This is a genomic window from Hwanghaeella sp. LZ110 (assembly GCF_048892525.1).
Classification (GTDB): domain Bacteria; phylum Pseudomonadota; class Alphaproteobacteria; order UBA8366; family Aestuariispiraceae; genus Pacificispira.
This window is the reverse complement of record NZ_JBLZHT010000010.1, coordinates 1-113,283: the sequence shown is the minus strand read 5'-3', so window position 1 is coordinate 113,283 and position 113,283 is coordinate 1. Positions and strand designations below refer to the sequence as shown.

Annotated in this window: 111 protein-coding genes, 1 tRNA gene and 1 riboswitch (1 of these 113 only partly in view); of the genes, 57 read left to right on the top strand and 55 right to left on the bottom strand. The window is 55.7% G+C overall.

Going from position 1 to position 113,283, the window contains the following annotated elements; translation table 11 throughout:
* Positions 1 to 755: the 3' end of a pyruvate carboxylase gene (locus tag ACOSDM_RS17845; protein WP_420725919.1), read on the top strand. The gene continues 2,707 nt to the left of window position 1, outside the view; 755 of the gene's 3,462 nt are visible here — the last part of the coding sequence; its start codon lies beyond the left edge, outside the window; it ends in the stop codon at positions 753 to 755.
* 7 nt (positions 756 to 762) lie between these two features.
* On the opposite strand, the gene ACOSDM_RS17840 is transcribed toward ACOSDM_RS17845, so the two are convergent.
* The 8 genes from ACOSDM_RS17840 to ACOSDM_RS17805 all read right to left on the bottom strand — a co-directional run bounded on the left by ACOSDM_RS17840 (position 763) and on the right by ACOSDM_RS17805 (position 6,714).
* Positions 763 to 1,296 (bottom strand): PAS domain-containing protein, encoded by a 534-nt coding sequence (locus tag ACOSDM_RS17840; protein ID WP_420725918.1) that lies wholly within the window; start codon positions 1,294 to 1,296, stop codon positions 763 to 765.
* 100 nt (positions 1,297 to 1,396) lie between these two features.
* On the bottom strand, positions 1,397 to 1,744 hold the full coding sequence (locus ACOSDM_RS17835; RefSeq protein WP_420725917.1) for an antibiotic biosynthesis monooxygenase family protein: 348 nt from the start codon (positions 1,742 to 1,744) through the stop codon (positions 1,397 to 1,399).
* A gap of 10 nt (positions 1,745 to 1,754) precedes the next feature.
* Positions 1,755 to 2,708: a 3-hydroxyacyl-CoA dehydrogenase NAD-binding domain-containing protein gene (locus ACOSDM_RS17830; protein WP_420725916.1), complete on the bottom strand. Its 954-nt coding sequence runs from the start codon at positions 2,706 to 2,708 to the stop codon at positions 1,755 to 1,757.
* Positions 2,709 to 2,728: 20 nt separating this feature from the next.
* Positions 2,729 to 3,658 (bottom strand): 3-keto-5-aminohexanoate cleavage protein, encoded by a 930-nt coding sequence (locus ACOSDM_RS17825; protein ID WP_420725915.1) that lies wholly within the window; start codon positions 3,656 to 3,658, stop codon positions 2,729 to 2,731.
* A gap of 38 nt (positions 3,659 to 3,696) precedes the next feature.
* Complete coding sequence (locus ACOSDM_RS17820) at positions 3,697 to 4,419, bottom strand: diguanylate cyclase (RefSeq protein WP_420725914.1); 723 nt, start codon at positions 4,417 to 4,419, stop codon at positions 3,697 to 3,699.
* Positions 4,420 to 4,453: 34 nt separating this feature from the next.
* On the bottom strand, positions 4,454 to 4,837 hold the full coding sequence (locus ACOSDM_RS17815; protein ID WP_420725913.1) for a SiaC family regulatory phosphoprotein: 384 nt from the start codon (positions 4,835 to 4,837) through the stop codon (positions 4,454 to 4,456).
* A 24-nt stretch (positions 4,838 to 4,861) separates the two neighbouring features.
* A complete protein-coding gene (locus tag ACOSDM_RS17810; protein ID WP_420725912.1) occupies positions 4,862 to 5,410 on the bottom strand; it encodes a SiaB family protein kinase in 549 nt (182 codons plus the stop codon).
* Positions 5,411 to 5,457: 47 nt separating this feature from the next.
* Entirely contained in the window at positions 5,458 to 6,714 is a 1,257-nt protein-coding gene (locus ACOSDM_RS17805; RefSeq protein ID WP_420725911.1) for a PAS-domain containing protein, read from the bottom strand.
* 245 nt (positions 6,715 to 6,959) lie between these two features.
* Between ACOSDM_RS17805 and ACOSDM_RS17800 the strand changes: the two genes are divergently transcribed.
* Both ACOSDM_RS17800 and ACOSDM_RS17795 read left to right on the top strand, forming a co-directional pair.
* Positions 6,960 to 7,043, top strand: a tRNA-Leu gene (locus ACOSDM_RS17800).
* 128 nt (positions 7,044 to 7,171) lie between these two features.
* Entirely contained in the window at positions 7,172 to 7,858 is a 687-nt protein-coding gene (locus ACOSDM_RS17795) for a TetR/AcrR family transcriptional regulator (RefSeq protein ID WP_420725910.1), read from the top strand.
* A gap of 64 nt (positions 7,859 to 7,922) precedes the next feature.
* On the opposite strand, the gene ACOSDM_RS17790 is transcribed toward ACOSDM_RS17795, so the two are convergent.
* Genes ACOSDM_RS17790 through ACOSDM_RS17780 form a run of 3 tightly spaced genes read right to left on the bottom strand, consistent with a single transcriptional unit; the run spans position 7,923 to position 10,803 of the window.
* Positions 7,923 to 8,978 (bottom strand): extracellular solute-binding protein, encoded by a 1,056-nt coding sequence (locus ACOSDM_RS17790; protein ID WP_420725909.1) that lies wholly within the window; start codon positions 8,976 to 8,978, stop codon positions 7,923 to 7,925.
* Between the two features lie 50 nt (positions 8,979 to 9,028).
* Complete coding sequence (locus tag ACOSDM_RS17785) at positions 9,029 to 9,865, bottom strand: ABC transporter permease (protein WP_420725908.1); 837 nt, start codon at positions 9,863 to 9,865, stop codon at positions 9,029 to 9,031.
* Positions 9,862 to 10,803, bottom strand: a complete 942-nt coding sequence (locus ACOSDM_RS17780; RefSeq protein WP_420725907.1) for an ABC transporter permease — start codon at positions 10,801 to 10,803, stop codon at positions 9,862 to 9,864. The genes ACOSDM_RS17785 and ACOSDM_RS17780 overlap by 4 nt, the downstream gene beginning before the upstream one ends.
* A 276-nt stretch (positions 10,804 to 11,079) precedes the next feature.
* On the opposite strand from ACOSDM_RS17780, the gene ACOSDM_RS17775 reads away from it, so the two are divergent.
* The 4 genes from ACOSDM_RS17775 (at position 11,080) to ACOSDM_RS17760 (ending at position 15,199) form a co-directional block, all read left to right on the top strand.
* Positions 11,080 to 12,297, top strand: a complete 1,218-nt coding sequence (locus tag ACOSDM_RS17775) for an aromatic ring-hydroxylating oxygenase subunit alpha (protein WP_420725906.1) — start codon at positions 11,080 to 11,082, stop codon at positions 12,295 to 12,297.
* A gap of 89 nt (positions 12,298 to 12,386) precedes the next feature.
* Complete coding sequence (locus tag ACOSDM_RS17770) at positions 12,387 to 13,277, top strand: ABC transporter permease (protein ID WP_420725905.1); 891 nt, start codon at positions 12,387 to 12,389, stop codon at positions 13,275 to 13,277.
* A gap of 39 nt (positions 13,278 to 13,316) precedes the next feature.
* A complete protein-coding gene (locus ACOSDM_RS17765; RefSeq protein WP_420725904.1) occupies positions 13,317 to 14,117 on the top strand; it encodes an ABC transporter permease in 801 nt (266 codons plus the stop codon).
* Positions 14,114 to 15,199 (top strand): ABC transporter ATP-binding protein, encoded by a 1,086-nt coding sequence (locus ACOSDM_RS17760; RefSeq protein ID WP_420725903.1) that lies wholly within the window; start codon positions 14,114 to 14,116, stop codon positions 15,197 to 15,199. The genes ACOSDM_RS17765 and ACOSDM_RS17760 overlap by 4 nt, the downstream gene beginning before the upstream one ends.
* On the opposite strand, the gene ACOSDM_RS17755 is transcribed toward ACOSDM_RS17760, so the two are convergent.
* Positions 15,196 to 16,140 (bottom strand): carotenoid 1,2-hydratase, encoded by a 945-nt coding sequence (locus tag ACOSDM_RS17755; protein WP_420725902.1) that lies wholly within the window; start codon positions 16,138 to 16,140, stop codon positions 15,196 to 15,198. The two genes, ACOSDM_RS17760 and ACOSDM_RS17755, sit on opposite strands and share 4 nt — an antisense overlap.
* Complete coding sequence (crtD, locus tag ACOSDM_RS17750; protein WP_420725901.1) at positions 16,104 to 17,597, bottom strand: 1-hydroxycarotenoid 3,4-desaturase CrtD; 1,494 nt, start codon at positions 17,595 to 17,597, stop codon at positions 16,104 to 16,106. The genes ACOSDM_RS17755 and crtD overlap by 37 nt, the downstream gene beginning before the upstream one ends.
* A 164-nt stretch (positions 17,598 to 17,761) precedes the next feature.
* Here crtD and ACOSDM_RS17745 point away from each other — a divergent pair, with 164 nt between their 5' ends.
* From ACOSDM_RS17745 to pufC, 12 genes are all read left to right on the top strand, one after another.
* The gene (locus ACOSDM_RS17745; protein ID WP_420725900.1) at positions 17,762 to 18,643 is read left to right on the top strand and encodes a polyprenyl synthetase family protein; all 882 of its coding nucleotides are present in this window, start codon (positions 17,762 to 17,764) and stop codon (positions 18,641 to 18,643) included.
* Positions 18,644 to 18,686: 43 nt separating this feature from the next.
* Positions 18,687 to 19,781, top strand: coding sequence for a methyltransferase (locus tag ACOSDM_RS17740; RefSeq protein ID WP_420725899.1), 1,095 nt, complete (start codon positions 18,687 to 18,689; stop codon positions 19,779 to 19,781).
* A 194-nt stretch (positions 19,782 to 19,975) separates the two neighbouring features.
* A complete protein-coding gene (gene bchC, locus ACOSDM_RS17735) occupies positions 19,976 to 20,911 on the top strand; it encodes a chlorophyll synthesis pathway protein BchC (protein WP_420725898.1) in 936 nt (311 codons plus the stop codon).
* 5 nt (positions 20,912 to 20,916) lie between these two features.
* Positions 20,917 to 21,888 carry a chlorophyllide a reductase iron protein subunit X gene (locus ACOSDM_RS17730; RefSeq protein WP_420725955.1) on the top strand — a complete coding sequence of 324 codons (972 nt, stop codon included), beginning with the start codon at positions 20,917 to 20,919 and terminating at the stop codon, positions 21,886 to 21,888.
* A 54-nt stretch (positions 21,889 to 21,942) separates the two neighbouring features.
* Entirely contained in the window at positions 21,943 to 23,532 is a 1,590-nt protein-coding gene (bchY, locus tag ACOSDM_RS17725) for a chlorophyllide a reductase subunit Y (protein WP_420725897.1), read from the top strand.
* Entirely contained in the window at positions 23,526 to 24,986 is a 1,461-nt protein-coding gene (gene bchZ / locus ACOSDM_RS17720; RefSeq protein ID WP_420725896.1) for a chlorophyllide a reductase subunit Z, read from the top strand. The genes bchY and bchZ overlap by 7 nt, the downstream gene beginning before the upstream one ends.
* Before the next feature lie 82 nt (positions 24,987 to 25,068).
* Positions 25,069 to 25,305 (top strand): hypothetical protein, encoded by a 237-nt coding sequence (locus ACOSDM_RS17715; RefSeq protein WP_420725895.1) that lies wholly within the window; start codon positions 25,069 to 25,071, stop codon positions 25,303 to 25,305.
* A gap of 172 nt (positions 25,306 to 25,477) precedes the next feature.
* A complete protein-coding gene (gene pufB, locus ACOSDM_RS17710; protein ID WP_420725894.1) occupies positions 25,478 to 25,687 on the top strand; it encodes a light-harvesting antenna LH1, beta subunit in 210 nt (69 codons plus the stop codon).
* A gap of 12 nt (positions 25,688 to 25,699) precedes the next feature.
* Positions 25,700 to 25,834, top strand: coding sequence for a light-harvesting antenna LH1, alpha subunit (gene pufA / locus ACOSDM_RS17705; protein ID WP_420725893.1), 135 nt, complete (start codon positions 25,700 to 25,702; stop codon positions 25,832 to 25,834).
* Between the two features lie 183 nt (positions 25,835 to 26,017).
* Positions 26,018 to 26,842: a photosynthetic reaction center subunit L gene (gene pufL, locus ACOSDM_RS17700; RefSeq protein ID WP_420725892.1), complete on the top strand. Its 825-nt coding sequence runs from the start codon at positions 26,018 to 26,020 to the stop codon at positions 26,840 to 26,842.
* 13 nt (positions 26,843 to 26,855) lie between these two features.
* Positions 26,856 to 27,827: a photosynthetic reaction center subunit M gene (pufM, locus tag ACOSDM_RS17695; RefSeq protein ID WP_420725891.1), complete on the top strand. Its 972-nt coding sequence runs from the start codon at positions 26,856 to 26,858 to the stop codon at positions 27,825 to 27,827.
* Positions 27,827 to 28,849 (top strand): photosynthetic reaction center cytochrome PufC, encoded by a 1,023-nt coding sequence (gene pufC, locus ACOSDM_RS17690; RefSeq protein ID WP_420725890.1) that lies wholly within the window; start codon positions 27,827 to 27,829, stop codon positions 28,847 to 28,849. The genes pufM and pufC overlap by 1 nt, the downstream gene beginning before the upstream one ends.
* Positions 28,850 to 28,991: 142 nt before the next feature.
* Here pufC and ACOSDM_RS17685 read toward each other — a convergent pair whose 3' ends face one another.
* From ACOSDM_RS17685 to ACOSDM_RS17675, 3 genes are all read right to left on the bottom strand, one after another.
* Positions 28,992 to 30,167, bottom strand: coding sequence for an acetyl-CoA C-acetyltransferase (locus ACOSDM_RS17685; RefSeq protein WP_420725889.1), 1,176 nt, complete (start codon positions 30,165 to 30,167; stop codon positions 28,992 to 28,994).
* Positions 30,168 to 30,300: 133 nt separating this feature from the next.
* Positions 30,301 to 31,359 carry an alpha/beta fold hydrolase gene (locus ACOSDM_RS17680; RefSeq protein WP_420725888.1) on the bottom strand — a complete coding sequence of 353 codons (1,059 nt, stop codon included), beginning with the start codon at positions 31,357 to 31,359 and terminating at the stop codon, positions 30,301 to 30,303.
* Between the two features lie 34 nt (positions 31,360 to 31,393).
* On the bottom strand, positions 31,394 to 32,050 hold the full coding sequence (locus ACOSDM_RS17675; protein WP_420725887.1) for a hypothetical protein: 657 nt from the start codon (positions 32,048 to 32,050) through the stop codon (positions 31,394 to 31,396).
* Positions 32,051 to 32,196: 146 nt separating this feature from the next.
* Between ACOSDM_RS17675 and phaR the strand changes: the two genes are divergently transcribed.
* Positions 32,197 to 32,811 carry a polyhydroxyalkanoate synthesis repressor PhaR gene (gene phaR / locus ACOSDM_RS17670; protein WP_420725886.1) on the top strand — a complete coding sequence of 205 codons (615 nt, stop codon included), beginning with the start codon at positions 32,197 to 32,199 and terminating at the stop codon, positions 32,809 to 32,811.
* Between the two features lie 24 nt (positions 32,812 to 32,835).
* Here the strand turns inward: phaR and ACOSDM_RS17665 are convergent, their stop codons facing one another.
* Positions 32,836 to 34,587 carry a putative bifunctional diguanylate cyclase/phosphodiesterase gene (locus tag ACOSDM_RS17665; protein WP_420725885.1) on the bottom strand — a complete coding sequence of 584 codons (1,752 nt, stop codon included), beginning with the start codon at positions 34,585 to 34,587 and terminating at the stop codon, positions 32,836 to 32,838.
* Between the two features lie 416 nt (positions 34,588 to 35,003).
* On the opposite strand from ACOSDM_RS17665, the gene ACOSDM_RS17660 reads away from it, so the two are divergent.
* Genes ACOSDM_RS17660 through ACOSDM_RS17640 form a run of 5 tightly spaced genes read left to right on the top strand, consistent with a single transcriptional unit; the run spans position 35,004 to position 41,592 of the window.
* Complete coding sequence (locus ACOSDM_RS17660) at positions 35,004 to 35,873, top strand: FAD binding domain-containing protein (RefSeq protein WP_420725884.1); 870 nt, start codon at positions 35,004 to 35,006, stop codon at positions 35,871 to 35,873.
* Positions 35,870 to 38,629, top strand: a complete 2,760-nt coding sequence (locus ACOSDM_RS17655; RefSeq protein WP_420725883.1) for a molybdopterin-dependent oxidoreductase — start codon at positions 35,870 to 35,872, stop codon at positions 38,627 to 38,629. The genes ACOSDM_RS17660 and ACOSDM_RS17655 overlap by 4 nt, the downstream gene beginning before the upstream one ends.
* Entirely contained in the window at positions 38,622 to 40,145 is a 1,524-nt protein-coding gene (locus tag ACOSDM_RS17650; RefSeq protein ID WP_420725882.1) for a 6-hydroxynicotinate reductase, read from the top strand. The genes ACOSDM_RS17655 and ACOSDM_RS17650 overlap by 8 nt, the downstream gene beginning before the upstream one ends.
* Before the next feature lie 2 nt (positions 40,146 to 40,147).
* Positions 40,148 to 41,008: a UPF0280 family protein gene (locus ACOSDM_RS17645; protein WP_420725881.1), complete on the top strand. Its 861-nt coding sequence runs from the start codon at positions 40,148 to 40,150 to the stop codon at positions 41,006 to 41,008.
* A complete protein-coding gene (locus ACOSDM_RS17640; RefSeq protein ID WP_420725880.1) occupies positions 41,005 to 41,592 on the top strand; it encodes an amino acid synthesis family protein in 588 nt (195 codons plus the stop codon). Before ACOSDM_RS17645 ends, ACOSDM_RS17640 begins: the two co-directional genes overlap by 4 nt.
* Before the next feature lie 57 nt (positions 41,593 to 41,649).
* Here the strand turns inward: ACOSDM_RS17640 and ACOSDM_RS17635 are convergent, their stop codons facing one another.
* Entirely contained in the window at positions 41,650 to 41,985 is a 336-nt protein-coding gene (locus ACOSDM_RS17635; protein WP_420725879.1) for a hypothetical protein, read from the bottom strand.
* Positions 41,986 to 42,177: 192 nt separating this feature from the next.
* Between ACOSDM_RS17635 and ACOSDM_RS17630 the strand changes: the two genes are divergently transcribed.
* Positions 42,178 to 43,290: a PA0069 family radical SAM protein gene (locus ACOSDM_RS17630; RefSeq protein ID WP_420725878.1), complete on the top strand. Its 1,113-nt coding sequence runs from the start codon at positions 42,178 to 42,180 to the stop codon at positions 43,288 to 43,290.
* A 22-nt stretch (positions 43,291 to 43,312) separates the two neighbouring features.
* Here the strand turns inward: ACOSDM_RS17630 and ACOSDM_RS17625 are convergent, their stop codons facing one another.
* A complete protein-coding gene (locus tag ACOSDM_RS17625) occupies positions 43,313 to 44,326 on the bottom strand; it encodes a DUF6925 family protein (protein WP_420725877.1) in 1,014 nt (337 codons plus the stop codon).
* Positions 44,327 to 44,451: 125 nt separating this feature from the next.
* A riboswitch (TPP riboswitch) is annotated at positions 44,452 to 44,573 on the top strand.
* A 99-nt stretch (positions 44,574 to 44,672) separates the two neighbouring features.
* Here ACOSDM_RS17625 and ACOSDM_RS17620 point away from each other — a divergent pair.
* The 8 genes from ACOSDM_RS17620 to ACOSDM_RS17585 all read left to right on the top strand — a co-directional run bounded on the left by ACOSDM_RS17620 (position 44,673) and on the right by ACOSDM_RS17585 (position 51,039).
* On the top strand, positions 44,673 to 45,440 hold the full coding sequence (locus ACOSDM_RS17620; protein WP_420725876.1) for a hydroxyethylthiazole kinase: 768 nt from the start codon (positions 44,673 to 44,675) through the stop codon (positions 45,438 to 45,440).
* Entirely contained in the window at positions 45,437 to 46,108 is a 672-nt protein-coding gene (gene thiE / locus ACOSDM_RS17615; protein WP_420725875.1) for a thiamine phosphate synthase, read from the top strand. The genes ACOSDM_RS17620 and thiE overlap by 4 nt, the downstream gene beginning before the upstream one ends.
* Positions 46,105 to 46,929: a bifunctional hydroxymethylpyrimidine kinase/phosphomethylpyrimidine kinase gene (thiD, locus tag ACOSDM_RS17610; protein ID WP_420725874.1), complete on the top strand. Its 825-nt coding sequence runs from the start codon at positions 46,105 to 46,107 to the stop codon at positions 46,927 to 46,929. Before thiE ends, thiD begins: the two co-directional genes overlap by 4 nt.
* On the top strand, positions 46,926 to 47,750 hold the full coding sequence (locus ACOSDM_RS17605) for an ABC transporter ATP-binding protein (RefSeq protein WP_420725873.1): 825 nt from the start codon (positions 46,926 to 46,928) through the stop codon (positions 47,748 to 47,750). Before thiD ends, ACOSDM_RS17605 begins: the two co-directional genes overlap by 4 nt.
* Positions 47,747 to 48,511, top strand: a complete 765-nt coding sequence (locus tag ACOSDM_RS17600) for an ABC transporter permease (RefSeq protein ID WP_420725872.1) — start codon at positions 47,747 to 47,749, stop codon at positions 48,509 to 48,511. Before ACOSDM_RS17605 ends, ACOSDM_RS17600 begins: the two co-directional genes overlap by 4 nt.
* A 30-nt stretch (positions 48,512 to 48,541) precedes the next feature.
* Positions 48,542 to 49,513 (top strand): ABC transporter substrate-binding protein, encoded by a 972-nt coding sequence (locus ACOSDM_RS17595; RefSeq protein WP_420725871.1) that lies wholly within the window; start codon positions 48,542 to 48,544, stop codon positions 49,511 to 49,513.
* A complete protein-coding gene (tenA, locus tag ACOSDM_RS17590; protein WP_420725870.1) occupies positions 49,510 to 50,160 on the top strand; it encodes a thiaminase II in 651 nt (216 codons plus the stop codon). The genes ACOSDM_RS17595 and tenA overlap by 4 nt, the downstream gene beginning before the upstream one ends.
* Before the next feature lie 69 nt (positions 50,161 to 50,229).
* On the top strand, positions 50,230 to 51,039 hold the full coding sequence (locus tag ACOSDM_RS17585) for a tetratricopeptide repeat protein (protein ID WP_420725869.1): 810 nt from the start codon (positions 50,230 to 50,232) through the stop codon (positions 51,037 to 51,039).
* On the opposite strand, the gene ACOSDM_RS17580 is transcribed toward ACOSDM_RS17585, so the two are convergent.
* Positions 51,014 to 51,334, bottom strand: coding sequence for a hypothetical protein (locus tag ACOSDM_RS17580; protein WP_420725868.1), 321 nt, complete (start codon positions 51,332 to 51,334; stop codon positions 51,014 to 51,016). The genes ACOSDM_RS17585 and ACOSDM_RS17580 overlap by 26 nt on opposite strands.
* A gap of 80 nt (positions 51,335 to 51,414) precedes the next feature.
* Between ACOSDM_RS17580 and ACOSDM_RS17575 the strand changes: the two genes are divergently transcribed.
* Complete coding sequence (locus ACOSDM_RS17575) at positions 51,415 to 52,224, top strand: tetratricopeptide repeat protein (RefSeq protein ID WP_420725867.1); 810 nt, start codon at positions 51,415 to 51,417, stop codon at positions 52,222 to 52,224.
* Here the strand turns inward: ACOSDM_RS17575 and ACOSDM_RS17570 are convergent.
* Positions 52,202 to 53,890, bottom strand: coding sequence for a hypothetical protein (locus ACOSDM_RS17570; protein ID WP_420725866.1), 1,689 nt, complete (start codon positions 53,888 to 53,890; stop codon positions 52,202 to 52,204). The two genes, ACOSDM_RS17575 and ACOSDM_RS17570, sit on opposite strands and share 23 nt — an antisense overlap.
* Here ACOSDM_RS17570 and ACOSDM_RS17565 point away from each other — a divergent pair.
* On the top strand, positions 53,868 to 54,665 hold the full coding sequence (locus ACOSDM_RS17565) for a tetratricopeptide repeat protein (RefSeq protein ID WP_420725865.1): 798 nt from the start codon (positions 53,868 to 53,870) through the stop codon (positions 54,663 to 54,665). The two genes, ACOSDM_RS17570 and ACOSDM_RS17565, sit on opposite strands and share 23 nt — an antisense overlap.
* Here the strand turns inward: ACOSDM_RS17565 and ACOSDM_RS17560 are convergent.
* Positions 54,652 to 55,290, bottom strand: a complete 639-nt coding sequence (locus ACOSDM_RS17560) for a hypothetical protein (RefSeq protein ID WP_420725864.1) — start codon at positions 55,288 to 55,290, stop codon at positions 54,652 to 54,654. The two genes, ACOSDM_RS17565 and ACOSDM_RS17560, sit on opposite strands and share 14 nt — an antisense overlap.
* Positions 55,291 to 55,344: 54 nt before the next feature.
* On the opposite strand from ACOSDM_RS17560, the gene ACOSDM_RS17555 reads away from it, so the two are divergent.
* Positions 55,345 to 56,139, top strand: coding sequence for a tetratricopeptide repeat protein (locus ACOSDM_RS17555; protein ID WP_420725863.1), 795 nt, complete (start codon positions 55,345 to 55,347; stop codon positions 56,137 to 56,139).
* A 4-nt stretch (positions 56,140 to 56,143) separates the two neighbouring features.
* Here the strand turns inward: ACOSDM_RS17555 and ACOSDM_RS17550 are convergent, their stop codons facing one another.
* Positions 56,144 to 56,785: a hypothetical protein gene (locus tag ACOSDM_RS17550; protein WP_420725862.1), complete on the bottom strand. Its 642-nt coding sequence runs from the start codon at positions 56,783 to 56,785 to the stop codon at positions 56,144 to 56,146.
* An 87-nt stretch (positions 56,786 to 56,872) separates the two neighbouring features.
* Between ACOSDM_RS17550 and ACOSDM_RS17545 the strand changes: the two genes are divergently transcribed.
* On the top strand, positions 56,873 to 57,637 hold the full coding sequence (locus ACOSDM_RS17545) for a tetratricopeptide repeat protein (protein WP_420725861.1): 765 nt from the start codon (positions 56,873 to 56,875) through the stop codon (positions 57,635 to 57,637).
* Position 57,638: 1 nt separating this feature from the next.
* Here ACOSDM_RS17545 and ACOSDM_RS17540 read toward each other — a convergent pair whose 3' ends face one another.
* The gene (locus ACOSDM_RS17540) at positions 57,639 to 59,798 is read right to left on the bottom strand and encodes a hypothetical protein (RefSeq protein WP_420725860.1); all 2,160 of its coding nucleotides are present in this window, start codon (positions 59,796 to 59,798) and stop codon (positions 57,639 to 57,641) included.
* 271 nt (positions 59,799 to 60,069) lie between these two features.
* Positions 60,070 to 60,726 (bottom strand): DUF2062 domain-containing protein, encoded by a 657-nt coding sequence (locus ACOSDM_RS17535; protein WP_420725859.1) that lies wholly within the window; start codon positions 60,724 to 60,726, stop codon positions 60,070 to 60,072.
* Between the two features lie 218 nt (positions 60,727 to 60,944).
* Here ACOSDM_RS17535 and ACOSDM_RS17530 point away from each other — a divergent pair, with 218 nt between their 5' ends.
* Positions 60,945 to 62,351, top strand: a complete 1,407-nt coding sequence (locus ACOSDM_RS17530) for an FAD-binding oxidoreductase (protein ID WP_420725858.1) — start codon at positions 60,945 to 60,947, stop codon at positions 62,349 to 62,351.
* Positions 62,352 to 62,433: 82 nt separating this feature from the next.
* Here the strand turns inward: ACOSDM_RS17530 and ACOSDM_RS17525 are convergent, their stop codons facing one another.
* Positions 62,434 to 62,646, bottom strand: a complete 213-nt coding sequence (locus tag ACOSDM_RS17525; RefSeq protein ID WP_420725857.1) for a DUF1127 domain-containing protein — start codon at positions 62,644 to 62,646, stop codon at positions 62,434 to 62,436.
* A gap of 128 nt (positions 62,647 to 62,774) precedes the next feature.
* On the opposite strand from ACOSDM_RS17525, the gene gcvA reads away from it, so the two are divergent.
* Positions 62,775 to 63,689, top strand: a complete 915-nt coding sequence (gcvA, locus tag ACOSDM_RS17520; protein WP_420725856.1) for a transcriptional regulator GcvA — start codon at positions 62,775 to 62,777, stop codon at positions 63,687 to 63,689.
* On the opposite strand, the gene ACOSDM_RS17515 is transcribed toward gcvA, so the two are convergent.
* The 5 genes from ACOSDM_RS17515 to ACOSDM_RS17495 all read right to left on the bottom strand — a co-directional run bounded on the left by ACOSDM_RS17515 (position 63,686) and on the right by ACOSDM_RS17495 (position 67,918).
* On the bottom strand, positions 63,686 to 64,138 hold the full coding sequence (locus ACOSDM_RS17515) for a BLUF domain-containing protein (protein WP_420725855.1): 453 nt from the start codon (positions 64,136 to 64,138) through the stop codon (positions 63,686 to 63,688). The genes gcvA and ACOSDM_RS17515 overlap by 4 nt on opposite strands.
* 111 nt (positions 64,139 to 64,249) lie before the next feature.
* The gene (locus tag ACOSDM_RS17510; protein WP_420725854.1) at positions 64,250 to 65,284 is read right to left on the bottom strand and encodes a site-specific DNA-methyltransferase; all 1,035 of its coding nucleotides are present in this window, start codon (positions 65,282 to 65,284) and stop codon (positions 64,250 to 64,252) included.
* A gap of 176 nt (positions 65,285 to 65,460) precedes the next feature.
* Complete coding sequence (locus tag ACOSDM_RS17505; protein WP_420725853.1) at positions 65,461 to 66,117, bottom strand: ribonuclease HII; 657 nt, start codon at positions 66,115 to 66,117, stop codon at positions 65,461 to 65,463.
* Positions 66,110 to 67,693, bottom strand: coding sequence for a cation:proton antiporter (locus ACOSDM_RS17500; RefSeq protein ID WP_420725852.1), 1,584 nt, complete (start codon positions 67,691 to 67,693; stop codon positions 66,110 to 66,112). Before ACOSDM_RS17500 ends, ACOSDM_RS17505 begins: the two co-directional genes overlap by 8 nt.
* Positions 67,694 to 67,741: 48 nt before the next feature.
* Positions 67,742 to 67,918, bottom strand: a complete 177-nt coding sequence (locus ACOSDM_RS17495) for a DUF4169 family protein (protein WP_420725851.1) — start codon at positions 67,916 to 67,918, stop codon at positions 67,742 to 67,744.
* Between the two features lie 114 nt (positions 67,919 to 68,032).
* On the opposite strand from ACOSDM_RS17495, the gene ACOSDM_RS17490 reads away from it, so the two are divergent.
* Positions 68,033 to 70,693, top strand: coding sequence for an AsmA family protein (locus tag ACOSDM_RS17490; protein ID WP_420725850.1), 2,661 nt, complete (start codon positions 68,033 to 68,035; stop codon positions 70,691 to 70,693).
* On the opposite strand, the gene ACOSDM_RS17485 is transcribed toward ACOSDM_RS17490, so the two are convergent.
* On the bottom strand, positions 70,673 to 71,314 hold the full coding sequence (locus ACOSDM_RS17485; RefSeq protein WP_420725849.1) for a TetR family transcriptional regulator: 642 nt from the start codon (positions 71,312 to 71,314) through the stop codon (positions 70,673 to 70,675). The two genes, ACOSDM_RS17490 and ACOSDM_RS17485, sit on opposite strands and share 21 nt — an antisense overlap.
* A 106-nt stretch (positions 71,315 to 71,420) precedes the next feature.
* Here ACOSDM_RS17485 and ACOSDM_RS17480 point away from each other — a divergent pair, with 106 nt between their 5' ends.
* Both ACOSDM_RS17480 and ACOSDM_RS17475 read left to right on the top strand, forming a co-directional pair.
* Positions 71,421 to 71,972 (top strand): HutD family protein, encoded by a 552-nt coding sequence (locus ACOSDM_RS17480; RefSeq protein WP_420725848.1) that lies wholly within the window; start codon positions 71,421 to 71,423, stop codon positions 71,970 to 71,972.
* Between the two features lie 133 nt (positions 71,973 to 72,105).
* On the top strand, positions 72,106 to 73,083 hold the full coding sequence (locus ACOSDM_RS17475; protein ID WP_420725954.1) for an HNH endonuclease: 978 nt from the start codon (positions 72,106 to 72,108) through the stop codon (positions 73,081 to 73,083).
* A gap of 116 nt (positions 73,084 to 73,199) precedes the next feature.
* Here the strand turns inward: ACOSDM_RS17475 and groL are convergent, their stop codons facing one another.
* The gene (gene groL / locus ACOSDM_RS17470; RefSeq protein ID WP_420725847.1) at positions 73,200 to 74,858 is read right to left on the bottom strand and encodes a chaperonin GroEL; all 1,659 of its coding nucleotides are present in this window, start codon (positions 74,856 to 74,858) and stop codon (positions 73,200 to 73,202) included.
* Between the two features lie 77 nt (positions 74,859 to 74,935).
* Positions 74,936 to 75,250, bottom strand: a complete 315-nt coding sequence (gene groES / locus ACOSDM_RS17465; RefSeq protein ID WP_420725846.1) for a co-chaperone GroES — start codon at positions 75,248 to 75,250, stop codon at positions 74,936 to 74,938.
* A gap of 319 nt (positions 75,251 to 75,569) precedes the next feature.
* Here groES and ACOSDM_RS17460 point away from each other — a divergent pair, with 319 nt between their 5' ends.
* Positions 75,570 to 75,890 carry an usg protein gene (locus ACOSDM_RS17460; protein WP_420725845.1) on the top strand — a complete coding sequence of 107 codons (321 nt, stop codon included), beginning with the start codon at positions 75,570 to 75,572 and terminating at the stop codon, positions 75,888 to 75,890.
* A gap of 7 nt (positions 75,891 to 75,897) precedes the next feature.
* Here ACOSDM_RS17460 and ACOSDM_RS17455 read toward each other — a convergent pair whose 3' ends face one another.
* Together ACOSDM_RS17455 and ACOSDM_RS17450 are read right to left on the bottom strand one after the other, a co-directional pair.
* The gene (locus tag ACOSDM_RS17455) at positions 75,898 to 76,671 is read right to left on the bottom strand and encodes a class II glutamine amidotransferase (RefSeq protein WP_420725844.1); all 774 of its coding nucleotides are present in this window, start codon (positions 76,669 to 76,671) and stop codon (positions 75,898 to 75,900) included.
* A 74-nt stretch (positions 76,672 to 76,745) separates the two neighbouring features.
* Positions 76,746 to 78,092 (bottom strand): M24 family metallopeptidase, encoded by a 1,347-nt coding sequence (locus ACOSDM_RS17450; RefSeq protein WP_420725843.1) that lies wholly within the window; start codon positions 78,090 to 78,092, stop codon positions 76,746 to 76,748.
* A 270-nt stretch (positions 78,093 to 78,362) separates the two neighbouring features.
* Between ACOSDM_RS17450 and ACOSDM_RS17445 the strand changes: the two genes are divergently transcribed.
* A complete protein-coding gene (locus tag ACOSDM_RS17445; RefSeq protein ID WP_420725842.1) occupies positions 78,363 to 80,798 on the top strand; it encodes a GcvT family protein in 2,436 nt (811 codons plus the stop codon).
* Between the two features lie 340 nt (positions 80,799 to 81,138).
* On the opposite strand, the gene ACOSDM_RS17440 is transcribed toward ACOSDM_RS17445, so the two are convergent.
* The 6 genes from ACOSDM_RS17440 to ACOSDM_RS17415 all read right to left on the bottom strand — a co-directional run bounded on the left by ACOSDM_RS17440 (position 81,139) and on the right by ACOSDM_RS17415 (position 89,474).
* A complete protein-coding gene (locus ACOSDM_RS17440; RefSeq protein ID WP_420725841.1) occupies positions 81,139 to 81,981 on the bottom strand; it encodes a 23S rRNA (adenine(2030)-N(6))-methyltransferase RlmJ in 843 nt (280 codons plus the stop codon).
* The gene (locus ACOSDM_RS17435; protein WP_420725840.1) at positions 81,978 to 82,736 is read right to left on the bottom strand and encodes a class I SAM-dependent methyltransferase; all 759 of its coding nucleotides are present in this window, start codon (positions 82,734 to 82,736) and stop codon (positions 81,978 to 81,980) included. Before ACOSDM_RS17435 ends, ACOSDM_RS17440 begins: the two co-directional genes overlap by 4 nt.
* 2 nt (positions 82,737 to 82,738) lie before the next feature.
* Complete coding sequence (locus tag ACOSDM_RS17430; protein ID WP_420725839.1) at positions 82,739 to 84,376, bottom strand: glycosyltransferase; 1,638 nt, start codon at positions 84,374 to 84,376, stop codon at positions 82,739 to 82,741.
* Between the two features lie 2 nt (positions 84,377 to 84,378).
* Positions 84,379 to 85,359, bottom strand: a complete 981-nt coding sequence (locus ACOSDM_RS17425) for a lysylphosphatidylglycerol synthase transmembrane domain-containing protein (RefSeq protein WP_420725838.1) — start codon at positions 85,357 to 85,359, stop codon at positions 84,379 to 84,381.
* 155 nt (positions 85,360 to 85,514) lie between these two features.
* Complete coding sequence (locus ACOSDM_RS17420; RefSeq protein WP_420725837.1) at positions 85,515 to 88,106, bottom strand: penicillin-binding protein 1A; 2,592 nt, start codon at positions 88,104 to 88,106, stop codon at positions 85,515 to 85,517.
* A gap of 168 nt (positions 88,107 to 88,274) precedes the next feature.
* Positions 88,275 to 89,474, bottom strand: a complete 1,200-nt coding sequence (locus tag ACOSDM_RS17415; protein ID WP_420725836.1) for an N-acetylmuramoyl-L-alanine amidase — start codon at positions 89,472 to 89,474, stop codon at positions 88,275 to 88,277.
* Between the two features lie 835 nt (positions 89,475 to 90,309).
* Between ACOSDM_RS17415 and ACOSDM_RS17410 the strand changes: the two genes are divergently transcribed.
* The 3 genes from ACOSDM_RS17410 (at position 90,310) to ACOSDM_RS17400 (ending at position 94,459) form a co-directional block, all read left to right on the top strand.
* Positions 90,310 to 93,075 carry an Rne/Rng family ribonuclease gene (locus ACOSDM_RS17410; RefSeq protein WP_420725835.1) on the top strand — a complete coding sequence of 922 codons (2,766 nt, stop codon included), beginning with the start codon at positions 90,310 to 90,312 and terminating at the stop codon, positions 93,073 to 93,075.
* Positions 93,076 to 93,179: 104 nt separating this feature from the next.
* A complete protein-coding gene (bcp, locus tag ACOSDM_RS17405; protein ID WP_420725834.1) occupies positions 93,180 to 93,644 on the top strand; it encodes a thioredoxin-dependent thiol peroxidase in 465 nt (154 codons plus the stop codon).
* Complete coding sequence (locus ACOSDM_RS17400; RefSeq protein ID WP_420725833.1) at positions 93,641 to 94,459, top strand: ferritin-like domain-containing protein; 819 nt, start codon at positions 93,641 to 93,643, stop codon at positions 94,457 to 94,459. The genes bcp and ACOSDM_RS17400 overlap by 4 nt, the downstream gene beginning before the upstream one ends.
* 175 nt (positions 94,460 to 94,634) lie before the next feature.
* Here the strand turns inward: ACOSDM_RS17400 and ACOSDM_RS17395 are convergent, their stop codons facing one another.
* Complete coding sequence (locus tag ACOSDM_RS17395; protein WP_420725832.1) at positions 94,635 to 95,060, bottom strand: organic hydroperoxide resistance protein; 426 nt, start codon at positions 95,058 to 95,060, stop codon at positions 94,635 to 94,637.
* A gap of 137 nt (positions 95,061 to 95,197) precedes the next feature.
* Here ACOSDM_RS17395 and ACOSDM_RS17390 point away from each other — a divergent pair, with 137 nt between their 5' ends.
* Positions 95,198 to 95,662, top strand: coding sequence for a MarR family winged helix-turn-helix transcriptional regulator (locus ACOSDM_RS17390; protein WP_420725831.1), 465 nt, complete (start codon positions 95,198 to 95,200; stop codon positions 95,660 to 95,662).
* A 5-nt stretch (positions 95,663 to 95,667) separates the two neighbouring features.
* Here the strand turns inward: ACOSDM_RS17390 and ACOSDM_RS17385 are convergent, their stop codons facing one another.
* The 5 genes from ACOSDM_RS17385 to ACOSDM_RS17365 are packed head-to-tail and all read right to left on the bottom strand — an operon-like array spanning position 95,668 to position 98,714.
* The gene (locus tag ACOSDM_RS17385) at positions 95,668 to 96,723 is read right to left on the bottom strand and encodes an aminoglycoside phosphotransferase family protein (RefSeq protein ID WP_420725830.1); all 1,056 of its coding nucleotides are present in this window, start codon (positions 96,721 to 96,723) and stop codon (positions 95,668 to 95,670) included.
* Positions 96,720 to 97,328: a TIGR04282 family arsenosugar biosynthesis glycosyltransferase gene (locus ACOSDM_RS17380; protein ID WP_420725829.1), complete on the bottom strand. Its 609-nt coding sequence runs from the start codon at positions 97,326 to 97,328 to the stop codon at positions 96,720 to 96,722. The genes ACOSDM_RS17385 and ACOSDM_RS17380 overlap by 4 nt, the downstream gene beginning before the upstream one ends.
* A complete protein-coding gene (locus tag ACOSDM_RS17375) occupies positions 97,325 to 98,011 on the bottom strand; it encodes a TIGR04283 family arsenosugar biosynthesis glycosyltransferase (protein ID WP_420725828.1) in 687 nt (228 codons plus the stop codon). Before ACOSDM_RS17375 ends, ACOSDM_RS17380 begins: the two co-directional genes overlap by 4 nt.
* A 6-nt stretch (positions 98,012 to 98,017) precedes the next feature.
* Positions 98,018 to 98,266, bottom strand: a complete 249-nt coding sequence (gene yidD, locus ACOSDM_RS17370) for a membrane protein insertion efficiency factor YidD (RefSeq protein ID WP_420725827.1) — start codon at positions 98,264 to 98,266, stop codon at positions 98,018 to 98,020.
* Entirely contained in the window at positions 98,256 to 98,714 is a 459-nt protein-coding gene (locus ACOSDM_RS17365) for an iron-sulfur cluster assembly scaffold protein (protein ID WP_420725826.1), read from the bottom strand. Before ACOSDM_RS17365 ends, yidD begins: the two co-directional genes overlap by 11 nt.
* A gap of 150 nt (positions 98,715 to 98,864) precedes the next feature.
* Between ACOSDM_RS17365 and folE the strand changes: the two genes are divergently transcribed.
* From folE to ACOSDM_RS17335, 6 genes are all read left to right on the top strand, one after another.
* The gene (gene folE / locus ACOSDM_RS17360) at positions 98,865 to 99,461 is read left to right on the top strand and encodes a GTP cyclohydrolase I FolE (RefSeq protein ID WP_420725825.1); all 597 of its coding nucleotides are present in this window, start codon (positions 98,865 to 98,867) and stop codon (positions 99,459 to 99,461) included.
* Between the two features lie 259 nt (positions 99,462 to 99,720).
* Complete coding sequence (locus tag ACOSDM_RS17355) at positions 99,721 to 100,140, top strand: AtpZ/AtpI family protein (RefSeq protein WP_420725824.1); 420 nt, start codon at positions 99,721 to 99,723, stop codon at positions 100,138 to 100,140.
* Between the two features lie 90 nt (positions 100,141 to 100,230).
* Positions 100,231 to 100,962: a F0F1 ATP synthase subunit A gene (locus ACOSDM_RS17350; protein WP_420725823.1), complete on the top strand. Its 732-nt coding sequence runs from the start codon at positions 100,231 to 100,233 to the stop codon at positions 100,960 to 100,962.
* A 147-nt stretch (positions 100,963 to 101,109) separates the two neighbouring features.
* The gene (locus tag ACOSDM_RS17345; RefSeq protein WP_420725822.1) at positions 101,110 to 101,334 is read left to right on the top strand and encodes an ATP synthase subunit C family protein; all 225 of its coding nucleotides are present in this window, start codon (positions 101,110 to 101,112) and stop codon (positions 101,332 to 101,334) included.
* Positions 101,335 to 101,407: 73 nt separating this feature from the next.
* Complete coding sequence (locus tag ACOSDM_RS17340) at positions 101,408 to 102,001, top strand: F0F1 ATP synthase subunit B' (RefSeq protein WP_420725821.1); 594 nt, start codon at positions 101,408 to 101,410, stop codon at positions 101,999 to 102,001.
* 4 nt (positions 102,002 to 102,005) lie between these two features.
* Positions 102,006 to 102,503, top strand: a complete 498-nt coding sequence (locus ACOSDM_RS17335; protein ID WP_420725820.1) for a F0F1 ATP synthase subunit B — start codon at positions 102,006 to 102,008, stop codon at positions 102,501 to 102,503.
* Positions 102,504 to 102,601: 98 nt separating this feature from the next.
* On the opposite strand, the gene ACOSDM_RS17330 is transcribed toward ACOSDM_RS17335, so the two are convergent.
* From ACOSDM_RS17330 to ACOSDM_RS17310, 5 genes are all read right to left on the bottom strand, one after another.
* Positions 102,602 to 103,543: an alpha/beta hydrolase fold domain-containing protein gene (locus ACOSDM_RS17330; RefSeq protein ID WP_420725819.1), complete on the bottom strand. Its 942-nt coding sequence runs from the start codon at positions 103,541 to 103,543 to the stop codon at positions 102,602 to 102,604.
* A 68-nt stretch (positions 103,544 to 103,611) separates the two neighbouring features.
* Complete coding sequence (locus tag ACOSDM_RS17325) at positions 103,612 to 104,040, bottom strand: EVE domain-containing protein (RefSeq protein ID WP_420725818.1); 429 nt, start codon at positions 104,038 to 104,040, stop codon at positions 103,612 to 103,614.
* A 23-nt stretch (positions 104,041 to 104,063) separates the two neighbouring features.
* Entirely contained in the window at positions 104,064 to 105,320 is a 1,257-nt protein-coding gene (locus ACOSDM_RS17320) for an MFS transporter (RefSeq protein WP_420725817.1), read from the bottom strand.
* A 9-nt stretch (positions 105,321 to 105,329) separates the two neighbouring features.
* The gene (locus tag ACOSDM_RS17315) at positions 105,330 to 105,704 is read right to left on the bottom strand and encodes a TraR/DksA family transcriptional regulator (protein ID WP_420725816.1); all 375 of its coding nucleotides are present in this window, start codon (positions 105,702 to 105,704) and stop codon (positions 105,330 to 105,332) included.
* 45 nt (positions 105,705 to 105,749) lie between these two features.
* Positions 105,750 to 107,156, bottom strand: coding sequence for an MFS transporter (locus ACOSDM_RS17310; RefSeq protein WP_420725815.1), 1,407 nt, complete (start codon positions 107,154 to 107,156; stop codon positions 105,750 to 105,752).
* Positions 107,157 to 107,480: 324 nt separating this feature from the next.
* Here ACOSDM_RS17310 and ACOSDM_RS17305 point away from each other — a divergent pair, with 324 nt between their 5' ends.
* Positions 107,481 to 108,608, top strand: a complete 1,128-nt coding sequence (locus ACOSDM_RS17305) for a M14 family metallopeptidase (protein ID WP_420725814.1) — start codon at positions 107,481 to 107,483, stop codon at positions 108,606 to 108,608.
* Positions 108,605 to 110,380 carry an SLC13 family permease gene (locus tag ACOSDM_RS17300; RefSeq protein WP_420725813.1) on the top strand — a complete coding sequence of 592 codons (1,776 nt, stop codon included), beginning with the start codon at positions 108,605 to 108,607 and terminating at the stop codon, positions 110,378 to 110,380. The genes ACOSDM_RS17305 and ACOSDM_RS17300 overlap by 4 nt, the downstream gene beginning before the upstream one ends.
* 43 nt (positions 110,381 to 110,423) lie before the next feature.
* Here the strand turns inward: ACOSDM_RS17300 and ACOSDM_RS17295 are convergent, their stop codons facing one another.
* Both ACOSDM_RS17295 and ACOSDM_RS17290 read right to left on the bottom strand, forming a co-directional pair.
* Entirely contained in the window at positions 110,424 to 111,044 is a 621-nt protein-coding gene (locus tag ACOSDM_RS17295; protein WP_420725812.1) for a glutathione S-transferase family protein, read from the bottom strand.
* Positions 111,045 to 111,183: 139 nt separating this feature from the next.
* The gene (locus ACOSDM_RS17290; RefSeq protein ID WP_420725811.1) at positions 111,184 to 112,689 is read right to left on the bottom strand and encodes a peptidoglycan DD-metalloendopeptidase family protein; all 1,506 of its coding nucleotides are present in this window, start codon (positions 112,687 to 112,689) and stop codon (positions 111,184 to 111,186) included.
* Positions 112,690 to 113,283: the final 594 nt, after the last annotated feature.

Sequence of the window (113,283 nt, the reverse complement as noted above, 5' to 3'; positions counted from 1 at the left end):
CAGAGGATGTCACCAATCCAGATATCGATATCACCTTCCCGGACTCGGTCGTGGCAATGCTGCGAGGGGATCTGGGGCAACCGCCTGGTGGATGGCCGCAGGCCTTACAGAAAAAGGCGTTGAAGGGCGAAGCGCCAAAGACGGATCGGCCCGGCAAACATCTGGTTGCTATCGATTTTGAGAAAGAACGCAGCGAGGCGCAAAAAGCCGCCCAGCGACAGGTCAGCGATTCGGACCTTGCATCCCACATCATGTATCCGAAGGTTTTCGCAGATTTCGCCAAACATCGCCGGGAATTTGGTCGCCTGGATGTGTTACCGACCCCGATATTCTTCTATGGCATGAAACCGGGCGATGAAATCACCGTGGAGTTGGATCCGGGCAAGGCGCTGGTCATTCGTCTTATGGCCGTCGGGGAGGCGGACCAGAAGGGCGAGCGGGAAATCTTCTTTGAATTGAATGGTCAACCGCGTGTGGTTCGGGTTGCGGACAAGGCTGTGGCCTCGACAGCGCCGGTGAATGACAAGGCTGATATGTCCAACACAAATCATGTTCCCGCACCAATGCCGGGACTGGTTGCGATGGTGGCGGTCAACGAAGGTCAGAAGGTTCGGGCAGGGGATGTGTTGTTGACGCTGGAGGCGATGAAAATGGAAACATCCATCACCGCGCCGAAGGCAGGCAAGATCTCTCGCGTCGCGACGAAGGCCGGTACGCAGGTGGACGCCAAGGATCTGTTGGTTGTGATAGAATAGGGCGTGCTTACTCGCCCGACTCGAATTGGACCACCACCAGGATATGGTCAACTTCTCCCGGGCTTTCCTGATCATTTTTGCTCAGCGGTAGGCGCAGAATTTGCAAGCGACGAGGATATCCGGCAATGTTAGTGAACGTCAATCGGACATGCTGCGGTGTCTTCGACCGCACCAGTTCCTCCAGATCAGTTTGCAGCAAGTCGCGCAGCTTTATAGGCTCCTGATCATCGACGTAGTGGCCCGTAAGGTTCGCGTTCTGAATGCTTTCCGCCATGGTTCCGGTCAGTCGATAGCGGAAACGCAGAGGGTCATGCTCTACGTCAATTAGAATAAGATACGGCAGCGCGCTTCGGTTAAAGGCATGGGGAGAAAAGTCGGATTTTGTTGGTAGCGCGTTTTCTGTGCGCAACGATGTCCACAGCGACAGAATGTCTTTAAATCGCGAACTATCATAGGCCAGATCAATTAAAAGGTGTTCTCTTTCGCAGGGATGGTCACCGTCAATATTATATATGCCGCCTTTTGGTTGTTCCCCTATCATAATACCCAATTCAATTTACAGTCGAAAAATTACAGGCGCTAATTGTAATTCCAACAATAAGCTGTTTTTTTGCGACCGATCAAGGGGCGTGTGGTGTGATTTACCGGTCATGCCTGATTTTCGAATCCTCTGGCACCTGCGCGCGGTCCATCATGCCATAGTCCCGATGGACTTCCGCGACACGCAAGCGATAGTCCCGGAACATCTCACCCCGGCCTATTGCCTGGGCTTTGCGATGTTTCTCAAGCTGCCGCCATTCCTGAATGGCGGCCTCATCGCGCCAAAAGGATAGGGAAAGGATTTTCCCCGGCGTCACAAGACTTTCAAATCTTTCGATGGAGATAAAACCATCAATTTGATTGAGTAGAGGCCTGAGATCGGCGGCTATCTCCAGATAGTCGGGCATGCGACCGTCCTGAGGCTCCACTTCAAAAATAACTGCCATCATGATGCATGTCCTATTTTTCAGATGTATTGAATTGCTTCAGCACGGCGACAAGTTTCTCGTCTCGCTCGGCGCTTAATGCCTCAAAAGATCGCCCGTTTTCTTCTGCGCGGCACCCTTCGGCCAGGATCGATGCGGTTTCCGGCGTCAGATCCGGATGCCCCAGACTGTCCCACCAAACGGCAAAGCTGGGGCCAAAGCGTTCAATGAAAACTTCCATACCCTTGCCGCCACTGGCCAGATTAAACAGCATATGCGGCCCCATCACGGACCATCGCAGACCGGGCCCGTGTACTACGGCCTTGTCGATATCCTCAACAGAGGCAACCCCTTCCAGGACCAGATGGATGGCTTCGCGCCACAGGGCGGCCTGCAATCGGTTGGCGACATGGGCGGGGACTTCTTTCAGCACCCGGATTGTCTTTTTGCCGCATCGGTTTTCAAAGAAGTCTTGGCACCAGTCAACGGCGGCAGGGTCCGTTTGCTTATTGCCCAACAGCTCCACCAGGGGGATGAGATGCGGCGGGTTGAACGGATGGGCCAGGACCAGACGTTCCGGCTGCTTTAGTCCCTTTTGCATATCCTTTAACAACAGACCGGACGAGCTGGTCGCCAGGATCGCATGCGCTGCCATTCCGGGCTCCATGGCTCGAAACAGGGCGTGTTTGACATCCAGTCGTTCGGGAACGCTTTCCTGAATGAAGGCGATGTCGCGGACGGCTTGTGCCGGGTCCTCATAAAAATCAATCGCGGTCTGGTCGGCCCCCGCAACAATCACGCCCAATTCACTCAACACGGGCCATGCACGTTTAATATAGCTTTGCAGGGCGTCGCGGGCGCCTGGCTCCGGGTCATAGGCGTTGACCGCCATGCCCCGCGCCAAAAACAGGGCTGCCCAACTTGCACCAATCGTTCCTGTCCCGATGACAGCAACGCGGTCCAGAGACTCTGGCGTCGGATAGACCATAGTGCCCTCCTATCGTTAGATCAGAAATTCACCCGGTCGCCACCCTTCAAGCCTAATCGTTTGCGGGCTTCTTGTGGTGTTGCGACGGTCAGGGACAGGTCTTCCACAATGCGCCGGATCTTCTTGACCTGATCCGCGTTGCTTTTCGCCAGTTCACCCTTGCCCAGATACAGGCTGTCTTCCAGACCAACCCGCACATTGCCGCCCAGAATGGCCCCCTGGGTGACGAAGGGCATCTGATGGCGCCCGGCGGCCAGGATGGACCATTCATAATCCTCGCCAAACAGCTTGTCCGCAATCCTGCGCATATGCATCAGGTTCTCCGGATCGGCCCCAATGCCGCCCAGAATGCCGAAAATGGTTTGCACAAAGAAGGGTGGTTTCACCAAGCCCCGGTCTACGAAATGCGCCAGGTTATACAAATGGCCAACATCGTAGCATTCGAATTCGAACTTAACGCCATGGCCTTCGCCCAGGTCTTTCAGGATATATTCGATATCCTTGAAGGTGTTGCGAAAGATGAAATCGCGGGTCATTTCCAGCATTTCCGGTTCCCAGGCATGCTTGAAATCCTTGATCTTATCCAGGATCGGGAACAATGCGAAATTCATCGACCCCATATTCAGGGATGTCATTTCTGGACTGGCCTGACGGGCGGCGGCCAGTCGTTCATCCAGGGTCATGCCCAGACCACCGCCTGTTGTGATATTCACAACGGCATCAGTCTGTTGTTTGATGCGGGGCAGGAATTCCATGAATACTTTTGGGTCCGGCGTCGGGCGACCGTCGTCCGGATTGCGCGCATGCAGATGCAGGATGGACGCCCCGGCTTCTGCGGCCGCCACCGCATCATCGGCAATTTCCTGCGGCGTGATCGGCAGATATTCCGACATGGTGGGGGTGTGAATGCCACCGGTAACAGCGCAGGTAATAATTACACTTTTTGCCATTTGGGTTTCCTCTGTTTTTATATGGGTGCTGATTTGAATCAGTCACATTTGGGATCGTCCGCTAACAGCCACTGATCACGCCCGGCGTCCTTTGCCGCATATAGCGCGTGATCAGCCCGATATACGGTGCTGTCATAGCCATGATCGTTGGGGTGATATTGGCACAGGCCGGAACTGGCTGTCACGGTCAGGGGGCCGATCGCGGTTTTGACGGGGCGGCTGCGCAAGGCTTCGTGAAATCCTTCCAACAGGGCCATGGCGTCCGCCAAACTGGCTTCGCGCATCAGGATCAGGAATTCTTCTCCGCCCCATCTGGCGATCAAGTCGGTCTCTCGCATCGTGCTTAACAATCGTGCGGAGAAATTGACCAGGACCTCATCACCGACATCGTGACCATGCGTATCGTTCACGGCCTTAAAGAAATCGATGTCGATCAGGGCCAGACAGAACCCCTGTGAATGGCCAGCATGCGCCGCCTTGGTTTCCACCTGCAGGGCATCATGCGCCCCGCGACGGTTCATCAACCCAGTCAGCGGATCGGTAATGGACGCCGCGCGAAGCTTATCATTTAACTGCATGATTTCGGCCTGCAGCCGGTCGCTCATGCGCGATATCTTATTGAGGTTTCGATCAAGGCGGCGATAGCGACCGACCAGCCAATCAATTTCAGCGCGCAAGTCATCCGCATCGGCACCGTCAAGGCCGTCTAACCGCGCGATCAAGGCGTTGATACGGGAATCGGTCCTGTTCTGGTCTGCCAAAAAAGCCTCCGATCAGGCAATGCGGTTGGACCCGTCAGTCGGTGATGATTTGATAGGGCAGCGAGACATCTTCCAGTAATTCTTCCGCGAGTTCGATGATGCGTTCATTGTCTGGATCACACAACCAAATGACCTTAACCACGCGCCCATCTTCGTGCGCTTCGTCCAGCCTGTCTAGCATGTCCATCATGGATTTTATGCTTCCCGTATTCAGATAGGCCAGTTCAACATTTAATGTAACGGGACGGTCGTCATCATCCTGATCCAACACGGATTCAAGCCATGCGGCGATGGGTTTATAGAAATCGAAGGTATTTTCCGGATAGGACTCTCCAGCCAGGTGCAATACCAGCGTTTCCGGGTTGCACTCAACGGTGGGAGAGGATCTGGTCCCCATGATTTTTATATGCTCAACCATCCTGATTCCTGCTCTCTCAAAACGCTAAATTGTGACTGTCAGATTGAAGAAGGAATAAACCTCATCTCCATCTGATACACTGTAGCTCAAGGGTTTGGAGGCTTTTCGCGCCATTTGCAAGAATCCCAGCCCCGCCCCATTTGCCTCGTCTTCCAGCGGGGCGCGCAATTGGCTTTTATATGCGGCCTTAAGGTCGGCATCATTCAGCGCAATTACTTCGTCCAGCCTGGCCGTCAGGGCAGGAACATCCTCCCGACGGACCAGGTTTCCAGAAACCACAGTATAATGATCCCCCTCGCGCGCGATCAAAACCGTGCCGGCGTTCAATCGGGCGACATCGGCTTTATTGTGTCCCACCGCTTCCGCATAATGTCTGATATTCTGCGTTGTTTCTATATATACAGCAAAAACGTCAGCAATGCGCTTGCGGGGTTGTGTCTGGGATTCAAGGTGTCGCTGTATGGCTTCCCCTAATTCTTCAATCACGCTTTGTGAAAAGGGACCGTTGAAACTGATCACAATATGACAGCGTTCAAAAATAGCCCGCAAGGCTTTCATATCGTCATGGTTCATTGCGCGCCCCCAAAAACTCCCGATTTAACATCCGTGTATCACAAAGGTTACGGCTGTAGCGGACAGAAGCCAAGAACGGTTAAGTCATCCCGCTGCGGGTAGTTTCCCCGATAGGATTCCAATGTCTGTAACAAGGCCTGCCCCTGATCTTCTATTGGCTTTTCCACATTCTCGCCCAATGCCTCGACCAAGCGCCGCCGCCCAAAGCCAAACCCTTTTTCGCCGCCGGACTGATCCAGGATCCCATCGGAAGACAGGAAGATACGCTCTGCTTCCTTGGCGGAAAGAACTGTTTCCTGCAAGGTTGCGGCGGATGTCGCCTGTCGACCATATCCCAGGCCCAGCTTGCTGCCTCGAATTCGCTCAATTTTGCCTTTGCTTTGTACAAAACTTTCCAGGCCGGCACTGGCCAAACGAATACGTTTGAATTCAGGCTCTATCAGGCACAGAGTCAGTTCCAGCCCGTTATCCGGACCGACCTGCGCGCCGGTTTGATGCAGATTGGTGCGCACAATGCGGTCCACTGCCATCATTACCGCTACAGGTCCGCCCACGCCGGTATCATTGATCGCGCGGCGACAGACAGAGGCGGCCATCATCGTCATCATGGCACCTGGAATCCCATGTCCGGTGCAGTCGCCTAATCCGACATAGATACCGAAATCCGTGCGAACACCGATGTAAAAATCGCCCCCGACGATATCCACCGGGCGGAACAACAGAAAATGATCCCCCAAATGGGTCTCGAAAAAGCTGCGGTTGGGCAAAATTCCCGTTTGGATCAACCGCGCATATTCAATGCCATCTGTCAGCTGCTTGTTGGCTTCTTGCAGCTCGATTGTCTGTTCCTGGACCAGCCGATCCAGGCGCTGTTGTTCTGCGACCCGGTCTGTTACGTCGTTAAACGTATAGACATATCCGCCATTCTTCAGGGCGACACCGGTCACATGCATGACGCCGCCTTTTGGCTGGGTGCGGTCCAAGTCAAAATTTGTTCGCTCCTGGGCCGGTTTCAAATGTTGTGCGACCAGTACTGCGGTATCACCGGGACCGAACTTTCCTTCTTGCGCCATGAAATCAAGCAACCGCTCAAAGGGTTGTCCCTCTTGTGTGAACGGACAATCCACGGGCAATTCGTTCATTTTCAAATACGGGGGATTGGCAAAAACCACATTCATATCGGCGTCGATGACCAACAGCCCCTGATCGATTTCACAGGCGGCTTCCCGCAAGGTGGCAGATATGTGGTCTTCATCGCGACGCCCAGCCTCCCGATGATTATTTTCCTGTTCGGACTGTGTCATGGTTTCCTTTGGTTCCGCCCCCCTTTTTCATTGGAATTTAGTATAGCAGGGAGGGATTGGCGACAGGTTTTCCGTCCCCCCCGGCATATGTCTGAATTTGGCTCGCGGTTCAGACCAAGACCCTACCCTGCCTGAGACCGAGATCAAGGAATTGATTGGGGCAAGACAAGGAGGATGTCATATTCAGTACAAAAGTTTTTCGGTTGTCTTAGGCGTATCGGCGTTGTAGATAGCCACCATTCCCTGCGGGCGTGGCGGAATTGGTAGACGCGCTGGATTCAAAATCCAGTTCCTCTGGAGTGTCGGTTCGAGTCCGACCGCCCGTACCATCCTCTTCTTTCTGATCATTTTGCCCTTGTGGGGCAAAGACGCCCTGTCGCTTTCGCGCGAATAAGTGCTATTCTTGCCACAACAGGATAATAATCCACATCCATTTGAAAGGGAGTGTTGCGTTCAGATGGCAGAGGTGCAGCCCAAAAAGCCACCCGGTCGACCGAGGGGTGAACAGACGGAAAATGCAGATCGCAGGCGCCGTCAATTGGTCGAAGCCGCAATTCATTCTATCGTTCATCTGGGTATGTCTGCGACGACTTTGGCGACTGTTTCTGCTTCTGCCGGCCTTTCTCAGGGCGTTGCGGTGTTTTACTTCAAGAGCAAGGAAAACCTGCTGATTGAAACGCTGCGTCATCACTATCACGAATATGATGACCATTGGCACAAGGCGTTGGCAGACGCACCGGATGATCCCCTGGAAAAACTGATGGCGTTGGTTTTCGCAGATGTTGATCCGAAAATCTGTAATACGCGAAATTTGACGCTGTGGAATTCCTATTGGGGGGAGGCGGTCGCCCGACCCAAATTTGCTGAGATTTGCGAGGCATATGACCGAGCACGCTATGAAACGCTGATCGGTTTTTGTGAGGCGGCGGCTCCCATGATGGTCGGGGATTATTGGACGCCTGTCACGGTGGCAGATGTTTTGGATACGATGACCGATGGGATGTGGACACGGATGCATGTGACGCCTGGTTTTATGGATCTGGAATCCGGGCGCATGTTGTTGGCGCGCTTTCTGGCGACGGTCTATCCATCTCGTGCCGATGGCATCCTCGCCCGTGCCGAAAGCTTAAGTGCGAAATCATAAAACCATCCCAAAAGAAAACCGCCCGACATTTCTGCCGGGCGGTCCTGAATGCAAACAGTACCGATTAGGACTTCAGCTTGGTCCAAACCCGTTCGCGCAGGCTCTTGGATGCATCGCTGCAAACCTCAAACCCTGACAAACGATCAGCAAATTCTTCAGGCATATTCACTGCCGGATCGGAGGACAGTGATTCGTTCAGAAATTCCCCGGACCCGATGATTGCATTTGAGTAACCGGTATAGTTGGACGCAGCAGCGGCATTTTCCGGCAGCAGCATCCAGTTGATGAAGGTTTTGGCGTTATCCATGTTCGGTGCATTCGAAGGCACCGCCATTGTATCGGTCCAGAAGGTCACGCCTTCTTTCGGATACACATAGACAACGCCTGGCTTGTTAGCCTTCACGCGGTGCGCGGCGCCATTCCACTGCATATGCACAGCCACTTCACCGGCCGACATACGATCAATGGTGCCGTCGTTGGAATAGACCTTCACAAACGGTTTCTGCGCCATCAGAACATCCAGGATTTTCTGGGCTTCCGCAGGGTCTTCGGTGCATTTGCTGACACCCGTGTAATAGGCAGCCGCATTCCAGACATCGCTCATTTCATTCAACATGGCGATGTTGCCTTTCAGCTCATCCTTTGGCTTGAACAACTCACCCCAGCTTTCTTCCATCGTGCCGCCAGGAACCATGGCCGGATCATAGGTAAACCCGGTCGTGCCCCACATATAGGGTGCAGAATAGCTGCGGTCGGCATCAACCGATAACGTCTGGAACGGGCCCAGGACGTTTTTGAAGTTTTCCATCTGGTTGACTTTGATATCCGCGACCAGTCCCTTATCGATCATCGTGCCCAGGGTCGTTGGGCCAGGGAAGATCACGTCATAGCCGCCACCGCCGGCCTGCAGTTTGGCCAGCAGGTCTTCTTCGGACGCATAATTGTCCATTGTCGTCTTGATACCGGTTTCTTTCTCGAATTTTTCCAGAAGTTCCGGTGAGAAATAGTTGGACCAGTTATACAGATGCAATTCGCCATCGGCAGACGCACTGCCAACCGCTCCAAAGGTCAGGCCGACCGCTGCGGTCATGCCTAAAACCCATTTTGATACGCGCATCATGTTCAATACTCCCTGTTGTGATTGGTATGAGGACTGTGTTCGAAAGGATATTACCCCCGCCCGTGCCCTCTGCCGAGCAGGAGAGAAATCGATACCATCACTACGGAGACGACCAGCATTAATGAAGAGATCGCATTGACCTCTGGCGAAACACCAACCCGGATCAGGCCGAAAATATAGATCGGCAATGTTGTTGATCCGGCGCCGCCCACAAAGAATGTGGTGACGAAATCATCCAGTGAAATGATAAAGGCCAGGACCGCCCCGGACAGAATGCCAGGCATCATCAGGGGCAGGGTCACGCGCCGGAATGTCTGAACCGGGGTTGCATACAGGTCGCTGGCGGCCTCGAACAGGCGCGGATCCAGCCCTTCCAGCCTGGCCCGGATGGGCAGATAGGCAAAGGGGATGCAAAACACCGTATGGGCGATCATGACCGTCATCAGCCCCTGTGTGATCCCAAGGGTGGCGAAAAACAGCAGGGACGCCACGGCGGTCACAATTTCCGGTACGGTCAGCGGCAGGGCGACCAGGGCATTCATGGCCCCTTGCCCCTTGAAACGATCCCGCGCCATTTGCACCGCCGCCAAAGTGGAAAGCGACGTTGCCCCTAAAGAAGCGACGCAAGCGATCAGAAGGGAATTGCCAGCCGCTCGCAGCATATCTTCGTTCTGCAGGGCAACCCTGTACCAATCCAGCGAAAATCCGGTCCAGATGGTTACCAGTTCATTCTCATTAAATGACAAGGCGATCAGGACCGCGATGGGCAGATAGACATAGGCGAAGAAGACACAGGCCATAAAGGCCAGACCAGGCCAATGATTGGCGTCCCCTGCTTTGCGGCGTCCGGGCAATAACGTTCCAAGCGTGCCGGTGACAAGGCTCATAAACTGATCCCCTGTTTTGATTTTCCGGACTTCAGCGCGTATAGGGTCATCGCCAATAGCACCATTGCCAAAAGGCCAAAGCCCAGCGCCGCCCCAAAGGGCCAGTTTCGCGCCGCCCCGAATTGCAGGCCGATCAGATTGCCGATCATCATGGTTTTACCGCCGCCCAGCAATTCCGGGGTCACATAGGATCCCAGACAGGGCACAAAGACCAGGATAGACCCAGCAATGATACCGGGCATCGCGGCGGGCAGAATGATCTTGCGCAGGGTTTGAAGTCTGGTTGCGTAAAGATCAAAGGAGGCTTCCACCAGGCGCAGATCCAATTTCTCCAGGCTGGAATAGATTGGCAGCACCATAAAGGGCAGGAAGGAATAGGTCAGGCCAACTGAGACGGCGAAGCTGTTATGCAACAGGGGCAGGGGCTCGTTTATGATCCCGATGCCCAGTAAGGCCGAATTGATTGTGCCATGATCCCGCAGCAGCAGGATCCAGGCATAATTGCGCACCAGCAGATTTGTCCAGAAGGGCACCGTCACCAAAAAGACCAGGGCAGGACGCCAGCTTTTCGGTCGCGTTGCCATGAACATAGCGGTCGGGAACCCCACCAGCAGCGACAGTGCCGTCGTGATGGCCGCCAGCCACATGGACCGCCAGATGATCAGCAGATAATCGAAATTCAGCGACAGGGTGTCGTCCAGGTTCCGCTCAAAGATGAAGCGCATATAGGCTTCCATTGAGTAACTATTCCAAACGACACTGCCGGAATAGTCGCGGGTCTGGATGGAAATCCAGGCCATCAGCAGCAAGGGCGCGACCATAAATATTGTAATCGCCCCGGCAGCCGGGCCAATCAACAGCAGTCTTTGTCGTCTCAGGTTTCGCTTTCGGCTGTCAAGACCTGCCACGGGGACAGCAGTCGAATCGATATTCGTCACGGAGGCTCCAGTTCGTTGTGCGAACCAATGTGGTCACCGATTTAAATCTTGTGGCACCATCACGCAAAATGCCCAGGCAGCCAACTTGTTTATCAGTGTGGTGACCCCATCCGTTACTCCATTTAGCTTAACGCATGACATTCATATTCATCAAACATTTTTTTGAATAACCACTCAAATGAACCGTGTATCGAGATTTTGGGTGACAAATTCCGCAATCTGAGTTAATTTAAATGAGTGCTCAGAAAAATATAGATGAAAGTAAGGCGATCCGTTATGAATACCATCGTTAAACCGTCCGCTGAAGCTATGGGAGCCCCGAAAGAATGGGACCGCAGTGGCCTGCCGGCCTGGACTTATGGCAGTGATGAGCTGACAGAGGTGGAAAAGGACGCCTTGTTCCGGCGCCATTGGCAGATTGCCTGTCACATATCGGATGTTCCTAATCCGGGTGACTATATCTCCTTCGATATGTGCGGAGAGCGCGCCCTGGTGATGCGCGACAAAGAGGGTGAGGTTCGGGCCTTTCATAACCTGTGTCGTCATCGTGGTGCGCGCGTTCTGGCCGGGGATCGGGGCGAATGCCCGCACGTGATCACCTGCCCGTTTCATGGCTGGAGCTATAATCTGGATGGCACGCTGCGCAGTCCGGCGGTTCCATCCAGCCTGCCAAAGCTGGATCCTGTCGAACATGGTCTAAAGCCAATTGAGATGGAAATCTGGCATGGTTTTGTCTTTTTGCGATTCCTGCCGGGCGATCAGCCCTCTGTCGCGACAATTTTTGCGCGGCATGAAGAAGAGGTCGCGCAATACAAGATGGCAACCATGGTGCCTGCTGCTGATACGTTCTGGCAGCATGAAATGGCGGTGAACTGGAAGTCGGTGCGGGATGTCGATAATGAAGGCTATCATGTCGCCAAGGCGCATCCGGGTTTGCAGGAATTATACGGCAGCAACTATCTTGATGAGCCGTTAAACAATGGTACTAGCCGGTCATTCGGGCAATTCAGTGACCATCCGGGTCGAAGCTGGAGTGTGCGCAATTACAAAAATATCCTGCCGGTGATGGAAAATCTGAATCCAGACAGTCAGAAGGCATGGCTGTATCTGGGGATTTTCCCGAATGTTGTGATCGGGTTCTATCCGACCAGTGTGATCTTCTATCAGGAATATCCGATTTCCGCGCGGCGCACGGTCCAGCGTGGCGCAACCTATCGATATGCGGATGAAACGCGGGAAATGCGCCTGTCGCGCTATCTGGCGGAACGCATTGACCGGGATACCCAGGATGAGGATACGCAATTGATCGAGTGGTCCTGCGAGGCAACCGAATCCAGCGCCTATGATGGAATTATTTTGTCAGACCGGGAATACAATGTACGCTGTTATCATGACGCTTTTCGCGCCGCGGTTCCGGTTATGTGCTTGCCACAGGAACCAGAACCAAACACGATGGCAAAAATAAATGCGTCAATGGGGTCGAAACAGGGATAATCCATAGTCGAGTTGGTCCATATCAGGGGGAAGCGAGTGGAGCGACATAAATATTGGTACCGTTGTATTGTGACATCAGGTGATTGCCGGTGAGCGTGTCTAACGCCAGCGGATTATCGATGTTCTTTCGGCGTGAAGGGGTTCGTGGCTTTGCCTTGATGAGCCCGTCCTTTATCTTTGCCCTGCTGTTGCTGGCGGTCCCGATCGGGGTGATCATCACATTCAGCTTCTGGACCCAGACTTATCTGGATATTGATACCACCCTGACATTACAGAATTATCGCGAAGTCTTTGAAAAGCCGATTTACGGGGTTTTGTTGCAACGATCGCTGATCGTGGCCGGGTCGGTGACATTCCTGACGGTTATTCTGGCCTATCCGCTGGCATATTACGTTGCCTTCCATGTTCACCAGCGCAAGGCATTGTGGATATTCCTGATCACAATCCCCTTCTGGACCAGCTATCTGCTGCGTATCTTCGCCTGGAAACTGATCCTGGGCTATAATGGTGTGGTCAATACCAGCCTGATGGAGATTGGCTTAATCAATGAGCCACTTGATTTCATCCTCTATAATATGAATGCCGTGATCCTGACGCTGTCCCATGCCTGGATGCCGTTTGCCATTTTGCCGATTTATGTCTCTCTTCAAAAGATCGACCGCAGCTATCTTGAGGCCGCGACCGATCTGGGGGATGGACCGATCCGTCGTTTTCTGCGGGTGACATTGCCCCTGTCACTGCCGGGCGTGCTAGCCGCCATGGTTGTTGTGTTCATCCCGACCATTGGGGATTACGTGACGCCAAAACTGGTTGGTGGCACGGATGGTTTGATGATTGCCAATATGATTCAGGTTCAGTTCGGAAAGGCCAATAACTGGCCCCTTGGGGCGGCTTTGGCGGTGACAACCATGGTGACCGTGACGCTGGTCGCGACGGGCTTCGTCTTTTTCGCGAAATGGCTTGGCGGGAGGGCGCGATGATACGCACCGCAATCATGACCATTGGGCAGGGAGGGTGTCATGCGTTTTAAATTTCTGACGCTTTATGCGGTCGCCTTCATGCTTTTTCTCTATCTGCCGGTTCTGTTCCTGCCTTTGTTTTCATTCAATGACAGCACAATCGTCGCCTTTCCGTTGAAAGGCTTCACGCTGCAATGGTACGAAAACCTGCTGTCTGAAACGACCATGCATCAGGCGTTTTTCAACAGTATGCAGGTTGGCTGGTCGACTGCGGTTATCTCAACATTGCTGGGCATATGCGCCGCACGCGCCGTGACGCGCTATAATTTCTTTGCCAAGAAATCGATCACCGCCTTTGTCATGCTGCCGCTGGTTCTGCCAGAGATCATCGTGGCCATTTCATTGTTGGTGGTGATCCTGTGGCTGGGTTTTAACCTATCGCTGATCAGCGTCACCCTGGGTCATATCTTAATGACGGTGCCGTTCTCCACGGCGGTCTTGATTTCCAGTTTTGAAGGCTTTGATGAAAGTCTGGAGGAAGCCTCGATGGATCTGGGGGAGGGGCCATTTATGACCTTTCTGCGGGTCACACTGCCGATGGTCGCGCCGGGGATCATATCCAGCCTGTTGATCACCTTCACCATTTCCCTGGATGAATTCATCGTCGCGTTCTTTCTGACAGGAACAGAACCGACCTTACCGATTTACATCTGGGGACAGCTCAGATTCATCGCCAAACTCCCCAATGTTGTCGCCTTGGGCAGCATCCTGTTGTTCTCGTCTTTTGTGCTGCTGTGCATCGCTGAATTGGTGCGGCGGCGTGCGCAACGACGCACTGGTATAGAAGGAAGCATCTTATGAGTGGTCGACCGATTATCCAGATCGATCAGGTCTGGCGTCGTTTTGGCGATGTGGCGGCATTGGATGGCGTCAGCGTTGATATCAAAAGCGGGGAATTCTTCTCTCTTTTGGGACCATCAGGCTGTGGCAAGACAACGTTGCTGCGCCTGATCGCCGGGTTCGATGATCCGACTGAAGGCAAGATCTTGATCGACGGCCAGCCTATGATGGGGGTGCCCGCCAATCGACGCCCAACCAATATGGTGTTCCAGTCTTATGCCGTGTTCCCACATTTGACCGTGGCGCAGAATGTCGCCTATGGATTGCGGAAACAGCGCATAAGTTCCAGTGATCGTGACCGTCAGGTTGAAGAGTCCCTGAAGCAGGTTGGACTGGGCGGGCTGGGTCATCGTCGGTCTACAGAATTGTCCGGTGGTCAGCGCCAGCGGGTCGCCTTGGCTCGCGCCCTGATCATGCGCCCTAAGGTACTGCTGCTGGACGAACCACTCTCTGCGCTGGATAAAAAGCTGCGGGAGCATATGCAGGTCGAATTGCGCCAGTTACAGCGTCAGGTCGGAATCACCTTTATTCTGGTGACCCATGATCAGGAAGAGGCCCTGACCATGTCGGACCGGATTGCGGTGATGTTTGGCGGCAAGATCAGTCAATGCGACACGCCCGAAAACATCTATCAGAATCCGATCAGTTCTTCGGTCGCGAAATTCATTGGTGGGATGAATATTATCGACGCCTCTGTCGTCGATCAGACGGAAGAGGCTGTGACGGTCGATGCCGCCATTTTTGGCAAGGTCACGATCAAAAACCCCTATCATCTGCGCTTTGATTCCGAATTTGCAGTCGGGGTACGCCCTGAACGCCTGACCCTGCTGTTTGATGCAGGCGATACAGAAGAACGCGAATTGCAGGGTGAAATCAGACAGGCGGCCTATTTTGGCGATATGACCTATTATGATGTCGCATTGCCAGGCCGGGATGCGCCAGTGACGGTATCGATGCGCAATGCTATCGGTCGCCCCATCCTGTCTGAAGGCAATCCGGTGCGTATTGGATGGGCGCCGGAATCTCTGGTTCCTTTGGCCTAGTTTGCGCGTCTTGGCATTCGGAAGGGCAATAAAACCTGTACCCAACGCTGGTTGAAGCGATCCAGGTTCAGGCTTTCATGAACGCCGGTTGCGACCTCCCCCTCGAGCCCCATTTGAATCGCGGAGCGCGCATAGAATGGCGTATCTTCCAGGGTTTTTAAAAGCTTAACACGGCTGGACGCATCGCTGCGGGTGATCCGCGCGACCTGCCAGTTTATATTGGGTAATCGTATTCTGGGCGGTGCATCAATTGCGGCACTACCCCCTTTGGCAAAAAATCGGTGGGCGATGGTGCACCGGGTCTGATCCCGTTGGGTCAGGTCATAGTAAACCACGGCATCCCCATTGGGCAGTTCCGCCCGAGACCAATCCCAACCCTGAAAATCATCCTCCAGCGGGGCACTGCCCCTGTTGCTGTCCATATAGCCGGACCCTGCCCAAGTCAGGTCGGGATGTGTCATTTCCACTTCTATCCGGGCACAGGGGGCGATCGGTCCCCAATGATGTTGACCGTTGCTGTGCAGGGTAAAGTCCCGATCATTCAGCACTATGGGTGTGATTCTGATTGTGCCCCGAATGCGTCTGGGGAAGGGAACTGCGATTTCATTCACGTCGACAATGGCCGTGCCGTTCTCCCAGCGCAGGGAACTGGGGCCGATTTTTAGATGTGTGGGGCCGCGATCCAGGGCGCTCGCCCCCCGCTCGGTCATCGCCCAGCGGGATCCGGGACGGCCATACAATGCGACATTCATGGCACAGTGATTTTCCGCAGGCACCGGTCCCTTTTCTCTGGCCCAGGCATAATATGGCGAAAACACACTGCCGATCAGGGCGATGATGGTTATGCCGTGGCGGCCATCGTCGCTGAGTCCGTCCAGATACCACCAGGCATAGCCATTGGACCCTATCTTGATGTCCAGCCTTGGTCCGCCATCAGGCAATCGGCCGCCATCTGTCCCGACAGGCTGGCTGTTGGTATCCCCGATCCTGGATGCACGCTGCCCCCCGCCAGATACAGGCCCGGTATCTTTGTCTTGGGTCCGGGTCTGGCAAAGAAACTGCCCCAGCCGTGGGATGCCTGACCATACAGCGCCCCCCCGGTCGCCGGGAACAGGTGGTTGAAATCCGTTGGCGTGGTGACCTGTCGCGCGTCCGACGGCGCTGACAGGGTCAGGCCACAGCGCGCCAAAAGGGTCTGCATCATCTCGGCGCATCGCTCGATCTCCGCTGGTGAATAGATGTGGGTATCGCCGTTGGCCGGCGCATTGATCAGAAAGAACAGGCGTTCTCGATCTGTTGGGGCGGGATCGACGTCGTCGCGATCCTGGGCGCAGATATAGGTGGTCGGGCTTCCCGGCATGGTGCCCTGCTGAAAAATAGCCTCAAATTCCGCACGGTAATCATCTGAAAAGAACACGGTGTGTCGATGCAGGGGAAAGCCTTCGACTTTTGCCAGGGTCGAAAAGGTCATCGCGGACAGTGATCGTATGGCTGGCTTGGCGCCGGTGGATTTCAGGGCCCCTCCAAAAAGGCCTGCTGCCGGGGCGGCGGCATCTGAATTCAGGATCACCGCGCGGGCCGTCACCGTCTTGCCCGTGGACAGGGTGACGTTGAAAGTGCGGTTTTTCTCTATCGATATCGAATCAACATGGGCACGAAACGAAATTGATCCTCCCAGATCCCGGATTAAACCGGTAAGGGCAGTGGCCAGTTTGTGCATCCCGCCCTTGATATACCAGACGCCTTCCTGTTCCACATGGGCAACCAGGCTAAGATTGGGCGGGCAATGAAATGGGGATGATCCGTAATATGTGGCATAGCGCCCAAACAATTGGTGCAGCCGCGCATCCTTGAAATATTTTCCCAACGCATCCCACATCGATTTATGGGGTTGGGTGCGAAACAGTGCCATCGCGCCCGCCGGGCCGGTTGTTTTCGCCATGGCTGCCAGACTGGTATCTTTCGCCCGCATGAAGGGCAGGCCGACATGACGGTAGATATCGGCTGCATCGGCCAGAAATGCGCGAAACCGTCTGGCTTCTGCGGCACCGGCAAAACCCCCAATCGCATCAATCGCCTGTTGGCGGTCCGCATGCAGGTCAAATCGACTGCCATCGCTCCAGCCATGGCGGGCCAGAATTGTCGCCTTTTGTAGGGTGATTAAATCATCCAGGGATTTGCCCGTGTTGGCCAGCAACTGGTCAAAGACCCAGCGCATGGTGAACACCGTGGGGCCCGCATCAATTCTTTGGCCCTCCACGTCGATCTCACGCATTTTCCCGCCGGGTTCTGATTCTTTTTCCAGGACAATCACTTCGACGCCCCGTGCCAGCAATGCGATGGCCGCGCTGAGTCCCGCGATCCCTGCGCCAACAATGATGACCGGGTTGGCGGCCATACTATTTTCCTTTGTCGTTGATTATTTACACAAATGATGTCTATCATAGTTGACACTTATCGGGAAGGCTTTGCTGCCACAGTGGTTAAGGAGCCCCGAAACGATCACAAATACCCGTCCCGTTTATGCGAGGTATCGGGAGATAGTTGGTGGGGAGCGTAGGCATGGACATCGCACAGCGAATTGAACGCAGCATTGAACAGACGATTTCCCGGGCACGCGCGCCGGGCTCGCCCCCAAAATTGGGTCAGGCAATGCAGTATGCAGTATTTCCAGGTGGGGCACGCATCCGGCCGAAACTCTGTCTTTCCGTGGCGCTGACCTGTGGGGACGATAATCCTGCAATGGCAGACGCTGCGGCAACCGCAATTGAACTGCTGCATTGTGCATCGCTGGTGCATGATGATCTGCCCTGTTTTGACGATGCTGAAATGCGCCGTGGTAAACCATCCGTTCACCGTGCCCACGGGGAACCAGTGGCCGTGCTGGCAGGCGATGCGTTGATCATCCTGGCCTTTGAAATCCTGGCACGCCGCATTCCCGATAATCCGGAACGCGCAGCGACCCTGTTGCGCATCATTACAGGCGCGGTTGGTATGCCTTTTGGCATTACCGCAGGCCAGGCCTGGGAGTCGGAAGACGGCGCGATCCTGGCGGATTATCAACGGGCAAAAACAGGCTCTTTGTTTGCGGCGGCTACGGCGGCCGGGGGCGCGGCGGCCGGCGCGGATGCGTCACTGTGGCAAACATTGGGGGAGCGTCTGGGCGAGGCCTATCAGGTCGCCGACGACATTGCCGATGTGATTGGCGATCCAGATCTGTTGGGCAAACCAACGGGACAGGATGCAACTTTTGGGCGGCCCAATGCGGTTGCGGCCCATGGGATGGACGGCGCTGCGAAACGCCTGACAACCCTGATCGTTGAAGCAATTGACTCGATCCCCCCATCGCCTGGGCAGGCGGTGTTGAGGCAACAGATTTTGCAAGAGTCCCGTCGCTTTATGCCCAAGGGAATGGCCATCGAAATTCCGGTCAGCGCGCTTTAGATCAAGATCACCCTGTTCTGAAAGAGGGTAGATTTGAATATTCATGGCACTCCCAGAAATCATTGACCGACTGGTCGCTAGCCCCAAGTTTCGCCGTTTTTCAGCAGGGTTTTTGCCGTTCCGACCATTGGCGCGGCACCGTTCCAAGGTGTTGTTTGATCTGATGGCAGGATTTGTTCACAGCCAGATATTGCTGGCCTGTGTTCGGCTTGATTTGCCAAGTCTTTTGCTGGAGCGCCCGCGTCGTCTTTCCGAGCTGATGGGCCATACAGGCTTGTCAGAAGAGGCCATGACCCGATTGTTGAAGGCCGCGATTTCCCTGGGGCTTGTAAGGCGACGGCGCGGGGATCTGTATGGATTGGGGCCGGTCGGACAAGACGTTGCCAATAATGCCGCAGCGCTTGCGATGATTGAACATCATGTCGCCTTCTATGCCGATATGCGCGATCCCATTGCGTTGTTGAAACGGGAAGTTCCTGAAACCGCATTGGCGGCCTATTGGCCTTATGTGGGGGATCGGGACGGAGTGACGGAGTCCGTTGCGTCTGATTACAGCACATTGATGGCCCAGTCCCAGGAAGGTGTCGCCGAAGAGGTGCTGGATGATTATTCCGTCAAGGGGCGTCGTCACATTCTCGATATAGGTGGTGGTGATGGAACATTTTTGTCTGCTGTTGCCCGTCGCGTCTCTCTTGATACCAAACTGACCCTGTTTGATCTGCCCCAGGTTGCTCAGGCTGCGCGGCACCGTCTGACGACAGCGGGGCTGGCGGACCGCATTGAAACGGTGGGGGGCGATTTTCTTGAAACCCCTCTGCCGGGGGATGCTGATTTGATTACGCTGATCCGGGTGCTGTTTGACCATCCTGATCGGATCGTGGCCCCGTTGCTGAAGGCAATACGCGCGGCAATCGCACCCGATGGGGCGCTGTTGATTGCCGAACCCGTATCAGAAACGCCCGGCGGTGAGCGAATCGCAGATGCCTATTTCAGCTTCTATCTGCTGGCCATGGGGGAGGGGCAGGTTCGCACCAAAGCGCATCATACAGACCTGCTAAAGAACGCGGGATTTTCCAAAGTTCGGTTGGTTTCCTGCCGGATGCCGCATTTGGTGCGTTTGATTGAAGCGCGACCCTGAGGGCGTTCGGATTTATCTGTCAGTATAATTTGACAACAAAAGTGTAAATTATAGTTGACATTTTGCAGTGTAAATTTACAGTGAAGGGCGCTGGAAAAGGTCCGGCAAAAAATAACAGAAGGCGGGAACGCCTCACAAAATCCGAAACAGCCTGAAATGGCGGGGCCGCAAAATGCGGTAGGGGACGAATGGGAATGGAAACGCAAGCGATCATATTCGAAAAGCCGGAGGCCCTAGCGGTCCGCGCTGTCGAATTGAAAGCGCCAGCGGAAGATGACCTGATCATTGATGTCGCCTGGAGTGGCGTTAGCACCGGAACTGAGCGTCTGTTATGGACAGGCCGTATGCCGCAATTTCCTGGAATGGGATATCCATTGGTGCCCGGCTATGAAGCAGTGGGGCGGATATCGCGGTCTGCGCGGGATTGCAGCCTGCGTGAAGGTGACTTTGTTTTCGTACCGGGTGCCTCTTGTTTTGGAGAGGTTCGCGGTCTCTTTGGCGGTTCTGCTCGACGATTGGTCGTCCCGGCGCGCCGCGCTGTTGCCATTGATGACAGTCTTCAGGAACGGGGCGTTCTGCTGGCCTTGGCGGCCACGGCCTATCATGCCGTAGCAGGATATACGCTGCCGGATTTGATTGTCGGGCACGGTGTTCTGGGTCGTTTATTGGCACGGATCACGATTGCGCTGGGCGGAGACGCCCCCGTTGTTTGGGAAACGAATTCAGATCGTGTCGCCGGGGCCATGGGTTATAGCGTCACAAATTCCCAAGACGACACCAATCGCAGCTATCGCGCGATCTATGATGTCAGCGGGTCCCACGATCTGCTGGACAGTTTGATTTCACGCCTAAGCCCTGGCGGAGAAGTCGTGCTGGCTGGATTCTATGACGTCTCTCTTAGTTTCAAATTTGTTCCGGCCTTCCTGCGAGAGGCCCGGATGCGCGTCGCGGCGGAATGGAAAGACCCTGATCTGCGCGCCGTCAAAGGGTTGATCGAGTCCGGTGACCTATCACTGGACGGGTTAATCACCCATCGCAAAACGCCGGATGTGGCAGCGGATGCTTATCACACCGCTTTCACGGATCCGACTTGCCTCAAAATGATCCTGGATTGGAGCACGCCTCAATGAGCACGATGACTGAAGACCTGCGCAAAGAAGCGGCACAAGGTCCGGATCCGGTTCAAACCGGCCCTGTGACCAAAGAAACACAGATCATTGCGATCTATGGAAAAGGGGGGATCGGTAAGTCCTTCACCCTGTCCAATCTCAGCTACATGATGGCACAGCAGGGTAAGAAGGTTCTTCTGATCGGCTGTGATCCGAAATCTGATACGACCTCGCTGTTATTCGGTGGCAAAAGCTGCCCGACGATCCTGGAAACATCTTCCCGCAAAAAGGAAGCCGGTGAAGAAGTTGAAATCGGTGATGTCTGCTTCGTTCGCGACGGTGTTTATGCCATGGAACTGGGCGGCCCGGAAGTCGGGCGCGGCTGCGGGGGGCGCGGCATCATCCACGGCTTTGAATTACTGGAGAAACTGGGCTTCCACGATTGGGAATTCGATTACGTCCTGCTGGACTTTTTGGGCGACGTTGTCTGTGGCGGGTTCGGCCTGCCGATTGCCCGTGACATGTGCCAGAAGGTAATCGTGGTCGGATCGAACGATCTGCAAAGCCTGTATGTCGCCAACAATGTCTGCTCTGCAGTGGAATATTTCCGCAAGCTGGGCGGCAATGTCGGGGTCGCCGGGATGGTCATCAACAAGGATGATGGCACCGGTGAGGCCCAGGCCTTCGCAGATGTGGTCGGCATTCCGGTTCTGGCGGCAATCCCTGCCAATGAGGACATCCGCCGCAAAAGCGCGAATTACGAAATTGTCGGCATTCCCGGTGGGGAATGGGCGCCGCTGTTTGCGGAGCTTGCGATCAATGTTGCAGAGGCCCAGCCAATGCACCCGAAAGCCCTGGATCAGGATGGGTTGTTGGGCCTGTTCACCAGCAAGGAAACCGGCGGCGATTACACGCTGATCCCGGCGAAGATGGAAGATATGTGCAGCTCATCCAAGCTGGCAAAAGACAGTTTGGAAGTGGTTTACGACACGGTTTGAGGCGTTTTGTCAGACTGAATGGTTTGTGACGACACAGGATTGGATATAGTTGGTATGCCCTATGATGCCCCAGACAAAACACTGACCAGCGACATCGAAAGCGCTGCTTCCAGTGTTGATTTGTCGAAGACTCCGGTCAATCCGACCGGTGCCGACGGGCAGGGCTGTCACAGCGGTGCTGCGCAGATGCGTGCAGCGGCAGAGGCAGCGGGCAAGTCTGAAATCCTGGACCAATACGCCGCTGATTATCCGGTTGGTCCCCATGATAAGCCTCAGGGCATGTGCCCGGCCTTTGGGTCCTTGCGGGTCGGTCTGCGGATGCGGCGCACGGCAACAATCCTGTCTGGATCGGCCTGCTGCGTTTATGGGCTGACCTTTACCAGTCACTTCTATGGCGCGCGCCGCTCGGTTGGTTATGTGCCGTTCAATTCGGAAACACTGGTCACCGGCAAACTGTATGAAGACATCCGCGATGCGGTGCATGAAATCGCCGATCCGGAACGCTATGACGCGGTGATCGTCACCAATCTGTGTGTCCCGACCGCGTCTGGCATTCCGTTGCAGATGCTGCCCAAGGAAATCAACGGTGTGCGCATCGTTGGTATCGATGTGCCGGGCTTTGGTGTTCCCACGCATGCTGAGGCGAAAGATGTCCTGGCCGGTGCGATGCTGAAATATGCCCGCACAGAGGTTGAGGCTGGTCCGGTTCAAGCCCCCGTCGGTGGCGTCAGCGATAAGCCGACGATCACGCTGTTGGGCGAAATGTTCCCGGCCGACCCGGTGGGAATCGGCATGATGCTGGCCCCGATGGGCCTGGCTGCTGGTCCTGTGGTCCCGACCCGCGAATGGCGTGAGCTTTATTCCGCCCTGGACTGTGCAGCGGTTGCCGCAATCCATCCTTTCTATACCGCATCCTGCCGCGAATTCACGGCAGCCGGTCGCCCGATTGTCGGGTCTGCGCCCATTGGTCATGACGGCACGGCGATGTGGCTGGACAGCATCGGGGAAGCCTGTGGCATTGCCAAAGACAAGGTCGCGGCCTCCAAAAATGCTTTCCTGCCAGCGATTGCGGAGGCATTGAGTGGCGCACAGATCAAAGGGCGCGTGACTCTGTCTGGCTATGAGGGCTCCGAATTAATCGTCGCGCGTTTGCTGATCGAAAGCGGAGCGGAAGTGCCCTATGTCGGCACAGCCTGCCCCAAAACAAAATGGTCCGACCCGGATCGCGACTGGCTGGAATCCCATGGTGTTCAGGTCAATTACCGCGCCTCTTTGGAAGAAGATCTGGCGGCAGTGCGGGAATTCACCCCGGACCTGGCCATCGGGACGACGCCGGTGGTTCAGAAGGCCAAAGAGCTGGGCATTCCCGGTCTCTACTTCACCAATCTGATTTCCGCGCGCCCGCTGATGGGGCCTGCCGGGGCTGGGCAATTGGGCCAGATCGTCAATGCGGCGATCGCCAATAAGGGCCGCTTCGACAAGATGAAAGAATTCTTCGAAGGCGTCGGCACGGGCGACCATGCGGGCATCTGGGAAGACGTTCCGGAAGACAAGCCTGATTTCCGCCTGCGCAACGCCAAGGCACGGGAACGCGCCACTGCCGCGCGCTCTGCTGATAAAGTGGAAGGAGCGGTCGGATGCTAGTCCAGGATCATGATCGCGCCGGCGGCTATTGGGGATCGGTTTATGTCTTCACCGCGATCAAGGGATTACAGGTCATCATTGATGGACCTGTGGGCTGTGAGAATCTGCCGGTAACGTCCGTCCTGCATTACACAGATGGCCTGCCCCCGCATGAACTGCCCATCGTCGTCACCGGCCTGGGTGAAGAGGAATTGGGTCAGACCGGCACGGAAGAGGCGATGAAACGCGCCCATGCCGCGCTGGATCCTGATCTGCCTGCCGTGGTTGTCACAGGGTCTATCGCGGAGATGATCGGTGGCGGCGTGACCCCAGAAGGGACCGGCATCCGTCGCTTCCTGCCGCGCACCATCGACGAAGACCAATGGCAGAGCGCGGATCGCGCGCTGTATTGGCTGTGGACCGAATATGGTGCCAAAAAGGGTGGCAAGCTGCCCAAGGCGAAGAAGCGCGCTGCGGATGCAAAACCCCGCGTGAACATTATCGGGCCCGCCTATGGCATGTTCAATATGCCCTCTGACCTCGCGGAAATCCGCCGTTTGGTCGAAGGCATTGGGGCTGAAATCAATATGGTCTTCCCCTTGGGCAGCCATCTATCGGATGTTGGCCGCTTGGTTGATGCGGATGTGAATATCTGCCTGTATCGCGAATTCGGGCGGCTGTTGTGCGAAGGTTTGGAAAAGCCCTATCTGCAAGCGCCCATTGGCCTGGACAGCACAACGAAATTCCTGCGTAAGCTGGGAGAGTTACTGTCGCTGGATCCTGAGCCCTTTATTGAGCGGGAAAAGCACACGACCATCAAACCGCTATGGGATCTGTGGCGGTCGGTTACGCAGGATTTCTTTGGCACGGCCAGCTTTGGCATCGTCGCACCAGAAACCTATTCCCGTGGCATCCGCAACTTCCTGGAAAATGATCTGGGCCTGCCCTGTCACTTCGCAGTATCCCGGCTGGCGGGTAAGAAAACCGACAACAATGCCGTGCGCAAGCTGGTTCAGGAAAAGACCCCCATGGTGGTTTTCGGCAGTTTTAACGAGCGCATGTATATGGCCGAAGTGAACAGCCGCGCGACCTTTGTCCCGGCCAGCTTCCCCGGCACCTTCATTCGGCGCCATACCGGATCCCCCTATATGGGCTATTCCGGTGCAACCTATCTGGTGCAGGAAATCTGCAACGCCCTGTTCGACACCTTGTTCCACATCATCCCTCTTGGATCGCAATTGGATATGGCGGAATCGACGCCAACCCGCCTGCGCCGTGACATGCCCTGGGATGAAGACGCCCGTGTGGCGCTGGACAAGGCGGTTGAGATGTATCCGGTGATCAGTCGAATTTCAGCAGCAAAGTCTCTGCGTGATCGCGCAGAAGCAACAGCGCAGCAGGCGGATCGCAATACGGTCTCGATAGACGATTTGGTACGTGCCCGCACCCAGTTGATGAGTGGGCGGGCGGCTTAGGTCAGCGTTTGGAAGTTTACCGCCGCGGCGAATGGGCTGCGGCAAGACGGTCCCTCGGGGCCGATTTTGGAAGGGACTAAAAATGGCAATCGGTCTTGAAGACGCAAGTTTCGTCCCAGCGCGCGATGCGCAGCGGGAAAGACTGGAATACAAGCTTCTCTATTCCATCGGGTTCACGGCATTTCTGGGGGCAGGGATCATCGCCCGCCTTTTGCCCTGGCGCTGGCAGATGTTCGGCGGCCAAGGCCAGGTCCGATCGGTTTTTGAGGAAGCACGAATTCGCGCGAACGGGACGGTTCCCTTCGCTTTCATGCGCTAGGCCACGGCTTGTAAGCGCAGCGACCGGGTTCACTCCTCGAATTCTGATCCGGGTTACCGGACAGAGGCTGGGGGTGGAGCGTCGGTGTCGAAGTAAAATTCGGCATCGATAGTACCTCGCCACGTAGGCAACGTGGTAACGGCCTTCGGGCCTAAGTAAGGGAGGTTTTGATATGGCAAATTCCATGTCTGGCCTGTCAGAACAGGAAGCTCAAGAGTTCCACAAATACTACATGCAGGGGTTCTTCCTCTTCGTGGCAGTGGCTGTGGTTGCTCACATCCTGGTCTGGGCATGGCGCCCCTGGTTACAAGGTGACGGCATGGCGTCCGTTTCTGACGGGCTGCATACCGCGGCATTAACCCTAACTTCCGTTATCGGATAGGAGGAGAGACCAATGTGGCGCATTTGGCTGCTTTTCGATCCCCGCCGCGTAATGGTTGCGCAAGGGGTTTTCCTGTTCGCCTTGGCTGCGATGATTCACTTCGTCCTGCTGAGCACCGAACGCTTCAACTGGCTGATGAACCCGTAAGGGCAATTCAGCTGGGGCACCGCCTGCCCCGGACGCGGTCGAGCTATCGACCCCGTTCGGGCGGCGGGGCACCGACTTGGATCAACGGGCGGGGCAACTCCCGCAGGTCTTACCCAAAGGGTCATTGGCCCGCCCGCTGAACCGACCAACACTAATCGTGGCAACGGCCCGGAGGATTGAGCGATGTCTATGCTCAACTTTGAAAAAAAATATCGCGTCCGCGGTGGAACCCTGATCGGCGGAGACTTGTTCGATTTCTGGGTCGGACCCTTTTACGTCGGCTTCTTCGGCGTGACGACGGCGTTCTTCGCCGGGCTGGGCACCGTTCTTATACTGTACGGGGCTTCTCAGGGAGGAACCTGGAACCCATGGCAAATTAACATTGCACCGCCAGACCTGTCTTATGGTCTGGGTTTCGCGCCATTGATGGAGGGCGGGCTATGGCAGATCGTGACGATCTGTGCCATCGGGTCCTTTATCTCCTGGGCGTTACGAGAGGTCGAGATTTGCAGAAAGCTTGGGATTGGGCTCCACGTTCCAATCGCCTTCGCATTTGCTATCGGAGCCTATATCACACTTGTTGTGGTCCGGCCGCTGTTGCTTGGCGCCTGGGGACATGGTTTCCCCTATGGTATCCTAAGCCACCTCGACTGGGTATCTAACGTTGGGTATCAGTACCTGCACTTCCACTACAATCCAGCCCATATGATCGCGGTTTCGTTCTTCTTTACAACGGCATTGGCGCTTGCCCTGCACGGCGCGCTGATCCTGTCATCGGTCAATCCGAAGGAAGGCGAAACAGTACGCACGGCGGAGCATGAAAACTCCTTCTTCCGCGACAGCATCGGCTATTCGATTGGAACCTTGGGCATTCACCGCCTCGGCCTGTTTCTGGCTTTGGCGGCGGTCTTCTTCAGCGCGGTCTGTATTGTCATCAGCGGCCCGCTTTGGACACGGGGCTGGCCTGAATGGTGGAACTGGTGGCTGAGCCTGCCGTTCTGGTCTTGAGGAGGGACGAACCATGGTTGAGTATCAAAACATCTTCACGCGCATTCAGGTCCATGGAGCACCGGATCTGGGCGTAGAGGCGGGAGACAGCCCCCTGTGGCGTGGCAAAACAACGGGCAAGAGCACGTTGATGGGCCGCATCGGGGACGCACAGATCGGTCCCTTCTATCTCGGCTTTACCGGGGTGGCTGCTTTGGCAGCGGGTCTGACCTCTTTCATGATTATCGGGTTTAACATGCTGGCCTCGGTCAACTGGGATCCAATAGAATTCATACGCCAGCTTTTCTGGCTGGGGTTGGAGCCGCCTGCGCCAGAATACGGTCTGTCGATTCCGCCCCTGGCGGAAGGCGGATGGTGGCTGATGGCCGGGTTCTTCCTGACCCTGTCTGTGATGTTATGGTGGGTGCGGGTCTATACACGGGCCAGGGCCCATGGGATGGGTACGCATGTCGCTTGGGCCTTTGCGTCTGCGATCTGGTTGTTCCTTGTTCTGGGGTTCATACGACCCTTGCTGATGGGCAGCTGGAGTGAGGCGGTACCCTTTGGCATCTTCCCGCATCTGGACTGGACGGCGGCCTTCTCGCTGCGATACGGCAACCTGTTCTACAATCCGTTCCATATGCTCTCCATTGCCTTCCTGTATGGGTCGGCACTGTTGTTTGCCATGCACGGGGCGACCATCCTGGCCGTGACCCGCTATGGCGGTGATCGGGAAATCGAACAGATCGTGGATCGGGGTACGGCCTCTGAACGCGCCGCCTTGTTCTGGCGCTGGACGATGGGCTTCAACGCTTCGATGGAAAGTATTCACCGCTGGGCATGGTGGTTTGCCGTCCTTACCACATTGGTAGGCGGTATCGGCATACTGCTGACCGGGACCGTGGTTGATAACTGGTACCTGTGGGCTGTGAAGCACGGGGTTGCACCAGCTTATCCACCGGTCTGGGATCCCGCTGCCGTTGACCCACAGATGGGAGGCAACTGATGAAAGCGCTCATTCCAATCGTACTGATCGTTGCTGCATTGCTTGGTGTTCAGCTTATCGTCAGCTTCGAACGTCCCCCCATCGATACCGTTCAGCAAGGGTTTCGCGGAACCGGTATGGAAGAAGGTGTCAATCCGCGTACCGAGGCAAAACTGGTAGAAGCCAATCAAGCGCCGGACTCTTATGGCCCAACGGAGCCAGGCGGGCCCAAAGCCTCAGAAATCTATCAGAATGTTGAGGTTCTGGGCGATCTGACGGAAGATGAGTTCACGGCTTTGATGATCTCCATCACCGCCTGGGTCTCGCCGGATCAAAGCTGCGCCTATTGTCACAATGTTGAGAATATGGCTTCGGAAGAAGTCTATGCCAAGCAGGTGGCGCGGCGCATGCTGCAAATGACCAAGACCATCAATAGCCAATGGAAGGATCACGTCGCTGACACGGGCGTGAACTGTTACACCTGTCACCGGGGCAATCCGGTCCCTCAGCAGGCCTGGTTCCTGGAAAGTGGACCCGCCGAGTCTGCGGGTGGCTTTAATGCCAAACGTCAGGGCCAGAATGTAGCGACGGAACGGGCAGGTTATACATCCCTTCCTTATACAGCCCTGGAGCAGTTATTGGTCGAAGATGGTAACATCCGGGTACAAAGTGCCAGTGCCTTGCCGATCGCCGGACAGCCCGGCGTTGGCCTGCAAGCCACTGAAAGCACTTATTCGTTGATGATGCATATGTCTGACTCTTTGGGTCAGAACTGTACATTCTGTCACAATACCCGCGCCCTTGGGAACTGGGAGCAAAGCAACCCGGTCCGGACCAAGGCCTGGTATGGAATTCGCATGGCGCGTGACATTAACAATACCTTTGTCATGCCCTTGCAGCCCTTGTTGCCGGAGGCTCATCTGGGCCCACAAGGCGACATTGGCAAGGTTTCCTGCAATACCTGCCACCAGGGTGTAAGCAAACCCCTATATGGTGCGCCGATGCTGACAGATCATCCCACACTTGGCGTGGCCTCCGACTGAGAGCCTGAAGGAGGCCAGGCACCATCGCTGAGTGAAATTGGGGGAGATAGCGCTGCTGTCTCCCCCCTTTTTTGAGATGCTAAAAAGAAAAGGCCCCGCTGGATATCCGACGGGGCCTTTGCTGTTGTATCTGTCTTTCGACTTATTCGCGCTCTACACACATCGCAATGCCCATGCCACCGCCGATGCACAGGGTTGCCAGGCCCTTTTTGGCGTCGCGCTTGACCATTTCATGCAGCAGCGTGACAAACACGCGGTTGCCGGACGCCCCGACCGGGTGGCCCAGGGCGATGGCCCCCCCATTCACGTTTACCTTGGACGTATCCCAGCCCATGTCTTTGTTCACGGCCAGGGCCTGTGCGGCAAAGGCCTCATTGGCTTCGATCAGGTCCAGGTCGTCGGCAGACCAGCCAGCCTTTTCCAGTGCTTTACGAGAGGAGGGAATGGGGCCAGTCCCCATAATTGCAGGATCAACCCCCGCCGTCGCCCAGGAGGCGATCCGCGCCAGGGGAGTAAGCCCGCGCTTGGCGGCTTCGGCGGCGGTCATCAGGACGACGCTGGAAGCCCCATCATTAATGCCCGATGCATTCCCGGCCGTGACGGTCCCTTCCTTATCAAAAGCCGGGCGCAGCTTACCCAGGCTTTCAATCGTGGTGCCGTGCTTGGGGTATTCATCATCGGAAACGACGACTTCACCTTTCCGGGTTTTGATCGTGACGGGCACGATTTCATCCTTGAAGCGGCCGGCCTTCTGAGCGTCTTCAGCCTTGTTCTGAGAGGCAACGGCAAACTGATCCTGCTCCTCGCGGGTCAATTGCCATTGGCGGGCGACATTCTCCGCCGTATTGCCCATGTGATAGCCGTTAAAGGCGCACCACAGGCCGTCCTTGATCATCGTATCCGTGAAGCTCAGGTCGCCCATTTTCTGGCCGTTGCGCAGATGCGCGGCATGGGGGGCCTGGCTCATGCTTTCCTGACCACCGGCGACGACGATAGTCGCATCACCGGCCAGGATGGACTGCATGCCCAGCGCCACGGTGCGCAAGCCAGAACCACAAAGCTGGTTCATCTGATACGCCGTTTTATCATAGGGGATGCCCGCCTCTACAGCAGCCTGTCGGGCCGGGTTCTGACCGGTACCGGCGATCAGGATCTGGCCCATGATCACTTCATCAACTTCTTCCGGGGCCACGCCAGCGCGGCTTAATGCCTCCTTAATGGCCACCGCGCCCAGATGCGAGGCAGAAACCCCGCTTAGCGCGCCATTAAATGACCCGACCGGGGTCCGTGCGGCACTGACGATTACGATATCTGTCATAGGGGTGCTCCTCCAATAAAGTCTGTTTCGCGATCATGATGCGATGGAATGGATCTTCGCCTTTTTCATCGCGCGTGTTTTGTGCAACGCACAATACTCCTGTGTGCTGCAATGGATCAAGGGATGCGTTTCACTATAGTGGCATCGACCCTTCCGGGTCCGACAAAAACTCTAGCACGGGGTCCCATACTGCTGCTCGTGCGTTGCGCGCTGTCATCATACCAATGTGGCCGACTGGCGGCGTCAGTTCAAGGCACCGTGGTAACGTCGCTGCCAAAGCACGGGCAGATGCGGGGGGGACGATTCTGTCAGCCGCGGGAATCAGGGCCAGGGTGGGTTTAGACCATTGTGATGGGTCGCAAGGCAATCCATCGACGCGCCATGTGCCCTGTGCGGTGGCGTTTCTTCCATACCATCCGGCGATACAGTCGCGCGCAACGGGCGCCGCCAGGGCCACGCCATCATTCAGCCAGTCTTCCAGGGCGACAAAGGACCGGGCCGCGGTGCTGTTTGTGTCGTGATGGGCGAAGGTTATGAATTTACGAACAGCCAGCATTGGGTCTAATCCGGCGAACAAGGCTTGCAACACATCGACGGCCAGTTCACCTGATTGTGTCATGCCGGGTTCCAATCCTGGTAGCAAGGCCGCCAGTGCTTTGGCCTGATCCGGCCGTTCGGCGTGAAAATCCCAGGGTGTCGCCATCAGGATCAAGGCATCGACACGGTCCTGAATGCCAAGCGAAGCGGCAAGCGCCAAAATTCCCCCCATGCAATATCCGATCGCGGCAATTGGGGTGCCGCATTGCGCCGCACAGGCATCAATCGCACGGCGTGTTCTGGCGATGTAATCCCCCAGATCGAATGTCTGTTCTATTGCCCCCGGCGCATTCCAATCCAACAGAAAGACGGAATGACCAGCCTGCGCCAAATGACGTGCGAAACTGTGGTCCTGTTGCAGGTCCATAATATAGGCGCGATTGACCAGGGACGGGATCAACAATACGGGACGGTTGTTTTTAGATTCTGTGCGAAAACGCCTATAGTCCAGCAATTGGCTGGTGCCTTCCCGCCACAGAATATCAGGTTCTGAAGCCGATCGGTGATAGGGATGATGGCGATAGGCATTTATGCCCTTCAACATCGCGCCCAATCGTTGGCGCGCTTCAGCTTCTACGGCCTGAGTGAAAAGCACATCAATGCTCGGCTCTTGCCGCAGTGCCTCAGCGTCAGCGTGCTGGCTTTTTCGCGTGGATTTTTTTTGCGGCTGATTTTCTGGCGGTGGCTTTTTTTGATTTGGCTTTTTTTGAGGGTGCGGGGCCAGGGCTTCCAGCCGCCCCATCAGTTCCCGCGCGCGCAGCTTCAGATCGGGACTCCAGACGATTGATTCGCCCTTCAAGGTCAGCGAAGCGGCGATCAAGCTCATGTAATAGGCGTTCGCTGCCATCAGATGGATGGGCAGTGGGCGCGGCCCCAGCCTTTGGTGCGGTTTGGTCTTTATCGCCATTTTTTTCCGTTCCCCCACTGGCCTGCATACCAGTTGTACCCTTGGCTGTATTGGATTGCGGTGGCGTCCAGGCACTCAGCGCGGTGGTCATCGCATCCTGCATGGCGGCATTCATAGCGCCCCATGCCTGGGTCAGTCCCCCTTGATCGGGCGTCTTTGGCGGGGTGCCGCCCATCATCGCCAGGCCTTGCTGCCACAGCTTCATTGTTTCGGTCATGCCCGCTGCCAGGGAAGGATCGGCCGCCATGGCGGAAAGTTGTTCCTGCCACAGATCGGCAAAGTCCCGGGCCAGATCTGCGATTTCCGGCAGGGCATCCGGGGCTGGCGTTTCGGCCTGTTTCGACCCCTGACCCTGATTGGTGTTTTTGTGTGTTGTCATCGTGCCAACACTATAGGGATTACAGGCCGGAACGAAAACACTGTTGCGCCTATTGCGCTGCAGCGCTGACAGGTGCACACTTTCTAGGCATATTATTGAAGCGCGTTGGGTTGGCCATATGCGCATTATTGGTAAGGTTGGTGATGATGAGCCAGGAAAAGCAGGAAAGCGGTAAATCGTCTCGTGGGTCGGAAGGGGATCCGATCACGATTAAGAAATACGCCAATCGACGCCTTTATAACACTGCGACCAGCAGCTATGTTACGCTGGATCATCTTTCCCAGATGGTGCGGGAGGGTGTGGATTTCGCCGTGTTTGATGCGAAATCCGGCGAAGATATCACGCGCTCTGTCCTGACACAGATTATTGTGGAAGAAGAAGGCAAGACCGGTCAGAACCTGCTGCCGATCAGCTTTCTGCGCAGTTTGATTGGCTATTATGGGGACAATATGCACCGCATGATGCTGCCGCAATATCTTGACCTGTCGATCCGCTCTTTCTCAGAAAACCAGGAAAAGATGCGCGACTATATGCAGGGAACCTTCGGCACTGTCTTCCCTTTTGGCCCGCTGGAAGAGATGGGCAAAAAGAATATGGAAATGTTTGAACGCACGATGCAGATGTTTTCCCCCTTCCCGACGGGAGAGTCGCCGCCGGACAGCAAAGGATCATCATCCCAAGGCGGCGCGGAAAAAGTTTCAGAATTAGAGGAACAATTGGCTGAAATGCAGAAAAAACTGCAGGCTTTGCGTAAGGGCTGATACAACACCCGCTGCAGAATCGGCTTACTCGTTGCCAACCTTACGGACTTTTTTCTTCATCGTCAGAATATCGGCACTTTTCAGGGGTTTCTTTTTCGGTGCCTTCCGCCAGGCCGGATTGACTTCCGGGCGGCCAAAATACCAGCCCTGCAGGAAATTTGCGCCTTCATTTGTCAGGATGGCCGCTTCTTCCTCTGTTTCAATACACTCAGCGACCGTTTGCAGCCCAAATCCCTCTGCCAGCCCCAACAATGTGCGAATGAACATCTGATTTTCGCGGTTGGTCGCGACATCGGTGACAAAGGCGCCGTCGATTTTCACCACATCCACGGTCAGGGATTTCATGTGCCGGAAAGAGGTATAGCCGGAGCCAAAATCATCCAATGCCACCTTGCACCCCAGATCCCGAACCGAGCTAACGAAACGAGCGGTTACGTCAAAATCTTCCAGCGCGGCTGTTTCCGTGATTTCAATTGTCAGGCGCTTTGCAACGTCAGAACGGCCTTTGATCAGACTGACCAGGGTGCGCAGCCAGGCCGGGTCGGTCACGGTCAGGCTGGACACATTCACAGCCAATCGCACATCCGGGTATTCTCGCAGATCTGTGACAGCAAGCTCCAGGGCTCTAAGGTCCAGAGGGCGGATCATACCCAGCTTTTCAACAATTGGAATGAACTGTCCCGCAGTGATGATATCGCCAACTTCATCAATCATGCGGATCAATGTTTCGTAATAGCTGGTTTTCCGGGTTTGTGAGTCGACGACCGGTTGATAGGCCAGCACGATGCGCCCCTCGTCCAGGGCCTTCATGACTTTTTCACCCAGGGAAATATTGGTGCGCTGGCGCAGGCGTTGCTCTTCTGTGACCCGATAGGCTACAAAGCAGTTGCGGCCTTGCGCCTTGGCATCCGCCAGCGCGCTTTCCGCGCCGGTCATGGCGTCCAGTGCCGTGCGGATGAAACCGGGAATCTGGGACCCCCCAACTGAGACAGTGACATGCACGGGCCCGCTGGGCGTTTCGATGGGGCTTGATCGGAAGGAATCCAGAATTTTCTCTGCTGTAATCGTCAACCCGTTCTCATCACAATGGGAAAGGACGCAGCCAAAGCGATCCCCCCCGATGCGTCCGATCACATCGGTTACACGCAGACAGCGCTCAATCCGCTGTCCAACGCCGATGATGACCGCATCGGCGGCTTCATGCCCGTACCCGTCATTGATCATCGACAGTTTATCGATCCCAACAGCCAGATATCCACCGGAAACCTTGTAGCGTTCGTTATAGGACAAGGCGTTTTGCAAGGCTTCCCGCAGGCGGACTTTATTGAGGTGCCCTGTCAGGTCATCATAGTTGGCGCGGTGTTCCAACAGGCTTTCCTGCTGTTTTCGTCCTGTTACGACCCGCAAGGTGCCATACATGAAATGCGGCGTTCCAACGTCGTCATAGACGGCGCCGCCCCGATCGTGAACCCAGCAGAATGCGCCATCCTTACGGCGAATCCGATATTCACAGTCATAGGGCTTGGTGGTAGCAAAATGGCGATTGAGAACCTGTAAGCGCCGCGCCAGGTCTTCTGGATTCAGGCGTTCGCTGAAGGCTTCGCCACTTAATATGTCTGAAAATGTATCTGTGCCCAAAACAGGCTTTGGTTTGCCAATCCAGGCGATGCTGTCATCCTTCAGGTTCCAGCAATAGGCTAGGTCACCAGACGCCAGCAGCGCTTGGGCGGCGAGAGATTTTTCAAAGTTGATGGCGCTGTCCATTACAGAAGCCATTCCCCTAATGTCGCCTCATAGCGCAACAGTCTGCGCCCCGTCATCCAAGAGGAAAGCGGTTCCCCCCACTACTAATTCCATCTTGTTAGTGATCATGCTATCCTCGTTTATTTATTTTTACAATTGAAATCAACAGGTTGTTCTTGATGCTTCTTGTTGCATATTGTTACGAATAAATGACGCGGGCGTTCCTTTCTCTATTCAATTTTTACTTGTCGTATATGTTTTTACTGTGCCCATCATAGGGTCGCACAAATTTGCTAACGAAATTTTACCAGAATTTCCGGCGCGGGCTCTGATTTATGGAGCAACAAAATTCTTTGTTGCGAGCAATCATGAACCGGCGCACACTTCATACGTACACAAATGATTATAGAAATTTAACCATTTTGACATTTGTGGAATGGATGGGGTTGATGAGCATTGGAAATTATCACAGGCCGACGACGGTTTCACAGGCAATTGATTGCCTTCGGGAAGACCCGACACTGAACATTTTGGGCGGTGGAACCGATTTTTTCCCCGCCCGTGTCGCCCCGGCACCTGCTGTTTCTGTTCTGGATATCACTGGAATCGATGCATTGCGCGGAATTACGGAGGATGCGCAGGGTATCCGGATTGGCGCGACCACGACATGGTCTGATGTGAAGCGCGCAAATTTGCCATCCGCTTTTGATGCCCTGAAAGCAGCATCCGTTCAGGTTGGCGGGGTACAGATTCAGAATCGCGGGACCATGGCTGGCAATATATGCAATGCGTCCCCAGCAGCCGATGGCATTCCGCCGCTGCTGGCGCTGGACAGCCGGGTTGTCGTAGCAGGCCCGGCGGGGGAGCGGACTGTCATCTTGCAGGATTTTATCACCGGTTACCGCCAGACAGTGCTGCAGCCTTGTGAGATTGTGACGGGATTGACGATCCCAAAGCCAGACCCGACTGCACAAAGCGCGTTTCTGAAATTGGGGGCCAGGCATTATCTGGTGATTTCGATTGCAATGGTGGCTGGAATACTAGTCCCGACTTCTGACGGCAGGATCGCGTCAGTATCACTGGCCATTGGGGCATGTTCTGCCGTCGCGCAAAGATTATCAGAACTGGAGGCGGCGTTGGTGGGATTACCCCTGGATGTTGATTTCTCACAGATTGTGACGGCCGCCTATTTTTCGGATTTGCAGCCAATAGATGATGCCCGCGCCAGCGCCGCCTATCGGCGTGAGGCGGCGCAGATCCTTGTTGTGCGATTGTTAAACGCACTTGCCTTGAAATGTCGCATGGATGTCGCCGCATGAATGATATCACGATGACAGAGACACTGGACCTGACAATCAATGGGGTTGTCCATAAGATTGCCGGACCTCCGGGGCAACGGCTCAGCCGGGTGCTGCGGGATCAGTGTGGTGTTACGTCGGTTAAGGTTGGCTGTGACGCAGGCGATTGCGGGGCCTGTACGATCCTGCTGGACGATCAGCAGGTCTGCTCTTGCCTCGTGCCCGCAGGACAAGCTACCGGACAGAAAATCGAAACGGCCGCAGAGTCGAATGACCCGATGCTGGTGCGATTGCGGGCAGCGTTCGACCGGCACGGGGCGGCGCAATGTGGGATTTGTACGCCCGGTATGTTGATGGCAGCGATGGATCTGCTGCGCAATCAGCCCAGCCCGCCTAACCGGCAATCGGTGATGGATGCGCTGGGCGGCGTGCTGTGCCGCTGTACGGGCTATGTTAAAATTATCGATGCCGTACTGGATGTTACTGGTGGGGCGGATCCCGTTGAACCGATTGCAGGTCGTGCCGTTGGGGCACGCCTGTTGCGCCTGGACACAGCCCATAAGCTGGACGGGACCCAGCCCTATGGGGCCGATGGATGGCCCAGCGATTGCCTGTGGTTGCGGGTTGTTCGTTCGCCCCATGCCCATGCGACCTTCACGCTGGGGGATTTCGCGCCGGTTTATCAGGTGTGGCCTGGTTTGCATCGAATTCTGACAGCAGCGGATATTCCGGGGCGCAATGGTTATGGGATCTATCCTCATATCAAGGATCAGCCGGTTCTGGCGGACGGCAGGGTCTTGTATCGTGGCGATGCGGTGATTGCAGTGGTTGGGGATCGGGAAACGATTGAAGCCTTGCCGGATTCTGATCTGCCGATCGAATGGAACGTATTGCCGGCCGTTACCAGTATGGAAATGGCCTGCGACCCCGGTGCCGCAATATTGCATCCGGGCCAGGCAGAGAAAAATACGCTGATCCGAGGGCGCGTGTCCCGTGGGGATGCAGGTCCTGCGTTGTCGGGGGCTGCCGCACTTGCCAGTGGCGGCTTTAGAACCGCCTTTGTCGAACATGCCTATATCGAACCTGAGGCCGGTTATGCCAAACGGGTCGGTGATCGGATCGAGGTTTATGCCTCCACCCAGGCCCCCTATATGGACAAGGAAGAAGTGCGCGATGTTCTGGGTATTCCAGATGATGCCGTGCGCATCGTGCCGGTGACCTGTGGGGGTGGTTTTGGCGGCAAACTGGATGTTGGGGTACAGCCCATCATTGCGGTTGCGGCCTGGATATTGGGGCGGCCCGTTGGCACGGTCTATTCGCGTCCGGAATCGATGCGGGCCAGCACCAAACGTCATCCCGCTATTGTTCAGGCATCCCTGGCAGCAGAGGCAGATGGCACGTTGCGGTCGATGGTCTTCCACGCTGATTTTGATACCGGGGCCTATGCCTCCTGGGGACCGACAGTTGCCGGCCGGGTGCCGGTTCATGCCACGGGTCCCTATCGCATTCCCCATGTTTTGGCGACCAGCCGTGCCTTGCACAGCAACAATCCTCCATCGGGCGCCTTTCGGGGTTTTGGTGTGCCCCAGGCCGCTATCGCGACGGAAACACTGATGGATGATCTGGCCGCACAGCTGCATTTAGATCCCCTGCAAATTCGCCTTAAGAACGCAATTGGGCCGGGCGATACCACAGCCACCGGTCAGGTTTTGGGGGCGTCGGCCGGGTTGGTGCAGTGTCTAGAGGCGGTTGCGCCTGCCTGGCGTGACTGGCGCGCGGCGGCGGAAGGCTTCAACCAGACAACCAAGGGTCCCATTCGCCACGGCGTTGGCATTGGCTGTATGTGGTATGGCTGTGGCAATACGTCTATGTCCAATCCGTCTAAAATGCGGGTGACACTGGATCAAAAGGGGCGGTTCACCCTGTATAACGGGGCGGTGGATATTGGTCAGGGCAGCTATACGATTATGCCACAAATCTGTGCGGATGCGCTGGGTATCTCTGTTGATCTGTTGCACCAGGTGGTCGGGGATACAGATTTAACTCAGGATGCGGGAAAGACTTCCGCATCGCGTCAGACATTGGTTTCCGGGCGCGCAGCCCAGGCAGCTGGGGCAGCCTTGCGGACCGAAATACTGCGATATTGTAATGCCGGGCCTGAGGCGCAAATCTTTCCAGACGGATCCCAACTGATGATCGAAGAAAAGGATGGCAGCGTGCGCCATCTGGATCTGACATCTCTTCCTGCCGACCAGGCCGGAATGGTGCTGGAGGGACAGGGGACCTATGACCCGCCGACAACCGCGCTGGATGCGGATGGCCAGGGTATTCCCTATATCTCCTATGGCTATGCGGCACAGATTGCAGAAGTGGCTGTGGATATTGAACTGGGAACGGTCAAAGTCCTGCGCATGGTCGCGGCCCATGATGTCGGCACGGCGATTAATCCAATGCTGGTGGAGGGACAGATCCATGGCGGAATTGCGCAGGGGTTGGGCCTTGCCCTGATGGAGGAATATCTGCCGGGACGAACAGAAAATCTGCATGATTACCTTATTCCAACTTTTGGGGATATGCCGGAAATTGAGTGTATCCTGATTGAAGACGAAGACCCTGAAGGACCATTCGGGGCGAAGGGGATAGGGGAACCAGCGCTTATTCCAACCGCTCCGGCAATTCTGGGGGGGATACGCCACGCGACCGGCGCGCGTATGACTCAGGTACCTGCCTTGCCGCATCGTGTGTTAGCGGCGATCAAGGCTGCGCGAAATGACTGAAACCCGAATAGCACCTGCGGTCGAAGCCCAAGCCATAGATCCTTCCGATAAGGACGGGGATATCATTCGGTGTGATGCGTGTCCGGTACTATGCCGTATTCGTGACGGGCGCAGCGGCGCCTGTGATCGCTATGCCAATCACGGTGGAACGCTGGTCCGAACGGATCCCCTGGTTTTGATGAGCCAGACTGTTGCGTCGGAAGATGGTGCGCTTGTTCCATTTCTGTCAGGGGACGTGCCGTGGGATGGGAAATTGACCAGCCAGTCCCCGGTCTTTGTTTCGGGTATTGGGGCAACGACCACCTATCCAGACTATAAACCCGCCCCGTTTATCGTATCGGGGCAGTGGCAGGGCGTGGATACGGTCACTGTCGTGACAGAGGGCATATTCAGCTATTGTTCGGTTAAGGTGAAGATTGATACCGATCGTCATATCGGCCCGGAACAGGCCAGCGTTCTGTATAATGGAGAACCTGTTGGCCATGTGACGACGGCGGAATATGGATCCCAGATGCTATCCCTTGGCGGCGTGCGGCACTTGACCGGGGGGTCGAAAAAGGAAGGCGTCACCACATGTGAATCAATGCTTCAATTGTGTAATAAACAAGGTGTTGATTTTGAAATTGAGGGCGGTGCGCGGATAAATGTGCAGGCCGGGCGTGCCCCTGTTATCGACGGCAAACGGGAAGAACGTATGCGCGTTGGGTGCGGGTCGGCCACTATTGGGATTTTTGCCCAGCAATGGCATGGGCATGTCGACGAGGTGATCGTCGTGGATGACCATATCACCGGTGTTTTAAGCGAACATCAGGCGGGTGCTTATCTGGGGATGGAACCGGCGGGCATTCGTGTTCAGGGTCGAAAATCCACGCCCGGGCGGTATTTTAAGGTCGCGGAGCCTGGATCAGGATGGGGGGGGACGAATATCACTGACCCCCTGTCGATCATCCAAAAAATCGACCCAAAGAAAGCCTGGCCTGGATTGCGTCTGTTGCTGGTTAGTACGACCGGTGAAGATTCGCTGTATTGTGAATTGGATGAAGATCTGATGCCACAAATACACCCTATGCCCGCCCCCTTGCAGGTCGTGGTCGATCGTATCGCAGAAAATTGCGAACCCGCCCTATGCTCGGTCGTCTTTGTAGCAGGCGCGGGGGGCAGCTTGCGCGCGGGCGTTACGGAAAATCCTGTGCGGCTGACCCGGTCTGTACAGGACAGTCTGACCCGGGTCACTATGGGCGGTGCGCCTTGTTATGTCTGGCCCGGCGGTGGCATTACCGTGATGGTCGATGTCTTGCGCATGCCCGAAAACAGTTTCGGGTCGGTGCCCACGCCTGCTCTGGTAGCGCCCTTGGAATTCACATTGCCCTTGGCGGATTTTGAACGATTGGGCGGTCATATGGGCTCTATCACCACCCTGGAAGGTCTTGCGCGGTCCAGGACAGAGATGCGTATGGCACCATGGTCGCCTGAAAATCCCTGGCCTCTTTCCCCCATTCAGAAGCAGGAGGATTGACGATGCCAGGGCCTATCAGCGCGCGGTTGCCGGGAAATCGTCTGCATTTACAGCATGGCCCCATCGACCTGATCATTCAGGCCTTCGGGGAGGTTCAGGCGGTTGAAATGGCGTATCACGCGGCGGTCGATGTCTTTGTCGATGTGCTGCCAGGATTGGTGCAGGAGTTACCCCGACTGCGCCAATCGGGGGAGGGGCAGTTCAAAGGGGTTATCGCGCAGCGTATGGCCCGTGCCTGTCGGCCTTTTGCCCGCAGTCAGTTCATCACGCCGATGGCTGCCGTGGCGGGATCTGTCGCGGATCATATGCTTCACGCAATGGTGACAGTCGCCCCCTTAAAGCGCGCTTATGTCAATAATGGCGGTGATATTGCGCTTTATCTGGCACCCGGACAATCGATGGATATCGGGATTATCGACATAGTGCAGGCCCCCAAAGCGGTGGCGATGGCGCGTATTGACTCAACCAGCGCTGTGCGAGGTATCGCAACCAGCGGTCAGGGGGGGCGGTCCTTCTCTCTGGGGATTGCAGACTCTGTGACCGTTCTTGCCCATTCGGCAGCGACAGCGGATGCGGCGGCGACAATGATCGCCAATGCGGTAACCTGGGATCATCCGGCCATCTGCAGGCAGCCCGCCAATAGTTTGGATCCTGATAGTGACCTTGGGGATCGCCTGGTCACAACCGCTGTAGGGACATTGCCGCCGACTGTCTGCGCTGGGGCACTGGCGCATGGAACGACAGTGGCACAGCGTTACTATCAGGCAGGTTTGATTGAATCAGCCTATTTATCTCTACAGGGGCAAAGCCGCATCGTCGGCCCCTTGCCGCAATCAGAATTCCTTGAGGAGGTTTCCGCATGACCCCGACATTTCCGATCCGTAAACTGGTGACCCATCGTGAAGAAATCCGCCATGAATTTGGTCCTGTACCGGACCGCCCCCTGGTGGTTGCATGGGCTGCGGCCATTGTTGCCAATCCCTATGCGGGTGGCTATGTCGCAGATCTGGAAGCGGGGATGGAGGCCTTGAAGCCCATGGGCGACGAGATGGCCGATGCGTTGCGCCAGGCATTGGGTTGCCCGCCTGAAGCGGTGGAAGCCTATGGCAAAGGATCGCTTGTCGGGATGGATGGTGAATTGGAACACGGCGCGCTGTGGCATGTGCCGGGGGGATATGCCATGCGCCGCCTGCTGGGCTCAGCAAAGGCGATTGTCCCGTCCAGCAAGAAAATGGGTGTGCCGGGTACACAATTGGATGTGCCGCTGCACCATATCAACGCCGCCTATGTGCGCAGTCATTTTTCCACGGTCACGGTGTTTGTTCCCGATGCGCCGCGTGCCAGGGAGCTGATGTTCGTCATTGCTATGGCAGACGGTGGGCGCATTCATGCCCGCATGGGGGGACTGACCCAGGATCAGATCAGCGTTGGTGACGGTCAGCGCTAGCAAAAGTGCAGATGCTGTCGTCCCCTGGATTCCATCCGGGGGACGGCACTATGACTGTTAGATGATATCGTCTTCGTCGGTAACCAGATTGCTGAGCGCTGACAGGCTTTTGCGAAGCTTCTGGCGGGCCATCAGTTTCTTTTGGGCTTCAACTGGGAAATCCGTGAAGTTCAGAATATTTCGGCTGACCAGAACATCGATCAAATCTTCTGTGATACGCGCCATTTCGGTATCGGTCCGGTTCAGGCGGTCCATCATTGCGCCGGGGCTTGCGCCGCGCAGATAGCGGATCACTTCGGGATGATCATTGCCCAGGAATTCCTTGGCGTGGGGGGCGGGGCGGTCGCCAATCCCATTGATTTTTCCATCATCATCGCGTGATACATAGGGCATTCGGTGCGTCCTAACCGTGACTATCGTGCTGCAGTGATCAGTATAATTCAGCCTGTCGGATACTGTAAGAAGATGCGCAGTCACTCGCAACAGCTGTTGCCGCGTATTTCAGCGAAATTGTGTGTATGTAATTTAGAGAACATAATAGGAATTATATTTATTTGTTCCTGTTTTTACCCTATGATCCATGCTATGACGATATCATGGACAGAAGGTGATGACAGCATTTTGCCGGACCGCCCCATAAAGGGTCGCGGATCGGTATCCAATCGATCTGGCCGGTTTGAGGGGGAGCAACGGGCCCGCATCGATGATGGCTGGCTGCTGGAAGAGGATCTGGGCGACCGCCCGCGCCTGCGCACGCAATTGGGAATTGATGCCGCCCGCAGTGTGATTACCCGCAATACCAGCCCGGATGTGCCTTTTGATCGGTCCATCAATCCTTATAGGGGGTGTGAGCATGGATGCGTCTATTGTTTCGCCCGACCAACCCATGCCTATCTGGGGCTGTCGCCAGGTCTGGATTTTGAGACCAAGTTGTTCTGGAAACCTGACGTAGCCGCATTGCTGACCGCGGAACTGGCCAGACCCAAATATCGCTGTGGCCCCATTGCGTTTGGAACCAATACGGATCCCTATCAGCCGGTTGAACGGGAAACCTTTGCCATGCGGGGGCTGTTGCAGGTCCTGCGGGACTGCTCGCATCCCTTTTCGATTGTCACGAAGAATGCCCTGATTTGCCGGGACCTGGATTTGATCGCTCCGGCGGGGCAGGCCAATCAGGCGCGGGTCATGCTGTCGGTCACGACACTGGACCGGGGCCTTGCCAATAAGATGGAACCCAGGGCCAGCACGCCGGAGAAACGCCTGGAAGCAATCCGCAGGCTCTGTGACGCAGGGGTACCAACCGGTGTGCTGGTCGCGCCAATTATCCCGGCCGTCAATGATCACGAGATTGAGGAGATTGTGACCCGTGCTGCGGAGGCCGGGGCGACATCGGCAGGGCATGTGCTGTTACGCCTGCCGCTGGAAATTGAGGATTTGTTCAAGGAATGGCTGGCAACCCATATGCCAGACCGCGCAGAAAGGGTTTTGTCCCTGATCCGTCAAAGTCATGGGGGTCAATTGTATCGGTCAAATTTTGGCGAGCGGATGCGTGGTTCAGGCCCTTATGCGGATATGATCGCCACGCGGATGAAGTTGGCCCGTAAAAAGCTGGGCCTTGATCGCAGGACTTTGGCGATGATGGATTGCACGGCCTTTACGCCGCCGCAAAAGCCCAGTGCACAATTGTCCTTGCTTTGATTAGAACGTTATTAACAGGACTCTATTGGTTTTCAGGGGTTCTGGGTTCAAAGACGGATATCCATTGCATAATATGGGGATTGCTTGGGTCTTCGAAAGCCATCTGGCGCAAGGCAATGCGAATGGCGGTTCGCTGTGACCGGCTAAAGGAATTTCCGTCGGGCGGTGATGTTTTGGTATTGATACCAAGACGAGCCAATTTTTTGGCAGCGATCAGATCTGGCATGCCATAGCGGTGCAACAGTTTTTGAAACATTTCAAATCGATCACGATCCAAATGGGGGCGCGCATCTCCGCCTTTTGTCAGGATCGGGTTGGGTGGAAAAAGCTGAAAACAGGGGTGCAGGTCATCAGGCACGGGTACATTGGCGGAATGGGTTTGGCCGGCCGCCAGCAGGTCCGGCAGGATATGGGTGTGACAGCCTGCGCCGGTCTGACCTTCCGGGGCTGGAATTGGGGAATATACTTCGATCCGCCCCAACTGGCTTTCAAACACCCGGTTCGGGCTTTCCTGTATCAGAAGCGCGAAGGCATGGTGGCCGCGACCGCTTGGAGTCAGCAGCGCCTGGCCATCAAATTCTCTCAATTGCCTGATCAGGTCGGGATCGCTGATGCGCACCATGGCGGTCACGCATTCCAGGCCAAGACCCAGATCAAAAAGGATGCCGTCCTTATCTTGGTCACGCATGGCATCGCTGTCTGGACCCAATTCGGTCAAAGTCGTTCTTCGGTGTCGGGTGGCGCGCGCTTTGGGTAAACAGAAGTTACCGCCCTGCATCCAATAGGCCTGACGCTTGGACAGGATTTCGTAGGGGATAAATTGCGCGTCGCTGGTCAAGGCGATTCGCAAACCGCCACTTTGGGTTATCACCTCCCCCCCGCGATCCTGTGCTTCACTCTTGATGAAACCTGCATCAGCATGAAATTCAGCAATGGCGCCGAAGGATGCGATACTCCATGTCGACTCCGGATCAGCTAAGTATTGATGAATCAAGACCACAAGGTCGGATGGGGGCATGTCAGACTCATCGGGCATTCGGGCTTCTCCAAAGTATCAGGCGGTACACTATCAAAACAGTCATGCCGCAAAACAAGCGATATAAATGAACGCGCGCCGATCAGGGGCTTGACCAAAGGTGATGATGGCGTAGGGTTGGTGTTGAAATCTCCTCGGGGTGCTCAGGGTTCGCGCAAGCGGGTCTTAGGCTGAGAGGCGGGAAGCCCGCCGACCCGTGGAACCTGACCCGGTTCGGACCGGCGTAGGGAAGGGGATCGCAATTTTGGCTGCTCCAATATGCGGCCTTGCCTGTGCAAAATTCCCTTTTAACGCTGATATCCGTCCATTGTGGGTGGCTTGCGCCACTTTGGAGCGTTGCATAGACATGATGTCAGTATCAGATTTATCTGAATTCTCTTACAGTGTGCTGCAACAGATTGCAGAACAGAAGGTGCGGGTGCATTGCCTGACCAATACTGTTGCTGAGCCAATCACAGCCAATGTGTTGCTGTCGCTTGGCGCTGTTCCCAGCCTGTCATCAGATCCGGATGAAATACCGGACTTTCTGCGCACGGCCCAATCTTTGATGGTGAATTTGGGCACGCCCGGTACGGACCGCTTTCTGGCGCGCCGGATGGCTGCCAGTTCGGCAAACAATATGGGAATGCCCTGGGTTCTGGACCCGGTGATGGTGGACCGGTCTGGCATACGCCGGGCAGAGGCCATCCGTATGATTAAACTGAAACCGACCGTAGTGCGCTGTAACGCGGGTGAAGCGTCGACCCTGGCAGAAACCCTGGAAGAATTTTCAGGCATCCTGGCTGGGACCGGTGCGGTGGATCGCCTCCGGTCGCATGATTTTAAGGCCAGCCTAACTGTTGGCCATCCATTGCTGCCCAAGGTGACGGCGACAGGATGTGCCTTATCCGCTGTGGTCGCGGCCTTTCTGGCCTGCCATCGGGAGGATCGGTTCCAGGCAACCCTGGCTGCACTGGCAGCTTTTGGCGCGGCCGGCGCCTATGCCGGGGAACGTGCCCAGGGGCCCGGCAGTTTCGCTGTCGCCCTGTTGGATGCTTTCCCAAACCTGACCGCTGAGTTCATTGAACATAGTATCGAGGCGCTGCATGTAGAACGGGTGGAGCGCAGAGCATGAAGGCACTCTTGGATTTATCTCTCTATCTCATTGTTGGGCCTTCTCATGATACGGGTGACCGTATTTCATTGGTTCGGTCTGCTGTGGCAGGGGGCGTCAGTCTGGTGCAGTTGCGCGACAAGACATCCAGTACCCGCGAAATGATCGAACAGGCCCGTGCCTTGAAACAGGTTCTGGCCGGTACAGGCGTGCCCTTGTTGATCAATGATCGTGTTGATGTTGCCCTGGCTGCTGGTGCAGACGGTGTTCATGTTGGACGAGAGGATATCTCGGCCCAGGATGCGCGACGGATATTGGGTCCAAATCACATATTGGGGATTACGGTCAAATCACTCGATGAGGTGCGGGCAATCGATCCGGGCATCGTCGATTACGCATCTATCGGCGGGGTTTTTGAAACCGGCAGCAAACACAATCCAGATGCACCAATTGGTCTAACGGGCCTGCAAGACTGTGTCGCGGCCTTGACCGCAGGGGCACCTGGATTACCACGCTGCGCCATAGCAGGCATTGATGCGACCCGCGCAGAAACGGTGATGGCAACGGGTCTGGATGGGATTTGCGTGATCAGCGCCATAACCAAAGCCGCTGATCCGCACGCTGCCGCCGCCCAGTTGCGTGCAGTGGTCGACCGCGCCAAGCGTCTTCACGAAAGGGCCTTTGTATGACCAACAAAACCCCGATAGCCATGACCATTGCAGGGTCTGACAGTGGCGGTGGCGCAGGCATTCAGGCGGATTTGAAGACATTTTCAGCGATTGGTGTCTATGGCTGTTCTGTCATCGCGGCGCTGACGGCCCAGAACACCCGCGCGGTCACGGGGATTTTCCCAATCCCACCAGATTTCGTGCGCGCCCAAATGGACGCAGTGTTCAGTGATATCGCAGTAGATGCGGTAAAGATTGGCATGTTGGGTGATGCCGAATTAATCCGCGCGGTGCGCGACGGGTTGCAGACCTACAAGCCGCGCTGGATCGTGCTGGATCCGGTGATGGTCGCCAAAAGTGGTGATGCCCTATTAGCACCCGAAGCGGTGGCGACCCTGCTGTCGGACCTTATTCCCCTGGCCGATATTATCACACCCAATCTGCCGGAAGCGGCCGCTCTGTTGGGTTTTGACGGTGAAATAGAATCGCCTGATGCGATGGTATCAATTGCGGAACGTTTGCTGGCTTTGGGGCCAAAAGCGGTCCTGCTGAAGGGCGGACATATGGGCGGACAGGACTCCGCCGATCTGTTGGTCACAGCCGATGGCAGTACATGGTTACCCGGACGTCGAATTGAAACCCAAAACACCCATGGCACAGGCTGTACCTTATCCAGCGCCATCGCCGCACATCTGGCCTTGGCTAAGAATCTGGAAGAAGCGGCGAAATCCGCTAAGGCCTATATCTCCAACGCCATATTGGCGGCAGATCGACTGAAAATTGGCCAGGGGCACGGACCTGTTCACCATTTCCATGCGCAATGGGCGGAGCGGGGTCGATGACGATTGCCCTTGCGGCTGCACCGGAAGCGCAGGCCTCAATTGGGGTTGATGTGGCTGGCGCCGGCCTGTCCTTTGCCGGACGCCTGATCTTTCAGGATGTATCGCTGACTTTAAAGGCTGGGGAGTGGACTGCCTTGCTGGGCCCCAGTGGCGTCGGCAAGACCAGCCTGCTGCGGCTGATCGCGGGCCTGCCGGAAGATGGCGGCGTGACAATTGGCACAGTCCGGGCCAGCGATGGTCAGCCTTTGGCAGGGCGGATCGCCTATATGGCACAGCGTGACTTATTGCTGCCATGGTTGTCGATCATCGATAACGTATTAATCGGACACCGCTTGCGCCATCATCGAACCAGTGTTGAGGATCGCCAGAAAGCCCTGCACCTCTTGGATCAGGTTGGCTTGGCTGCGCGGGCCAAGGACAGGCCGTCGGCATTATCGGGTGGGATGCGCCAGCGGGTTGCCCTGGCGCGCACGCTGATGGAAGACCGCCCGCTTGTCTTGATGGATGAACCATTTTCAGCCCTGGATGCCGTGACGCGGTTTCGCTTACAGGAGACCGCCGCCCGGCTGTTATCGGGCCGGACTGTTCTGCTGGTGACGCATGATCCGTCGGAAGCCTTGCGCTTGGCGGATCGGATTGCCCTGTTGGCGGGACTGCCCGTTCAACTGACAGATGCGGGCCGCCTGCCCGATGTCGCCACACCCCGGCCACTGGATGCGCCTGGTATGGCAGAACGGGCGGCCGGACTGTTACAGCAATTGGCGCTTCAGGATGCGACCCGTCAGGACACACGTGCTCCTGTTGAGAAGGGGGTGGCATGACCCAAGCCCTGCGCCTTATCACAATCGCGCTTGGCCTGTTGCTGATATGGCAATGTGTCGTCTGGATCAGCGGTGTCCCAAAATTCATTCTGCCGGGCCCGATGCGGGTCGCAGAGTCATTGATAACCCATTGGACCCTTATCGCGCCCCATGCCGGAATTACGGCAATGGAAATTGTGTTGGGGTTGGTGTGTGGCACTGTTCTGGGCGGGGTTTCCGCCATCAGTCTGATCCTCTTTGCTCCTCTGAGACAATGGCTGATGCCCATCCTGATTGCCAGTCAGGCGTTACCGGTATTCGCGCTCGCGCCGCTGCTGACGTTGTGGTTTGGCTATGGCCTGATGTCCAAGGTCGCGATGGCCGTTCTGATCATATATTTCCCGGTCACGGCGGCATTTTACGACGGGCTGCGCCGAATTGATCCAGGTTGGCTGGACATGGCGCGGGTCATGGCGGGTCCCAATGGCCTGCCCCGCAGGTCGGTACTGCTGCGCATTCGCCTGCCCGCCGCCTTGCCCGCCTTTGGCTCTGGCCTGCGAGTGGCAACGGCAGTAGCCCCGATTGGCGCGGTGGTGGGGGAATGGGTCGGGTCTTCCGCCGGTCTGGGATATCTGATGCTGCACGCCAATGGGCGGATGCAGACCGACTTAATGTTCGCAGCACTGCTGGTACTGGCAGTCATGGCTCTTGGGCTCTATACCCTGGTCGACCATGGGCTGCGTCTGGTGACCAATTGGCAGTCAGAAAACGGCTATGCCTGACCTTCAATCTTCCATACGGAGACCTAGTTGATGAGAATACAAAAGATCAAAGTCGCTTCATTGGCGCTGCTTTGCATGCTTGCCGCCCTGTTGGCCCCGTCCCCCGGCCATGCCCAAGACAAGCTGGTCGTATTGTTGGATTGGTTTGTTAATCCAGATCATGCCGCCCTGATTATCGCCCGGGATAAGGGGTTTTTTGCCCAGTATGATCTGGATGTTGACTTGATTGCGCCCGCCGATCCCAATGACCCGCCCAAGCTGGTCGCGGCAAAGCAGGCGGATATCGCGGTTTCCTATCAGCCGCATTTGCATATGGCAGCGGATCAGGACTTGCCCCTGATGCGGGTTGGCACATTGATTTCCTCCCCCCTGAACAGCCTTGTCGTTCTGGCGGATGGACCCATTCAGACGCTGGCGGATTTAAAAGGAAAACGTATAGGATATACCGTTGGCGGTTTTGAAAGCGCCTTGTTGGGGGCAATGCTGCATCAGGCCGGATTGACAATGGATGATGTCACTCTGATCAATGTGAACTGGTCCTTGTCGCCCTCATTGATCGCGGGTCAGACCGATGCTGTCATTGGGGCGTTTCGAAATTTCGAACTCAATCAGATGGATCTGGAAGGATATCCTGGGCGGGCCTTTCTGCCGGAAGATCATGGTGTCCCCCTGTATGATGAATTGATCTTGTTGGCGCATCCTGACACGGTTGCAGCCGGGGACCCCAGACTGCCGCGTTTTCTCGCAGCCTTGCGGGATGCGACAGCCTTTATTCAAAGCAACCCGGAGGCGGCCTGGCAGATTTTTATTCAAGCCGACCCCTCGCTGGATGATGACCTGAACCAACGGGCCTGGCGTGACACCGTGCCTTTACTGGCGGCAGACCCCGTTGGCTTGGATCGAGAACGATATCAGGATTTCGCGGTGTTCATGAGGCAGGCGGGCCTGATCCAGACGGTACCACCACTGGACAGCTATGCGGTGCAGGTGTCGTTGCCATGACCTTCTTCAACGACCTTAAAGCCCAATGCTCCCCAGAGTGGCACGCCTATACCCATCATCCATTTGTGCAGGGGTTGGCCGATGGCAGCCTGCCAGAAGCGGCGTTCCGTCATTATCTGAAACAGGATTACCTGTTCCTGATTCAGTTTGCCCGCGCCTATGCCCTTGCGGGATATAAGGCGCGCTCCTTGGAGGATTTATACCGCGCGAAAGAAGGGATGCAGGCCATTCTGGATATCGAATTGGATCTGCACAGAAAATATTGCAAGAAATGGGGAATAACGCTTGCGGATCTGGAAAGGGAACCGGAAGAAACCCCGACCATGGCCTATACGCGGTATGTTCTGGAACGCGGAATGGCCGGAAATCTGCTGGATCTCTATGTAGCACTATCCCCCTGCATCCTGGGTTATGGCGAAATCGGCCTCGCTCATTCTCCCACCTCCCCGGATAACCCGTATGCCGATTGGATAAATATGTATTCCGGCATGAATTATCAAAAGGCATGCCGCGAGACGCGCTTGTATCTGGATGATTTGGCGGGGTCTGCGCTCAGCGTTTCCCGTCGCACGGAACTTGCAAAAACATTCTCTCAGGCGACGCGCCTTGAAATCGACTTCTGGCAGATGGGATTGGACGCAGCCTAAAAACGGCACGCCGCTGCCCGGCTCGACAGAATATTGCCTGCCCCTGAACACATAGTTTACTCTACAACTATGACGAGGCAGACGGCGATCATTTGGGTGTGGGTTTTTGTTCTGATCGCAGGGGCGGTCGGGGGCGGATTTGCGTGGTGGCGTCAGCAGGATGTGACACAGGCCTATGAGGCCGGACGGGCCTTGGCGGATTCGCAGAAATGGGAAGAGGTTCTGGTGCTGGCGCAGCCCTATGCCGAGCGAGATGATCCCCGCATCAACGGCCTGCTGGCCGATGCCTATATCAACGGCCCGGACTCCATTAAAGACATCGACGAAGGCCTGACCCTGCGCCGCCGCGCCACAGAGGCTGGAAACATGCGGGCGGCGTATTTCCTAGGGAAATGGATATTAGAGCATGAGCCGACAGAGGGGCAAGCGAAGGAGGGAATTGGCTTTATTCAAGCGGCCGCAGACTGTGGAATGCCAGCGGCGAATTACCATCTAGGGCTAATTTACGTCGATGGGAAATGGTTAAACGCGGACTACCAAAAATCCGTCGGATATTTCGAGCGTTCAGCATATTCTGGATTTAATGGAGCGGCATGGAACACTTACATTGTTTATAGTCTGCTCACCAAGAGCGGGTCCATTTCGCAAGGTTTAGGATATACTAAATCTATTCAATGGCTGTTGGTGTCGTCAAAAAATGGAGAAGAAAGAGCAAAGGCAATTGCAGCAGAAGTTCGGAAGAAAGCGGTTGCAAAGTTTGGTTCGCAAGGAGAACTGACCTATCTGGAGATCGCAAATGAGGCCGACCAAATCTTTTCGAGAATTCAGAATATGGACGGCCTCAAGTGCAATGTTACTGATCCGTTTTATGCGAATTAATAAGTGCATCCTTTGTTGTATTGGAAATGGCATTTTCACCCATGTACCGGATAATCGGATTCATCCCCGGCGCCGCAACATCAGCGATTTTACCGGTGAGTGCGCCGGCCTTGCTGCCCAGGAATTCTGAGAAGGTGTCAGAGAAGGCCTTGTGGGTTATTCGACGCATCAGGTTTTCATTGCGCGTGTCTGATAGGAATTGATGTCGGGCGACGGGATCGGTCAGGTCAATGGGGGTGCCGTCAGGACCTTTGGCCTGTTCCAGGATTGTGTCGACCTGTTTTGCCCACAACACTGTAATGGGTACGCTCTGAAAGCCTAACTATATGCGCTTTGAGAATTGCCAGCATTTGTGGGTGGCGTTATTCTACAACCATGAAGAGGCAGGCGGCGATCATCTGGGTGTGGGGGCTGGTCTTGATCGCAGGCGCGGTCGGGGGCGGCTTTGTGTGGTGGCGCCAGCAGGATGTGGCCCAGGCCTATGAGGCCGGACGGGCCGCCGCCGACGCGGATCGCTGGGAGGACGCGCTGACCCTGGCCCAGCCCTATGCTGATCGCGATGATCCCCGCATCAACGGCCTGCTGGCTGATGCCTATATCAATGGCCCGGCCTCTATCCAGAACATCGACAAAGGCCTAACCCTCCGCCGCCGTGCCGCGGAGGCTGGTGATATGCGGGCGGCGTATTTCCTAGGGAGGTGGATATTGGAGCATGAGCCGACAGAGGCGCAGGCGCAGGAAGCGATTGGGTTTCTGCAAAATGCTGCCGATTGTGGAATGCCAAGTGCGAACTATGACTTGGGTGTCCTCTTCGCGGACGGTGTTTTTATAGACATTGATATCCCGAAATCTATTCAACATTCTGAAGCTGCCGCACTCGCATCGTTTGAAAGTGCGGCTTGGAATGCAGCCATTGGGTACGCTCGTCTTGCGGGTCAGGATGAGAGTTTCCTTGAGAATGAATCAAATATAAAAATGTTGTATTGGTTTTTTTGGGAGGCCAAAAATGGAAATCCAGAAGCTCAGCGTATTTTAGAAGTAATCGAAGATAGAACAATTGATAAATTTAACGAATACGGAGAGTTGTGGATACAAGAGTTTCACAGAATGGCAGTTCGCTGGGTAAAGAAAATTCACCCAGCGAATGCCTTTACTTGCAATACTATTTATCAGGGCGCTTGGTGAGCCCTTCAAAGGCCTTTTGGGATGAATTGCTTGCGCCCGTTTCTAACCCAAATTTTATTATCTCACTAATCTCCGGCTTAATCACCTTCGCGATGGTTCCGGAGAAGGCCCCAATTCTATCGCCTAGCAAGGTGGCCAGGGCGTTCATGCTGGCGGCCTGGGCGGCCTTTTTTCTAATGTCCGGGTTTTCCGCCAGTACTCTTTGACGAACCGCAACATTTGACAGGTCCAGAATGGAGCCATCCGGGTTCTTCACAGATTGCAGGGTTTTTGTATAGCTGTCCTGGATAGAGGTTCGATACGCATTAAACACATCTGCCGCCGTGACGCTGCCCGAGGCCGCAACCCCGGCTCCAATCCCAGTAATCTCTGCCGTTGCGGCAGACCGACCAGAAGCCATAAGTCCCCGTTTTAAGATGCCTCCCAAAAACTTCCCTGCAACGCCCCCGCCAACAAGCAGTGACGCGTCAATCAGCATTTCATTTCTTTGCTGTCCCGCCGATTCTGCAGCCTTAAACTTGGTTTCCATTCCAAGCGCGGAATCTGGATAGGGAAGATTAATGAAATCTCCAAACTCATCGACTCGCCGCTGAAACTCTACAAGTCCGTCGTTCAGATTTTTTCCCAGTTGCTCCGACTTTTGAGTATGGGTGATATCCTTTACGGTATTCGCCTCGTGTTCCTGAATCTGTCCTATTGTTTTTAGGACAGAAATCGCTGCCTCATCCATCGTTTCGACTGTCTGACCACGGTCTTTGATGTATTTTGGTATGCCCCCTTCGTAACTTCTGGCGATGCTGTCTAAGACTTTTTTGTTCTGCTCATATTTCGCTTGGAAGGATGGGTCTTTCAGCTGGTGATGGATGCGTTCGAAGCTATCGGCGGAGAAATCTTTGGCATCTTTTGATATAGTCGTTTGATGTGACTTCAGCATGTAGTCTATATTTTCTTGGATATCTGGGGCATATGGGTAGGTCTCCCCAACCTTCCGCATAATTTCTTCCGCTTCACCTGGTTTCAGAATTTTGTTGTCCCTGATTCGCGCCAGAACATCTGACATGACCTGGTCGCGGTGTTGCGTTGCTTTCACGTCATTTTCTGTGACGGGCATGGAGACATCCCCGATTGTGGCCGGGGTACCGTCGGCGGTTCGGACCAGGTCTCGGGAATTGGCGTCATACAGATAGGCGTCGCCGGTATGCGGGTTGCGTTGTACGTCATAGCGTTCCAGTGCGGAATCCGATTCCGGTGTCGTGGAAGAGCCGGAGCTCTGTGTCGGCTCGGGCGCTTCGGAACCGGTGGAGGCTGACTGAGCCGCAACTGGACCAGCGGTAGATTGGCCCTCTGCTGGGATTGGTCGCGTTTCCTGACTGCTGTGTGGGCGGGTCGCACCCTTGGTATCTGGATGCGGGTTTGGCGTCGCTTGAGACGGGCGTGTATCCTGAGATGGGCGCTGATCCCAGCCCAGGGCTTTCTTTGCCTGGGTCATGAAGTCTTGATGCGCCGCTTCCCGGCGGTGGGCTGGCAGGTTCTGCCACGGTTGATCAGAGATATCCTGGAATTCCGCCTTGAACTGGACCGGGTCGATATCCTGTGCATCTTTCAGGATTGTCAGAAATTGGTTGCGACCATACTCTACAACCATGACGAGGTGGGCGGCGATCATCTGGGTGTGGGGGCTTGTCCTGATCGCGGGCGCGGTCGGGGGTGGTTTTGCGTGGTGGCGTCAGCAGGATCTGACGCAAGCCTATGAGGCCGGGCGGGCTGCCGCCGATGCAGATCGCTGGGAGGAGGCTCTGGCCCTGGCCCAGCCCTATGCTGACCGAGACGATCCCCGCATCAACGGCTTGCTGGCCGATGCCTATACCAACGGTCCAGACAGCATCCAGGACATCGACAAAGGCCTAACCCTCCGCCGCCGCGCCGCAGAGGCTGGCGATATGCGGGCAGCGTATTTCCTGGGTAAATGGATATTGGAGAACGAGCCGAACGAGGCGCAGACGCAGGAGGCGATTGGCTATCTCCATGAGGCCGCAGATTGTGGGATGCCCATGGCGAACTATGAACTAGGCATTTTTTATGTGGAAGGTTTCTATGTCGATAAGGATCTTCAGAAGGCTGTTGAACATACTGAGTCGGCTGCATTCGCGGGAGTGCAGAATGCCTATTGGAATTCCTATGTAATTCGAAGTCGCATTGCAAAGAGCGAAGGTGATCTCCACGGTGAGTCCGCTAAAATAGGTTCAAATTGGCTCATGATTGCCGCAATAAATGGCAATGCTGAAGCAAAGAATATTGAGACTGAAATACGTGATTATATGATCTCATATGATAATGAGAATGGAGCAGCAGCGTTTAATGATCTGAAAAAGAAAGCCATCCAGTGGGCCGAACGTATCTCTCCACTGGATAGCTTTCGGTGTTCTTCTACTTTTCAATAGAATTTAGAGTGTGTTTACTTCCGCTTTGAACAAGAGCTTCCAAGCCTATTTTTGTTATCTCACTCATCTCCGGTTTAATCACCTTCGCGATGGTTCCGGAGAAGGCCCCAAGTCTATCACCCAGCAAGGTGGCGAGGGCATTCATGCTGGCGGTTTGGGCCGCCTGTTTTCTGAGGTCCGGGTTTTCTGCCAGTATTTTCTGGCGGACCTTACTGTTCGACAGGTCCGGAAGGGTGCCGTCCGGGTTCTTTACGGACTGCAACACTTTCGTATAGCTGTCCTGGATGGAAGACCGATAGGCGGTCACGACATCTGCAGCGGTTGCAGCACCAGAGGCGAGTAGGCCCGCTCCTATTCCACCAATTTCCGCCGTTGCCGCAGATCGTCCCGCCCCGGAAAGAAGCCGCCCCGCCGCGCGGGTGGCAAGCGACCCCGCACCGAAACCGGCTCCGGTGAGGACAAGGTCTTGCAACAGGTCCTGTCTCCGCTGCCCGGCGGTCTCCGCCGCCCTAAACTCATTTTCCATCCCAAGTGCCGCGTCGGGATGGGGCAGATTCAGGAACTCTCCTAATTCATCCACGCGAGGGACGAGTTCGTCCCAGCTTTCTTTCAGACGCTTCTCCAATTGCGCCGATTTTTGGGAATTGCCAGGACCCAGAATGGGTCGTATTTTACAACCATGACGAGGCAGACGACGATCATCTGGGTGTGGATTTTTGTCCTGATCGCAGGCGCGGTCGGGGGCAGCTTTGTGTGGTGGCGTCAGCAGGATGTGGCGCAGGCCTATGAGGCTGGGCGGGCTGCCGCCGATGCAGATCGGTGGGAGGAGGCTCTGGCTCTGGCCCAGCCCTATGCTGACCGAGACGATCCCCGCATCAACGGTTTGCTGGCCGATGCCTATATCAACGGTCCAGACAGCATCCAAGACATCGACAAAGGCCTAACCCTCCGCCGCCGTGCCGCAGAGGCAGGCGATATGCGGGCGGCGTATTTCCTGGGGAAATGGATATTAGAGAATGAGCCGACCGACGCGCAGGCGCAGGAGGCGATTGGCTATATCCAAGAGGCCGCAAATTGCGGGATGCCATTGGCGAACTATGAATTAGGGCTTGAATATGCTAAGGGAGAAAGGGTTCCATTGGATTATGTCCACGCACTCCAACTACTTGAGGCCGCTGCTTTCGCAGGAGTCACTGAAGCATATATTGAAGCTGGTATTGTTAATGCTCAAGAAATAAGCAAATCTGGCAGGGATATTGATTATGCAGCCAAGATAAAAACTTCATACTGGATATTCATTGCTGCACGAAGCGGCAATGAAGAAGCTTCGAAAATTTTGGAAGGAACACGAACTGCGATGCGTGAGCAAAAAGGAGATGAGTATGCTGCAAGCCAGATTTCGATTTTAGAACGTGAGGCGAGCCTATGGGCCAAAAAAATTAGCCCACAAGCTCGCCTCAAATGTCTCCACTAATCGCTTAGTCTTTTGATGAGCGATTTAGGGATTGTTCCAGTGATCTGCTAAAGATTTCATTTACACCGAACTCTCCAAAATTGCCTATCTCCGGCTTAATCACCCTTGCGATTGTGCCGGAGAGGGCACCAAGTCTGTCGCCCAGCAAGGTGGCGAGAGCTTTCATGCTGGCGGTTTGGGCCGCCTGTTTTCTGAGGTCCGGGTTTTCTGCCAGTATTTTCTGGCGGACCTTACTGTTCGACAGGTCCGGAAGGGTGCCGTCCGGGTTCTTTACGGACTGCAACACTTTCGTATAGCTGTCCTGGATGGAAGACCGATAGGCGGTCACGACATCTGCAGCGGTTGCAGCACCAGAGGCGAGTAGGCCCGCTCCTATTCCACCAATTTCCGCCGTTGCCGCAGATCGTCCCGCCCCCGAAAGAAGCCGCCCCGCCGCGCGGGTGGCAAGCGACCCCGCACCGAAACCGGCTCCGGTGAGGACAAGGTCTTGCAACAGGTCCTGTCTCCGTTGCCCGGCGGTCTCCGCCGCCTTAAACTCATTTTCCATCCCAAGTGCCGCGTCGGGATGGGGCAGATTCAGGAACTCTCCTAATTCATCCACGCGAGGGACGAGTTCGTCCCAGCTTTCTTTCAGACGCTTTTCCAATTGTGCCGATTTTTGGGAATTGCCAGGACCCAGAATGGGTCGTATTTTACAACCATGAAGAGGCAGAGGGCGATCATCTGGGTTTGCGTGTTTGTCCTGATCGCAGGTGCGGTCGGGGGTCGCTTTGCTTGGTGGCGTCAGCAGGATGTGACGCAGGCCTATGAGGCCGGACAGGCCTTGGCGGATTCGCAGAAATGGGAAGAGGCTCTGGCTTTGGCTCAGCCCTATGCCGGTCGAGATGATCCCCGCATCAACGGCCTACTGGCCGATGCCTATATCAACGGGCCAGACAGCATCCAAGACATCGACAAAGGTCTAATCCTCCGCCGCCGCGCCGCAGAGGCAGGCGATATGCGGGCTGCCTATTTCATGGGAAGGTGGATATTGAAGCATGAGCCGACAGAGGCGCAGGCCAAGGAGGCGGTTGTTTTTCTGCAAGAGGCTGCGGATTGCGGCATGCCAATGGCGAATTATCTTATGGGAGCGTTATATAGCAAAGGGGAATATGTTAAGAGAAACTATCCACTATCTATAAGATACTCAGAGCGAGCTGCATTCGCTGGAGTCTATAAAGCGGCGTCAAATGCTGCAATTGCTTATGGGAGATATTACCAAGAGACTAATCCCGCGGCTGAGGAACGAGAAAAAGCCATGCTGTATTGGATTTTCATAGCATCTAAAAATGGCCTGACTGACGCAAAAGATGTCCTCGATGAATTTTTGAAGGAGGTAAATGAAAATGAACAAGGCGAAATTTTGAAAATGTTCAAGGATTTAGAACGAGAGTCCATCGAGTTTTCAAAAAGAATTAAAAACCTCGATGGACTCTCATGTTCCAAGCTAGGATCTTAGGTCACTCATTGCTAATCAGCTTTCTGCCGATTTTTTCTCCAATTGGTATGAAAATGGGTTCTGTCCCAGGGGCAAGTTTACCAGCCGCTTTGCCAGAGGCATAACCAGCTATCGCTCCTGCAAGAACGGCGTTTTGGGCGTTTCGTGTTTTTGTCGCGAGTTCGTCTACGAATGTGGGATTTTTTTTCATGTAATTTTGTATCCCAATCACGTCTTTGGTCGACAGGCCGTGTTTCCTTATCATGGATTGCATGACGTTTTTTTCGGCTGTATCGAGGCCTTTCACAACAGAGGCCGCCTCGGCACCTGGACCACTCACAAATCCCACAAGAGCTTTGGCACGATCTAGCATCGTGGGCGCAACGTTGCTCTCTATGGTGTTAAGAGTTGATGCCGCTCTCAAAGGAGGAACAACACCCAGTATGGAGAGTGCAAGATTTGTCTTATTGTCCAAATGACGTTGTTGCGCTGTTTCTGCACGGGCTATCCCAAACCCAAGGACCTCATCTAATTCTGCGTTAGGAAGTTTTGGGTAAAGCAGTAGCGCTTTATTTTCGGCATCCAGATTTTGACTAAGAATCTCAAGAATTTCCTCACTCACAGCAATTTCTTCATCAACTGCACCAGCACTAATTGATGGGTTTTGAAGTGAGGTTTTCCTTGCTGCGTGGAGTTCTGTGAGAGTTTGAGCCTCTGAAATTACCCTAGAAAGAGTTTTGTTTGCCTTCTCGGCTAGTACTCCCCTTTCATTATTATATTTTCTAAAACCTCCCGGATAATCTTGATCTAGTTTGCGAGCAGCAGTTTCAAATTCTGAATAGCGCGCATGAAATGAAGGATCTTGTATCGTGGATGCTACATCTTCGATTTGCTTTGGTATTTCAAGCCCACCACTATTATTTGAGGAGGTTAAGGATCGAATGAGTATTTTCTGCAAACCAGCTGCATATGGAAATGCTTCTTTGATCCGCATTCTCAATTCTTCTGTATTCATAATATTGCTATGACCAGTTAAGTGCTTTTTTACTTCCGAAAGCAGAACATCCCGCTGCCTGAAATCTGAGATTGTTTCAGGTGTGATGATAGCATTCACATCCCCGATTGTGGCGGGGGTGCCGTCGGCGGTTCGGACGAGGTCTCGGGTTTTGGCATCATACAGATAGGCGTCGCCGGTATGTGGGTTGCGTTGCACCTCATAGGATTTTGCGGGGGAGTCTGATGTCGCGTTAGACTCTGGGTTGGGTGCCGGTGCCTGAGAGGGGGCGTCTGGATGCGGGGATGCTGTCCGCTCCGGGGGCTGCATCGTGGGCGGTTGAGTTGCCGCTGGTGTGGGCTGGCTGTCAGGCTGCGCGGGCTCGCGCGGGGCCTCTGGATGCGGGTTCGGCGTCGCCTGAGACGGGCGTGTATCCTGAGATGGGCGATGATCCCAGCCCAGGGCTTTCTTTGCCTGGGTCATGAAGTCTTGATGCGCCGCTTCCCGGCGGTGGGCTGGCAGGTTCTGCCACAGTTGATCTGAGATATCCTGGAATTCCGCCTTGAACTGGACCGGGTCGATATCCTGTGCATCTTTCAGGATTGGCAGGATTTGTGTCGGATCCGATGCCCGCGCCATCGCCTCCGCCAAGCGTCCATTGGAGGCGCGCGCCTCTGCAGACAGCGGTGACGGGCGTTTCGGTGTCACGGACATTGGTTTTGGCGTCGGTGCGGGCGCAGCGGCCTTTGCCTGTTGCTGAGTCTGAGCCTCAACGCGGGATTTCCAGGCCTGGATTTGGTCGCGGCTGGTCTGTGCGGCGCTGGGGCTGTCCGGTTGGGTGCTGGTAAACGATACAGGTTCATTTTTATGGGGCTGCCAGAGATTATGAACCTCTGACCCCTTGCCGGTGCCGGTTGAGGGCAGTTCATTAGAGGAAGGGCTGGGAGGATCGAGGAAAGGCAAATGCTGGATTGCCGCATCCGGAGGCGTATAGGACGGCATGGGCGTCGGAGTGGGCGGGGGCGTTGATGCTGGGCCAGTGCCCGCATCACCCAGACTAGATGGCCCATAGGAAAGCCCAGGGGGCAAGTTAGATGGCCCAGAGGGCAGGTTCGCCCCAGAGGGCGTGGCGGATGTCGGCGTGCCTTTTGGTAACAGATCGGTGGCTGTGGTGCTGCTGGTTCCCATGATGGGTCTCCTTAAAAGTAAAAAGACCCCGGACAGCCATCGACAGGCGGGGAGGATATCCCCACCGTATCGTGGCGTGACCAGAGTCTCAGTTGGATTGAGTTGCTTGAGTTTTAATGGAAAGGGAGCCCGTCCGAATTTGGACGCAATTGTGGCCCCATCCCGAGATATATATTATCCATTAAAGAGAACATGTCAAGAATTAATTTATGATAGTCACGGGGCTGCCTTAGTGCGCATGTTTAAAGCTGGGCCGCGCGGGCGCGCATGTTTAAAGCTGGGCCGCGCGGGCGCGCTCTTGGGCCGCGCGTTTGCGGGCCAGACGCTGTCGCCGTTTCAGGGTCTGGCGGCGTTGCTGGGCGCGCAGCTTTTTCGTGAACTTCATCGTCAGGACAAAGCCCGCCCAGGTTCCAGCGATGGTCCAGGGTATGCATCCCAGAAACAGCGGCACACCCCAGGTACGGAAGATCTCCACCGTATAAACCCATAGTGAATCCAGGAAACTGGAATCCTGGGCCAAAACGCCTTCGATATGGGCGCGGAACGCATCAAAGCCCAGTGATGTCGTGTCGCCCATTAGCAGTCGCCCTGTCATCAGGCACAGATAGTAATAGGCTGGTGCGGTCAGCACGTTGGTCGGCCAGGTCCAGGCCAGGGCGACCAGAAGATTGAACTTCCATTTCGGCTTCAGCCATTTTGCCAAGGCCCAGAAAATCAGGATCATGGGCATCTGAATGCCAACCGTAGGGGTCAGGCCAAAGAACAGGCCAATGGCGGTCCCGCGCGCTGTGACGAGGCCATTATGGCGGCCCCTGGCAATAGGGATGATCAAGCGATAGCGTAACAGGCGCGCCAGCCCCTTCACGCGGCGTGGTTTTGGCTCTGGGCCGGGCGGGGAAGTGTGGTTTGTGGGCTCGATCTCTGCCATAAAGTCTTGTGCGGTTTACCAGGGTTTTTGAAAGCACGAGGTCGCGCGTCACGAAAGATTAGCACCTTATCGTGAATTTGATATGTGACAACGGTTGATGTGTCGCAGGGTCTCAAGTTACCGCTTGTTTCGGTTTTGTCGGCCTGCCTGTTACATGGTATAGCTGCCCCCTGTCGTGCAAGAACACGATGCTCAAAAATTTTTCTAAGGGGATGGATATGGCAACCGCAATGGAACGGATCGGCAGCGGGTTTAGCGACAATCCCGCATTGGATATTCTGCGACAGCGCTTTGGAGAGCGCGCCACCAGCGGTCAGGCGATTTGTGACCAGCATGGCCGGGGGGAGGGCTGGTATCCGTCCGCACCGCCGGATCTGGTTGTCTTTGCCGAAACCACAGAAGACGTGGCAGAGGTGGTTCGAATCTGTGCGGAGCATAAAGTGCCTGTGGTCCCATTCGGTACTGGCACCTCCTTGGAAGGCCATGTCGCGGCCCTGAAAGGCGGCGTCAGCCTGGACCTGTCTGGTATGAATAAATTGCTGGAAGTGAATGCGGAAGATCTGGATTGCCGCGTGCAGGCCGGTGTGACGCGCAAGCAGTTGAATGAAGACCTGCGCGATACCGGACTGTTCTTCCCCATCGATCCCGGCGCCAATGCGTCTTTGGGCGGTATGGCGTCCACCCGTGCGTCGGGCACCAATGCGGTGCGCTATGGCACGATGCGGGAAAACGTGATGGGCCTGACGGTGGTGACCGCCGATGGCCGGATCATCAAGACCGGGGGACGGGCGCGTAAATCTGCGGCTGGATATGACTTAACCCGTCTGTTCGTAGGGGCAGAGGGAACCCTGGGCGTCATCACGGAGGTGCAGTTACGCCTGTATGGCATTCCAGAATCCATCCGTTCGGCTGTGTGTCAATTTCCGGATCTGGAAAGCGCGGTCAATACGGTGATTTTGACCATCCAGTTGGGCATTCCCGTCGCGCGGATTGAATTGCTGGACGAGGTTCAGATGGATGCCTGTATCCGCTATTCCAAACTGGAAAATTTCGAGGCGAAGGTAACCTTGTTCTTTGAATTTCATGGAACAGAGGCCAGCACCCATGAACAGGCACAGCAGGTTCAGGAAATATCCGCAGAACATGGCGGCAGCGCCTTTCAATATGCCGCGACCCAGGAAGAACGCACAACCCTGTGGGAGGCGCGGCACAATGCGTTTTATGCCGCCTGTGCCGCCGTGCCCGGCAAAAAGGGCATGGCGACGGATGCCTGTGTGCCGATCTCAAAACTGGCGGACTGTATTCTGGACACTAAACGGGATATTCAGGATTCCGGGCTGTATGCGCCGATTGTCGGGCATGTTGGCGATGGCAATTATCACCTGTGCCTGATGTTCGATCCGGATGATCAGGAAGAATTGGGACGGGCCAAGGCGCTGGTGGAACGGATGAACCACCGGGCGATCTCTTATGGCGGCACCTGTACCGGGGAACATGGCATCGGCTATGGAAAAATGCATTTCCTGACCGCGGAACATGGGGAAGCGGTGGCGGTGATGCGCCAGATGAAGAAAGCGCTGGATCCGGATAACATCATGAACCCTGGAAAAATTCTAAGTCTGTGACGGAACAAATAAAAGGCCGGGACGTTAATCCCGGCCTGTCTGGCTGATGTGAGTTCACGGCGGATAGGGGGCCGCCTGTGCCTCATTTCACCCAGAATGGTTTGACCGCTTCCACCAGCATTTCCTTATGGCTGAGGCCAATATCTGCCAATTGCTCATCGGTCATGGTTTCCAGCTGACGGCGGCTTTTCCAGCGGAAATGCCACAATTTGATCAGGCCGCCCAGGGTCAGACCATCCCGCGTCAGTTGATGGGCATAGCCGGTATAGGTGGTGTGATATAAAGCATCGCTCATGATCTTCACTCCGTTTGTAAATCTCTATTTCGTGCTCTCTTGAAGAACAAAATAGGAGTTGCTCTGTGTGCCCGCAAACGCGAAGATTGAACCCTTAGGCTTAGAAAAACTTATTGAAGAGGTGCGCGATGCGGCGACTTCCCCCCCTGAAAGCGGTTCGCGCCTTTGAGGCCTCGGCCCGGCATGACAGCTTCGTCGCGGCAGCAGATGAATTGGCGGTGACGCCCTCTGCGATCAGTCAGCAGGTTAAACAATTAGAAGCCTGGCTGGGCCAGCCCTTGTTTCGGCGCCTGCCCCAGGGTTTGATGCAGACCGATATTGCGCGGGGTTACCTGCCTCATATAACGCAGGCACTGGATATCATTGATCAGGCATCCCGGGCGATCACCTCTGGTCAGACAAACCGCACATTAACGGTAACCTGCCTGTCCTCCTTTGGGGCGCAATGGTTGGGACCGCGTCTGCATCGCTTTTATGCGGCCAATCCCGGTATCGATGTCTTGTTGGCGACATTTGATAGAACTGTTGATTTGGAAACAGAGGATGTTGATATCGCCATTCGGTATGGCAAGGGCGACTACCCCAACCTTCATGTTGAAGAATTGGGTGAGGACAATCTGGGGGTCGTGTGCAGCCCGGAAGTATTGAATCATCCCAAATACCCTCTGAAATCATATGCGGATCTTGCGCATCATGTCTTGTTGCATGATGCCCATGCACTGCCAGGGCATTCCGTAGAATGGACAGGTTTTTTGGATAAGCAAAAGGTGACGGGGATTGATGCAACCCGTGGCCCGCGCTTTAGCGACAGTCACATGATTGTGCAAAGCTGTATCGCGGGCCGGGGCATAATGATTGGGCGGTCGGTTCTGATCGAAGATGAGCTAAACGCGGGTATTCTGGTTGCCCCCTTTGGGATGCCACAACAATCATTGATGCGCTATCGCCTGTTGATGCGCAAAGGCGCCATAGCCGATCCTAAGATCGCGACGTTTCGCAATTGGCTGTATGAAGAGTTGGGCAAGACCCCCCCTGACTTTTAAGGCTGACTTGGGGGCGTGTTGTGCAGTTGAAGAGAAAGGCCGTTGAGCGTTTGATCCAGAACCGCAGGCGTTGCATTTGGGCTGCAGTTTGCAAAGGCCTCCATCGCGTCCTCTACGCCTTTTAGACCCGCAATGGACAGCAGTTCCGATACATTGGTATCGATATACGCCATCGACCAGTCTGTAAAAACCGGATACTCAACGGTTTCATCTGTCAGGATCGTTAAATGGGTATGACGGGGATCTGCCGTGATGCGTCGCAAGGCCGCGTCGACTTTCCCCGGCGTCCCTTCCAACACTTGAGCAAATACGCCTTGCAAGTGCAAGAGCAGGCCAGTCACACCATCTCGCCGATTGTTGCGCCGGCTGACGTCCAGAATTGTGGCGATGTCTTTTTCGGATGGTCCAGTCATGGACCTTGAAAAGTATACCAACCGCCGAACAGCCATGTGTCGTATCCCAATTGCATCATACTGTCAGGGTATACGCAGGCGCGCATGGTCTTAGATCACACCGAGGCGGATCGCATCGGGTGCCCAAGACCATGCGGGTATCGGCGATCAGTGCAGCTCTGCGCGAATACGCTGACGGAAGGCGTCAATCGGAACGGCGGCCTTTTTCAGGTCGGATTTGACCTGCCAATAGGTCCAACCATTACAGGACGGTGCCCCTTGAACCAGGGCACCCACCTGATGGATGGAGCCGCGATGGTCGGCAGAGATAATCGTGCCATCGGCGCGTACTTTTGCCGTGTGACGGTTACAGGGGCTCACCAGCACCGTACCGGGGCTCAAAAGGCCGCGTTCGACTAATAGGCCAAATGGTATGCGCGGTTCTTTGCGCTTGGGCGTCGTATGGGCGATGGCCTCGCTGTCGGATGCTTCCGGTTCAGCGGCGATACGCGCGGTTGCGACCTTGATGTACTTGTCTTCCCGCTCAATCCCGATCCAGCGGCGACCCAGGCGCTTTGCCACAGCCCCGGTCGTCCCGGTGCCGAAGAAAGGATCCAGCACAACCTGACCCGGCTGGGTCGATGCCAGAATGACGCGGTGAAGCAGGGCTTCTGGTTTTTGCGTCGGATGCGCTTTTGACCCTGTTTCGTCCTTCAGGCGCTCACCACCGGTACAGATCGGCATGGTCCAGTCGCTGCGCATCTGAAGGTCTTCATTCAGGGCCTTCATGGCCTCGTAATTGAAGGTATAGCGGGCATCCTTATCTTTCGAACACCAGATCATGGTTTCATGGGCATTGGTGAAACGGCGGCCCTTGAAATTTGGCATCGGGTTGGTTTTCACCCAGATCACGTCGTTCAGCATCCAGAAGCCGATATTCTGTAAAGCCGTGCCGACGCGGAAAATGTTGTGATAGCTGCCGATGACCCAGATCGTGCCCGTGGGCTTAAGAATACGACGCGCCGCTGCCAGCCAGTCGCGTGTAAAACGATCATATGCATCGAAATTATCAAATTGATCCCAGTCATCGTCCACCGCATCCACTTTGGAATGGTTGGGTCTGTAAAGAGAACCGGCCAATTGTAAGTTATAAGGCGGGTCCGCAAAGATCATATCTACGGAGTTTTCTGGAAGTGACCGCATGTGTTCAATACAGTCCCCTTTCAGAATTTGATTCTGAGGAAGTTTTACCATGATTCTTCATGTGCCTATGTGTTTGCCAGGACCTGAATCATGATTCTTTAAGGACTCGCGGTCAACAAGTAATTGATTCTACTTGAATTTTTCTACATGTAGAGTCATGCCTCGCGTCGAGGACTCTATATCTTGATATCATTTTCCAATCGTGCGCGGATCGGGGCGAAGGATTTGCGATGGTGCGGTGTGACACCCAGTGTTTTCAACCCGTCCTGATGCGCCTTCGTGCCGTAGCCCATATTCCGATCCCAGCCATAACCGGGATAGTCCCGCGCCAAGTTCCCCATTAATCTGTCACGGTGGACTTTTGCGATGATCGATGCCGCCGCGATGGATAGAGAATGACTGTCCCCTTTCACAATCAGGCGGGTCGGCAGGCACAGCCTGGGGTCTCGATTGCCATCGACAAGCGCACCCATGACCGGCACAGGTAAAGCCGATAAGGCACGTCGCATGGCCAGCAGGCTGGCTTGCAGAATGTTCAACGTATCGATTTCCGGGGCGCTGGCGGACCCAAGACCATAAGGGACGGTCGCGCATAACAAATCATACAGCGCGTCCCGGCGCGCCGCCGTCAGTTTCTTGGAATCGTCGATCATTGATACAATTGACAGTGGCAGTCCTGCATCATCCGCCATCGGATCCGGCAGGATAACGGCACAGGCGATCACCGGCCCGGCCCAGGGACCACGACCGACCTCATCCAGGCCTGCAATGGGGCAGGGGCCGGACACACCAATATCGTCAATCAGGGCGCGTTCAAAGGATAAATCAGGCATCGTCCTGATCTGGATCCGATGATGTGCGTGCAGAAGGTTGTACCGTCTTTGCAGGGCTGGCCGTGTTATCGGATTTTGTTTTTGTCGTTTTTGATGTTGGTGAACTTGGTCGAGACGCCTTTGCTTTGGCTGCGCCCTGCGGTGATGTTTTTTTGTTCGCAGGCAGGGTTTCATCCATTTCTGCATCGGCAATGACAGTGGTGGCAGCGCCATCTATGGTGCCGCCAATGCGATTTTGCGCATCACCGGCATCCAACTTTTTACCAACTTCCCGCCGCAGTTTTTCCAGCCGCAATTGAGTCCAGGTCGCAACTTGGAACGCCCCGCTATAACAGGCCTTAGAGGCTTGTTTGGTGACCTGCCATTCGCGGAAATAGGCGAAGCGGAAGAGGCCGCTAAGGCTAGAGATGCGGCTGGCGGCACGATGTTTGATTCGACGGTTCAGGTCGAACATGAAGGGGCTGACAATCAAAGAAATCACCGTCAACGCGACGATCATTTTATGGATTTCGTCGCTGATTACAGCAACGGAGGATGCCAGCGCCGCCATGACAAAGGAAAACTCTCCCAATTGTCCGATGACCAGAGAAACGGAAAAGGCGGTCTGCCAGCTTTGCCCCTGTAGCCTCAGGATCAGAACATTCAGGGCTGTCTTGAAGATGATCACAAACAGCAACAGGCTCAGGATCAGCCAGATATTATCCCAAACGAAGGGCAGATCGATCAACAGGCCGATGGACAGAAAGAAGACCATGATCAGGATGGCTTGAATCGGTCCTGCATTCTCATGCACTTCTTGTCGCTGCGCACTGTTACCGACAATAAGGCCAGCTAGAAAAGCCCCAAAGGCGGGCGACAGGCCAATGACCCCGGCAATTGTTGCGAAGCCGAAACAAAAGGTCAGCGCCGCCAGTGGCTTTAGATCTGAATTGGGGCTGACAATCTTGTGGAAAGGCAGGTTCACCTTGGATCGCCGCGTCAGAAAAAGAATGATTGCCAGCAGTATCCCGATGGAAAGCGATACTTCCACAATCATGTGGATCAAACCGCCTTCCTTCTGAGCGGACATATTGGAGATCACAACCAGCATGGGGGCGACCGCCAGATCCTGGGCAATCAGGATGCCGACTGTCAGGCGCCCGGTATTGTTGCGCAACTCCCCGGTTTCTTCCAAAACCTTTACCGCAACGGCGGTGGAAGACAATGCAAGGCAGAAACCAAACAATATGGCCCATTCAACCGGCCATTCAAACAACCCACCCAGGATGTATAGTGCACCCACGGACAAGCCGATCTGGGCCAGGGCCGAGATGATGGCAACCTTCCAGATTGTGCGAAAGCTGCGCAGGCTGAGTTCCATGCCGATGAAGAACAGCAGCATGATCACGCCCAATTGGGCCAATAAATCGATGGTTTCGCGGTTTTCTACAAGCGACAGACCGTTTGGCCCCAGGATCAAACCGGCAAAAATATAACCGATGATGGCTGGTTGGCGCAGGCGCACCATGGCCATGCCACACAGCATGGCGGCAACGGCTACAATTGCAATTCCGGTGATATCAGAAATTCCGTGCATAATGTCTCAGCTTAGCACGCTTTTACTGAGGCGATAGCGTTAAATCCTTCAATCCACGAGCTTTTTTCCATCCAGCTGATGCGACTCGCGGGCCTTCTTTGCGGCGTCCTGACCTCGGGTCTTTGTCGATATGCCATGTTTTGCCCGGTTTGCATCTGCTGTCGCTTCTTTATGAGCACGGGCTTTTTGTTTGCGGGCGGTTCTCAAGTTAACGATATCAGCCATTGAATGCCCTTTTTTATCTATTGGTCACAGGCTTAGTTTAATCGCTTCCTATTGACCACGTCTAGGCAGACCTGCGAAAGGTATTGCGGTTTGGGTAAAGGGGGCCTTTGGTAAATGGCGGAGAGTGCAGATACGCCACAGCGCGGTCAAAGCAGGCGCAGGGGTCGCATCAGGCTGTGGTTGGCCGGTGCGATTGTCGTGGCAGTCATTGGGCTGCTGTGGGCCGGGCCGCGCTTTGTTGATTGGAGCCCCTATAAAGCGGATGTTGCATCCCTGATTTCGAAACAATTGGGGGTGACGGTCGTTTTGCGGGGCGGATTACAGATTGAGATACTGCCCCAACCGCGCATTACCGCCGCCGATATCGCTATTACCGGCGAGTCTGTAACCGGGGCGATCCGATGGTTGCGCGGTAGCTTGAATCCCCGCGCCTTGCTGTTTGGTCGATTGATTCCAGAGGATTTAGAACTGGTCGAGGCCGATCTGGAATTTCCCCTGCGTCTTGCCGCGACCGGGCGGTATGATGGCGCAACCTCTGTTGTTATTGAGGAGGGGCGCCTGCGGTTCCAGGATGGGCCCGATTGGCTGCCCGATCAGTTGGAGGCAGTGAATGGGCGCTTAACGCTTGGCGCAGATACGAAGACCGCCCCCAACCGGCTTTATGCCTTTGATGGTGAAGCGCGGGTTCTTAATGAACCGTTGGGGGTTTCGGTGGAAGGTCGCATGGATGGCGCGGTCAGCCTGTCGGTTGGGCATGGCCCCAGCGCCAGCGATCTGGCAATCCAGGGGCGCCCGACGGAAAATGGTGGGTGGTCGGGCAAGGCAACCCTGGTGCTGGAAGAAGTTGGCTTTTTGTCTACCCTGAAGGCGGATGCGATCACCCGTCTGTTGGGGGAAGGAGCCGCAACACTGGATACCCGCATCGACTCCAGCGCTGATAATGTCCTAAGCATCACCCTGGAGAATGTGCAAAGCAGTCAAGTGACCGGGGCCGGCACTGTGACGCTGGTTTCCGGGTCACGACCGGCCCTGGACATCAAGCTGGATCTGTCCCGGGTAGATATGACAGGGCTGGACCCGGCACAGGTTGGTACCTATGGCAGCCATTTAATCACTGATTTCATGCAGGGCGTTCGTCTGTTTTCAGGTGTGGATATCACCAGCCTTATTCGGGCAAGATCCATAGCCTTTCAGGATCAGACCCTGCGCCAGGCGACAGTGTCTTTTGCATCGGGTGGCGGAATTGCGGTTGTTGATCGTGCCAGTATCGCGCTGCCGGGTGATGCGGATCTTAGTGTGCTGGGCACGTTCGAGGCAAAAGAAGACACCTGGCAGTTCGAAGGGGAGGCCGGCCTGGTCGCTCGAGATATTCGCCCTGTTCTGGCATGGCGGGTGCCGGAACTAACACCGCTTTTGGATACCCTGCCGCCGGATCGGTTAAGTGCCGTCGATGCGACCGCCAAGATGTTGATTTCAAATGGTGGCTTTGAATTGACGGAAATTAAGGGGCGCCTGGACGATACCGTTTGGGCAGGTGCAGTATCGGTTTCCCGGGTCGGGGATGGCCCATCAGTGCAAGCAGTCTTGCAGGGGGACGCCCTGAATTTAGATCGTTACGGGGCGTCCGGAACGGGGGTCGATGCGATATCTCAGATTTTGGCGCTGTTGGGACGTGGCCCGCAAAGCGTCACCCTGTATCTGGACCGTGTGATCTTCAACAGTGTTCCCGCAACCGCCATCACGCTGGATCTGCGCAGCAATCAACAGGATATCGATGGCATTGAAGGAGCCCTGGCGATCGCGGATCTGGCCGGGGCACAGGTTATGGGACAGATTTCCCTGAATGCGGCGCAGGCGGGTCAAGCTCAGCTGGCGGCGGAAATTCCTGCGCTGGATCGCGTTTTAGGGGCCTTTGGCGTCGCGGCGCGCCGTGCGGCCGGTTTTGCCTCCTTCGGACAAACATCGGTGACACTGGACCTTTCCCTGGCTCCAGAACGGGGCGTCGGATATGCCTTTGAGGCCATGGGCACGGGTGGTGACGCGCGGGTGAACGGTGTCTATACGCCAGGTTTAATCCCCAGGCTGACGATCAGTGATGGCAGTTTCAATGGCAGCATAGGGGGGTATGATCTGACCCTGTTTGATCTGGCTGCCGGATGCGATGGCGATGGCGGCGGTGGTTTTATGTGCAAAGGTGCTAGCGCCGCAATGCCGGGATTGAGGGTAACCGGCGACGTGACCGCCGCACGCACAACCGATGCGGTTGATGTGACAGTGGCGTTGCAAGAAAGCATGGTGGATCTGGGCCTGTTTTCGGCGCGGGCAGGGTTGCCGCTGGTGCCCGATGGGTCCGCGATCCTGACAGGGGATCTGGTTGGAACGGGCGCGGCGCTGGATGCCGCCATTGCGACCCTGTCGGGGACCATCGATGTGACCGGTACGGCATCCCTTGTGCTGCGGTCCCGTGGGGGTGGACAGATCGGCAATGTGGGCCGTCTGCGGGGCTATATTCGGCAGGCCTTTGGTCAGCCCGGCCTGTTGAACGGACAGATTGTTCTGGCACCGGACGGGCTGAGCACAAATCTAAGATTGCAGGGGAATGATGGGGTATTTGCTGAAGGGCAGGCCAGAGTGTCCCCCGGACTGGAAACCCTGAATGCCTCCATGAAAGTCAACAACCCGAAGGAGACCGGGGCCCTGTTATCGCTTACCGCCACTGGGGAAGTCGGTGCCCCCAGTGTGCGCCTGAAAGGATCATGGCTGCGCGCCCAGTGATGGGTCGGCCTCTACATCATTGGGCGACGCTCGGCGGTGGGGGCTTGATTGCATCCATGTCGCAAGGCGCTCCGCCTGGCCCAGCGCTTTGTCCAGGGCTTTCATCGTCTTTGCCAGGTCGTCGCTGTCATCCTTTTCCCAGATCCGCAGGCAGTGCAGCCAGACCACACTCAAGCCTTTAATCCGCATGGCCCCGCGCAGTCCGTCGGCGGACGTTCCTGCAGCCTCAAGATACCAGCCCAATGCCGTCATGCCATGGGGGGCAAGGCATAGCAGGGCAGCGGGGTCTCGTCCCACGTCCTGCAGTATCGCCCGCAGGGCGGGGCGATAGGGGGTCAGCGCATCGAAGCGCCGCATTAACAGGTCGAACAGACGGTCGCGCACGGTCTCCTCTGGTCCGAAACCGGCATCCTCGCCCAGGACATCTGCGTCCAGGCGGCGCAGGAACAGTTTCAGGATATCCAGCTTATTGGCGACACGTTGGCGCAATGCGCCCAAATCCATCTCGGCGCGGTCTGCGATGTCCTGCAATCGAACGGCCGCATAGCCGCGTTCTGAAAACAGCGCCATTGCCGCGTCGACGATCTGGGCGTCCAAATCAGTCTCTGGTTTTTTTGCCATAACAACCTCTTTCCCTTTGCTCTTTCAAGTGGGGCCTAATGCCTTTGAAGACAAGCCTTCGCTTTTCAATACAAAACTTGACGAACCCTGTGCTAGGGTCCGGCACATGAGACTATTTAAGGCGCAGGATTATAAGGAAATACCGTGGAAAAACGGTGGCGGCATCACGCGGGAAATCGTCCTGAAAGAGGATGAGGAGGGCTTCCTGTGGCGATTGAGCATTGCCGATGTCAGCAGCGATGGCCCCTTCTCCAGCTTTCCAGACCGGCATCGCATCCTGACCGTGGTGTCGGGCGTTGGGATGCGCCTGAAGGACAAAACCACCGGGGCGGTTATCGAAGCACTGCCGCAGAAACCCATCGATTTTCGGGGTGATCAGGAAATTGACAGTGAATTGCTGGCAGGCCCGATCCAGGATTTCAACGTCATGTTTGACCCGTTGCGGGTAAAGGCGGAGGTCCGGGTTCTGCGCGATGACACAGTCTTACCGCGACCAGACGGTCAGCACGCCCTGTATTGCTTGTCTGGGGCCGGGGCGCTGGATCAGCAGGATTTATGTGCCGGTGAAACAGCGGTCTGGACAACGGGGGAGGATCGATTCCTAACCCTGCCAAGCGATTGCGCGATGTTGTCCATTCACTTGGCCGTGGTTGGGTAAGAAAAAGGGCGGCGCTTCTATGGGTAGAGAGGGGAATAAAAAGTGGCGCAAAATTTAACATATCGAGAATCCTAAAAAATAATGTAAAGGTAGATCTTCATGAAATATACAGCTGGAGGATGTTGTGCGTTATATGTTTCAGAGAGTGGTTCACAATGAGGCTTCCTGGAAGAAGCCGACAATCGGGCGATTAAATACCAAGATTGATAAAGGCTACATTGTAGAAAATGGATTTGGTCATGAGGATTGGAATTTTAGTGGTGATGTAGCTAAAGACAAATATGTGCATGGTTATTCCTATCAGATGCCGAAAGACAGCTCTGGGAATTTTATAATTGTATTTGCGGTCTACACTCGTGGAATCGGGTGGTCGGTATGTGGATATTATGAAAATGTGATTTTTGATTCAGCGGGCGCGGATTTTTCTGACTCGATTTTAAGTCGACGAGCTGAAGAATTATTGTATCTCCGCCAACATGGATCGTTGGGTGGGGAATTTCAGCGTCGTTCCAAAGCCACAATAATCGCAAAACTTAAAAGTGAAAAATCTTTTTACCGGCTCAAAGTTTCCCCAAATGACGTTCACTCTCTCCAGGTTCCTGTCAATCTGTCAGCAGATTTTACAAACCGTGTAGAGACAACAGGCAAAAGATTTGGTGCATACTTTAGTACAATGACAGAGATCTCTACAAATGAGTGGAAACACATTAAAAGCGTAATCTCAGATTTTGTCGATCAACCCCGGTTAGACGACTTCTCTGACGGAGGAGATGTGGAGTTTCCAGAGGGAGCTAAGGTTCAGAAGAATCACTTTTCGTATGAAAGAAACGCGCAGCTTGTACGCGAGGTTAAGGCAAATTTTTTGAAAAAACATAAAAGGTTGTTTTGCGAGGTTTGCAATTTTGATTTTAGAGAAACCTACGGAGCGCTTGGTGATGGCTTCATCGAGGCACATCACATTGTCCCTTTGAGTGAAAGCACTTCAAAACGAAACTCGAGGCCGAGTGACCTCGCTCTAGTTTGTTCCAATTGCCACAGAATGCTTCATAGGAAAAGGCCATGGGCTGGAGGTATTGCAGAATTGAAAGGGCTTTTAAAGGACAGGGGTTGAAATATACCAAGCAGTTAGGAGCGCATTTAAGATAAGGTCCAACTACTAAGAAAAAGGGCGGCGCTCCCGCAGGAGGCCGCCCTTTCTGATCTCAGCGCGGGGCTGAGCGGGGATGCTTACATCATGCCGCCCATGCCACCCATGCCGCCCATGCCACCCATATCAGGCATGCCGCCGCCGCCTTCGCCCTTCGGCTCGGGCTTGTCGGCGATCATGGCTTCGGTGGTGATCAACAGGCCAGCAACAGAGCCCGCATCCTGCAGGGCACAGCGCACAACCTTAGCCGGGTCGATAACGCCGTCCTTGATCAGGTTCACGAATTCACCGGTCTGGGCGTTATAGCCCCATTCGGTATCCTTCGATTCCAGCAACTTGCCGACGATCACGGCACCATCTGCACCCGCGTTGTCAACAATTTGACGGGCCGGGGCGGTCAGGGCCTTGCGGATGATTTCCACGCCGACTTTCTGGTCCTCATTGGTGACCTTCAGGCCATCCAAGGCTTTCAGACCGTACAGAAGCGCGACGCCGCCACCAGGGACGATGCCTTCTTCGACGGCTGCGCGGGTTGCGTGCAGGGCGTCGTCAACGCGGTCCTTCTTCTCTTTCACTTCGACTTCGGTCGCGCCGCCAACACGGATCACGGCAACACCGCCAGCCAATTTGGCCAGACGTTCCTGCAGTTTTTCACGATCGTAGTCGGAGGTGGTGTTTTCGATCTGCTGTTTGATCTGGGCAACGCGGGCACTGATCTCTTTTTTCTTGCCTGCGCCATCGACGATGGTGGTCTCGTCCTTGGAGATGGAGACATTCTTCGCCGTACCCAGCATGTCCAGCGTCACGGCTTCCAGCTTGATGCCGACATCTTCGGAGATGACCGTACCGCCGGTCAGGACCGCGATGTCTTCCAGCATTGCCTTGCGGCGATCGCCAAAGCCTGGGGCCTTCACAGCAGCAACCTTCAGGCCGCCGCGCAGCTTGTTCACGACCAGGGTCGCCAGCGCTTCGCCTTCGACATCTTCAGAGATGATCAACAACGGCTTACCGCTTTGCACGACCTGTTCCAGAACCGGCAGCATGGCCTGCAGGTTGGACAGTTTCTTTTCGTGCAGCAGGATGTAGGGGGATTCCAGTTCCACCTGCATACGCTCGTTATCGGTCACGAAATACGGGGACAGATAGCCACGGTCGAACTGCATGCCTTCGACGACGCTCAGCTCGGTATCCAGTGATTTGGCTTCCTCAACCGTGATAACGCCTTCATTGCCGACTTTTTCCATGGCTTTGGCGATCATTTCGCCGACGTCCTTGTCGCCATTAGCGGAAATCGTGCCGACCTGGGCAACTTCGCTGTTCTGTTTGATCTTGCGGGCGCGCTTGGCGATGTCGGCGGTAACCGCTTCGACAGCCAGATCAATGCCGCGTTTCAGATCCATCGGGTTCATGCCCGCAGCAACAGCTTTCGCGCCTTCGCGGACGATGGCCTGGGCCAGAACCGTTGCGGTGGTGGTCCCATCGCCTGCCAGATCATTGGTCTTGCTGGCAACTTCTTTCAGCATCTGGGCGCCCATATTTTCGAACTTGTCTTTCAGTTCGATTTCCTTGGCAACCGTGACACCGTCCTTGGTGATGCGCGGCGCGCCGAAAGATTTGTCGATGACCACGTTGCGGCCCTTGGGACCCAGGGTCACCTTGACCGCATTGGCCAGAATGTCGACGCCTTTGAGCATCCGCTCACGGGCATCAGAACTGAATTTTACATCTTTAGCTGACATAGTCGCTACTCCATTTGTCGTGTTTTAATGTGGCAGTAACGGGATTATGGAAGACCCCGAAAAGGCAGCCTTCGCTTTTAAGCGGCTTTCTTGGACGCAGCCTTCGTTTCAATCACGCCCAGAATGTCACTTTCCTTCATGATCAACAGGTCTTCCCCGTCGATCTTTACTTCCGTACCGGACCATTTTCCGAACAACACATGGTCGCCCGCCTTCACATCCAGGGTACGGACGCTGCCGTCTTCCTGAATCTGGCCATTACCAACGGCAATGACTTCGCCTTGCATTGGCTTTTCCTTGGCGGTTTCGGGGATGATGATGCCCCCAGCGGTTTTGGTGTCTTCTTCTACGCGGCGCACAACAACGCGGTCGTGCAGGGGACGGAATGCCATGATTGAACCTCCTCAATTTTAGACAAAGGTTTGTCACGCTGTAATTAAGGTTGGCACTCTTGGCATGAGAGTGCCAACCCTCGTGCGGTGGATGTATTAAAATCGGTCAAAATTTTCAAGAGGGAGTTTTGATTTTTATCAGCGCTCTCGGTTGATTGCTGCTAATGCACTGAATTATAACATTTTTATTGCAGTGCAAAGAAAATCGGTGGCAGACTTTCACATCAAGGGATGCGTCTGTGACCACTGAGAATCGACCCGACGATTGGTCCTGGGCGCTCTCCGCAATGTGTTGCTCTTGCTGTTAAGGAGATTGTTTATGACTCAGTCTTTTTCAACCCCTCTTTCCCCGGCTTATGACGCATCAGAGGTGCCACAGGATGGCCTGTCACAACAGTTAAAGGGCTATCGTCTCGCCACAGCAGAGATTATCTATCACATGCCGGACCACCCTGCAGTTTTGCAATCCTTTCTGTGGCAACACCTGGATATCGCCCCTAAATATCCGGAATTACATAAATTCCTGGATTTCTGGGTAGAGGAAATTGAAGGTTCGCTGCATTCTGTCCATGTGGCGCGGTATGATCTGGTGACACCGGGCAACAGCCGGCATGTCGATGCTTGGATGCGACTGCACTGAATGTGCTCTAAAGGGTGAGCGGCTCCGTTACCATGCGGCCGTCTTGATAGATGCTGAGCACGTGCTGGGTTGGGACAGCGGTCCAGCGGGCGCGGTCGGTGTCCAAAGGTTCTGATACAACGGTTAACGCGCCCGAGCCTGATCCTGTATGGTACAGGGTCGGCGCATGAGGGTCACTGGAATAGCGGAAGGCGATCAATCGGGTGCCGTCGGACAGGGCGGCGGTGAAGCGCAAGGGATCTTCGACCTCTGCGGCGATCATTTCCCGTTCGACCAAAGACAGGCTCTCGCGCATCGCGCTGATCGGGTCGTTGTCCAATCCAAGGGACAGGGCCAACAGAAAAATCAATTCGGAATCTGTGGTTCCCTGGCGACCGCAATACAACGAGTCTGGCAGCCTCTGCTCCAGCTTGCGCCTGATTTTCGCATAGCCGCCGATCTGACCATTATGCATGAACAGCCATCGTCCATGGGTGAAGGGGTGGCAGTTGGACCGCGTCGTTGATGTACCTGTGGACGCCCGGACATGGGCAAAGAACAGGCGGGACCGAATCTGTGCGGAGAGATGCTTTAAGTTATCATCGTTCCAGGCAGGTAGGATTTCACGATACAGGCCCGGCTCTGGCCGCTCCCCATACCAGCCGATGCCAAAGCCATCACCATTGGTTTCGGATTTCGCCTCGGCTGCATGCAGGCTTTGATGAATCAGGGAATGATCCGGTTTGGTGACCAGTTCTTCCATGAACAGGGGTGGACCCCAATAGGCAAGCCATCGGCACATATCAAACGACCACTGTCTTCATTCGCGGTTACGATGGGTTCAATACAGCCTGCGTTGCCCTATTCTGCAAGGCCCTAGCTCAGTAGGCGTTGCTCGAACGGATATCTGGTCAGATTTTCAAATCCGGTCTCGGTGATCACCACCTGGTCTTCCAGCTTCACACCACAGGTGCCGCCAACCTCACCGACATAGGCCTCTACACACACGCACATGCCGGGTTCCAACATGCCATCATAGCCAGTCGATTCCCAGTCTTCCGGATACATCACGGCGGGATATTCGTCGCACAGGCCAACGCCATGATACATCACGCTATAGCGTCGTGCGCGGAATTTTTCTGGCAGGGGTTTCGCCCCTTGCATCAATTCCTTGAAGGACACACCGGGTTTCAGCAGCTGCATATTGTTCTGGATTTGCTCATAGGCGACTTGATAGACCTCACGCTCTGCATCCGTGGGCTTTCCGTCGCCAATCTTGAAGGTGCGCGACAGGTCCGCGCAATATCCATAGGGGCCGACCAGATCCGTGTCATAGGCCAGGATATCCCCTTCCTTCATGATCCGGGGGCCACATTCCTGAAACCAGGGATTGGTGCGCGGGCCAGAGGACAGGATGCGGGTTTCGATCCATTCCCCGCCGCGGATATGATTGCCCTTTTGCAATTCGGCCCAGGCGGCAACTTCGGTCATGCCGGGGATTACGGCGGCCTGCATTTCCGCCATCGCAGATTCACAGGCGGCAATCGCACAACGCATGGCGTTCAGCTCATTCTCGTTCTTCACCTTGCGGGCATGTTCGGTCATTTCCTGACCGATCCTGATCTTGAAGCCGATATTCTCAAGCGCCCAATAGGTTGCGATTTCGCTCTTATCCAGGCCCAGGCGGCGGTTATCTCCCGCATGGGCGCGCACGATGGTATCGACCTGCTGTGCGAACAGGGCGGCGCGTTCTTCCGCCCGCTGGGCGGCATCCATATAGAAGAAGTCGGCGCCGGGATGCACTTCCTTCACCAGCGGCAGATGCGCAGACAGATGGCGCGCCGGGGTATAATCCCACAGCGCCATATGCCCATCTGGCAGCACCAGACAGGCGCGGCAGAAATTATGCATCACCCAGATCTGCATATTGGTCGTGTCGGTGGCATAGCGGATGTTCAACGGATCGAACATCAACAGCCCGCCCAGATCATGCTTATTGACCTGTTCCACCAGCCGCGACAGGCGATAGTCCCGCAGCGAGGGCATATCCGGTATTGTCAGCCCCAGTGCCGCCCATTCCGCGAAGGCCAGATCCGTCGGCCCGATCTCTACCCGGTCACCATCATTGGGTGTCCCATCCGGCAGGAATTCGGTCAGTGAGGAAGGGCGGCGCGTCGGATCGATCTTGCGATTGGACCCAAGGACATAGGGATCATATGGCATGGCCTGTGGCTTTCAGAATGGATGGCGCAACAGCGCTCATTCCAGGTTATCTCTGGCGATAAGCTTGATCCCGGTTTTGATTTTCCGTCAATTCTAATAGCGGCGTGAAATGCCGGAAATTGGCTGGGATGCGACCTGTCTATACTTTCCCGATACCGACACGATTGGTGAGAATAAGACAGTTGAAGTCGCAGGGCGATTGTCGCGGCGGATAAAGACGCGCGATTGTCTGCGCTAGATGCTTATTTCTCATTTAAAAGGGTTGGTCATATGAAGTCGCATGCACAGGCGGTGGTAATCGGGGGCGGGGTTGTTGGATGTTCGGTACTGTATCATCTGACCAAGCTGGGCTGGAAAGATGTGGTCCTGATCGAACGATCCGAACTGACATCCGGGTCGACCTGGCATGCGGCGGGCGGTTTTCACACCATCAATGGCGACCCGCAGGTCGCGAAGCTGCAATCCTACACCATTGATTTGTATAAAGAGATCGAGGAGATTTCCGGCCAGTCGACCGGTTTCCACCTGACCGAAGGGGTGTTCCTGGCCGCGACGCCAGAGCGCCTGGAACTGCTGAAAGTGATGCAAAGCCAGGAGAAGCTGCTGGGCATCGAAACCGAATTGCTGACCCCGAAAGAGGCGGAAAAGATCCTGCCGATCATGGATCCCAAGGAATTCCTGGGGGCATTGTGGACGCCACTGCATGGGCATCTGGATCCATCGGGCACGACCCATGCCTATGCCAAGGCGGCCAAGCTGGGCGGGGCGGAGATTTACCTGAGAAACCGCGTCACCGACCTGCAGCAGAATCCGGACGGCACCTGGACCGTGATCACTGAACAGGGAACCATGCAGGCCGATCATGTGGTCAATGCGGGCGGCCTGTGGGCGCGGGAAGTCGGGCGCATGGTTGGCCTGGAACTACCGGTTCTGGCCATGGAACATATGTATCTGATCACCGAAGACATGCCCGAAGTGGCGGAGATCAATAAATCCACCGGCAAGGAAGTGCTGCACGTCGTTGATCCTGATGGTGAGATTTATATGCGCCAGGAACGTCAGGGCATGCTGATGGGCACCTATGAAAAGGCCTGCGTGCCATGGTCACCAAAAGAGACACCCTGGGATTTCGGCCATGAATTGTTGCAGGAAGATATCGATCGTATCGCCCCATCGCTGGAAGTCGGTTTCCGTCACTTCCCGCCATTCCAGCGCGCCGGGATCAAACAGATCATCAATGGTCCCTTCACCTTCGCGCCCGATGGCAACCCGCTGGTCGGCCCGGTGCGCGGACTTAAGAATTACTGGTGCGCCTGTGGCGTTATGGCTGGGTTCAGCCAGGGTGGCGGGGTCGGACTGGCGCTGTCGAACTGGATGATCAACGGTGATCCGGGCTTCGATATCTGGGGTATGGATGTGTCACGCTATGGCGATTGGACGACCATGGCCTATACCAATGCCCGGGTGCGGGAAAACTATTCCCGCCGATTCAAGGTCCGCTTCCCGAATGAGGAACTGACCGCCGCCCGCCCGCTGCGCACCACCCCGATCTATGAGCGCCAGAAGGCCATGAATGCGGTGTTTGGTGTCGCCTATGGCATGGAACAGGCGCTGTGGTACGCGCCCAAGGGCATGAAGCCGGTGGAAAACATCACCTTCCTGCGCTCCAACGCTTTCCCGCATATCAAGGCGGAATGTCAGACCGTCCGAAATGGAGTCGGACTGGCCGATATTTCGTCCTTCGCGAAATATGAAATCACCGGACCAGGGGCGGAAAGCTGGCTGAGCCATATGCTGGCAAACAAGATGCCGCGCCAGGGCCGCCTGACCCTGTCGCCCATGTTGAACGAAAAGGGTAAGGTGATTGGTGATTTCACGGTTGGCAAACTGGCCGACGAGCAATTTTTCATCTTCGGGTCCGGCGCGGGTGAAGCTTATCACATGCGCTGGTTTGAATCGCATTTGCCAGAGGACGGCAGTGTAACGATCAAGGCTCATGGCCTGGGCCTTGTCGGCCTGACCATTGCTGGTCCAAAGGCCCGCGAAGTCCTGGCTCAATTAACCGACGCCGATGTCTCCCATGATGCCATTAAGTTCCTGGATTTCAAAAAGATGGAATTGGGCATGGTGCCTGCCATGGTCGGGCGGGTCTCCTTCACCGGGGATCTGGGCTACGAGCTTTGGGTAAAGCCGGAATTCCACCCCCGCCTGTTCGATGACATCCTGACCGCTGGGGCCGATTATGGGATCAAATTGTTTGGGTCCCGCGCGATGCGCTCCATGAGCCTGGAAAAAGGATTCGGTTCCTGGGCGACGGAATATCGCCCGATCTATGGTCCTTATGCGGCGGCGATGGGCCGGTTTGTCGATATGAAGAAGAATGACTTTATCGGTCGAGAAGCAGCGATGAAGGAATTGCAGGACGGGCCCGCAAAACGGCTGGTGACTTTCACCCTGAAAGCAAAAGAAATCGATGTGATGGGCAACGAGCCGATCTATCGTGACGGCAAGATCGTCGGCTATGTGACGTCGGGCATGTATGCCCACCATGCCGACAAGTCCGTCGCCATGGGCTATATCCCCGCCGAGATGGCAGAGGAGTTCAGCGAGGATATCTTCCGGGTTGAGGTGTTTGGAGAAATGTTGCCAGCCACGATCCTGTCAGAACCATTGTTCGACCCCAAGGCTGAGCGCATGCGCGGTTAGGGGTATAAATAGGTCACTTTTCTCCCTCCCCCTAGAGGGGGGAGGACGGCTCTGTCTGCTCCCTCCCCCTAGAGGGGGGAGGACGGCTCTGTCTGCTCCCTCCCCCTAGAGGCAGGGGAGGGTTGGGGTGGGGGTGATAGGCCGCAAGGCCTTCGCCTGCAGTAGACTGAATTGCGGAGGAGAGAGCACCCCCCTCCCAACCTCCCCCCCTCAAGGGGGGAGGAGCAAGATATGGAGCTCCCCTCCTCAAGGGGGGAGGAGTAAGATATGGGGCTCCCCCCTTAAGGGGGGAGGGGTAAAACATGAGGCTTCCTCGCTAAGGCAAAAGAGGGTGGCAGGCTTAGAACCTATCCACCCGTGATCCGGCCTGGGCGTCCTGACCTAGGATATGGGCAAGCGACGGCATGCCGATATTCAGGGTTTCTTCCATGGGCCAGATCGGATTGAGCAACAGCAATCCGCTGCCGGTCAGGCCGGCTTCTTCGCGGTCGGGCGCAGTGACCCACACTTCACAGCGCAGGCGTCCCCGGTCTGTGGCGGGCAGCGCCTCACTCAATTTATGAGTCAGCACATCGCCCAGCGCGCGGGTCTTGATAGGATACCAGATGGCGACACTGGCGCTGGGGAATCGCACCATGCCGTCGACCACGGCTTTGACGATCCGGGCGATTTCGTCAGGTGTCTCATAGGGGGGATCGATCAGGACCAGGCCCCGTCGTTCCTTGGGCGGCAGGGTTGACGGGATTACTGTATATCCATCCCGCTGCAGAACCTGGGCAGCACGGGTCTGGCGCAGGGTTTCGCGCAACAGGCGGGCTTCCTCTGGATGGGCTTCCACAGCGATGAAGCGGTCCCCTGGGCGCAGGGCTTGGGCGACCAGCCAGGGGGATCCCGGATACCAGCGCAATCCGCCGTCTGGGTTCAGGTCGCGGATGGTCTTTGCATAGGCTTCAAAACAGCCTGGCAGGGGCTCTGCATCCAGAAACCGGGCGATGCCTTGTGCCGCTTCGCCGGTGCGTTCCGTTTCTTCCCGGGCAAGGTCGTAGAAGCCCGCCCCGGCATGGCTGTCCAGCACGAAGAAGGGTTTGTCCTTCGCACACAGACGCTCCAGCAACAGGGTCAGGACCCAGTGTTTGTGTACATCAGCAAAGTTTCCCGCATGAAAGGCGTGGCGGTAATTCATGGCGTTGCTGTGTGCCGCTTTTCCATCACCACGAACAGTCGGAACCCGATCAGGCTGCCCATCCAGGGGATTAGTTTGTCCTCCAGGCGTAGTAAGGGGTCGACGAGGGACGCGGGCAACAGGGACCAGGCCTTAAACCCGCCAGACAGGGGATAGGCAAACAGGCTCAACCACTGGCGGCTGACGGTGCGCAAGGCAGGCACCCCTTCGGACAGGGATATGCGGTGTTCTTCGCGCCGGTACAGAAGGGTGGGAATGGCTTGGTTGGACTCAAACGGGTCCTTTGTTGCGCCATACTCTTGTTTGACCATCGGGTCGACAGACATATCCACGGGTTCTTCATGCAGATAATTATAGAAGACCCAGCTCAACGGCGTGATGCCCGGTTCGATCAGCGCGATCCTGCCACCGGGCTTCAGCACCCGTGCTGTTTCGGTAAAGAATGTCTTTGGATCGGCCAGATGGTGCAGCACGTCGACCATGAATATCCCGTCAAAGGCATCATCCGGGAAGGGCAGATGATGGGCATCGGCCACAGTATCGACCCAGGGCGCTGGCAGGATGTCCAGTCGGGTGACGTCCATGCCCTTTGTGAAATCCCGGCTGTGCCCGGACCCGGCGCCGACCTCCAGATGGGCCCCACCTTGGGGCAGGGCGGCCAGCATGCGGCGATAATAGTCGCCATAGACTGCGCGCAGCCCGGCCTTTTTAGACCAGACCTTGCCATGGGCGGTCAGGCGGGGATCGATGCTCACAATCAGAAGGCCTTCAGCTTGCGCCAGGCGAAGACGACCATTTTCAGCAACAACCAGCCATCGCGGAACCGGCTGATCTGCGGCTCACCATAGGTGCGGTCCGCATAGCGCATCGGAATCTCAATGATTTTTAGGTTCTGCTTTGCTGCGCCAAAGATCAGGTCAAAGTCGCCGAACGGATCAAAATCCCCGAAATAGCTGCGGCCTGCCTGAATCTTGTGATAGTCGGCACGCGTCAGAACCTTCGTGCCGCACAGCGTATCGGTGAAACGCTGGTTCAGAAGGAAAGAAAAGATCATCGCAAAGGTCCGGTTGGCCCAATAATTCAGGAAGCGCATCGCCCCCTTCTCCATGGGATAGACCAGGCGGGAGCCATTGATGAACTCCCCCTTGCCGGTGGCGATGGCCTCATAGAATTTTGGCAGTTCTTCCGGCGGCATGGTCAGGTCGGCATCCAGAATCATCAGGATATCGCCACGCGCCTCGTCAAAGCCCTTGCGGACGGCATCGCCCTTGCCCTTGCCCGGCTGCTTGAAGACCTTGATGTCCCAGGCGCCATTTTCAGGCTTCGCATAGTGATCGCGCACCCGTTCGCATTCCTCAAATGTGCCGTCTGACGAATTGCCTTCGACATACAACACTTCCATATCTTTGCAGAAGCGTGGCAGGCGCGTGATGGCGCTTTCGATATTGCCTTTCTCATTTCGGCAGGGAACCAGAACCGTGGTCGACAAATCCTTGCGCTTCGCCTTGCGCTGGGAGCGGGCGACGATGAAATGACGCAGCGAGAGTTTCCGGATCAGGGGCAATGTCCCGATATAGCGATTGATCGCGGTTCCCACACCAAACAGGCGGGCGGGCACCAATTGGCGCCATTCGGTCTTGATTACATCGAAATCCGACAGGCCCAGAATGTTGCTGATATCGGCGGGGCTGAGGAAGTTCACTTCGGGCTGGGGCATTTTCAGGCCCGTCGCCTCCCCAGCGCGCAGCACCGGTTCCCACAAATGACTGTAATAGGTGATGACGATGCGGGTTTCCTCATCACACAGGTCGTGAATCTGTTCCAGCATCGCCTGACAGTCATCGACAAAGCCCAGCGTATCGGACAGCAGGATAAAATCATACGGACCCTGCAAGTCCTGGCGCAGGCTGTTTAACTGTTCGACATCGCCGACGCGAAACTGCAGCTCGGGATATTCATGTTCAGGATACGTGCTGCGCGCAACATCGACCATATTGGCGGAGAAATCGACCCCCATGCCAAAGGACGGCTTTAGGCCTGCCAATTGTGCGCCGGTGCCACAGCCCAGGTCCAGGATGCGCGACCCTTCCGGGATCAGGAATTTCAGGAAGGCCATATCATCGTCATAGAAACCGGCATTCTTGGCGCGCCAGTCATCCCGCTTGGCCGCCATCTGCTGATTGTATTCCAGGATTGCTGTTTTTCGGGCAGATAGCGTGTTTTGCCACCCATTTCGCCGAGGGATGGACAAGGGAGTTGTGGTTGTATCTCGGGATGTCTTGCGGGGCGCCGCTTTCTTAGGGCTCCCCTTTTTGGCGGTGCTTTTCTTTGAAACCGCCTTTTTGGCCGCAGCTTTCTTCGCTGTCGCTTTCTTTACGGTCGCCGTCTTTGCCACACTCACTCTCCTTTTTCCACCAGGGTCAGGGCTTCTGCATCCGCGCGGGTGGTGCCACTCATAAACCACACAATGCCGCCAACCAGTCCGACGGCCAGAATTTCCAGTCCCATTACAATGGACAGGGCAACCGCCCCCCCGGCATCGCCGCCGATAAGGGCGAATCCGGCTGCCATCGCACCCTCACGAACACCCCATCCACCAAGCGAGATTGGCAATGTTGCGATCAGGATAGACGTTGGCACGATAATCAGGCAATCCCAGTATGTGAACGGCAATGCCAAGGCCTGCGCAGAGATATAGGCCGTCAGCACAATGGTCAAATGTGTCCCCAGCGCAAGCAGCAGAATGGGTACAGCTTCGCGGGGGTGGCTGATCAACCGCACAAAAACACGCGACAGCTTAACAATAAAAGCACGGATGCGACCGCCCCGACCCTGTTCCGATTGCCGTGCGATCAGGACCACAATCCCGATGCCGATCATGCCGGCCAGACCGATTATCAGAAACCCCTTCAGGATGCTGTGATCGCCGGTTCGTTGCATCAACATCGGCAGGCCAATGGCGATCAGAAGACACAACCCGATCAGGCCGGTGATGCGATCCAATAATACACTGGTCAGTGCCTGTCCTACGGAAGCGCAAAATTTCCGAATGCGATAGACACGCATCACATCCCCGCCCACGGCGCCGGGCAGGGCCTGATTGAAGAACATGGCCTCCAGATAATACCGATAACTCAGCCGATAGGGCAGGGTGACCTGATCCATCCGCAACAGTCTGCGCCAACGTTCAGAATTTAATGCCAGTTGGAAAAAGATCAGCGCGGTCGCCAGGCCTAACCCCATGGGCTGTGCCGTGCTGAGACGATTTGCGATATCAGACAGGTCCAGCTTGGACGCGATCATCCAGAACAATGCCAGGGTCACAGCGATTTTCAGTGCCGTGAAAACACCTTTTCTCTGAACAGGGGAAAGGGGCATTCGGTTTGCGTTCCCAATTGGCTGACGACGGATCAGGGCCAACCTCGCCCCGAATTGGGCGCTGCATAGCGCCTTCCTGGTATTATGGCAACCAATCGGCCATTGCACAGTCTCTATTAGTTCGCGGGCTTTTCGGGTTAGGGGGCACTGACCGATTAATAAATACCGCTGGGCGCTGCGGGAGAATTCGGATTGTTGCCTGTCGGGGCGTTGTTTGTTGGTAAGGGAATCAGGCCATTACTCCCACTGGATGAAGTGGGGTCGGCCTCGTCCTCGGTCTGACCGCTTGGCTCGCCTGATTGGACGATTGGAAGAATTGGCGCGCCATTGCCTGTGATTATAACACTATCGGAATTGGCGCCAGGTTCGGTTCCGGCCTTAAAGGCTTCCTCAATGACTTTATTGCTGGAAGGACTGGCCAGTTTTCCGGTTTCGGCATCAATGCGCACCATGCGAATGCCAGGCGGCGTCCGGAAGGGAATGGCGGGTTTATCGGCCAGGGCTTGGCCCATGAATTCCTTGAAAACCGGGGCCGCAACCGAAGATCCGGTCTCTTGGCCTCCCCAGGGCTGGCGGCCCAAGGGAATTGGAGTGTCGAAACCAATAAAGATCCCGGCGACCAGATCAGGAGAAAATCCGACAAACCAGGTATCCCGGGAATCATTCGTTGTTCCGGTTTTGCCACCCAACGGCTTGCCCAGTTCGGCGATGCGGCGACCGGTCCCGCGTTGCACCACGCCTTCCAGCATGGTCACGATCTGATAAGCAGACGTTGGTGTCGTCAGTTGCACCCGGTTGTCTGGCAGGATCGGCACCGGCTGATTGTCCCAGTATTTGACATCACATTCAGGGCAGGTGCGATCATCATGCCGGAACACAGTTTTACCGTTACGGTCCTGAATTCGGTCGATCAATGTCGGTTCAACCTTCTTCCCGCCATTGACCAGTGCACCATAGGCCGCAACCATATCGATCAGGCGCACATCCGCAGATCCCAGCGCCATGGCCAATTGTGGCGGCATGTTCTTGACGATCCCGAACCGCTCGGCCGTTTCAGACACTTTATCCATACCAATCGCCTGGGCCAGACGCACCGTCATCAGATTGCGGGATTTTTCAATCCCGACGCGCATGGGGGATGGGCCATAGAATTCATTGGAGAAGTTTGACGGCTTCCATTTCCCCAGACCAGGCCCTTGATCAATGACGAAGGGTGCATCCAGAATGATCGTGGCAGGCGTATAGCCGTTTTCCAGGGCGGTCAGATACACAAAGGGCTTAAACGCCGACCCTGGTTGCCGATAGGCCTGGGTTGCCCGGTTGAACTGACTGGTTTCGAAACTCCATCCGCCGGACATGGCCAGTATGCGCCCGGTATGGGGGTCCATGGCGACAATGGCGCCATTGACTTCCGGTATCTGGCGCAGGCCATAGGTGCCTTTTGGATAGGGTTTTGGCGTTTCGCCTTCTTTATCTGGCGTGCTCTGAGTAACCGGGGCGACAAGAATGATATCCCCAACAGTCAGGACATCGCCAACCGAATTGATGGACGGCCCAACAGTGCGGTTTTCTCCCCCACGTGCGATGCGGGCCCAACGAACTTCATCCAAGGGAATTGTTCCGGTGGTTTTGTCCCGCAAGCCAATCGTTGCGGCGTCCTTGTCTACGGATAGGACAGCGGCGGGCACCCAATCCAAGGCACCTGCGGGTATTTCGAAGGCGATCAGTGCTTCCAGCCAGGGTTCATCGTCGCCCACACGCCCGATCGGCCCGCGATAGCCATGACGGTGATCATAGGCGATCAATCCATCCCGCAAGGACTGGCGGGCCATTTCCTGCAGCTTCGGGTCCAGCGAGGTTCGCACCGACAGCCCGCCGGAATACAGGCCGTCTTCGCCAAAGCGATCCCCCAGGGAACGCCGGACTTCTTCCAGAAAATACCCGGCATCAACCAGATCCGCGTCGGCGTGATCTTTAACGACCAGGGGCGATGCTGTTGCGACGGCGGCTTCTTCTGCGGTGATGAAGTTTTCTTCCAGCATACGGTCGATCACCCAGTTCCGACGGGCAATCGCAGCCTCTTTCCGCCGGATCGGGTGATAATTGTTTGGACCTTTTGGCAAAGCTGCCAGATAGGCGATTTCTGCAATCGTCAGATCATCCAGGCTTTTGTCAAAATAGTTCAAGGCGGCGGCGGCAACGCCATAAGACCGATAGCCCAGATAAATCTCGTTCAGATATAATTCCAGAATTCGGTCTTTATCCAGCGCGCGTTCGATGCGCAGCGCCAGGATTGCTTCTTTCACTTTGCGGGAAATGGATACTTCATTTGTCAGCAGGAAGTTTTTTGCCACCTGCTGCGTGATAGTAGACGCTCCAACCAGACGGCGACCCTGAGTGACGTTGACAATATTGGTGACGACAGCCCGGATAAGCGCCTGAATATCGACACCAAAATGTTTGTAGAAATTTTGATCTTCTGCCGCGATGAAACCTTCTGAAACACGTTTTGGAATTGCATCAATGGGAACGAAAACCCGCGATTCAACGGCAAATTCCGCCAACAGGCGGCCATCGCCTGCATGGACACGCGTCGATGTCGGTGGTTCATAATCCGCCAATTGCTTATAATCTGGCAGGCCCTGACCATAATGCCAGAAGGCCCAGCCAACGACGCCCAGCCCGGCAACACCGACCAGCAACCCCAGGAAAAACAGATACAAAAAGGCACGGCCGACAAAACGCATAGGGACTCCCTAAACAAACATCACAGGTATACTGCTGCCTACCATAAGGTCGGACAGATTTGTGCCACGCGGTAGCATATAAAGTCTACACGTTCAGATTGGGCGATTCCATGGTCCAATTGCGGCAAATTCGCTAAAGGTTTGCGGTGCATCTCAGATTTCAGGATCTCAGGACCGCTCCAATTTCTCTTTTCTGTCAAAATACAGATCAATCGACCGCACCATCCCATCGGCCATTTTTGCCTGATGCGATGCTGACATTAAGCTGGCCTCGTCCGACTTATTCGACAGATAACCCAACTCAATCAGGACGGAGGGTATATTAGGTGATTTTAGTACCGCAAAGCCAGCAAAGCGGTGCGGATTACGCAGCAAGCGCGCCGATGTCTGCATTTCATCCACCAGGATCTCTGCAAAATAGGCACTGCTTTGCTTAACACTTTGCTGTGCAAGGCTGATCAGTATGGATGTTACATCGGCTTCATACCCGGTCAAATCCGTCCCCGCCAACAGGTCAGACCTGTTTTCCTTGGTCGCCAGCGCTTCGGCTTCCTTGTCGGACGCCTTGTCAGACAGGGTGTACACAGACAGTCCCCGCAGGCTGGACGAGTTATGGGAATCCGCATGTAGGGAGATGAACAGCCCGGCATTCACTTCATGCGCAACCTGATACCGATCACGCAGGGGAATAAAGATGTCACGATCCCTGGTCAGGACAACATCATACCGCCCCGTTGCCTCCAGCGCTTTTTTCAATGCTTTGGCATAGGACAGAACGACCTTCTTTTCATAGACGCCACTGGTGCTGATGGCACCTGGATCGACCCCCCCATGGCCAGGGTCCAACACCACGACGCGCTTGTTAGAGCCCGGCGGTGGTCCTGGTGTTGCAATCGCCGGGGAAGACCGCGCCAATTCCTGCGCATAGGCACCCCAACCCGCAGATTCCATCGCCACAGTGGACGGGGTGGTCTTAGAGACCGGTCCCAGATCAATCACCACCCGTGGGCCGGAATTGTTCGCGGCGTCCAGAGCAAAATGGCGCATTACGGTCGCCGGGGCGGAAAGGTCGATGACAACGCGGGTGATACCGGGCTTAAAAAGACCGTGGCGATATCCGCCAATCAATCCCCGTCCCCGCACTTCGTCCAGTCCAGGTCCCTTCCAGTCAACAGATGGCAGATCAATCACCACGCGGTCTGGGCCGGCCAGTGTGAACACTTTGTAGGGGACGGCGCGATCAAATTCTAAAACAAATCTGGTCTCGCCCTCGCGCTCTCCAATACGGGCGTCGGACAGCACAGGACCGGATGATTGTGCACTGCTGATTTGCGGTACCAGTAATATTGAGCCGACGAGTAAAAGCATCGCGCGAAGCACGACCGATTGAAACAAGTGATTTATGAGGGGCTTAAGGCACCCCGTGCACGCCTGACGCATTCCGTGCCGCTCCTGACTCGGCAAGTCCCGTCCAGAATTTCATAGTAGATATGCCGTGAGTCGTCAGGAAATTCAAAGCACAAGGACAGTAAATTTATAAGTATCTTGAATTTATCTTCGGTTTAAGATTGTGCAACGCGCCATGCACAGATAGTCTCTCGCTTGAGAGAGTCCGTTTCGTGTCCGCCGCAGGGGGCGAACGGCAGCGCCGAAAAGCGGCGCGCCGCTGGTTTCCTTTGCGGGCCGGGCACAGGTCGGAACGATCCGGGGCACGCCGTTCGTCGCAGAGTTCGAGGACCCTTTTCGCAAAGGGCGCTAAGTCGACATTCTGGGATTGGGTTCGATGTCTCGTCGTTGCCGGGCGTGACGCTCTGCTGCTTTGTGTCCACGGCTTTTCTGACGAAAGGGCCGGAAACACAGGCTAACAGACTCATCGGCGCGTCTGGCTCGGTGGACGATTTCAGGATCGACCTATTCACCCGAACCACAGTGCCGCATTTTGAATTACCCCGGCCTGGCCGGTACTGAACCGCCCGGCGCCGCCGGATATAGTAAATGACGTATTAGAAGCAACGCGAAAGCGACACAATGAAACCAGTGAGCATAAGCGAGACGGAAAAGGGACTGCGTAACGCAATCCCCGTATCCGCAACGCGCCCGGCTCGCGCGACCCGATATCGGCGCTGCGTGGGAACGGTGATGCTTGCGCAACGGCTGCCGACGATCCGCGCGATAAGGGCCGGAGACGTCGAGGTAGGATTATATGACACGCAGAATGTTAATCGATGCGACCCACCCGGAAGAAACCCGGGTCGTCGTGGTAAATGGCAACCGGCTTGAGGAATTTGACTACGAAACAACGACAAAGAAGCAAATAAAAGGGAATGTTTACCTCGCGAAAGTAACGCGGGTTGAGCCATCCTTGCAGGCTGCTTTCGTTGAATATGGCGGCAACCGCCACGGGTTCCTGGCCTTTTCAGAAATTCATCCCGACTATTACCGCATTCCCGTCGGTGACCGTGAAGAACTGGTCGACGACGATCATGATTCCCAGGACGATGACGACGAAACCGCCGATAATGGCGATGGCGTTGAGGATATGGGTGCGGGTGAAGGCGTTGATGAAGCGGTTGAGGAAGCGTCCTTGCGCCGCCCGCGTTTGCGCCGCCAGTACAAAATTCAGGAAGTGATCAAGCGCCGTCAGGTGATGTTGATTCAGGTCGTGAAGGAAGAGCGCGGCAATAAAGGTGCTGCGCTGACCACCTATCTTTCGCTGGCCGGGCGCTATTGCGTTGTCATGCCCAATACGTCGCGCGGCGGCGGGGTCAGCCGCAAGATCGCCAATGTGGCGGACCGGAAGCGTCTGAAGACAATCCTGGCGGAACTGAATGTGCCGGAAGGCATGGCGATCATCCTGCGCACCGCCGGGGCCGAACGCTCCAAGGCGGAGGTAAAGCGCGACTTCGACTATATTATGAAGTTATGGGACGATATCCGCGAAAAGACGCTGGAATCCTCTGCTCCTTCCTTAATTCATGAGGAAGGCAATCTGATCAAGCGCGCCATCCGCGATGTCTATACCAAGGATATCGAAGAAGTGCTGATCGCCGGCGATGAAGGATATCGCGTCGCCAAGGATTTCATGCGCGCGCTGATCCCCAGCCACGCCAAAAAGGTCCAACCCTATAAGGATGATCAGGGCATTCCCTTGCTGCACCGCTATCAGGTGGAACAGCAATTGGCCCAGATCCATGAGCCAACGGTGCAGTTACGCTCGGGCGGATCGATTGTCATTCACCAGACCGAGGCTCTGGTCGCCATCGATGTGAACTCCGGCAAGTCAACGCGGGAACGGCATATCGAAGAAACCGCATTGAAGACCAATCTGGAGGCCGCTGATGAAGTGGCGCGCCAATTGCGCCTGCGGGATCTGGCCGGGCTGATCGTCATCGATTTCATCGACATGGATGAAAATCGCAATGATGCAGCGGTTGAGCGACGGCTGAAAGAGGCGCTGCGCCGGGATCGTGCCCGTATTCAGGTCGGGCGGATTTCCAGCTTCGGCTTGATGGAAATGTCCCGCCAGCGTCTGCGCCCCAGCCTGATTGAGGCGATGAGCCAACCCTGTCCGACCTGTGGTGGTGTTGGATACATTGTTTCGACAGAATCTGCGGCCCTGATGGTTACCCGCGCGATTGAGGAAGAGTGCCTGCGTCGCCGGGCGACCCAGGTCACAGCAAAAGTACCAGGATCGGTTGCGCTGTATGTCCTGAATCACAAGCGTGCAAGCTTGATGGAGATGGAAGGCCGGTATGGTATCACCGTTACCCTGGAAGCGGTCGATGGCATGTTGCCGCCGCACTATGAACTGACGCGGTCTGGTGCCGGCGAAGGTGAGGAAGGGGCGGAGCAGGTTGTTGAACGTGTTCCGGATCGTCCAATTGATCGGTCCGGTGAAACCGCGTCTGCGCCTCGCAGTAATGAGCGCCCACAACGCCCTGCTGCAGAAGGCAACGAAGACCGCAGCGGTCGTAAACGCAGCCGTCGTGGCGGGCGTCGTCGGGGGCGTCGCGATGAAGAATCGGCGGATGCAACGGTCGAAGATCAAACCGCACAGACCAACACCGATGGTGATGACGACGACACCGCTGTCGCCGAAGTCAATTCTGATTCCAACGGCCAGGAAAACCAAAGCAACGCCGCTGAAGGAGGCGATGGCGAGGATAAGACCCGCCGTCGTCGCAAGCGGGGCCGTCGTGGCGGTCGCCGCCGGAATCGCGGTCGGGAAGATGGTCAGGCCGCAGAAGGTCAGAATGGTGAAGGCCAGAATGGTGAAGGTCAGAATGGTGAAGGTCAGAATGGTGAAGGTCAGTCTGATATGCCAGATGGTCAAAGCCAGGCTGACAGCGGGTCGGAGAATTCTAACCAGATGCCACAAGACGGATCCGAGACCACGTCCTCTGAGGCGGGCAACGACGGGGATGAAAAGTCACGTCCACCGCGCCGCGGACGGGGTCGCGGACGCAAGCCATCGGCAGAAGCGGCATCATCCTCCCAGGACGGTCCGCAATTCGTACCTGAAAATGCCGCGAATGACAGTGCGGATGCCGGGCCCGAAACATCTGAACCTCAGGCGAAGGTGAAGCCGGCACGACGCAGCCGTAAGAAAGCGGCAGCGGCAAAGCCGGAAGCGGCGCCAGCCGTTGATTCTGTGACGGAAGAGGCGGCACCGACTGAGACCAGCGGTGACGATGCAAAAGCAGCAAAACCGGCAAAGCGGTCCCGCAAGAAGGCAGCCCCGGCAAAACCTAAACCTGCGAAGGCGGAAGCCACGGCAGGCGAAACCGTTGTGCAAGATACGATTCCGCCATCGTCGACACCTGCTGAGCCCGCCAGGGACCAGGTGATGGCCGCTGCGAATGAAGGGATGACGGATGTCCCCCCTGCATCGCCCACCCCGGAACCGGTCATTGTTGACGAACCACCGAAGAAGAAAAAGCGCGGCTGGTGGAATAAGGTAATTGGATAAAATCGCATGGGCCGCATTCCAATCCGGGATGCGGCCTTGCGATCCTTCGATCCAGCCTTAACTCTGTTCAGAGACGATCCAAACTGCAGATATGGGAGAATTCCATGGCACTTGAAGAAGGCGATGTCGCCCCTGATTTCACCCTTCCCACTGATGGCGGCGATAGCATTTCACTTTCTGCGTTGAAGGGTAAACCCGTCGTTCTGTATTTCTATCCCAAGGATGATACCCCCGGCTGCACCAAGGAAGCCTGTGGCTTTCGCGATGCGCAGGCGGACTTCTCCGGCGTTGGGGCGACGGTAATTGGCGTGTCAAAAGACAGCGTCGCCAAGCATGATAAATTCAAGGCCAAGTATGAACTGAATTTCCCCCTTGCTGCGGATGAAGATGGCACCGTGTGTGAGGCCTATGGCACTTGGGTCGAGAAAAGCATGTATGGCCGCAAATATATGGGCATTGATCGCGCCACCTTTCTGATTGATGCGGATGGCAAAGTGGCAAAGATCTGGCGCAAGGTGAAGGTTCCCGGCCATGTTGAGGCTGTTCAGGCGGCCCTGAAGGATCTGTGACCATCACGTTTGACAGGATGAGCCTGGGGGATGCGGCCATTCAGGTGTTGAGCACCGCCGATGCTCGCCAGAAAGCGACTGTTGCACGGGCTGTGTCCAGAGAATGGTTGTGCCGGAAATTGGGAGCTATAGCAGCGACCGAACCGGTACCGGATCGCCCAGCACGACCGGATCACCCGGTGTTGATGCTGCCCCGCGATGTCCCCCGCCGGAAAATCAATGCCGGTGTGGCGGGGCGAATCGCTCTGCTGCATGCCCTTGCCCATATCGAATTGAATGCCATTGATCTGGCATTTGATATGATTGCGCGATTTTCTGACCAGGATATGCCCGAAGCTTTTTTCGATGACTGGATCGCGGTTGGAGACGACGAGGCCCGCCACTTCCTGATGCTTGACGATCGCCTGCAAGAGCTTGGTGGGGCCTATGGAGACCTGCCGGCGCATGATGGTTTGTGGCAGGCAGCGATGGAAACCTCCCATGATCTGCTGGCCAGGCTGGCCATCGTGCCCATGGTTCTTGAGGCACGGGGATTGGATGTGACACCTGATATGATCAAACGCCTCCACGCGGCAGGGGACCAGCAAAGCGCAGAGGCCCTGACCATTATTCACGATGATGAAATCGGCCATGTTGCGGTTGGAAAACGATGGTTTGATCATGTTTGCGCCACCCGCGGATTAACCGATCCTGTCGCCGCCTGGCAGGATCTGGTGCGCAAGCATTTTAAGGGGGGATTGAAACCACCCTTTAACACAACCAGCCGTGATCTGGCAGGATTCCCAGAACAATATTACGCTGTTTTTGAGGCGTAAAATGGCGCGACCCGGATCGGAGTGTCTCCGACTGGGTCGCATTGTTCCGGCCGGATGTTTTCAGGCTGGCGTGCGTCGCAGCTTTTGCCCGTAGCCCCGCTACGCGCGGCAAGTTGCTCCTGCTCCAGCCTGAAAACCTCTCGGTCAGCGCGATCAAGAATGATCTGAATTTGCTCTAGACGACAGTCAACTGCACATCGATATTGTTGCGGGTCGCATTGGAATACGGGCAGACCTGGTGGGCTTTTTCGACCAGTTCTTGCGCCTTGTCTTTCTCCACACCGGGTAGGGAAACTTCCAATTCAACTTCCAGACCAAAACCGCCTTCTGAGCGGGGACCGATGCCAACGGTGGTGGTGACCGTCATATCATTCGGTATTTTCGGGCCCCCCTGCGAGGCGACGAACTTCATTGCCCCAATAAAACACGCGGCATAGCCGGCTGCGAAAAGCTGCTCCGGGTTTACGCCTTCCCCGCCGGCACCGCCCAATTCCTTGGGTGTTGCCATGGTGACATTAAAATTCCCATCCAGCGTTTCTGCTTTTCCATCTCGTCCGCCTGTGGCTCGGGCCGAGGTGCGGTATTTGACATCTACAGACATAAGGGTGTTCCTTTCAGAATATTATATCGCTTACGATTAAATCGCATACGATATTTAGAAACCGAGATGCGTTTGTCAAGCGCTTGCGATTAGATCGTGCGCGATTTATATTACACTTTCTAGAGAGGAGATACGTTGTGACGCATGACACTTTGGATGATTTAAGATATCCGAAAATCTCGGACCTTTTGTGTTTTTCGATTTATTCTGCCAGCCATGCCATCACCCGTATCTACAAGCCGTTTCTGGATGATCTGGGGGTGACCTATCCGCAATATCTTGTGCTGGTCGCCCTGTGGGAACAGGATAACCAGACTGTTGGGGGGCTGGGACGAATGCTGCATCTAGAATCCAATACTTTGACGCCTTTGCTCAAGCGGTTGGAATCGATGGGTATCCTGCAGCGCCAGCGCGACAGTAAGGATGAACGCCAGGTGCGCGTGGCGCTGACCGGGACTGGAAAGGAAATGCGGAAGCGCGCTGCACGTATTCCTGAATGCGTCAAACAGGTAACGGGAATGGAACTGACAGAGCTTCAGCGATTGCAAAAAGAGATTACCAGGCTACGGACACACCTGGATCAATTCGACCAGGATAAATAATCCATTCAGGACCAGTCCTGCCGGACTCTTTCGATAATCTCTGGCGATAGATACAGGTCCACACGACCCCGGACATGATCGATCAGACGGGCGCTGGTATTTTCCGCAGACCAGTCTTCGGTGTCCTGAACTTGATGTTTTGCCGCGCGGATTTGTTTCGCGCTCTCTACCCGCCATTTTGCGCACCAGGTGATAGACCACAGCCACATCAAACGCCGCATCGGCATCAGATAGGGGGACAGCACATCCCCCAATGCCGTCGGAAGGGATGCACGCCAGCAATCATAAAAGTGTGCGATCTCGTCACGGCTGGGCTCTGAATAGGTCGCGACATCCCAGGTGGTGGATGTGTAAAGCGTGGCATGGGCCAAATCGAACCCCGCCCCGCCATAGCGCCCCTTTTCCAAGTCCACCAGAATGGCAGTGCCATCATCCTTGACCAGAAAATTACCGGGATGGGCATCAAAGGATATCAGGGTCACCGGGGCCTTGGGTAAAGAGGCGATATCCTGTTCGGCGGCGCGCAGTTCTTCCCGGATCATGCGCAGACTGTCGGCGTCCAATTCGGCCTGGGGCAGGAAAGCGGCCTGGCCTTGCACTTCTGTCAATGTTTCCGCCATCGGATCGGTTTGATCTATCAGTGGCGGGCGTTCTGTGCGCTCGGGCAGGGGCAAGGTATGGATCGCGGCCAGGGCTTCGGCAGCGGCTGGCAAGTCATTGGGTGCAGATAAAACGGTGCCGTGAATATGTTCGACGATCAACGCCCCCATAGGAACGGTCTTGCTGGGCGACAGATAGCCGTGGAATTTCGGGGTATGGCCGCTGGCTTTCATCCGTTGAAAGCAGGCCGCCTGATAACGCAGGTTCCGTTCGGCATCCAGGCGCATCTGACTTTGTCTGGGCACCCGCAACAGCAGGTCGCGCCCGGACAGGATGACATGATCATGGGCCAGGCCGGATGTCGGCATAGGGATCAGCGAGTCCAGCGAGATATCTTGGAATCCCTGCATTTTTGTCAATGCTGCATGCAGTGCCGGGATCTGGTCGCTTAGCTGTGTCATCGCGCGCGCCTCCCTTCTTTCAAATAGGCTGCATAGCTGGCCCCGTCATCCACATCCGACAGCGGGTCCAGGAAGCCAACACACATCTCTGCTGGCAGCGTTGCAAGCGTTGCCGTCAGGGCATCGGGCGTCGACCAGGGGACATTTCGCATGAAAGCATAGGGCACCGGTCGTCGTCGTGCCAGGCCGACCAACCAATAGCCACCATCATCCGCAGGGCCGAAAATGGCATCGTTGGTGCCCAGTTTGTGAAAGGCCTGATGAATATGGCAAGGCTGAATGCCAGGTATGTCGGTGCCAATGATGATCGCCGGACCAGGCGGCATATGGCGCAGAACCCCGCTCATGCGGGCACCAAGGTCGCCGCGAGGCTGTACCAATACGGGCAATCCGGCAAAAGCTGGATGGGTCCCATCATCCTGGGCGGCAACCGCGATTGTCAGGGTCCAGGGGCCCGGCTGTAAGCGCCGGATCATGGTTTGCAGAGTGCCGCGATAGAAGCGCCACGCCTGTAACCTGCCGATATCCCTGGCCAGTCTGCTTTTCCCGACGCCCAGACGAGGGGCGCGGGCAAACAAAATCAGGTGTCTTCGCCTTTGGTTCATCGATATATCCATCGCAGCAATCGATTTGGTGCGCCACAGAAATACAGGAAAAGGCATGTCAGATTCTTTGCGCTGCGCCACAGATAACCATCGCGCTGAAACTTATCGGCGGCGGTCAGCAGGGGGGCGTCCAGGGCGACAAGACGCGCCTTGCCAATCTTCCGGACAAGCGCGACATCTTCCATCAGCGCCAGATCCGGTATGCCGCCCAGGCGCGCCAGAAATTCTTTGGAAATCAGCAACCCCTGATCGCCATAGGGCAATCCAAAGGTGCGACATCGCCAGGCGACCATGCGCTCCAAACGGCGTGCAGATGCGGAGTCGGAGTCCAGTTGGAATTGAAAATAGGCGGCCTGATTCCAGCGGGCCGGATCGGTGATAAAGGCCAGGATATAGGCGTCCCACCCCCGTGGCAGGGTCGAATCCGCATGCAGGAAGAACAGCCAATCGCCGAATGCCAGATCCTGGCCCGCGCGAAGCTGCGGTCCGCGTCCCCCCTCCGCCTGGGTGACGCGCGCCTGATGGCGGGCGGCGATTTCCACGCTGTCATCCTGGGACCCGCCATCACTGACAATGACGTCCAGGTCCAACCGCGCCGTGGTCAGCTGTGGTAAAAGTTGCGCCAGTGGCAGGGCTGCATTGCGGGTGGGTATGATAACACTCAGCGTTGGGGGGGAGGCCATCAGCAATCAATCCGGAACGGGGTCATAGCCAGACCCACCCCACGGATGGCAGCGCGTTATCCGCCGCAAGGTCAGCCGCCCCCCTTTAAGTGCACCATGCCGCCGGATGGCTTCCAGCCCATAGTCTGAACAGGTTGGCAGATAGCGACAGTGCCGACCCAGGAAGTAGGAGAGGGTGTAGCGGTATAAATAGATCAGCCCCAGCAGGAGACGGGCCGCTAAACCAATTCGGGGGGTGCCTTGCTCAGCGGGCATTTAGGGCCTCCTGCACCGCTTTCACCACTGCCTTGAAGGGTAATAGAATGGAAGCATGGCGGGATTTATGGCCCCGTGCTGGTTCCAGCACCGCCAGATCAGCCCACTCCCCCTGAGGCACTGGCCCGTTGCGCTTTAACATGTCTTCCAGCGCATCGCGGATTTGGGTCAATTCATTCAGACTTTTCCCCACGGCATGCGCCTTCATGATCGCGGCGGAAGATTGGCCCAGGGCGCAGGCGCGCACCTGTTGTCCATAGGCCTGCACCAGTCCGTTGGAATCCACTGTCACATCGACACGAATGCGACTGCCGCACAGGGGACTGTCCATTTGGACGCTGGCATCGGGATGGGCCAATCGGTCCTCTTTATTCAGGCCACCGGCAAGGCTGAGGATACGCGCATTATACAGCGCCTCATGGGCATTGGTCGGGCTTTGCTCTGCCATGAAATTCACCCTTTGTTGCCGGAATGGAACAAAACTAATAACAAATGTCGCCCCTGATATTGTTGACTTCACCGGTCATTGCAATGATATACCCGCATTCACGCGTTCGCGGATAGTCCGCTAAAACGCATTGGTATGAGGTTGCTTGTCATGTCGGACAAGGCGCTACGCCCCAAGATTGTCGCCGCTCGCCCCAGTTTTGAAGAGGCGGAAGACGCTGTGCGCACCCTGTTGCGCTGGGCTGGCGATGATCCCACCCGCGAGGGCCTGTTGGATACGCCCAGCCGCGTCGTGCGTTCCTATGAGGAATTCTACGCCGGCTATGCGGTTGACGCCGAAGAAGAATTGCGCCGCACCTTCGAAGAAACCGAAGGCTATGACGAGATGGTGATGCTGCGCAACATCCCGTTCCACAGCCATTGTGAACACCACATGGTCCCGATCATCGGGACGGCGCATGTGGCATATCTGCCGCAAAGCCGCGTTGTGGGCATTTCCAAACTGGCGCGCGTGGTTGATATTTATGCCCGTCGTCTGCAGACACAAGAAACCATGACGGTCCAGATCGCCGACACCATCTCCCGGGTGCTCAGCCCGCGCGGCGTGGCTGTTATGATCGATGCGGAACATCAATGCATGACCACACGCGGCATCCAAAAGCCGGGCGTCAGCACGATCACCACCCACCTGACCGGTGCCTTCCGCGAAAACCCGGAGATGCGCCGTGAATTCCTGGCGATGATCTAGAACGCAAGCTGTTGAAGGCCGTTTGTAAGCAGTCGGTCACGAGTCTGCCCCACTGATCTGAGATTCCATAAAAATTAACCTTTTCCTGATTGTCAGAAAAGGATGCTGCATCGCGGAATTTTCGCGTGGCTTTTCTTGACTCTCTCAGGCAGTCTGATTATGGTCCGCGCGCATGCTTGAAAGGGTGCTTTTGCCCCGGATTGGCATGCAAGGATGAAGGGGTGCTGACTGTGATGTTGGCCTTTCTGCAAGGTCGATCATGACCGGGGATGACAAAAAGTCTTCGTCAGCGGATTTCGATGCGCGATTGCGCGCGGCGCGGGATGCGTATGACGGGCGGACGGGGTCTTCCAGGTCACAGGAACAGGGGGATGCGCCGGACTCCGGGATGAAAGGGATTGGGTTCGCCATGCGCCTGGGGACCGAACTGGTCGCGGCGATTGGCATCGGGGTCGGTGTCGGCTATGGCCTGGATCAATGGCTTGGAACCACGCCCTGGTTGATGGTTTTGTTTTTCTTCTTCGGCGGGGCCGCCGGGGTGTTGAATGTGTACCGCCTGTCGATGGGCATGGATCAAACCGTCGGATGGCGGCGTATCGGGGGGCGATCTGGACCCCATTCTGGTGGCGCTGAAACAGGCGACGCAGATGGGGATCAGGAAGATCGCGGAAAAAAGTAATTGGAATTTGGCTCAGAGTCGGGCCTATGCGTAAAACGGTTTTGGCAAACGGGCCGATAGGTCCGGACTAACAGCGAGAAGGGGTTCGCCGTGGCTGGTCCGCTCGAACAATTCATCATTAAGCCTATCGTCGAAGGTCCTGTGGATTCAGTGGCCTATACCAATTCTGCCTTGTGGATGTCGGTGACGGTTGTCGTGGTCACCGCCTTTATGGTGCTGGGCATGTCCCGCCGCGCCATGGTGCCGGGCCGTTGGCAGTCCATGTCGGAATCCATGTACGAATTCGTTGGCGGGCTGATCAAAGAGAATGTCGGCGATGAAGGCCGGAAGTATTTCCCCTTCATCTTTACGCTGTTCATGTTCACCCTGTTTGGCAACATGCTGGGTCTGCTTCCAGGCAGCTTCACCTTCACCAGCCACATCATTGTGACTTTGGTCATGGCGACCTTTGTTTTCGTGATGGTGACAATTGTTGGCTTGTTGAAGCATGGTCTGCATTTCTTCAGCTTTTTCGTGCCAACCGGGGCGCCTGTTTGGCTGTATCCCCTGATGATCCCAATTGAAATCATCTCCTATCTGTCCCGTCCGGTCAGCATGGGGGTTCGCCTGTTCGCCAATATGATGGCGGGCCACACGATGTTGAAGGTTTTTGCAGGCTTCGTGTTTGGGATCGGAACATTGACCTTTGGCGTCGGTAGCATCCTGCCCATCGCATTGATGGTCGCGTTGACCGGGTTTGAAGTCCTGGTCGCCTTCCTGCAGGCCTATGTGTTTACGGTTTTGACCTGCCTGTATTTGAACGACAGCCTGCATCTGCATTGATAGCGGCGGTCTGATCTTGCGTGCCCGTCTGGCTCAGGTCGGGCGGTTTTTGAGAGTTTCGCGGGTGCGGGCGGGCCAAAATAGCCCCCGTCCGGCCCTTAACGGAAGCGCGGCTGTGACCGTGCCTATTGAAGGAGTGAGCGTAAAATGGATCTCGAATCAGCAAAAATGATTGGCGCCGGTTTGGCCGTTATCTGTCTCTTTGGGGTGGGTCTTGGTATCGGTAACATCTTCTCTTCTCTGATCACCGCAGTCGCCCGCAACCCGGCTTCCCGTAGCCAGGTTTTCGGTCTGGCGATGCTGGGCTTCGCCTTGGTTGAAGCCGTCGCGCTGTATGCGCTGCTGATCGCCTTCCTGATCCTTTTCGCCTAATTCTCTGGGCCAAGTTGGGGGCAGTCTGTTTAGGGCTGCCCCTCACCGGATCCAAGTGAAAGGGGTTTCAAGGATGAACCAGGTTCTAAAATCGGGCCTTCAGCTTTCAGCCGTCGCGGTGATTTCCGTGATTGGCCCTGTTTGCGCTTATGCAGCTGAGGCGGAACACCAAGGCGGCATGCCGCAATTGGATACCAGTTCTTTCTCCAGCCAGATTTTCTGGTTGGCCGTGACATTTGCAGCGCTGTTTATCCTGATGTGGAAGGTCGCTGTGCCCCGTGTTGGGGACGTGATCGAGTCACGGGAACAAAAGATCCGTGCCGATCTGGAACGGGCCGAACAACTGCGTGTTGAAATTGCTGAGGCGGAAGCCTCTGTCGAGAAGGCTTTGTCCGAGGCCCGGTCAGAAGCACAGGATATCTTGCGTAAAGCGCAGGAGAAGCTTGTCGCGGACCATGCCAAGAAAATGGAAAAGCTGGATGCCGATCTGGCGGTTAAAATGACCGATGCGGAAGCGTCGATCGATGAAGCCCGCAAGGAAGCCATGGCGTCGATCCGTGAAGTCGCACAGGAAGTTGCTGCGGCTTCTATTGAGAAACTGTCAGGCAAGGCGGCATCCAAGGCGGATGTGACCAAGGCCGTAGACGCGGCGGCGAAAGGGGTCTGAGATCATGGAACATGAATCAATCCTCCAATCGACAGACCTTTGGGTTCTTGTATCTTTCACAATTTTCGTTGTGTTGGTTGTTTGGAAGGGTCGTTCGATCATTCTGAATGCAATTGACGGACGGATTAATCGCATCCGCGATGAAATCAAACAGGCTGAAGCCCTTAAAGAAGAGGCCACGTCTGCTTTGGCGGAAATGAAGCGCACCCAACGGGAAGCCACCGAACAGGCCGCGTCCATTATCGAAAACGCCAAGACTGAAACGAAAATGATGAAGAAGGACATGGATGCCCGTCTGAAACAGTCGATGGAACGCCATGAACAACAGGCCATGGAAAAAATCTCTCAAGCGAAAGCAAATGCAATCGCTGAGGTGAAGAACCAGGCCGTTGATATTGCAATCAGTGCCACCACGCAGGTCCTGACCAAAGCGATGGATGGCGCAGGGGGCGATAAGTCCATTGATGATGCGATTTCGGCTCTGCCCGGAAAGCTTCATTGAGCACGTTTCAGGGCTGACTTTCAGTCTGACTGAGTTTAAAAAAAAACGGGTCGTTTCGATTGAGAGACGGCCCGTTTTATTTTGGCTGTATTGCTGGTCTAATCCGCACGATGGCGCAAGAAAGCGGCCCCTTCGGTCAGCGCCGTCATAGCCGCGTCTACATGGCCACTCATATGCAAAAAGCCGTGCAAGACTCCCTCCACACGCCGATAGTCTACGGTTCCCCCCGCTTCCTGAACAGCCTGGGCCAGCGCAACACTGTCATCTGCCAGCGGGTCCATTGCGACGTCCAGAATGTACAGCGGCGGCAGATCATTCAGCGGATTGGCCAGTATGTCGAAACGGAGGTCGCTCATCTCTTCCGGGCTGTTCATCAGGCAGGTGCGGAAAAAAGCCAGATCCTGCGGGCTCAATCCATCTTCGGCGCCGCCCCATAATCTGCGGGATGCGGAATCCCGCAAGCCATAGGATCCATAATATAGCAGGGCTGCTTTCACACGGTGATGCTGACCCTGAGCCCGCAGCGCAAGTAGTGTCGCCATTGACATATTGCCGCCTGCGGAATCACCGCCCAGCGCAATGCGATCCGCATCCAACCCGTGCTGCGTCCCCTGATCGATAACCCATTGTGCGGCGGCCAGACAATCTTCCTGGGGCACGGGGAACTTCGCCTCTGGTGCCAGGTGATAATCCACCCCCAGAACGCACCATCCGCTTTTTTCCGCCAGCAGGCGCATGATCCGGGCATGCGTATCCAGATTGCCGACAATCCATCCACCGCCATGCAGATAGATCAGAACGGGGCTTGGCGATTTCGCATTTTTGGGACGGTGCAGGCGCAGCGCCAGCGGGCCATTTGCCGTATCGACGGTGATATCCTTCGATTCCCCCATCTCTGGCGCGTCCCGGTTCCAGAATTCACGGTCGGCATTATACAGGATGCGCTGATTGGGCAGGTCGGTTGCCGCAACCTCACCCAAGCCGTGACGTTCCTTGGTCTTCGCCGCAAGTTCAGCCGCGATCTTCAATGCGTGCGCCATTTGGGGATCCAGGCGCGGTGTGATGGAGAGCAATCCCATTCTTAAGGGTCCAATCTTTAAAGGGAGCGTCAGTCGGCCTTCGTCTGTCCCATCTTACAGATCAAATCCCAGGACGCCTTGGGGATGGGCATCACCGACAGCCGGGATTGTTTGATCAGGGACAGGTCTTCCAGGGCTGGTTCCGCTTTGATATCCGCCAGGGTAACCGGTTTTTCAAATGGGCGAATGGCGCGCACGGTGACCATTCCAAATCGTCCTTTCGCATCGGTCGGGTCGGGATGATATTCCTCGATCACATCAACAATGCCAACGATCTGCTTTTCATTAACCGAATGATAGAAAAAGCCCCAATCGCCAATTTTCATGGCCTTCATATTGTTTGAGGCCTGATAGTTCCGAACGCCGTCCCAGCCTTCGCCCTTATCAGCGCGTTTGACCTGATCGTCCCAGGACCATGTGCCGGGCTCTGACTTAAACAACCAATAATTCCGTGCCATTTCAGGCTCCCTCTCAGCTCATATTAAGGTGTAGCGTAGCGCCGTGCGGCGGGTAGGGAAAGGCTGCAACCGATCATCGCCAATGCACCACAGAACAGGCACAGCTGGGCGACGGACCAATCCGCATTCAGCATCCAGCCCAGGGTCGGTGGCGCGGCGGCGCTGGCTAAGACGGCCAGCGCGGTCATCATGGCTTTGATCTCCCCCAGGAACCGGCGACCATAGGCTTCTACCCACAGCGCGACCAGCAATACAGCGGTCATGCCAGAGGTAATGCCACAGCACAGCATAAAAACGGGCGGTGTCCAGGCCCCAGTGCCTAGGGCCAATACAATACACCCGATGATCAGCGGGCCCAGGAACAAGGGCAATCCTCTGGCCGCCCCCTTCCTGTCGATATAGGCTCCCATCATCAGTCCGGCTGGAATACTGCCTATCGCGTAAAAGACCACACTGCCGGCCCATAGTTCCGGACTCCACCCCTTTAGTTCCGCGATCCGCACGCCGTGCAACAACAGGCCGGTGACAATATAGCTGGGACACATCAGGCCGGGCAGGGCCAGATAAAAGCGTGGATCGCGCACCACATCTTTGCGCCGCCAGCTTCGAACGGGGCGGGGGCGGCTCAAATCCGCTTCCGCCAATTGGTCCTGGGCGTCCTGGTCCGCCAGATCCTGCTTATACAGCGCATAGCGTCCGTCATGCCCCTGCAACAGCCACAGCGCAATCGGCAGGCCAAGAAACAGATACAGGCCTGACAGGCCATACCATGCCTCGCGCCAGCCGAAGGCGGCTATGACTGCCACGCCCAGAACTGGAAACAGGGCTTCGCCCAGTGGGAACCCATAGCCACCAAAGGCGATTGCCTTGCCCCGGCCAACCAGGCTGTAGCGCCCCAGACTGTGCCCCATTGTATGGCTCATCAATCCCTGACCGGTCTGCCGCAACAGGAATATCGCCAGGAACAGGGTGACAGGACCTTGAGCCAGCCCCATCAGGGCGCAGGCGATGGCACAGCCGGGCAAAAGGATCAGCGTCCAACGCCGCAGATCGACGCGGTCAATAATGCCCCCCGTATAGACGATGACCGCTGCTGATAACAGTGTGCCTAGACCATAGATCGTGCCAAAGGCGGCATCACTGAGCGCGAAATCGCGCCGTATTTCCCCCCCGAATTGAGAGATGAAAAAGGTTTGGCCGAAACTGGACCCAAACGCCATGAACAGGCCATAAAAGGCCAACCGCGGATCAGCCCGCAGAAAATCAATCGCACCACGCATTGTAAAATCTTATCCCGTTCCCAACCCGGCGGGGCCTGGCCCCGATACGCAATCGACACAGACCGGCGTTGCCGGGTCAAGCCGTAATCGCTTTTCCGGAATCTCGTCATCGCATTTCAGGCAATACCCATAATCACCGCTGTCGATGCGGGCCAGGGCGGCGCGGATGCGTTGGCGTTCTGTGTTGCGGCGTTGCTCTGTCGCCAGCGCCATGGCCTGGCCCTGCATCGCATCCATGCGCGACAGGCGACCAACGGATTGCTGATCCAGGGTTACGGGCGCACGCGATTCCTTGCTGGAGTGAGCAAGGGCTTCAATTTCCGCCAATCGGTCGTTCAGCAGCGTGCGGAAAAAGTCCAGGTCCAGGGAAGATTGATCTGACATGTCGAAAACATAACACGCAAAAATCGCTGTGTCTTTTGCAGAAAATTAGCGGTTTTCAGGTGCGGGTTTCGCCTCTGGAACGGTCGCCTCGGGTGCATCGTCTTCATCCACCTCAAAGTCTGGATGGCAATGCATCAGATCAGAATCCTGATCGGTTTCCGGCCATTCCAGATCCGGGCGCAGGGCCGTTACACCTGCTGCGGACATTCTGGAATCGATTGCCACAAAGGGACCCTGCTGTTCTGCGGGAAGGGATGGTCTGCGCGTCATGCGGTAGATACCAAACCCAACAAAAATCAGATTGATGGCGATCAGGGACCAGAAGTAGCCAGGTGTTCCGAACATATCCATAGCAAAACCGGCGATGTTTGGGCCGAACATCGCCCCAAGGCCGTTGCCCATGATCATCGTTGAACTGGCCGCGACCATCTGTTTGGAATTCAGATAATCATTCGTATGGGCGATGCACAGTGAATAGAGCGGCATTGCAACACCACCAAACAGCAGGGCAATCAGCAACAACAGATTCCGGTTGCTGAACAGATCCTCGCCAATCGGATAAAATTCCTGATAGGTCTGCAGGTTGTTCAGGTTACCGGGGTCTTGAAATATCAGCCCCAATATTCCGATCAGGACACAGGCACTGGCGGATAATACAATGACTTTTCTGCGATCAAAAATATCGGACAGCTTCCCGATCGGCCAGGTGAACAGGAAACCCCCGACAAAGATGGCAACCATGAACAGTGACGCGAAAGACGTTCCATACATCTTATAGGCATAGGCTGGGCCCATACCGATTAACATGCCCGCGGTTGCACCAACCATCACCATGCCGACCGTGCCCAGGGGGGAGATTTTAAACAGCTTTATCGGGCCCAGAGATTCCGGGGCGGTAAATTCGGGCGCGCGGGCACCGGAAATCAAAACCGGCAGGGCCGCCACTGATATCATTACCGAAACAATAGTGAACAGTTGGAAATTTGCAGGGTCATACAAATTCAGGATCAATTGCCCGCTGGCGAGACCCAGCATGGAAACGACCAGATAAATCGCCAGGATTTGCCCCCGTGTATCATTGGTCGCCTTTTCGTTCAGCCAGCTTTCCACCACAATATACAGACCGGCATAAGCAAGCCCAGTCAGGATGCGCATCAGGATCCAGACATAAGGATCAATAATCAGCGGATAGACCAATATCGTCATAGAGGCCAGCGCGGCTAGTGCGGCGAAAACCCGGACATGACCGACCTTTGCCAACATCTTTGGCACAATTGCCGACCCCAAAAAGAACCCTGCGAAATAGCCCGCGACCACGAAACCGGTTAGCGTGTTGCCAAAATCTTCGACCTGGGTGCGAATGCCGACCAGACTGCCGCCCAGCCCATTACCGACCATGATTAGGCCAAGGCCGAGAAACAGTGCCCAACTGACTTTTAAGGCGCTTATCATGGAAACCCGTCTTTCATTCGTCAGGAGGGCACAGGCACATCACTATAGAGCAAATCCCGAGCAAACGGAGTCGTTTACGGCGATGTATTTGCTGAAACAGCAATTCGCTAGAGCATCATGTGCGCGCATATACGTGCCCATGATGCTCTAGCAGCTTGCTATGCACGTTCCTATATCTGAGCGCTAGATAATAGTGTGGTGTGAAAGATCAATATTTTTGTGTTTGCGACGTCTCGGTCATAACAGGGCTTTTGAGTATCCCGCCCAGTCGTTATGGTTCGGTATCACACGGTCGTGTCGAAAGCGTTACACATTGGAGGGTTTATGCACATCGCCAGCAATTTTGATTCCGGTAATATCGAGGTGATATCTGCCAATTCATCGGATGATGTCCAATTGCGCATTCGCAAGGATGCTGGGCCGGATGGTTTCTTTCAGTGGTTCCATTTTCGTGTCAGCGGTGTTGCTGGACAACCGGTCCGGTTGAATATCATGAATGCGGGAGAGGCTTCCTATGTCAAAGGGTGGGAAGGCTACCGCGCCTGTCTTTCTTATGATCGGGAAACGTGGTTTCGGGTCAGTACAGAATTTGACGGCAAGGTTCTGACAATTGAACACACTTCCGAATTCGACAGCTTTTATGTGGCCTATTTCGCACCCTATTCCAGGGAACGCCATCGTGATCTGATTGCGGCCTGTCAAATGCGCCCCAATTGCCGCCATGCGGTTCTGGGTGAAACGACGGATGGGGAAGAACTGGACTTACTGGTCATCGGCGACAGCGATGAAACAAAGAAAAGCATCTGGACCATTGCGCGTCAGCATCCAGGCGAGTCCATGGCGGAATGGTTTATGGAAGGGATGGTAACCCGATTGCTGGATACCAGCGACCCGGTCAGCCGTGAAATTCTGTCCCGTGCGACGGTTTATGCGATTCCAAACATGAATCCGGATGGCAGCCGTCGGGGGCATCTGCGCACCAATGCCAAGGGTATGAACTTAAATCGCGAATGGGCGAACCCTACACTGGAGAACAGCCCAGAGGTCTACCTGACGCTGCAGGCGATGGATCGGGCCGGGCTGGACTTCTGTCTGGATGTGCATGGCGATGAAGGACTGCCCTATAACTTCATCGCCGGGGCGGATGCGATTCCCTCTGCAACCGATAAACTGATTGATCTGCGTAAACGCTATGAGGCCGCACTGTGTCGGGCCAATCCTGATTTTCAGTCAGAGGTGGGATATCCTGCTGCCGCGCCGGGTAAAGCCAATCTTGCAATGTGTACATCGCAATTGGCAGAGCGTTTTGGTGCCTTGTGCATGACACTGGAAATGCCCTTTAAAGAGAACGCGAATGCGCCCGACCCGCTTTATGGCTGGTCAATCGCGCGCTGTCGCCTGCTGGGGGCGGCACATTTGGATGCTCTCTATTCCGTGTTGGATGATCTGTGACATTTGATCAGGGGTTAATCCTGGGGGTTTTGGGTGCGTTGCTGGGCCTCTTCATCTGGGGGCGCTTTCGCTATGATCTGGTTGCAATGATCGGATTGTTGGCGGTGACTCTATTGGGGTTGATTGATCCCAAAGATGCTTTTTCCGGTTTTGGTAATGACGCGACGATAACTGTGGCCCTGGTGCTGATTCTCAGTCGGGCCTTGTCTGCATCCGGCGCGATTGATCCGATTGCCAGACTGGTTCAGCGCGGCTCTGGCACCACGGTCGGGCATATTGGGGGACTCAGCGGCACAGCCGCTCTACTCAGCGCGTTTATGAACAATGTTGGGGCTTTGGCCCTGTTATTGCCTGTTGCGATTCAGTCGGCGCGTAAGGCGGAACGCCCCGTGCGCCTGTTGCTGATGCCGCTTGCCTTCGCCTCCATTCTTGGGGGAATGCTGACACTGATCGGCACACCCCCCAATATTCTGATCTCCGCCATTCGCGAGCGATCAGTCGGGGACAGTTTTGCAATGTTCGACTTCCTTCCGGTGGGGGGCGTCGTGGCAATTATCGGCCTGATTTATCTTATTGTCTTTGGTTGGCGGTTGATACCGAAGGCCAGTGGTAAGGAGGATACTGATCGGTTCGGGGTGGAAGTCTATACCGCAGAAGTTAAGCTATCCAAGGACAGCAAGATTTACGGTAAAACGATCACTGAAATCGAGGCGATGAGCGAGGACCTGGACGTTGTGATCGTAAAATTGATCCGGCGTGGCCGCAATTATCCCTCTCCCCCCCGACATGAGCCGTTGCATGCGACCGACCATCTGATCCTGGAAGGGGTGGCAGAAGAGATTGATCGTTTCGTATCGGACTTCAGTTTAAAACTTAGCGGCGGCGGTCCGACACCCCAGGAAATTCTGAAATCGGGTGAGGCCGCGTCAATGGAGATGGTTGTTCAGCAGGGGTCCCCGCTGGATGGACGCACAGTCGCTCAGTTGCGGTTTGGGCCGCGATATCGCGTCGCCCTGTTGGGGGTTGCGCGACAAGGTAAACCGCATCGTGGGCGTCTGAAGGATTTTCGGTTCAAGGCCGGTGATATCTTGCTTTTGCAGGGTGCTGCGGAAGAATTGAATGAAGCCGTTGCCAGATTCGGTGCGCTGCCACTGCGCGAGCGAGATTTAAGCCTGGGCCGTCGTGGGCGTGGGACAACGGTCCTGCTGTGTTTTGCCGGGGCCGTTTTGGCTGCGGCGACGGGATACGTGTCTTTGCCAATCGCATTCGGCGTCGCCGTGGTGGCTATTGTTCTGTTCGGTGTCGTCCCCTTGCGAGAGGTCTATGACAGTGTCGACTGGCCAGTTATCGTGCTGTTGGGGGCGCTTATCCCGGTCGGCGGAGCGATGGAATCGACGGGGGCAACCGGGTTGATCGCATACAGCATTCTGTCCATTGCGGGCGGGATGCCAAACTGGCTGATTCTGGGCGTTATTCTGGTCGCCACCATGACGATGAGCGACGTTTTAAACAATGCTGCGACCACGGTGGTGATGGCCCCTATTGCCCTTGCCATTGCCCGGGAGCTGGGGCTGTCGGCAGATCCGTTTCTGATGGCGGTGGCAGTTGGCGCGTCCTGCGCATTCCTGACGCCGATCGGACATCAGAACAATGCGCTGGTGATGGGGCCGGGCGGTTATCGCTTCAGCGACTATTGGCGGGTCGGCTTGCCATTGGAAATCCTCATTGCCCTTGTCGCTGTGCCGGCAATCATGATTTTCTGGCCCCTATAGCGCGATTGCGAGGTTTTTTCACCACACCGTGCGGTGAGGGGCGTCATTGGGATCCGAAGTGGCGCTGCCAGACGGGTCCAATAACAGGATGCCGCGCGATATGTTTTTTCAATGCGTGCAGCCGGGGCAGGTCAATTTCCTCCGGGTACCAGACATAGACCATGGCCAGGTAGATATCGGCTAAGCTGAATGTCTCTCCCAGGATATAGGGGCCGGACTCCAGCAAGTCTTCCATAGTTTGCAGGCCTCGACGGAAATGATCCATTCCGGCGCGCTTGACGCCTTCACGTCCGTTCATTTCATCGGTATAGCGGGCAGGATAATAAACCCGAAGATCGCTTTCATAAATATTGATGGTCATGAAGATGATCCAGCGCAGGAAAGCGGCATGCTGGGCTGTTCCCGGTACCGGGGCCAGCTTTGCGTCGGGCAGGGCGGCGGCCAGATGGATCACCATCGCTGCCGATTCGGTCATGATGGAGCCGTCCGGCAATTTCAGTGCGGGTACTTGTTTCCAGGGATTGATCGCGCGGAACTCGTCTGAAAACTGCTCGCCACCGCGAGTGTCGATTTCGACAACTGAATGGGGCGCTTGTGCCAGGGTCAGTGCGGCCTCAATTACAAATCCACCAGAGCCTTTGTGGCTGTAGAGCGTGTAGGACAAGACTCAGTCTCCGACGGGATTGAGAAGAGCATGGGAACTGCGCAGGCTCGATATCCCGATCGACCCTGTTTGCTACCATCGGACACCTTTGGGACTTAGTCCAGCATGTGAATGTGCGCCAGTAAATTTCCTGACAGGATCATTCCATGGCCTGGGCGACCTGAGTACGGGGCTCGACCGCAGCATATTGGGATTCGAGCTTGTCCCGCAGGCTTTCGAACCTTGCCAGTTCCGCCCCTTTCAGGGTTTTGCCGGTGGGAAGCTTAACGCCCTGTGGATTGACCTGCTTGTTGTTCACATGGACTTCATAATGCAGGTGTGGCCCGGTAGAGCGTCCAGATGTGCCGACATAGCCAATGATCTGACGCTGGTCGACGCGGGCACCCGACTTGATGCGACTGTCGATGCGACTTAAATGGGCATAGGAGGTCTTATAGGTGCCATTGTGCCGTATGCGGATATAGCGGCCATAGCCCCCATTCCAGCCGGCCATTTCCACAACGCCATCGCCAGCGGCATAGATCGGCGTTCCTGTCGAGGCGGCAAAGTCCAATCCCTTATGCATTTTGTTATAGCCCAGAATCGGGTGGAAGCGTTTGCCAAAGCCTGATGAAATGCGCGCGCCTTCAACCGGGGTGCGCAGCAATGCACGGCGTACAGACTGCCCTTTGCTGTCATAATAATCAGACCGCCCCTCATCATCTTCAAAGCGATAGAACCGCTTTATCGTGCCAGCGACCGTCATTTCCGCCATCATGATATCACCGTAATCCACGGTCTGGCCTTCATCGGTGCGCCGTTCTTGGAACATCAGAGAGAACCGGTCGCCGGGCTGGACTTCCCGCTGAAAGTCGATGTCGAAAGAGAAGATATTGATCAAGGACCCCAGAACGGCATTTGGCACACCTGCATGGCGGGCGGCGACATACAGCGAACTGTCAATTTCCCCATCCGCGCGAACGATGTGATCGCTTAATTCACGCATGTCTTCGACGGCGGTATAGCCATCTTCCGATTCTGTCACATTGATGGTGCGCAATCCATCTGGATGAAAGGCCAGCGCTGTGACCTTCCCAATGGACCCTTCAACGGTGGGCACCATGGTAACGTCCATCGTCTGGCCCGGGCGCAAATGGCGTGGGTCAAAGGCTTCGGACAGGGATTGCACCAGGGAATAGGCCGTGGCGCGGTCCAGACCAATATCCAACAGGACGGACATCAGGGTGTTACCGGAGGCGATTTCAATATTGACCGTGTAAGGTTGGGTCAACAAGTCATCATGGGCCGTCGAATCGGATCCCAAAGCCGCCAGTTCCCATTGTTCCGACAGCTTCACAGAAGATATCGTGCCGCTGGCCGATGGGATCAGCGCATCATAGGATTCGCTTGTGGCAACCGCGCGGTTCATTGGGATAGACGGTTCTGACATCATGGTGATGCCCAGGCCCGCAGCCAATCCCAATCCTGAAAGTGTCAACAGGCCGGTCATAAAGCGCCGCCGTTTACTGACGGGGTGACCGGCGCGATGGGTGACGAAATAGTGGTCATCAGTGTGTGATGGGATGCCCAGGCGACGCAGCAGTCTCGCCTTTGCCCTGCTCGCAGATCCCCGCAGGGCCCGAAAATGCGCCTTGTCGACTTCCACGAAACCTTGCTCCCATCTCCCTGAATCAAGACCATCGTCATTGATGCAGGCCCGTTAATGCCCATATTCACAATAGGTTTCGCCTCGTCAAAACGGTGACAGAAACCGATTCTCTATCGTGATTCGCCAGTTCGTCTAAGCAAATATCAGGCCGAACGTGCGAAAAACAGCGGTTTTTAAGAAAAAACGACTGATATCTGTCGGTCATTTGCCTTAACACCGTTATCGATACTGGTTGGTGCGAAAACCGTCAAGTTGATGAATTAAGGCATTTCAAAGCCTTGCCTGAAAAAGAGGGTGGAACACCGCGATGTCTCGGGGTCGGAATTAAAAAAAACGCACTGGGTTCAAAAAAGTTTCTCAAAACCGTTTGACACCCCCGGACATGGCCCGTATAAGCCGCCTCCTCGACGAGGGAACACCGACGCCAACGCGGCGACGGCGACCCGGATCGGAACAGAATATCGGTTATTTGACATTGTTGATATCTGGAAGGGATACGCGGTTGGCGGTGGTCTTTATGGCTGCGGTTGATTGTGTATCTTGATGAATAGTCAAGTTACGTTTGAGCTGCTTTTCTGGTGCTTTAGGGTG

Bases quoted from the DNA above. Each gene is read 5' to 3' on its own strand.
- ACOSDM_RS17840 (WP_420725918.1), bottom strand. From the start codon at position 1,296: ATGATAGGGGAACAACCAAAAGGCGGCATATATAATATTGACGGTGAC.
- ACOSDM_RS17835 (WP_420725917.1), bottom strand. From the start codon at position 1,744: ATGATGGCAGTTATTTTTGAAGTGGAGCCTCAGGACGGTCGCATGCCC.
- ACOSDM_RS17830 (WP_420725916.1), bottom strand. From the start codon at position 2,708: ATGGTCTATCCGACGCCAGAGTCTCTGGACCGCGTTGCTGTCATCGGG.
- ACOSDM_RS17825 (WP_420725915.1), bottom strand. From the start codon at position 3,658: ATGGCAAAAAGTGTAATTATTACCTGCGCTGTTACCGGTGGCATTCAC.
- ACOSDM_RS17815 (WP_420725913.1), bottom strand. From the start codon at position 4,837: ATGGTTGAGCATATAAAAATCATGGGGACCAGATCCTCTCCCACCGTT.
- ACOSDM_RS17810 (WP_420725912.1), bottom strand. From the start codon at position 5,410: ATGAACCATGACGATATGAAAGCCTTGCGGGCTATTTTTGAACGCTGT.
- ACOSDM_RS17805 (WP_420725911.1), bottom strand. From the start codon at position 6,714: ATGACACAGTCCGAACAGGAAAATAATCATCGGGAGGCTGGGCGTCGC.
- ACOSDM_RS17795 (WP_420725910.1), top strand. From the start codon at position 7,172: ATGGCAGAGGTGCAGCCCAAAAAGCCACCCGGTCGACCGAGGGGTGAA.
- ACOSDM_RS17790 (WP_420725909.1), bottom strand. From the start codon at position 8,978: ATGATGCGCGTATCAAAATGGGTTTTAGGCATGACCGCAGCGGTCGGC.
- ACOSDM_RS17785 (WP_420725908.1), bottom strand. From the start codon at position 9,865: ATGAGCCTTGTCACCGGCACGCTTGGAACGTTATTGCCCGGACGCCGC.
- ACOSDM_RS17775 (WP_420725906.1), top strand. From the start codon at position 11,080: ATGAATACCATCGTTAAACCGTCCGCTGAAGCTATGGGAGCCCCGAAA.
- ACOSDM_RS17765 (WP_420725904.1), top strand. From the start codon at position 13,317: ATGCGTTTTAAATTTCTGACGCTTTATGCGGTCGCCTTCATGCTTTTT.
- ACOSDM_RS17760 (WP_420725903.1), top strand. From the start codon at position 14,114: ATGAGTGGTCGACCGATTATCCAGATCGATCAGGTCTGGCGTCGTTTT.
- crtD (WP_420725901.1), bottom strand. From the start codon at position 17,597: ATGGCCGCCAACCCGGTCATCATTGTTGGCGCAGGGATCGCGGGACTC.
- ACOSDM_RS17745 (WP_420725900.1), top strand. From the start codon at position 17,762: ATGGACATCGCACAGCGAATTGAACGCAGCATTGAACAGACGATTTCC.
- ACOSDM_RS17740 (WP_420725899.1), top strand. From the start codon at position 18,687: ATGGCACTCCCAGAAATCATTGACCGACTGGTCGCTAGCCCCAAGTTT.
- bchC (WP_420725898.1), top strand. From the start codon at position 19,976: ATGGAAACGCAAGCGATCATATTCGAAAAGCCGGAGGCCCTAGCGGTC.
- ACOSDM_RS17730 (WP_420725955.1), top strand. From the start codon at position 20,917: ATGACTGAAGACCTGCGCAAAGAAGCGGCACAAGGTCCGGATCCGGTT.
- bchY (WP_420725897.1), top strand. From the start codon at position 21,943: ATGCCCTATGATGCCCCAGACAAAACACTGACCAGCGACATCGAAAGC.
- bchZ (WP_420725896.1), top strand. From the start codon at position 23,526: ATGCTAGTCCAGGATCATGATCGCGCCGGCGGCTATTGGGGATCGGTT.
- ACOSDM_RS17715 (WP_420725895.1), top strand. From the start codon at position 25,069: ATGGCAATCGGTCTTGAAGACGCAAGTTTCGTCCCAGCGCGCGATGCG.
- pufB (WP_420725894.1), top strand. From the start codon at position 25,478: ATGGCAAATTCCATGTCTGGCCTGTCAGAACAGGAAGCTCAAGAGTTC.
- pufA (WP_420725893.1), top strand. From the start codon at position 25,700: ATGTGGCGCATTTGGCTGCTTTTCGATCCCCGCCGCGTAATGGTTGCG.
- pufL (WP_420725892.1), top strand. From the start codon at position 26,018: ATGTCTATGCTCAACTTTGAAAAAAAATATCGCGTCCGCGGTGGAACC.
- pufM (WP_420725891.1), top strand. From the start codon at position 26,856: ATGGTTGAGTATCAAAACATCTTCACGCGCATTCAGGTCCATGGAGCA.
- pufC (WP_420725890.1), top strand. From the start codon at position 27,827: ATGAAAGCGCTCATTCCAATCGTACTGATCGTTGCTGCATTGCTTGGT.
- ACOSDM_RS17685 (WP_420725889.1), bottom strand. From the start codon at position 30,167: ATGACAGATATCGTAATCGTCAGTGCCGCACGGACCCCGGTCGGGTCA.
- ACOSDM_RS17675 (WP_420725887.1), bottom strand. From the start codon at position 32,050: ATGACAACACACAAAAACACCAATCAGGGTCAGGGGTCGAAACAGGCC.
- phaR (WP_420725886.1), top strand. From the start codon at position 32,197: ATGAGCCAGGAAAAGCAGGAAAGCGGTAAATCGTCTCGTGGGTCGGAA.
- ACOSDM_RS17665 (WP_420725885.1), bottom strand. From the start codon at position 34,587: ATGGCTTCTGTAATGGACAGCGCCATCAACTTTGAAAAATCTCTCGCC.
- ACOSDM_RS17660 (WP_420725884.1), top strand. From the start codon at position 35,004: ATGAGCATTGGAAATTATCACAGGCCGACGACGGTTTCACAGGCAATT.
- ACOSDM_RS17655 (WP_420725883.1), top strand. From the start codon at position 35,870: ATGAATGATATCACGATGACAGAGACACTGGACCTGACAATCAATGGG.
- ACOSDM_RS17650 (WP_420725882.1), top strand. From the start codon at position 38,622: ATGACTGAAACCCGAATAGCACCTGCGGTCGAAGCCCAAGCCATAGAT.
- ACOSDM_RS17645 (WP_420725881.1), top strand. From the start codon at position 40,148: ATGCCAGGGCCTATCAGCGCGCGGTTGCCGGGAAATCGTCTGCATTTA.
- ACOSDM_RS17640 (WP_420725880.1), top strand. From the start codon at position 41,005: ATGACCCCGACATTTCCGATCCGTAAACTGGTGACCCATCGTGAAGAA.
- ACOSDM_RS17635 (WP_420725879.1), bottom strand. From the start codon at position 41,985: ATGCCCTATGTATCACGCGATGATGATGGAAAAATCAATGGGATTGGC.
- ACOSDM_RS17630 (WP_420725878.1), top strand. From the start codon at position 42,178: ATGACGATATCATGGACAGAAGGTGATGACAGCATTTTGCCGGACCGC.
- ACOSDM_RS17625 (WP_420725877.1), bottom strand. From the start codon at position 44,326: ATGCCCGATGAGTCTGACATGCCCCCATCCGACCTTGTGGTCTTGATT.
- ACOSDM_RS17620 (WP_420725876.1), top strand. From the start codon at position 44,673: ATGATGTCAGTATCAGATTTATCTGAATTCTCTTACAGTGTGCTGCAA.
- thiE (WP_420725875.1), top strand. From the start codon at position 45,437: ATGAAGGCACTCTTGGATTTATCTCTCTATCTCATTGTTGGGCCTTCT.
- thiD (WP_420725874.1), top strand. From the start codon at position 46,105: ATGACCAACAAAACCCCGATAGCCATGACCATTGCAGGGTCTGACAGT.
- ACOSDM_RS17605 (WP_420725873.1), top strand. From the start codon at position 46,926: ATGACGATTGCCCTTGCGGCTGCACCGGAAGCGCAGGCCTCAATTGGG.
- ACOSDM_RS17600 (WP_420725872.1), top strand. From the start codon at position 47,747: ATGACCCAAGCCCTGCGCCTTATCACAATCGCGCTTGGCCTGTTGCTG.
- ACOSDM_RS17595 (WP_420725871.1), top strand. From the start codon at position 48,542: ATGAGAATACAAAAGATCAAAGTCGCTTCATTGGCGCTGCTTTGCATG.
- tenA (WP_420725870.1), top strand. From the start codon at position 49,510: ATGACCTTCTTCAACGACCTTAAAGCCCAATGCTCCCCAGAGTGGCAC.
- ACOSDM_RS17585 (WP_420725869.1), top strand. From the start codon at position 50,230: ATGACGAGGCAGACGGCGATCATTTGGGTGTGGGTTTTTGTTCTGATC.
- ACOSDM_RS17575 (WP_420725867.1), top strand. From the start codon at position 51,415: ATGAAGAGGCAGGCGGCGATCATCTGGGTGTGGGGGCTGGTCTTGATC.
- ACOSDM_RS17565 (WP_420725865.1), top strand. From the start codon at position 53,868: ATGACGAGGTGGGCGGCGATCATCTGGGTGTGGGGGCTTGTCCTGATC.
- ACOSDM_RS17570 (WP_420725866.1), bottom strand. From the start codon at position 53,890: ATGATCGCCGCCCACCTCGTCATGGTTGTAGAGTATGGTCGCAACCAA.
- ACOSDM_RS17555 (WP_420725863.1), top strand. From the start codon at position 55,345: ATGACGAGGCAGACGACGATCATCTGGGTGTGGATTTTTGTCCTGATC.
- ACOSDM_RS17540 (WP_420725860.1), bottom strand. From the start codon at position 59,798: ATGGGAACCAGCAGCACCACAGCCACCGATCTGTTACCAAAAGGCACG.
- ACOSDM_RS17535 (WP_420725859.1), bottom strand. From the start codon at position 60,726: ATGGCAGAGATCGAGCCCACAAACCACACTTCCCCGCCCGGCCCAGAG.
- ACOSDM_RS17530 (WP_420725858.1), top strand. From the start codon at position 60,945: ATGGCAACCGCAATGGAACGGATCGGCAGCGGGTTTAGCGACAATCCC.
- ACOSDM_RS17525 (WP_420725857.1), bottom strand. From the start codon at position 62,646: ATGAGCGATGCTTTATATCACACCACCTATACCGGCTATGCCCATCAA.
- gcvA (WP_420725856.1), top strand. From the start codon at position 62,775: ATGCGGCGACTTCCCCCCCTGAAAGCGGTTCGCGCCTTTGAGGCCTCG.
- ACOSDM_RS17515 (WP_420725855.1), bottom strand. From the start codon at position 64,138: ATGGCTGTTCGGCGGTTGGTATACTTTTCAAGGTCCATGACTGGACCA.
- ACOSDM_RS17510 (WP_420725854.1), bottom strand. From the start codon at position 65,284: ATGCGGTCACTTCCAGAAAACTCCGTAGATATGATCTTTGCGGACCCG.
- ACOSDM_RS17505 (WP_420725853.1), bottom strand. From the start codon at position 66,117: ATGCCTGATTTATCCTTTGAACGCGCCCTGATTGACGATATTGGTGTG.
- ACOSDM_RS17500 (WP_420725852.1), bottom strand. From the start codon at position 67,693: ATGCACGGAATTTCTGATATCACCGGAATTGCAATTGTAGCCGTTGCC.
- ACOSDM_RS17495 (WP_420725851.1), bottom strand. From the start codon at position 67,918: ATGGCTGATATCGTTAACTTGAGAACCGCCCGCAAACAAAAAGCCCGT.
- ACOSDM_RS17490 (WP_420725850.1), top strand. From the start codon at position 68,033: ATGGCGGAGAGTGCAGATACGCCACAGCGCGGTCAAAGCAGGCGCAGG.
- ACOSDM_RS17485 (WP_420725849.1), bottom strand. From the start codon at position 71,314: ATGGCAAAAAAACCAGAGACTGATTTGGACGCCCAGATCGTCGACGCG.
- ACOSDM_RS17480 (WP_420725848.1), top strand. From the start codon at position 71,421: ATGAGACTATTTAAGGCGCAGGATTATAAGGAAATACCGTGGAAAAAC.
- ACOSDM_RS17475 (WP_420725954.1), top strand. From the start codon at position 72,106: ATGTTTCAGAGAGTGGTTCACAATGAGGCTTCCTGGAAGAAGCCGACA.
- groL (WP_420725847.1), bottom strand. From the start codon at position 74,858: ATGTCAGCTAAAGATGTAAAATTCAGTTCTGATGCCCGTGAGCGGATG.
- groES (WP_420725846.1), bottom strand. From the start codon at position 75,250: ATGGCATTCCGTCCCCTGCACGACCGCGTTGTTGTGCGCCGCGTAGAA.
- ACOSDM_RS17460 (WP_420725845.1), top strand. From the start codon at position 75,570: ATGACTCAGTCTTTTTCAACCCCTCTTTCCCCGGCTTATGACGCATCA.
- ACOSDM_RS17455 (WP_420725844.1), bottom strand. From the start codon at position 76,671: ATGTGCCGATGGCTTGCCTATTGGGGTCCACCCCTGTTCATGGAAGAA.
- ACOSDM_RS17450 (WP_420725843.1), bottom strand. From the start codon at position 78,092: ATGCCATATGATCCCTATGTCCTTGGGTCCAATCGCAAGATCGATCCG.
- ACOSDM_RS17445 (WP_420725842.1), top strand. From the start codon at position 78,363: ATGAAGTCGCATGCACAGGCGGTGGTAATCGGGGGCGGGGTTGTTGGA.
- ACOSDM_RS17440 (WP_420725841.1), bottom strand. From the start codon at position 81,981: ATGAATTACCGCCACGCCTTTCATGCGGGAAACTTTGCTGATGTACAC.
- ACOSDM_RS17425 (WP_420725838.1), bottom strand. From the start codon at position 85,359: ATGCCCCTTTCCCCTGTTCAGAGAAAAGGTGTTTTCACGGCACTGAAA.
- ACOSDM_RS17420 (WP_420725837.1), bottom strand. From the start codon at position 88,106: ATGCGTTTTGTCGGCCGTGCCTTTTTGTATCTGTTTTTCCTGGGGTTG.
- ACOSDM_RS17415 (WP_420725836.1), bottom strand. From the start codon at position 89,474: ATGCTTTTACTCGTCGGCTCAATATTACTGGTACCGCAAATCAGCAGT.
- ACOSDM_RS17410 (WP_420725835.1), top strand. From the start codon at position 90,310: ATGACACGCAGAATGTTAATCGATGCGACCCACCCGGAAGAAACCCGG.
- bcp (WP_420725834.1), top strand. From the start codon at position 93,180: ATGGCACTTGAAGAAGGCGATGTCGCCCCTGATTTCACCCTTCCCACT.
- ACOSDM_RS17395 (WP_420725832.1), bottom strand. From the start codon at position 95,060: ATGTCTGTAGATGTCAAATACCGCACCTCGGCCCGAGCCACAGGCGGA.
- ACOSDM_RS17385 (WP_420725830.1), bottom strand. From the start codon at position 96,723: ATGACACAGCTAAGCGACCAGATCCCGGCACTGCATGCAGCATTGACA.
- ACOSDM_RS17380 (WP_420725829.1), bottom strand. From the start codon at position 97,328: ATGAACCAAAGGCGAAGACACCTGATTTTGTTTGCCCGCGCCCCTCGT.
- ACOSDM_RS17375 (WP_420725828.1), bottom strand. From the start codon at position 98,011: ATGGCCTCCCCCCCAACGCTGAGTGTTATCATACCCACCCGCAATGCA.
- yidD (WP_420725827.1), bottom strand. From the start codon at position 98,266: ATGCCCGCTGAGCAAGGCACCCCCCGAATTGGTTTAGCGGCCCGTCTC.
- ACOSDM_RS17365 (WP_420725826.1), bottom strand. From the start codon at position 98,714: ATGGCAGAGCAAAGCCCGACCAATGCCCATGAGGCGCTGTATAATGCG.
- folE (WP_420725825.1), top strand. From the start codon at position 98,865: ATGTCGGACAAGGCGCTACGCCCCAAGATTGTCGCCGCTCGCCCCAGT.
- ACOSDM_RS17355 (WP_420725824.1), top strand. From the start codon at position 99,721: ATGACCGGGGATGACAAAAAGTCTTCGTCAGCGGATTTCGATGCGCGA.
- ACOSDM_RS17345 (WP_420725822.1), top strand. From the start codon at position 101,110: ATGGATCTCGAATCAGCAAAAATGATTGGCGCCGGTTTGGCCGTTATC.
- ACOSDM_RS17340 (WP_420725821.1), top strand. From the start codon at position 101,408: ATGAACCAGGTTCTAAAATCGGGCCTTCAGCTTTCAGCCGTCGCGGTG.
- ACOSDM_RS17335 (WP_420725820.1), top strand. From the start codon at position 102,006: ATGGAACATGAATCAATCCTCCAATCGACAGACCTTTGGGTTCTTGTA.
- ACOSDM_RS17330 (WP_420725819.1), bottom strand. From the start codon at position 103,543: ATGGCGCACGCATTGAAGATCGCGGCTGAACTTGCGGCGAAGACCAAG.
- ACOSDM_RS17325 (WP_420725818.1), bottom strand. From the start codon at position 104,040: ATGGCACGGAATTATTGGTTGTTTAAGTCAGAGCCCGGCACATGGTCC.
- ACOSDM_RS17320 (WP_420725817.1), bottom strand. From the start codon at position 105,320: ATGCGTGGTGCGATTGATTTTCTGCGGGCTGATCCGCGGTTGGCCTTT.
- ACOSDM_RS17315 (WP_420725816.1), bottom strand. From the start codon at position 105,704: ATGTCAGATCAATCTTCCCTGGACCTGGACTTTTTCCGCACGCTGCTG.
- ACOSDM_RS17310 (WP_420725815.1), bottom strand. From the start codon at position 107,156: ATGATAAGCGCCTTAAAAGTCAGTTGGGCACTGTTTCTCGGCCTTGGC.
- ACOSDM_RS17305 (WP_420725814.1), top strand. From the start codon at position 107,481: ATGCACATCGCCAGCAATTTTGATTCCGGTAATATCGAGGTGATATCT.